Below are 86723 nucleotides of genomic sequence, written 5' to 3' on the forward strand. Positions count from 1 at the left end.
CGGTTTTTAAGAGGGTACAGCTAGATGTCGTTTGCGTTAATGCAAAAACTCAGTGCGTGGCACGTGTCGCGGCAATCCGTTAAACGTGCCTGGTCAGAATGGGATTATCTCGTATTGGATATCGAAACTTCAGGGTTAGATCCAAAACAAGACCATATCGTCAGCTTTGGTTGGGTGTGCATTCACAAAGGCGTGATTGAACTGGATACAGCACGGCATATTGTGTTGGATAGCGCACAAATTGGTGACAGCGTTGGCATTCACATGATTACCGACTCGGATGTTCAGCAGCAAGGCAAAAAACAAGAAAGCGTACTGCGTTACTTGCGGCATCTACTACGCGAACGCGTCTTGGTTATGCACCACGCGCCAATGGAACTGGGCTTTTTAAAACAAGCTTGGCAAACCGAAGCATTACCGACATTCTCTGCCAACTGGTTAGACACGCTCGCCATTGAACGCACCAAAGCCAATCGATCCCAGCAACCTATTCAAGACGGCGGCTTTCGCCTTGGCGCCTGCCGAGAACGCTACGGATTACCAGAATACCAAGGACACGACGCCCTAACCGACGCCTTAGCTACCGCAGAATTACTACTCGCACAAATCGCCTACCAAGGCAGAGACTGCCGACTACACGACCTCAACCAAATGGGTGGCGGGCGAGTGAGGTTCACAACGCGTTAGTTGTTTGAATACGTCATTCCCGCGAAGGCGGGAATCAAGTGGACATAAAGGGATCTGACCTCTTTAATGATATCCATTAGATTCATTCATGTCTTTATTCAGGTTACGTTGTTTATATTCGCGAGGTGATGAGCCCATAATTTTTCTGAAATTTTGTCTAAAAGCTCTGTCGGACTCGTATCCCACTGCCAACGCGATATCTTCGATTTTCATTGGGGTGTGATCACTTATCATAGTTGCCGCTTTAAACATTCTCCACTCGGTTAGATGTTCAAGAGGCGTTTTGCCAACCGCTAATTTAAATTTGGTAGCAAAGGCTGACCTAGACATACCGACACTTTTTGCGAGTTGTTCTACCGTCCAAGTCTTCTCCGGTTTTTCGTGCATATGGCTTAATGATTTACCAATTTGAGGATCTCCAAGCGCTTTCAACCAACTTGGATTATTTTCAGATAATGATTCAAAATGATTTCGAAGTGCATGAATCAGAAGCACTTCAGAAAGTCGATCAATGACAGTTGTTGATCCTGGATGTGCCTGAGTGATTTCACTTTCAATCATCTGTAAAATTGTTTGGATTCCAATTGGTGTATTCGGTGTATTACCTTTTAAATGAATAATTGGTGAAAGGTATTCTGTAAGTAATCGGCTTTCGGCGAAAGCAAAACTAAAGCATCCTGAGATCATTGATACCGGCAGTCCTTCTCCACTACCAAAAGCGAGAACACCTGTTTGCACATAGTCTTCGCCTTGTTTTGGCGTTATGTCAGTTGAGCTTTTTAGTTCGAGTTTGCTTTTAAGACAAAAAGATTTTGAGGTTGGAAGAATGACAAAATCTCCTGACACTAAAGCCACAGGTTTTTGTCCTTCAACAACGAGAAAACATGAACCGCGTGTGACGATAAGACAGTGACCAACTTCATAAGGAAATCGAATGTTAAAATCTCCAATCGCTTCTAAGCGCCCATAGATATGGCCTTTTGTTCTAAGTAAAGTCATTACCTGCCCAAGTACATCCATAAAATTCTCCAACTAAATCGAATCATTAAAATCATACCACGATTAACACTTTTCACCTTACCTATTGGTGTTTTAAGCCGAAAATATGGACTAGTGGGTATTAATAGTATTTTTAAAAGCATTTATATTGGACTCATTAGAAACGAGGAGAAATTAAATGCGATACCCAATTCCAAATGAGTCAATCGAGCTTCTATTTACTAAGGCCCGCTCACATCGCTCTTGGACTGAGCGTCCGGTTTCACAAGAGACTTTGCGCGAGCTTTATGAGGTGATGAAATGGGCGCCAACCTCCGTCAACTTGGCACCCGCTCGATTTGCTTTCGTACAAACCGAATTGGCAAAGGAGAAGCTTTATCCCTACTTGATGGATTCCAATGTTGAACAAGTAAGAAGTGCGCCTGTTACTGTCATTATTGCTTATGACGAAAAATTTTATGCAAATGCAGAGAGGCTTTATCCGGCCTATGATACGACCGATTATTTTAAGAACGATCCGAAAATAAGCTCTGACACCGCCTTTCGAAATAGCTCCCTTCAGGGTGCTTACCTGATTATGGCAGCAAGGGCATTAGGTCTTGATACAAATTCTATGTCTGGATTTGATAACGCTGGAGTCGATAAGGCGTTTTTTGCAGGAACCGATCTAAGGTCGAATTTTCTTTGTACGTTGGGATATGGAGATGATTCAAAACTCTTTGCAAGAGGTCCACGTCTTAGTTTTGATGAAGTTTGCCAATTTATATAAACATACAAGGAGAAATAAATGATTATTCTAACGGGCTATGTCCATTTAAAACCAGAAGATGTAAATGAATTTGTCGAAGATATCCAGAAAATTACTGCGAGTACGAGAGCAGAAAAAGGGTGTTTGTTTTATAATATTGTTGTTGAAGATGCTACTTTAGGCCGTATTGTAGCCATAGAACGCTGGCAAGATCAGGCTTCACTGAATGACCATTTAGGAACACCAGAAATGGCTGCATTCTTTGATAAGTGGATGAACCGACTGAAGAGTGACGTCATGAAATATGATGCCGCTAACGAAAGATCACTAATGGATTAATATCCGTTATCGCTTCTTTGTAGCTAAAGGGATCTGACCCCTTTAGTAACCCTTCACCACTAATTCCTAGAAGGCAGTGGCGATAATCCCCAGTCTTCTTCTTTTGGTTCAGTAGCCAATACTCTTGGGTTTTCCGACCAATGTATCAGGCTCATTTCACCTGCGGCGGATTCTGTTAGCGCCGTGCAATGCTCAACCCAATCCCCATCGTTACAGTAGAGAACATTGTCTTTGATGCGAAATGAAGCGAAGTGAATGTGCCCGCAGATGTAGCCATCGACTTTGTGGTTCTTGGCGGATTTGAGGGCGGCGGTTTCAAAGCGCTCGATAAACTCTTTTGCTTTGCTGATGTGACTTTTCAAATAACCTGCCAGTGACCAATAGGGCAAGCCAACAAGGCGTCTCACGCCGTTGATCCATTGATTCAGCGACAACATGAGTCCGTGGGCTTTATCGCCAATGGCGAGCATGAGAGGGCTTATTTTTACCATTTGATCGAATTCATCACCGTGGCTGACATAAAAGGTTCGGCCGTTGGCAGTTTTATGGCGAGCGTTGAGTTTTATCTCAATCCCAGAAAGCGTCTGGCCGGCGAATTGGCGGAAAAACGCATCATGATTGCCCGGAATATAAATGACCTTGGTACCGGACTTTGCCATAGCGAGAATGCGTTCGACCACTTGATGATGAGCATCGACAAAATAAGCACGATGACGCATTTCTTGTAGGTCGATAATATCTCCGACTAGATACAAGGTATCGGTTTTGATGCTTTGCAAAAAATCCAATAAATGCAACGCTTGGCAGGCTTTGGTGCCTAGATGAACGTCGGAAATAAATACGGATCGAAATGTGGTCTGCATAAGCGCCTCCTCTAGGGTCTATCTTAAAGATAAGGTGCTAATGTGACAGAGTTGTGAGGGCTTTGTGACAGTTAGGTCACAATACGCTTTCGCTTATTACCTCATCAGTATGTGTCGTTATATAAGGCTGCAGGTAAATATGATTGCCGCCTTGTTGCTTGGCCGATTTTTTTGCTTGAGCCGCTAGTTCTGCCACTTGGTGATGATTGGTACATTGTTTTGGGTTAGGGTGAACGACGCCAATAGCGAGGCTTAGAATTGGGTGGAACATGGTATCGCCTTGGCGATTTTTCGTCCAAACACCACCTTCTTGTAAGGTGTCTGTAGAATAAAAACCTCTAACTTGTTGTTCGAAGATTTCTAAAATGTTGTCGCATTGCTGTCGCCAATCTTGGTCGCCAAAGATCACCACAAAATCATCGCCACCAATATGACCAATAAAATTATTATCGGGATTAACTTGGTTTTTGATTAAAGAACCAACCAGCTGAATCACTTCATCGCCTATCGAATAGCCGAAGAAGTCATTAAATGGTTTAAAGTCATTTAAATCAAAATACGCCACGTAGAAGTTTTCGTTGGCTAATAAACGACGGCTGACTTCTCGATGAATCGGGACATTACCGGGCAATAAGGTTAGTGGATTGGAGTAGGTGGCATTTTGTATTTTTAGCTCGGTAATACGTTTTAATAGATCTCTTAGATGACCTGTGCCGATAAACTTGCCTTCTCGGACCACAATAATTTCGTTGTTAAGTGTGTCGGCTTCTTGGTTGGTCATCAAGGTGGAAACACTAGATAAGCTGACATTACTTTCGACAATTAGTACATCACTGCTGAGTAAATTGGTAACCGGTTTATGTTCGTACAAAGCGCGTCCATAAGGTGTAGAAAAAAGCTCATGCAGCTGATGTCTGCGAACCACACCGACAGGCTCGTTGTTGTGGTTTAGTACTGGAATAGCCACTAAGTCTGGTTGCTTTTTAAAGCATTGGGATGCGTCTTCTAATAAGCTGTTTTCTTGCAAGCTTGGTGTAGGACGACACAGTGTTTGTACAGTTTCTGCGTGATCCACTTGGAATTGCGAACGTCGCTGAGCTTGTTTTACTAAATAGGGATGAGTCGAAAAAGCAGGGTTTTCCACAGGACGCCCAAGAAAATAGCCTTGCCCTAGCGTGACGCCAATTTCAATGAGTTGGTCGAGTTCTTGTTGTGTTTCTATGCCTTCTGCAATGAGTATGCAATTTAGTCGCTGAGCAATGGTCAGAATCGAGCGGACAAACTCTCGTTTGATTTCGTCTTTGTCGATTCCTTTAATGAAATGTTTATCGACTTTGACTATGTCTGGCTGCAATTCAGACCAAAGCTGAAGGCCAGAATAACCGACACCAAGGTCATCAATGGCAACTTGAAAGCCCATTTTACGATAATGATCGACACTACTGCGCGGCAAGCCATTATGGTCGTACGGATGCTGTTCAGAAAGCTCGATGACAATGTCTTTTTGATCCAATCCCAGCTCATTTAAAATCGCCAATGTCATACCAGACTGGTGATCTGGTGACCCCAATAAAGAGGCGCTAACGTTCAAAAATAAGCGGCCTTTTAATTCGAGTTTGGCGAATTTTGATAGGGCTTTTTCACGGCAAAGTAACTCTAGTTTATGAAGTTTTCCTTCTTGCTGAGCCAGTGTAAATAATGGATCTGGAGAAAAAAGCGTGGAATTCATTGGGCCACGAGAAAGTGCTTCATGCCCATATATTTCACCATTACTTAAATCGTAAATAGGTTGGAAGTATGGCGTGATTAATCCATTCGAAAGGATTTTCTCAAGTAGAGCATTATTGTCAATTTGGCTCATTTTCTCTCAGATACGTCTAGGTTAAAAAAGTGGCTAGAGCGATATTTTATGTCAAATTTATGACACTTTGATGACTTGGGTTGAGATGAAAATGCTTTGCTAAGGGAGGTGTTATCTAGAGAAAAACTGAAGGTTTTAAGGTTCTTTGTGAAGAGAAGCCCGTTACCGGATCGATTTCTTATTCTTGCCTTTCGATCATCGGGAACATTGGGTTCTTCATCGTCGTGCTTTATTTGCTTTTATAACGGTTGTTGATTAATTAGTGACAACAACGGAAATAAACTAGTCAAATACAGATGACGTAAAAGCTTTTTACTGAAAATATTAGTGCTGTGGTTGAACTGATTTTAATGTACGGCCAGCAGTCAATTTTGCAAAGAATGCTTTAATGCTTGCTACGGCTTTTTTAGTTAATTCTGCGTAGTATGCACGACGCAATTCGTAAGCTTTTTCTACATAGTAGTCAGCATCAAGGTTGCCGAAAGCGTCATATTTAAGATCGTTTTTCATAGTGATTCTCCTAAAAAAGTTCAGTCATATTTGACACTTGTTATTCTAGGTTCTGACCAATCATTCAGCAAACGATCAATTTTCAGCTAATAGGTTAGAAAAATTCATCAAATGGATGGTTGATTACTCAGGACTCTAAACTTCCCTGGTGGAATGCCTGTGGATCGTTTGAAAAAACGCGAAAAATACCCCGGATCTTTAAAGCCTAAGTCGTAACTGATCTCCTCTACAGAACGTGCTGTATAGATAAGACTGCGCTTTGCTTCTAATAAAACGCGATCATGAATTAAGTCCAATACGCTTTGGTTAAAGGTGGTTTTACTAAGCCTATTTAAGCGGCTGGTGGAGGAGCCTAAAGCATCGGCATACTGATTGCTGCTCCAATGCTCTCGGTAGTGTTTTTCGATCAGTTCTTTGAGTTGATGTGCATGACTGTTTTCTGTTTTGTTGGTGACATTGCTCTCGCCGTTAACATGTTGGCGATGGAGCAGCAGCAAAATAGCTTTTATCAAGTATTCACTCATTAAAGCGCGACCTTCGCGTATAAACGAAGACTCACTTTCAAGCTGCTGAATGAGCGGCCAAAGCTCAGAGAACATATTGCGGTGGCCATTAAAGTCTATATAACAAGCCTGACTAAGCAATGGCTGGATAAATTTCGCTGCCTTTTCTTTGTAGGCATCTTCAAGCAAAGGCTCGGCGATACTGATGACTCGTCCATCGGTATCGGGTGCAAAACGAAAACCATGTACGACGCCAGCGGGAACAATAATCGCCCATGCACCTTGTAGCTTGTGTTGTTGCTCGTCGAGCTGAACTTTTACTTCACCAGATTTTAAAATCAGAATTTGAAAAAGCTGAGCGTGCCGATGAGGGTTGATTTTCCAGCCTAAGTCACCGCTGCGAGATTCTATGTCTTCAATATGAAAAAACTCTGGGTCATTTATCCAGCTGGATTCGCCATAAAGTCCAAAGTGAGGAATGTTAGATTTCTGCATGTCGCTCTTCTTAATTTTTTATAAGTTACACAAATGTACTTTTTTAGTTGTTTGTTTCTATGAGTCTAAAATGTACAAATAGACGTATATTTATAGGTTTTTATAAGCGAAAAGTGCCATAAAGTCATTTTAAATCGTGTTTTGGTTGCTAATTTAAAAAATCACCCATGATCAAAAAGTACAATTTTTTGATCATAAATTACCTAACGTATTATCCATTTATCTTCCATTATGTTGTCACTAGCACGTTGATCACTGAATCAACGTCGAGAAAATAACAATAAATCGGAGAGAAAGATGAAAACACAAGTAGCGATTATTGGTGCAGGTCCATCGGGTCTATTACTTGGACAATTGTTGGCAAAGCAAGGGATCGACAATGTCATTATTGAACGCGTTTCTGGTGAGTACATTCTAGGTCGAATTCGTGCAGGCGTGCTTGAACAAGGTATGACAGATTTACTGCGTGAAGCCGGTGTTGGTGAGCGCATGGATCGTGAAGGCCAAGTGCATCATGGTGTTGAGTTAGCGTTTAATAACAAACGTGTAAAGATTGAATTAGAAAAACTCACTGGTGGCAGTACTGTGATGGTGTATGGCCAAACAGAAGTGACCCGTGATTTGATGGAAGCCCGCGACGAAGCTGGTTTAACCACGTATTACGAATCGAGTAATGTGGCTTTACATGACGTGAAAAGCGACGCTCCCTACGTGACTTTTGAGCACAACGGTGAAACACACAGGTTGGATTGTGATTACATTGCAGGCTGCGATGGTTTCCATGGTGTATCACGTCAAACCATTCCTGAATCTTCTCGCAAAGAGTTTGAGCGTGTTTATCCATTCGGTTGGTTAGGGGTTTTGTCTGACACGCCACCAGTAAACCCAGAGTTGATTTATTGTAAGACAGATCGTGGTTTTGCCATGACAAGTATGCGCTCTGAAACGAGATCGCGTTATTACCTTCAAGTGCCTTTGACTGACAAAGTCGAAGATTGGAGTGATGATGATTTCTGGACAGAGCTAAAACGCCGTCTTCCAGACGATGTGGCTGAAAAACTAGTGACAGGGCCTAGTATCGAAAAGAGCATCGCGCCACTACGCTCGTTTGTTTGTGAGCCAATGCAATATGGTAATTTGTTTCTTGTTGGCGACGCCGCGCATATCGTTCCGCCAACGGGGGCGAAAGGTTTGAATCTGGCGGCTTCTGACGTAGCAACTTTCTATAAAGTAATGACTCGTGTTTACAAAGAAGGTGATAAAGAGTGCATCTCTCAGTATTCCGACATTTGTTTGCGTCGTGTTTGGCATGGAGAGCGTTTTTCATGGTGGATGACTAATATGTTGCACGACTTTGGTCAGGGCGATGAGCATGATAATGACGCTGCAACCCATGGTAAATTTATGAGTTCGGAGTTGAATTTTTACACGGATAATGAAGAAGGGCGCCGTATTATTGCTATGCAATATGTTGGTTTGCCGTATGAAGATCTGGTTTAAGTGATAAGCACGGTCTTGTAGTAAAAAATAGCGGCACGTAATCTTTATTACGGCCGCTTTTTCGTTTTATAAAGGGCTTGACTAGCTTAGCCGCAACACTTTTTGTATTTCTTATTGCTGCCACATGGACATGGGTCGTTACGTTGTGGTGCTTTTTCAACAATTTGAGGCACAGGTTTGTTAAGGGCTACGTTTAAAGGTGTAATGTCCTCAGGCATCTCACTGTCAATGCGAATCTCTGCAAATAAGCCGTTAGCGGCCAATATAGCGTTTATTTCATGCTCACGCTCGGCGCTTTGTACTTGCAAAATTAGCGGGTTTTCTTCGCTTCCAGATTTCACTTTAGGCTTAGGCTGATAATTGCCTAGGTTATGCTTGCCCATGATATCGGGTCTACCACGATAAAAGAATTTTGACACAGGTGTTCCTAATGATATGTAAAACCACTCACAGCGAGTGGCTCAATGCAGCGCATTCTAACAGAATTTAGAGTAGTTAGCGCGTATCTTTCATGTCGCCAAATAGCGTGTTTTCGCGTCGAGGTGAATTATTTTTTGTTGAGTATTTCCGGTGTTATGACCTTGTATAAAGTGATGAACCGTCTACAAAAAAAGATGGCCAAAATGTATCTCGACGTATTCAAATATTGGTATACGCCAAGTAAGACTAACGTGATTTTCATGGTGGTAATTAGGCAACCTATGAAGAGTTTATGAGTTTGAACTGAACTTCTACACAGACACTGAAGCTGCTCGTCGTATCATCGCTATGCAATACATTGTTTTACCGTACAAAGATCTATCCTGAGTCATAAAAAACGAATGAGTCTCATCAAAAATGAAAGTAATTTTTCTTGATGAGATATTTTTTTAAAAATAAATTTTAATGATAAATATCAATTATATAGATGTTTTTTATGTTTTTTTTTAATGAATTTAATGAGTGTGTATTTTTATAAAATACGGTTGTTCTATCTAATTTTTCAATGCCTTTCCTTCATAATCAATTACCTTTCTGAACAGTAGATTGCTAATCTGTTTTTTGATTAGTCAGTTTTTAAAAACTGAATACAATAATAAATCTACTTTGGAGTCGAACATGATAAAAATAATAAAGCACGCTGCCATAACGGTCGTTGCTGCTTCCGCTATTGTAAGTGCTCAGGCAAATGCATCGGCAGAATATACATTGCGTTTCAGCCACTTCTTTCCTGAATTATCAGACCCAAGCCAAAAACTATTTATAAAATGGGCTGAGGCAGTTGAAGCAGAATCTAACGGACGTATCGACGTTCAGATGTATCCTTCTAGTACATTGGCAAAACCACCAGCTCAGTATGACGCAGTGAAGAATAGCATTGCAGATGTGACCGTGACCGTTCAAGGCTACACAGCAAATCGTTTTCCGCTAACACAAATTGTTGAATTACCTGGTGTGTCGCAGAATGCAGCTCAAGGCTCTTGTGTTGTGCAGTCTTTGTATGATGAAGGCCTTATTTCTGATGAATACAACCAAACTAAACCACTATTTTTATTTACTCATGGACCAGGTGGTCTTCATACCACAAATAAAGAAATCAAAGTTCCTCAAGATTTAGAAGGCTTACGTATCCGTCGTCCAACAGCGGTGGTCGCAAAGTTGCTTGAAGGTCTAGGTGCGCAACCTGTTGGTATGCCGGCGCCAGATGCTTATCAGTCCGCACAGCGCGGTGTAATTGATGGTGTTGCCTTACCGTGGGAAGGTGAATACACGTTCCGTCTAAATGAACTAACGCCTTATCACACTGAAGTTGGTGGTCTTTATACATTGGCTTTTGTCATGACGATAAATAAGTCTTTCTATAATCGTCTGCCTGCAGACCTTAAAAAAGTCATTGATCATAACTCTGGTATGGAGTGGTCTAAAAAAGCCGCTACCGTATTTGATGATTTAGATGCGAAAGGCCGTGCTCAAGCGATCGAAATGGGTCATAAAATTACTGTAATCGAAGATGGTGCTGAGAATCCATTGTGGAAGCCTGTTCTTTATCAAGCGACTGAAGAGTATTTGGATGAGCTGCAGAAGAAAGGTCTACCTTCTTACAAGGTCTATGCACGTGCAGTTGAGCTGTCCAAAACAGCGTGTAAATAAAAGCTGTTTAGATATTTAAGCAAAGTAGTGGTAGTTGGAGAGAGTTAATGAAAGCAATAGCTCGAATAATAGAGCGTATCACGCATGGAATGCACTTACTGGGCGGTTTTTTCTTAATCGCTATGATGGTGGTTACCTTGTTTGATGTTTTCACTCGAGGTTTGTTTACTATAACGGACGGTGCCGTGGACTGGACCATTCTTGGTGGCATTGAGATGGTGAAATACAGTCTGTTGTTTACAGTACTCTTCATTCTGCCGCATTCGGTCAGCCGTTCGCAGGTCATTGTTGACCTGTTTACGGAGCGACTATCAAGCAAAGCAAAAAATAGATTAGAAGCTGTTTATATTCTTTGTTTTGGTTTAATGGGAGTCGGCATGAGCTATGGCTTTTATCATTTGGTAGAAGAAGCGGCGATGAGCTATGAAACGACCCAAGATCTATTGATTCCATTGACGTATTTTTATGCGGTGGCTTGTTTTGCGACTGCTATGCTAGCTGTTTCCGCAGTGGCGTACACGTCTCGACTATTATTTTGTGAGAAGGCTGAGTCATGAGTACTTCAATGATTGGTATGGTTTGCATTGCGGCCATGTTGTTGTTAATTGCGCTACGAGCGCCTGTTGCTTTAACGATGGCATTAGCTGGTTTTGTTGGTTTTGGTTGGATTGTAGCTTTTGATCCAGCGGTTTCTATTCTTGCTAGTGGTCCATTTGAAACTTTGTCAAATTACAGTTTTAGTCCTATTCCCATGTTTATTCTTATGGGGGTGTTCGCTTCAAAGTCGGGGATGTCGCAAGAACTGTTCCAAGGCGCGCGAGCTATGTTTGGTAGCTGGCGTGGCGGGATGGGATTGGCTGCGGTAACTTCGTGCGGTATTTTTTCAGCTATTTCTGGTTCCTCTATGGCAACTGCAGCGAGTATGTCGCGAGTGGCTTTACCTGAAATGGAAAAGAACGGTTATGCACCAACATTAGCAACAGGAGTGTTAGCGGCGGGTGGAACATTAGGTATCATGATACCGCCTTCTATCGCTCTGTTATTATATGCTTTGATTACCGAGCAATCTGTCGGAGCTATGTTTATTGCAGGTGTGATTCCTGGGTTACTTGGATTGGTGATGTATGGACTTACTGTCGCTGTTTTAGTTACTGTCTTTCCAAATATAGCTCAACCAGGTAAGGCGACAACGTTAAAAGAAAAGTTCTTGGGGCTTAAAGGCTTAGTTCCTTTTACCGGTGTTTTTGTATTCATTATCGGCGGTATTTATACTGGATGGTTTACGCCGACTGAAGCATCTGCAGTGGGGGCTGGGGCAACGTTGTCTATCGCTCTGGTACGAGGTATGCGCTTCGCACAATTTAAAGAAGCAGTTGGCGAAACCCTGATTATGTCTGCAATGATTTTCTTTATGATCATTGGTGCGGAGATTTTTGGCTACTTCCTTTCAGTGTCACGCATTTCTTTTGCTTTGGTTGAGTATGTTGATAGCCTTCATTTAGGACCTTATATGGTTCTATTCTGTGTCTTGATTTTGTTTATGCTGCTAGGTTGCGTTATGGACAGTATTGCGATGCTGTTGTTGACTGTTCCAGTAGTGTATCCACTGATTGAGGCTGCAGGTTTTGATCCTATTTGGTTTGGTATCGTCGCTGTTATTACCGTGGAACTTGGCTTAATTACGCCGCCCGTTGGTATGAATGTCTTCGTTATTAAATCCGTTGCCCCGCATATTTCTATTGGAGATATGTACAAAGGGGTGATGCCATTTGTTATCTCTGACTTACTGCGTCTAGCGCTTATTGTGGCCTTCCCAGTATTGGCTGTTGGCTTGCTATAGACGGTGTTTGAATAAAAAACGGCTCAAAATTGAGCCGTTTTTTATGTCGCTTTAGTTGTCTTATTCAATGAATAAATATACTAGTCTAAACGTGTTAACCAAGTAAACATGGCTTCAATCGCTTGGTTTGACCAGTTATTAGTTGCCTGTTCTTGAGCCTTATTAAGGCTTTTAGCAATGCCTCTCGCGCTAACTGTCCAAGAGGCAAGACGTGAACCTGTCGGGTCGATGAGTTCCAATGTGCCGTCTTCAAATACATAAAAACGTCCATCTTGGATTTCATGGTGTTGCGCTGTTCGACTGTTGAGCTTGAATAAAGATCCTGCTTTTGGTGTCAGGCCAAAATGCGATAGAGCACTTGCTAGGCTATCTGCTTGTTTGGTTGAGGAGACATCAAAGCCATAGCTACTCAGTGCTAGATTTAGCCGCTGTTCTACGTCTTGAATGTCTGCGTTGGCTTTACCAGCTACTGTACGTGCGGTTGAATACAGGCTGAGCTCATCTTCGTAGGACTTACGCTGGGCAAAATACGGGATAAGCTGCATATAGGTTTGCCAGTCTTGCGGTGCCGGATATTTATCTTCTGTTTTAGTCAACGATGCTGCCAGCTTGCGGATTATGTCATCCGTATCATTAATAGCGATTTTTAGCTTGGCGACAATTCGACTACGATCAATAGATTGCAGCGCATAGACGTAGTTTTTACCGGCAAAGCGTTGCTCATTGATGGCTTGTTCTAGTTCGATAGGTGAGGTTGTTACTTGCGTATAGGCTGTTTGTGTTTTTGAAACTTGCTCTCCACCTTGCCCAGATCGCACTTGAGTGTCTTGTGTATTAATCTGACTTACTTGAGTACGAAGCTGCTGAGCAATTTGAACATTGCCGTTTTGTTCTGCTTGAGTAAACGCTAAGGCAATGTTTTCTATGCGCGCTGCGCTACCGACACCATACAAGTGTGTGCTGTCCTGTGGCGGTGATGATACCCAATCAGGCATACTCTCCGTTGTTTGACCTGATTGGGTATTAGAGCCCAAACACCCAGTTAAACTGAGTAATAGACCCGTCACCATCATCAAGTTGAATGGTATAGGCAAAGCAGAGAGTTTCATGGTTAGAAAAAGCCTTTGTCAGCCAATTTTTTGATTTTCTTCTGACCGTTCCAAACTTCACGGTTGGTCGTCATATCAATCAACTTAAGGTCGACTTGGTAGAAGCTCACGCGTTGGTCGCCATTGGAGTCAACGATTGAGTTAATAGTGCCAGATAGAGCGAAACCAGCGCCTTGCTCTAGACCAAATTTAGCAACGGTATCTGGTGCTGCATTAAGTTCTTGTTCTTCTCGTTCACTACGGACGTCATCCCGTTCAGCACCTGAGACAACAAAATCGACTTTGCCGGCACGTAATAAGCTGCGTTTGATGTCATTAATGAAGGTATCTACTGGAATATGTTCAGATGTCTTGTTACGGATGCTCTGTACAATGACGGTTGGATTGCCTTTCTTGTTGAAGTTGTAATCACGGAACCATGGGAAGGTCAGCATATCGCTCATCATTTCTTCTGCCACTAGACGTGAGTCGGTATCATTCCAACGGTCAGACAGCATAACGTCTTCGTTTGTGTCTATGCGCTTTACGCTGCCTGAACAAGCCGTTAATAACACGGCCATAAATAGAGTGAACATGCTCTTCCAAGATAGGGAAGCCCATTTAGACTGTGTTAGTTTATTAATGTGCATACTATTTTCCTTACGTCCGTTTTAGCTTGGTGCCAAGCTGTATTAGTGTAATCAATTTAATAAGGGTTGCGTAGATTCCAAAGCTTAATTTTATTGGCTTCTAAGTTGACCTTGCCGAGAGAGAAAGTTTTGTTATTAACCGTGTAGTTAGGGTTGTATTCACCCGGTGCTAATGGTTCACGCGTTAGTCTGACTTGTGCTGGTAGTGTCAGCCAATTACGCGTATCTGCAGCCGATGAGGCAAATACTGCAACTTGTCCAATTAGGTTTAATATCAAAGCTGCATTTTGATCCTGTACGTTTGATGACACTTGATACGCTAACCAGCTGCGTAATAATTCTCTTACTAAGCCTTCGTAAATATCTCGTTGCGCTTGCGCCAGTTGTTCCTGAAAGGCAATGTCAGCAAGGGATGTCATTCGTAGGCTGTTGTTGATAGTGGCTGTTGAGCTATTCATTTGCAGTGTTGGCTGATGTTGATCCAATGTGAAGCGACCATAATACGGCACAGTAACACGTATAGTTTGTTCGGTTAGTAGTTTATCTATCTTAGCTGAAGTGAGTTGTTGCCAAACGGGCCGTCCCAGAATTACACGTTTCGTAAAAATGCCTGAGAAAGTTCCCCATGCGCCACCCGCTTTATAATTGGCGATTAGATTGAGAGGGTTAATATCAGCATAGACCATGGTAAACCAACGGAATGCATCGTTTGCTTCTATCGTTCCCCCACCATGAAGCGGTTCTAATACTAAAGAGTAAGCGCGAGGGTCGGCGTACAATAATACCGTCATTTCCTTTTTATCAGGAATGAAGCCTTGGTGCTCTAAAACGACTAATTCCGCATCGCCTTTATGATATTTCTTGAGTGTTTCTTGCATAGCTGGAGACAGTTTAGTTGTGATTCTTTGATCTATCTCGCTCTGGCTAAAACCGCTTTTTTGCATCATGCGAATTGTATCTAACCAAGCACGATCCGCTGTAGTACTAGGCAAAGCATATTGTTTTGCATAGCCGTCTTCATACAAGTTCGCTGCTTTTTCATAGCTGATACGAGCATCGTCGATTTCGCCATTCATCTCGTATTGCAGCCCTTCCATGTAGCGTGCCCAAGCATCGTCTCTATAGATAAACTTGTCGGTATCTCGTCCACCTGTATAAAAATCACCTAACCAACTTAGCGCCTTCATATAAAAGGCTTGGTTTTCTTTGGCATTAAGGTCTTGGTAGCTGGGAGTTTGTGCTCGAATTTCATTGAGCTTAATATCAATGCGTCGCATTTCGACTAAAGCGGCATCGTTAAGTTCGCGTTTTTTGGCTTTATTGTCTTCTTTTTCCGCTAGAGCAATATAGTTCATCGATTTAAGATAGCTGATGTAAACGCGTTCTATACCGTTACCGCGGTAGTCGCTTTGCCTTGGGTTGCTTAGTAATGCCCAAGAGCGATTGGAAAAATTCTCCGGCAAGAAGGTATCGCTTAATCTTTCTGCTTGCTCCAGTAAGTCGTTACTGCGTTCGAACTCACCTTGATTCTGGGCAAGAGCACCGATTTCCATATAATAAAGCAGCTTGTCTTGGGAGCTGTCTAAAGCGCCTTCTAGTTTGCCTTCAGCCTCTTTCCATTCGCCTTCTTTTGCCAAGCTTAAGCCTGCATCAATATCTTGTTTGTAAGTCGCACATCCCGCTAAAAAACAGATACTTACCCAAATGACAGCCCACTTCACATCAGATTCCTTTTTCTAAAAACTGATTGGCAACAAGTATCGAGAGCAGGATGAAGCAGCCGAGATAAAGTATTAACCAGCGAGCTTTGAGGCAATTCGGACAAGGCTTCTTTTTCTTTTTCATCACAGTTTCCATATATTCTTGCGATACTAAAAGTACTGGTGATACTAAAGTGCGAGCGATATCTATTATGCAATAAAAAAAGGAAGCGCGTAGCCTCCTTTTTCGTAACTTTTAGTCGTTTTTGTCACTCAATATTTTTACTGAGTTGTTTCCGCTTGTTGCTTTTGTAGGCTTTCGATATAAAGCGCATCAAAATTTATTGGAGCAAGCATGATAGCTGGGAAGCTGCCTTTTACTACAACCGCATCGATGTTTTCACGAGCGTATGGAAATAAGGTAGCAGGGCAGAAAGCACCCAAAGCGTGATGTAATTGCTGATCATCAAGACCAGAAATAACAAACAGACCGCCTTGTTGAACTTGGACTAAATAGCCAGTGTTGCCATTGTTTTTAACCGTTACCGTAATTTCCAAAACAACTTCGTAGACATTTTCACCTACTTGACGGCTCTTAGTGTTTAGCTCTAAGCCAACTTCAGGTTTCCATTCTTCTTGGAATATCATTGGTGAACGAGGAGATTCAAAAGAAATATCTTTCAAAAACACACGTTGCATAGAAAGTTGTGGTGTCTGCGCTTCTTGTGTTTGTGCTTCTGGTGTTTCAGCTGTATCGGACATCTTGGTTCCTTTTTTTTAATAATTTCTATATAAAGCGATGAATTCGTTGCTCATTTATACCGTGTGCTTTATTGGAATGCCTATTTCTATGCAAGTAAGGCATCCAATTTTTGCTCGCGTTCAAGGGCATAAAGATCGTCGCATCCACCAACGTGTTGTTCACCAATCCAAATTTGCGGAACGGTGTGGCGGCCACTTTTTTCCATCATTTCTTGTCGTAACTCTCGCTCTCCGTCCACGCGAATTTCGTTAAAGGCAACACCCTTTGCCGTTAACAATTGTTTTGCTCTAACGCAAAAAGGACAGTAATCGCTCGAATAGATAGTGACGGTAGCCATAATTTTATCTCTTATCCTTTAACCAGTGGCAGGTTAGATGATTGCCATTCTGCAATGCCACCTTGAAGTTTGTAAACTTTGCCAAAACCGGCCTTTTTAAGGTCTTTAGCGCTTGCGCCAGACGTTACACCAGATTTGCAAACTATGATTATTGGGGCGTCTTTATGTTTCTCAAGGCGATTCATGTTGTCTTTCATCTTAGTCGCAGGAATATTTAGCGCACCTGTGATGTGGCCAGTGCTGAATTCTTTCTCTGGACGGATATCGACAACGACTGCGTCTTCGCTATTCATCAGGTTAGTTGCAGCAGAAGGTGTAAGCCCTTGCGCGCCGCCTTTGCTTTCAACGAAAAGTAGTGTGGCAAGAATCGCTAAAAAGACAGCGACCATTTCCCAGTGGTTGATAGAAAACTCAATAAGTTGATTTATCATAATCGTAAGGCCCATATTTAAACTGCGAGCATTATACACGGCCTGATGGATCGGTACAGACTCTCAGGCGACTACTTTTGCTCGTCACATCACACAAAGGTTTCTATCATAAAAACATGACAAGGATGTGATGCTCTGATCATTAAATGGTATGGGAAAATAAAAAACGAGCCACTGGAGCTCGTTATATCATACTAATTTACCGATTCGTTATTTAGCGCTGGTCGAATCAAAGATCTTGTCAGCGTTACCTTCGATGAAACTATCGAATAACACACCGTCTGGCATGGTGTGGCGACGAGCAAATTCATAAAAGCAGCTAGGGATGGTTTTTTGTTTGCCATCAGCAAAGCTGTAGTCGACTTTGTCAGCCATAGTGGAAGACTGTTCTAAGAAAGACTCTGGTGAACCTTTGACCAAACCGCCAACTTGGTTTAACGCATAACCTTCGTTTTGAAGTAGTTCGTTTACTTTTTCAATTGTCGGGAATTTCTTCAAGTGATTGATACTTACAGTGAAGTGGTTGGCTTGCAAGCCCATAGTCGATAACCAAGCCGCGTATTCACTGTGCTCTGCTAAAGCAAGATATTCGACTTCCGTTGGTGTTTTCCATAATCTCCCAGCCCAAAAAATAGCTGGTGTTTGCACGGCATTAGCTGGAATTTGTGCGATGAACTTGCCAATTATGTCTTGGCAGTTTGCTGGCAGCTCTTCCACTAAAAGTTCAGATAAAAACACCTTTGGAGAATCTGCATCCGTTTGGTGTTTGTAACAACGGGCTTTAAGGTGTTTGCTCTCGAAGCGAAACGCGCCGTAGGCTTTGTAGCCAATGGCTTCTAATTGCGGTTCCAATTTTTCTAATGAAATTGGCGAATTGTTAAAGGTACGAAAAGCTACGTGATCATTAAGAACGTTTTCACCATGGCTTTTAAACAGTTCTTGGATGCGCTGAGCTTGCGGTGTTATGTCTGTATAGTGATCCCACAAAGACGCGAAAAAATCATTTGGTGTCATAAGGTTTCCTGCAATAGTGTTAGGTCGATGTAAGGTACTTTAGTGCAGTGATCAGTCTTAAAGCAAAAGGTAAAAACGCACGTTGTGATGCGTAAAAGTTATGCGAGCCGTATTTCGGTCGGATTTTTGTTAATGAATAGTTGCTGCTTAGCCGTCAGGATTGTATTAATCAGATGAGCAGGAAAACTGCGCTCTTTCTTGTGAGCCAAACCAACCACGCGTTTCAATTTCACATCGTTTAAAGGGCGTAAACACAGGTCGCTGCGGCCTCGCGAAGAGTGTTCTGGAATGAGCGAAATCCCCAATCCAGCGGCAACCAAATCTAACGCGTACTCTTCCGTTTTCACTTGAGCGCGAACATCTGTAGTGAGTTCTTGTTTTTGCATCAAGTAGTTCCAAGATTCCAAAATGTCGCATGGTGTACGAGAAATGAAAGGTTGCTTGTCTATTTGTTTAATTGATAGCGAAGGGAAATCTGCCAGCCAGTGATCCAATGGCATAGCAATCACATAGTCGTCTTCCCAAAGTGGATAAAATACATCTTCTTCTGTGGTGTAACGATGGCAAGTAAAACGCAGATCGGCACTTTCTGATTCATCGACTAGCTTTAAGGTGAGCCCGTGAACTTCGTCTAGCATAGTTTTGATTACTTGGCTGATTAGCGAGCCAGATAAAAAAGGGGTCAAAGATATAGATAGAGCGAGCGGTGCCGGTGTGTCGGTAAATAAGCTGCGCATGGCGCTTAGGTCGCTGACCATTTTGCAGGCATGTGGATAAAGTTGCGAGCCGCTATCGGTTGGAGACACGCCTTTTGAATGGCGAACAAAAAGCTTCGTACCTAGGTCATCTTCTAATTGTGCGACCGTTGTAGATATGGATGGTTGTGCCACGAAGCAGCGTTTAGCGGCTGCACTTAGGCTGCGTTCTTCGTAAACGGCAATAAAGTAACGTAATGATCGAATATCCATCTGTATGCTCTTTTAAAAGGCGGCTCTTGTGAAGATTGTCTCTGGGCTCCTTTCTAATATACCTATAGGGTTGATATCTTGCTATAGGTAAAAACTAGACCACTAGCAGGAAAACGGTATTTCTCATTCTAGCCTGAGCTGGTTATGGTGGTGGAAGTTAAATTTATACATACATAAATAAATCTTAGAGGTTCATATGTCACTTACTTGCTTAGAAACACTTGGTGTCAATACCCTAAAACAGGGGGATACTTTTTATAGCGTATTAACAGGTAATACGGTTGCTTTGGGTGAAGGCAGTACTTTTTCCGCTCATAGCCCAATCGATGGTGCGACGTTGTCTACCTTTTACAACGCAACACCTGCACAGCTAGACAAAGTAAATGCTGAACTAAAAGACGCATTTAAAGTATTACGTACTATTCCTGCGCCACGTCGCGGTGAATTGGTTCGTCGTATTGGTGATGAAGCGCGCAAGTACAAAAATGAGTTGGCGCAAGTGATCTCTTTGGAAGCAGGAAAAATTCTTCCTGAAGCCTTGGGTGAAGTACAAGAATGGATTGACGTATGTGATTTCGCTGTCGGCCAATCTCGTATGCTACACGGTTTGTCTATCGTATCTGAGCGTCCTGGCCATCGTATGATGGAGCAATGGCATCCACTAGGTCCTGTTGCTGTCATCACAGCATTTAACTTTCCTATGGCGGTTTGGGCTTGGAATGCCATGCTGGGTCTTGTTTGTGGTGATCCAATTCTACTAAAACCTTCTGAAAAAGCGCCGTTGTGTGCCTTGGCTATGTACCAAATCGCGCAAAACGTCATTGCTGATATGCCTGATATCCCTAAAGCGGCTGTGTCTGTGATGATTGGTGATCGTGATTTGGGTGAAGCGATTGCGGCAAGCGAGACTTTCCCACTTGTTTCTGCAACCGGTTCTACTCTAATGGGTCGTGCTGTGGCGAAAACAGTAGCAGGTCGTTTAGGTCGTTCTTTGTTAGAGCTTGGCGGTAACAACGCGATGATCGTCTCTGATACAGCAGATCTGGATCTTGCGCTTCGTGCGATTGTTTTCTCTGCGGCTGGTACGGCTGGTCAGCGTTGTACAACATTGCGTCGTTTGATTACTCATGAATCTATTGTTGATGGTTTGGTTGAGCGTTTGGCGAAATCTTACGGCTCGCTTCGCGTTGGTAGCCCAATCGTTGAAGGTAATTTGGTTGGTCCACTAATCGACGAAGGCAGCTTCAACCGTATGCAAGCGGCTCTAGAAACCGCGAAAAAACAAGGCGGCGAAATTGTTTGCGGTGGCGAACGTGTCACTGAAGGCGTTCCTGCTGGTGGTTTCTATGTTCGTCCTGCGATTGTTCGTATTGCTCATGATGCGCCAATCGTTCATGAAGAAACCTTTGCGCCTATCATGTATGTTTTGACTTACAAAACATTTGAAGAAGCGATTGAAATTCAAAACGAAGTGCCACAAGGTTTGTCTTCTGCCGTTTTCACTGAAAGCATGCGTGAAGCAGAATTGTTTATGTCTCCAGCAGGTTCTGACTGTGGCATTGCCAACGTTAACATTGGTACGTCTGGTGCCGAGATTGGTGGTGCGTTTGGTGGTGAAAAAGAAACGGGCGGCGGTCGTGAGTCTGGTTCTGATGCGTGGAGAAACTACATGCGTCGCACCACAAATACAGTGAACTACGGTGGTGATTTGCCGTTGGCTCAAGGTATTGTTTTTGAATAATTTTGGCTTATAGCGTTCGCTTTATATAGCGAATGCGTTTAATTGAGAATAAATAGGCGAGATTTTCTCGCCTATTTACGTTTTGACCAATGTCCCTATGAGGTCATCTTATGTCTGATAAAATCTGCAATTCTTTATGGCGTGCAAGCTCTCCAGATGCGCCAGTGTTAGCGCCTTTAGAAGGGCGTGTCGATGTTGAAGTCGTTATTGTTGGTGCTGGTTTTACTGGTCTTTCTGCCGCTTTGCATCTAGCCAAATTTGGTATTTCTGTTGCCGTAATTGAAGCGCAAGAAGTTGGCTTTGGTGGATCAGGGCGTAATGTTGGCCTAGCAAATGCTGGTGTCTGGCTAGAACCGGATCAGCTGGATAAAACCATCGGAGCTGAAGCTGGCAGTATTATGTATAAGGCTTTGGCGGCCGCTCCAGATTTCGTTTATGGCTTAATTAAAGAATACGATATTCAGTGCGAGCCAGTTCGTAATGGGACCTTGCACGCAGGCGTTGGCAAAACCGGTTTGGCTCAATTACAGCGTCGTTATGAGCAAATGAAGAAACGCGGTGCGCCAGTTCAGTTGCTTGATGCCGCAGAAGCGCAAGCTCGTATTGGCTCTAGCAAATTTAACTCCGCATTGTTTGATCCAAGAGCTGGTACCATCCAGCCTTTGGCTTATGCTCGTGGATTGGCTCACGCAGCGCTAAAAGAAGGCGCTAAACTTTTTGATCAATCGCCAGTGAGTAAAATCGAACCTGCCGAAGATGGTTGGGTTTTGCACACAGAAAAAGGTCAAGTACATGCTGAAAAAGTGATTCTCGCGACTAATGCCTACAGTGAGTTTGGTGTTAAGGAGCAAGCACGTAAGTTTGTACCAATCTTTTATTCTCAATTGGCGACAAAGCCGTTAAGTGACGCGCAATTGGCTAGTGTGTTACCAAATAAAGAAGGCGTTTGGGATACTTGTACTGTGATGAGTTCTTTTCGCTTGGATAAACAAGGCCGCTTAGTTTTTGGTGGTATGGGCGGCGAGGGCAGCGTGTTGTCGAACTGGGCAACCCAGCGTGTCACGGAATTGTTCCCGATTTTAAGTAAGGTTGAGTGGGATTATTGCTGGACCGGAAAAATTGCTTACAGCGAAGATCATTTGCCCCATTGCCAACAGTTACAAAAAGGCTTGTTTAGTGTCGCAGGCTACAGCGGTCGAGGTATTGGACCAGGAACTGTGGTCGGTGCGGAGCTGGCAGAATGGCTTTCGGGGCGAAGAGAAAACTTGTCCATTCCAACCACTGTACTTAGAGATATATCATTTCGTGAATTGAGACGTTTGTTTTATGAGGTGGGTGCTCATACCTATCACCTTGGGCAGCAGTCGCACGCTTTGGATTAGAATGACAATTGCGCTTCGTCAATACTTTGTTAAAAATGGTCTTGGCTTCGCTCGTGACATCAAGCACAGGTCTCGTTAGTTTGACAGTAGAGTAAGTTTACTGCGATTAATGACCACGCCAAAACGCATCGTTATGGTGCGTTTTTTATTTTACTGGTTGGGAATGAGAGTGATATAGGATACAGTTATCGCCTTCCAGTTTTTTGCTAATGAGTAACGTCTACATGCGCCGTTATATCCCATCGTCAACCGCGTTAAAATGTTTCGAGGCCTCGGTAAGGCATCTAAGTTTTACCAAGGCGGCGGAAGAGCTACATCTTACCCAAAGTGCCGTTAGTCGGCAGATTCGTAATCTAGAAGAATTCTTGTCGCGAGATTTATTTATTCGTCTCAATAAACGCTTGGTATTAACCGGAACGGGGGCGGCTTATTACAAAGAAGTGGTACCGTTACTTGATGGCATGGAAAACGCCTGTTTACGCATGCTGCATCGAGAAGATGAAAAAACCACGCTTACCATATCCGCTTTGCCCACCTTGGCCTCTTACTGGTTGATGCCGCTACTTGCTGAATTTCAAACCGCTCACCCACAATTTCAAATTAAAGTGCGCTCATTAGATGATGCCGCGAAGATCGATCCTGAAAGCATTGATATAATATTGCACTATGGCGGTGATCATTGGCCTCGTGCCATTTCTCATCAACTAATGAAAGAAAGTGTGGTTGCAGTTTGTTCTCCAACATTATTGGCTCGTATCGGAGACAAAGCAGCGGACGCGTGGACGGTCGAAGATGTGACCGCATTTCCATTTTTGCATTTGTCATCCCGAATTAACGCATGGCCGGATTGGATGGTAGCGCAAGGGTTGGAAAGTGGTTCTTTTGCTGGCGCTTCCTTTGCGCATTTTCATATGTTGCTTGAGGCGGCTAAAAACAGCATGGGCATTGCTATTATGCCAACCATACTGGCGGGGCGCAGTTTACAAAATGGCGAGCTGGTGGCGCCTTTCGGTAAAGCTGTTTCGACACCTCATGAGTATCTTTTGTCTTATCCTGTCGACAAGGCGGATCTTGAACAAGTGGTGATTTTTCGAGATTGGTTATTGGCAAAACGTAATGAGTCATTAGCTTCTTGTTAAACCCTTTTTAGGAAAGTACCAACAAGTAAAATAGTCGTAAAAAGCCCTCTATTAGTGAAATTAATAGTCTGAATAGGAACGCTAGTCTGTAACTAAATTACAAGCCTGTGATAGTATCGAGGCATTATCATGATCAATTTACGGGATAGATTAACATGAACAAAAAAACCACAGCCCTCTTTATCCTTGATGGATGGGGATACAGCGAAACGTCTAAATCCAATGCGATTGCTGCAGCAAACACGCCTAACTGGGACGCACTTTGGAATAATCAGCCTCATACTTTAATTAAAACGTCTGGTCTTGCGGTGGGGTTACCCGAAGGTCAAATGGGTAATTCTGAAGTAGGCCACATGAATTTAGGTGCCGGTCGTGTTGTTTATCAAAACTTTACTCGTATCGGTAAAGCTATTGAAGACGGGTCTTTTTTTGAAAACGAAGCCCTTGTTCATGCGGTTGATAAAGCTGTTAGCGCGGGCAAAGCCGTTCACATTTTAGGTTTGTTGTCTGATGGTGGTGTTCATAGTCATCATGAGCAAATCATGGCGATGTGCGAATTAGCGGCAAAACGTGGTGCGAAAGCAGTTTATGTTCATGGCTTTACAGATGGCCGTGATACGCCGCCTCGTTCTGCTAAAACACCAACGGCTGAGTTGGAAGCTAAGCTTGCTGAACTAGGCGTAGGTAAAATCGCTACCTTAACGGGCCGCTATTTTGCAATGGACCGTGATAATCGTTGGGACCGAGTGCAAACCGCTTACGATGCTATTGTTCTAGGTAAAGGCGAGTTCCATGCTGACACCGCTGAAGGCGCTATTCAAGCTGCCTATGATCGTGACGAAAATGACGAATTTGTAAAAGCTACTATCGTTGGTGAGTCTGCTCCAGTACAAGATGGCGATGCGATTATTTTTGCTAACTTCCGTCCTGATCGTGCGCGTCAGTTAACTCGTGCTTTCACCGATGCTGACTTTGATGGTTTCACTCGCGCTGTTTATCCGAAACTGGCGTCTTTTGTTACTTTCACTGAGTTTGCTTCTGACATTAAAGCTGATGTGGCGTTTCCGCCAATTGCTTTAACGAATACTTTAGGTGAAGTGCTAGCGAAGCATGGTAAAAAACAATTACGTATTGCTGAAACCGAAAAATACGCTCACGTAACCTTTTTCTTTAATGGTGGCGAAGAAGCTCTGTTTGATGGCGAAGAGCGTGAGCTAATTCCATCACCAAATGTGGCAACTTACGACTTGAAACCAGAAATGAGCGCGCCAGAAGTGACTGATAAGCTAGTGGAAGTGATCGAAGCGGGTAAATACGACACTATTATCTGTAACTTTGCTAATGGTGACATGGTTGGTCACAGTGGCATTTTTGAAGCAGCAGTTAAAGCAGTTGAAGCGGTTGATGCTTGTCTAGGTCGAATCATTGAAGCCTTGAAAGTGAATGGCGGCCAATGTTTGATTACAGCTGACCATGGTAACGTCGAACAAATGTTAAGTGATGATGGTGCTCAGCCTTTAACGTCTCATACTATTGGGCCTGTGCCTTTGGTTTTGTTCTCTCCGACTCAAGGTTTAGGCATTAAAGAAGGTGCACTGTGTGACCTTGCTCCTACCTTGCTAGACATGATGGGAATGGATAAACCTGCTGAGATGACAGGTGTGAGCTTGCTTACGCGAGCATGAGGCAAGAATGATCTTATTATCCCGCTGTCTTCTCTTAAGTTTGTTTTTGCTGTCCAGCTTTGGCTGGGCGGCAGGTGAACCACAAACTCCGGAGGAGGCCAAACAGCAGATTCAGGCTTTACAGAAAGACCTGCAAAAGCTTAATAGCTGGTTGAAAGATATTAAGTCTGAGCGATCTGATGTGGAAAAGCAGCTTGAAGTCAAAGAGAAAGACATTCAGGAGTTGCTTAAAAAAATTCAGAATATTCAGGAAAGCTTAAAAAAAGGTGAAAAGCAGCTGGGAGAATTGAGAGTACAGCAGCGGACACTTCAATTAAGCATTCAACAACAAAATGAACAAATAGCCGCCCAACTAAGGGCGGTTTATCGTTCCGGCAATGAAGAAAGCATCAAGTTATTATTAAATGGTGACAGCTCCGAAGAAGCTCAGCGTTTGGTGCAGTATAATCGTTATTTTTCCAATGCTAGGCAGTCGCTTATTAATGGTTTTGTGACGGAAGTTAGTGATTTGAATTTGGTTGAAAAAAGTATTCGTAGTCACCGAGCGCAGCAAGCCAAAGAAGAAATCGAATTAAAAGCAGAACGCAGTCGTTTAACTGGGCAACAAGCCGATCGACGTAATTTATTAGCTAAATTAGACAGTGATTTGGCCAAGGGTGATAAACGCTCTAAACAATTAGCTCAGGATCAGAAAAATCTACAGGATATGTTAAAACGTCTTGAAGAGGCGCTTGCTGACATACAGATTCCAGATCAAGATGTACCTTTTTCATCGCAGCGCGGTAAGTTGGTTCGTCCGTTAAAAACGCTCACCGAATTATCGTCTAATGGCAGCATAAATTTAGGTGGTGTTACATTACGTGCCAAAGAAGGCGAACCTGTGCATGCTATATTCTCTGGTCGAGTGGTGTTTTCTGACTGGATGCGTGGTTTTGGATTTTTACTTATTTTAGACCATGGTGATGGTTACATGTCATTATACGGTTACAACCAAAGTCTACTTAAAGAAGTTGGTGAATGGGTGGGGGCAAACGATACAGTTGCCATGGTTGGCAGCACAGGTGGTCGTCCTGATCCAGCGTTGTTTTTTGCAATTAGGCATAATGGTACGCCATTAAAACCACTTTCTTGGGTGAACGCTGGGTAATTTATATTACAAACTTAGTCTGCAGCCAGTAAAAAAGTCATAGGAAGAAACATGATCAATATTTTGCGTCAACGAATCCCCTTTTTATTTATGGTGTTATTGGTTCAGCCTGCTTTTTCTGCACAGCTTCCTGCCGATACTAAAGAACAGTCTAAGTTACCTACCGCTGAAATTCAGTCTTTTGTTGAAACCTTTGAGACCATTCGGGAAGGTTATGTTGAGGTTATGTCTGATCAAGACATTCTTCATAAAGCATTGAAAGGTATGGTATCGGGTCTTGATCCGCATTCTGAATATTTTACCAAAGAAGAATTAGTCGATTTTAACGAGCTTACTTCTGGAAATTATGCCGGTATTGGCGTTGAAGTTGAGATGAAAGATAAACGTCTTACGATCGTAACGCCTGTTGATGGTTCTGCTGCAGCAGAAGCAGGGATTTTACCTGGTGATGTGATTGTTAAAATTGATAATACCTTGATTACAGATTTAGGTATGAAAGATATTGTGACACTGATGCGTGGTGAAATTGGCTCTACTGTGACACTCGATATCGAGCGGGGTGGCGAGCTAAAGCATTATGAGTTAACGCGCCGTTTAGTAGAAGACGCAAGTGTTACTGATAAATGGTTAGGTGATGGAATTGCGTATTTTCGCATTAGTCAGTTCCAAGGCGATAGTGCGTTAGAATTTTACCAAGCCATTGATAAGCTGAATAAAGAAGGTAAAATTCAAGGGGTCGTTTTAGACCTTCGTAATAATCCCGGTGGCGTTTTACAAAGTGCTGTTGGGGTAGTGGATGCCTTTATAGATAAAGGCATGATTGTTTATACAAATGGTCGTCATGAATTGTCTAAAACCCAGTTTACCGCGACAGAGAAAAACACCAAATTTGGTAATGTACCTGTTGTAGTATTGGTTAATGAAGGTTCGGCATCGGCCTCAGAGATTGTTGCTGGTGCTTTGCAAGATCATCAACGTGCAGTGATTTTAGGTGCAGAAACCTTTGGTAAAGGCTCTGTTCAAACGGTCGTTCCTCTGTCTAATGGTGATGCCGTCAAGTTAACAACCGCCTTATATTACACGCCCAATGGCCGTTCTATCCAAGCTCAAGGTATTACACCTGATCTGGTGGTACCTCAGGCGACTTTGACTTTTGAAAAGGGACAGTTTTTTGTCAAAGAGGCAGAGTTAAAAGGACATTTAGGCAATGGAACGGGTGGTGAAGAGCGTACCAGCGCAGATGTAAAATCTGATATTGGCGAGTTAGCAAAAACGGATTTTCAGCTATTTCAAGCGGTTACTATTCTGAAAACGCTACCTAAGCTAGCACAGAAATAGTAAAAATTTTTGATGAACATATATTTTGGTAAAAGCTCGCTTGTTTGATTTTAAGAAATTCGTAGTGTTTGTATTTTGTCTGCACGCCCTTCTAGGGTGTGCAGATGAATTAAGTCGTACTCTTGATCGTTCAGAAGATGTTGTCATAAGTAATGTTGAGATAGCTGTTCTTGAGGATGATCAAGTTACAGAGAAAGATAACGAGACTTTTTTTGAAGAGCCCGTAGTCCTCCCAGTGCATTTGGGGCCTCTTTTAGCACCGCAAAAAAAAGAAGCTACAAATGCATCCAGCTATTCAATAGGGTCCTATTTTCCTGTTTTGTCTGATGATGCTGTAGCTTCTGATAGCGCTGTATCAGCCAGTTCCTCACAATCCCAACCCCTGTTGGAAACAGCTGAACCATGGTCTCCTGCGATTGTGCCTTTTCTAGATGCTCCTATTGATCGCGAGTCTAAGTATGTCAACCCCCTGACTAAACCAGAACAGTCTCATGAATCTTCTAAAAAAGAGGTAGTTCCAGCTAAAAAATTAGCGGTTGATTCACACCCTAAAATGCCAAGAATCGCTATTTTGATCGATGATCTAGGTTATAACCGTCAGGGCATGGATTCCTCTTTAATGTTACCTACCGAAGTTGCATTGGCGATTTTACCTAGTACGCCTTTTGCTACTCAGACAGCACTAACTGCGCAGAAACAAAAACGTATTACCCTATTACATGCGCCGATGGAAAATCAACGTGAGTTGAAGCTTGGTCCAGGTGGATTGTATGCCAAGATGACTGAACATGAATTAAAAGCGACATTGAGCAAAGACTTAGATGGTTTGCCAGGCATACAAGGTGTAAACAATCATATGGGTAGTTTGCTAACGACTAAAGCTGACTCGATGAAATGGGTAATGGAAACGCTTAAAGGGCGTTCACTCTTTTTTATAGACAGTCTTACTAGTCCCAAAAGTGTGGCCAAAAAAACAGCTCAAGAATACGGCTTAGATACTGTCAGCCGAGATGTATTTTTGGATAATATTCGCACCGAACAAGCGATAGATAAGCAGTTTTCTCGTTTGTTAAAGCTGGCAAGACAGCATGGAAGTGCTTTGGCTATTGGGCATCCTTATCCAGAAACTATGGCTTATCTTAAAAAGCGTCTTAATCATTTGGAGCAGGATGGCGTTCGCTTAGTTCGTCTTTCGGACCTGTTAACTACTTCCCCTTCAGTGCTTACTCCTAGCGAGCAATAAAGTAGAAAGCTCTGGTTTTTAACAAAACCGGAGCTTTTTGATAAAAAAACCGATTTTTTAATAATTCATTTTTTGGTTTTTTGTACTAAATTATAGAGTACTTACCACCATTCGTAATGGCTTTAACATGTCCATTATGCTCACTGATATCCATCTTCCAATATTTTGCTCCTGCTTAGTGCAGAGATCTTTCTTTATCAGTACAAAAAACTACATAAATAAAAATTTATAGTGATTAATTTTGCTATTTTTTGGGAATATAGAATTTCAACTAAGCTAATTACATTATTTATACGCACTACTATTGACCAAAGTTTAGTCTGATATTAATGTGTAGCATTATAAAGGTGCACAATTTTTGAATAATTGCTGTGAAAGTTCCATTATTAATGCCTTTTCTTTAGGGTTTAATTGTTGGAACGCTTCTTGCTTTTGAATAATAACGATAAAACACAAAACGAGTAGAGGCTTTTCTTATGTCAAATGCGGTTGTTAGAAAAACATTAATTTCTCTTGCTATTGCTAGTGCTGCGACACTTGCGCAAGCAGATGTGGTCATCGGTGTTGCAGGTCCCCACACTGGGGCTTATGCGGCTTTCGGTGAGCAATTATGGAAAGGGGCTGAAAAAGCAGCTGCAGACATTAATGCTGCAGGTGGTGTTAATGGCGAAATGATTAAACTAGTAAAAGCGGATGATGCTTGTGAACCAAAACAAGCTGTATCTGTAGCTAACCGTTTAGTGGATTCTGATGGTGCTCTTGCTGTCGTTGGTCACTTCTGTTCATCTTCTTCTATTCCTGCTTCAAAAATCTACGAAGAAGCTGGTGTTATTATGGTAACGCCTGCATCAACTAACCCAACCCTTACAGATCAAGGTTTGCCAAACGTTTTCCGCGTATGTGGTCGTGATGATCAGCAAGGTGATGTGGCAGCAAGCTATATTGTGGATAAATTAAAAGCAAAACGTGTTGCTGTTATTCATGATAAAGACACTTATGGTAAAGGTCTTGCTGATGCCATGAAGTCAACTCTTAACTCTTATGGAGTTAAAGAAGTAATGTACGAAGGTTTGACTCGTGGCGAGAAAGATTTTAACGCCTTGATTACAAAAATTCGTTCTGTAGATGCTGATGTTGTGTATTTCGGTGGTCTTCACTCTGAAGCTGGTCCACTTGTTCGTCAGTTGCGTGAACAAGGTTCTAAAGCAATCTTCATCTCAGGTGACGGTATCGTATCTGATGAGTTTGTTTCTGTTGCCGGTTCTCCTAAATATGTAGATGGTGTACTGATGACATTTGGTGCGCCACCAACGTCTTACCCATCTGGTAAAAAAGTCATCCAAGAGTTCCGCGACGGTGGTTATGAGCCAGAAGGTTACACTCTGTACTCTTACACTGCGATGCAAGTTGCTGTTGCAGCGTTGGCTAATAACAATTTAGATCCTATAAAAGGCGCTAAATGGTTGAAGACTCATTCTGTTGATACGGTAATGGGTAAGAAAGATTTCGATGATAAGGGTGACTTGACTGTTTCTGACTACGTTATGTATGAGTGGGATGCTCAAGGTAAATATCACGTAGTAGAATAATTTTCTTTTACTTCTAACATTTCTGTAATAACCGACACATATTTACCAGCCAAGGATTGTGCTGGTAAATATGTTCTCTCTACTAAAAAAATTCCCACGAGGTCTTACGATGGATATCGTTCTCCAGCAGCTGGTAAACGGTCTTACCCTTGGTTCTGTTTATGGACTCATTGCGATCGGTTACACCATGGTGTATGGCATTATCGGCATGATTAACTTCGCTCATGGCGACGTTTACATGGTGTCAGCTTATATCACCGCTATTGCTCTAGCTCTTTTAACTTTTTTCGGTATCGAATCTTTTCCTATTATTCTTGTCGGCACGCTGTTTCTTACTGTTGCCGTCACTGGCGCATATGGGTGGGTTATTGAACGTATCGCATATCGTCCATTGCGAAGCTCTAGTCGTTTGTCTGTATTGATTTCTGCAATTGGTATGTCACTGATTTTGCAAAACTATGTACAGCTTAGTCAGGGTGCTAACCAACAAGGTGTGCCGACTCTTTTAACCGGTGCATTGCGTTTCCACGTAGGTGATGGATTTGTGCAGATCACTTATATGAAATTGTTAATTTTGTTTATTTCCATTTTAGGCATGGGTGTACTTACCTATGTTATCCAAAAAACAAAACTGGGTCGTATGTGTCGAGCGACTCAGCAAGACCGAAAAATGGCCTCTATTTTGGGCATAGATACTGACAAAGTTATCTCAACCGTTTTCGTTATTGGTGCCGTGATGGCGGCATTAGCTGGTGTGTTGGTTACCCTAGATTACGGCGCATTTGATTTTTATGTTGGTTTTATTATTGGTATTAAAGCCTTTACCGCGGCAGTGTTGGGTGGTATTGGGTCTTTACCTGGAGCCATGTTAGGTGGGCTAATTCTTGGATTGTCCGAGGCTTTGTTTGCTGGGTTAATTAGTTCTGATTACAAAGATGTATTTTCATTCTCTTTGTTAGTTCTCATTTTGATTATTCGCCCAAGTGGCCTTCTCGGCAAACCTGAAGTGGAGAAAGTATAAATGAGCCAAGCTGTAGGAATAAATTTTAAGAAAAGTAGTATTGATGCCCTTATTGCCGGTTTTATGGCTCTTGTTCTATTCGGACCAATTGTCGGTGTTGTACTAGATGGTTATGGTTTTAATACGGAATTTGTACGAGTGGCTTGGATGGTCGCTGCTGTTGCTGTTGGTCGTTTTATTATGTCTAGCTTTTTTCAGACAGAAAAAGGCATTGCTATGGCTTTTCGTTATGCTAATAACGATGAAGGCGTAGAAGTTCTCAAGCCTGGACATAAGTCAAAAATGGTCTGGATCATTCCTTTGGTGATAGCAATTGGCCTATTGGTGCCTTTTATCGCATCAAAATATGTCCTTACTGTTGTTATTCTTGGTTTGATATACGTATTACTAGGTCTTGGTCTTAATATTGTTGTCGGCTTGGCTGGCTTGTTAGATTTGGGTTTTGTTGGTTTCTATGCCATCGGGGCTTATGGTCTAGCATTGGGTTATGAAAACCTTGGGCTTGGCTTCTGGTCAATGTTGCCTATTGCAGCACTAATGGCTGCGGTTGCAGGTGCCATTTTAGGCTTCCCTGTGTTGCGAATGCACGGTGACTATTTGGCGATTGTTACGCTAGGTTTTGGGGAAATAATTCGTCTTATTCTGACTAACTGGGCGTCTTTTACTCACGGACCAAACGGTGTTTCAGCACCATTGCCAACATTCTTTGGATTGGAGTTTAAGCGTCGATCCAGTGATGGGCAAACCTTCCACGAGTTTTTCAATATTCCTTATGATTCCGCTTACAAATACATGTTTATTTATATCGTGTTGTTCGCGGTTGTTTGGGCTGTGCTTTTTATCAAACATCGTTTGGTAAAAATGCCAATTGGTCGTGCCTGGGAAGCGCTTCGTGAAGATGAAATAGCTTGTCGCTCATTAGGTTTAAACCATGTATTGGTGAAACTTTCTGCCTTTATGTTAGGTGCATCAACTGGTGGCTTAGCAGGCGTGTTTTTTGCAACCTACCAAGGCTTCGTAAATCCATCTTCGTTTACTTTCTTCGAATCGGCTTTGATTTTGGCTATCGTGGTGCTGGGTGGTATGGGTTCTACATTAGGTGTCGTAATTGCCGCTTTCTGTTTGACTGTATTGCCTGAAGTGTTAAGGGAGTTCGCAGAATATCGTGTATTGATGTTTGGTATTTTGATGGTAGTGATGATGATTTGGAAACCTCGAGGTATTGTTCGTGTTACTCGAACAGGTTTTGCTGCGAGAAAAGGGGTGGTTAAATGAACCAAGAAAATATTTTAGCTGTTGAAAACTTGGTGATGCACTTTGGTGGTATTAAAGCGCTGAATGATGTGACCTTTGATATTAAACGCGGTTCTGTTTCGGCTCTGATTGGGCCAAACGGGGCAGGTAAAACCACAGTGTTTAACTGCCTAACGGGTTTCTATAAAGCGACTGGAGGCAAGATTCTTTTGTCGGCTGGCGGCAAAGAGACCAGCATTATTAAAGTACTTGGCGAACCTTTCCAAGTGACAGACTTTATTTCTCCATTCGCTTTTTTTGCTCGTCTTAAGTACAAAATGTTTGGCGGATCACACCTTGTAAACCGTGCTGGTTTATCTCGAACATTTCAGAATATTCGTTTATTCAAAGAAATGTCGGTGGTTGAGAACTTACTGGTTGCTCAGCATATGCGCGTTAACCGTAGCTTGATTGCTGGTATTTTGAATACAAAAGCCTATAGAAAGGCCGAAGAAGAAGCTTTAGAACGCGTATTTTATTGGTTGGGTGTTGTGGATCTTGTGGATTCAGCTAACCGCTTGGCTGGGGAGCTTTCTTATGGTCAGCAGCGTCGTTTAGAAATTGCCCGTGCTATGTGTACCAATCCTGAGATCGTTTGCCTGGATGAACCTGCAGCAGGTTTGAACCCGTCTGAAACCGAAGCCTTGACCAAGATGATTCGTGTGTTGCGTGATGAGCACAATACGACAGTGTTATTGATCGAGCACGATATGGGGATGGTTATGGATATCTCTGATTACATCGTTGTGTTGGATCATGGTGAAGTTATAGCAAAAGGTGGTCCAGATGACATTAAGAGTAATCCTAAGGTTATTGCGGCTTACCTTGGTGCAGAAGAAGGTGAGGAGGTAACGCTATGACTACATTGATGGAATTTAAAGACGTAGACGTTCATTACGGCCCCATTCAAGCTTTGAAAAAAGTCTCTTTGACGGTAACGGAAGGTGAAATTGTTACCTTAATCGGAGCAAATGGCGCAGGTAAATCTACCTTGTTGATGTCTATTTTTGGGCAGCCGCGTATTTCTTCTGGTGAGATTATTTATCGAGGCGAAGATATTTCGCAAAAATCGGCTCACTATGTGGCATCGCATGGCTTGGCTCAATCGCCAGAAGGTCGCCGTATCTTTCCTAGTATGTCAGTAGAAGAGAATTTGCTGATGGGGACGATTCCAATCGGTATGGATCATGCTGAAGAAGACATGCAGCATATGTTTGAGTTATTCCCTCGGCTGTTGGAGCGTCGTAATCAGCGTGCTTCAACTATGTCTGGTGGTGAACAGCAAATGTTGGCTATTGCGCGTGCCTTGATGAGTCGCCCAAAATTGCTTTTGTTGGATGAGCCTAGTCTAGGTTTGGCGCCAATTATCGTTAAGCAAATCTTTCAGATCTTGAAAGATGTGGCAAGTACGGGGATGACAATCTTCTTGGTAGAGCAGAATGCCAATCATGCGCTGAAACTGGCTAACCGTGGCTATGTAATGGTGAATGGTGAGATACGTATGACTGGAACAGGTGCTGAGTTATTGGTTAACCCAGAAGTGCGTGAAGCCTATCTAGGCGGTCACTAGAAGCAATATTTAACTACAGGCGCTTGGTTATAAGCGCAGATAAATCAAAGCGGCGTTTCATTTATACAAAAATGAATCGCCGCTTTTTTATTGCTGTGGATAAAAAAGACGCTTTTGCATAGGAAGTTCGCTTAACGTCGTAGTTTAAACTGTCTTTGAGCTATTTTTCGTAGGCTCTGATGGATAGAAAGGTTTTATTGAATAAAAAAGTTTAAGCTCTAAATAGCGTGTCAGTCAAAATGTCTCGAACTTGTGAGGGTTGCGAGGCGTCACCTAATGATGCGTTAAAAATAGCATCAATTTTATCACCAAAATATCCATTCACTTCTTCTGCACTCATGGCGGGTTCTAGTCCCGCAGGGTTTGCGGATGTAGAAACAATTACCCCTTGAAAGGCTGCACATAGTCGTTGTACGGGTTGATGTTGTGAGAGACGTATCGCCACGCTTTGGTGTTCGCCTCTCACCCAGCTTGGAGCGATAGCTGTATCAGGCACAACCCAAGAGGTTGGTGTCTCGTTTAGGCTTATCAGGCGCTGTGCTGCTTTAGGATCTAATGTAGCGAGCCAAGGGGATAATTCCTCTTGTGCACCCGCCACTAGAATAAGTCCTTTTGATTCTGGACGGGATTTAAGCGTTAAAATACGTCTTACTGCAGATTCATTAAAGGGGTCGCAGCCTAACCCCCAAACCGCTTCAGTTGGATAGGCGACAATGCCACCTTGTCGGATGATATCGGCAAGTTCTTCAACGGATGTTACAAGATGCATATAAATAAGCTTATAAAAATGTATGGAAAAACGCAGAGGATCGGATTGTAGCGGGATTTTTTAAATGGAGCCAGCAGGTATACCTTTCAATTAATGATCTAAACGTTTTGTCTTGATCGCAAGAAAGGCGTTCCTGCTAGTGAGTCTATAAATAGACTGTTATTACTCTGTTATTGCATAGAATCAATTTTTTCTTTGATCTCATTGATCTTGCTATTTACTACTTTTTCTAAGTGCTCTAGCTCTTTGATCAAATCAGCTTTTGTCGCTTTACTTTCGTGTTGTTTGCCGACGATTTGTTCTAGCTCTTCCATTGCTCGTAAAACGATCAGGGAAGGTTCTTGAACTTGACGGTATGTTTGTTGGCCACCATCCGCTAATACGGTTTTGGTTGAGCGACCAAACTTGAATTTTTTACTTTTAGGAAGCAATGAGCCTTTTTCGCGACGGTAATAAATTTTTAGTACGTCGTGTCCACCTTCGTAACGCAAAGTGAATTTTTCAATGTCCTGTATGCTGGTGATACCCATGGACTGGAGTGTTGGATACATAACTAGTTTCCCGTTTATTAATGACCAATTAGTTGTCTTTAATTAGTAGGGGATTGTGTCCGTAAAAGCAAGTCAAAAATGGTAGAAAGCTGAGATAATGCAGGCAAATTACATATAGTTTTGCCTGCATTCATTTTCTTACTCTTGGTTAGTTTTAATCTTCATCTTGCTCGGCGTGATCAATATTCAACTCTTTAATTTTACGAGTTAAAGTGTTACGTCCCCAGCCTAGTAGTAATGAAGCATCACGACGGCGTCCGCCAGTATGCGCAAGGGCTGTTTCTATCATAATGCGTTCAAACTTTGGCACTGCTTGATCAAGAATGCCTTTCTGACCTGATGCCAATGTGCTGTCCACCCAATTCTTAAGCGCTTCTTCCCATGAGGCAAAAGGTTGTTCGTGAGGAACCGCAGCAAGTAATTCTGGTGGTAAATCTTCCACTAAAACCTCACGGCCTGATGCCATGACAATCAACCAACGACAGGTATTTTCCAGCTGGCGAACGTTACCCGGCCATTCTAGCTGAGTAAGGTAGTTTTCTGTTTCTTTGGTAAGTTGTTTTGGTTCAACAGCGAGCTCATCCGCGGCACGGCTTAAAAAGTGACGAGCGAGTTTTGGAATGTCTTCGCGACGCTCTGCTAACTTAGGCAAATGTATACGTATGACGTTTAGGCGATGGAATAAGTCTTCACGGAACGAGCCTTTTTTGACCAAATTTTCCAAGTTTTGATGTGTGGCAGCAATGATACGAACGTCAACTTTGACTGGAGTATGACCACCAACACGATAAAACTCACCATCTGCTAAAACGCGTAATAAACGAGTTTGTGTTTCAGCTGGCATATCACCAATTTCGTCTAGGAAAAGCGTTCCGCCATTGGCTTGTTCGAAGCGGCCGCGACGTTGAGTGTTTGCACCTGTGAACGCGCCTTTCTCATGGCCAAATAATTCCGACTCGATTAAGTCGTGTGGAATGGCTGCCATGTTTAAAGCGATAAATGGGTTAGCGGCTCTTGGGCTATGAGTATGTAATGCTTGAGCAACCAATTCTTTACCTGTACCAGATTCACCGTTTATTAAGACAGTAATGTTCGAATTTGCGAGGCGACCAATAGCGCGGAAAACTTCCTGCATAGCCGGTGCTTCGCCAATGATTTCTTTATCGACTTGTGGCTCTTCTTCTGCCACTTCCATGTTGTCAGTACTTGGTCTTGCGTTGCGGTGATGCAGCATGGCACGCTTAACAAGACTTACAGCTTCTTCTACATCGAAAGGTTTAGGTAAATATTCAAAAGCACCACCTTGGTAAGACGCGACAGCGCTTTCAAGATCAGAGTGCGCAGTCATAATAATAACAGGTAAATAAGGGTGGTCTTTTTGTAGTTTTTCGAGCAGTTTTAAGCCGTCCATGCCTGGCATACGGATATCACTGATAATGGCACTTGGTTGCTCTTTATCAATCATGTTGACTAGGTTTTCAGCGGAATCAAACAAGCGACATTGGATTCCCTCTTGTTCTAATGTCTTCTCTAGTACCCAGCGAATAGAACGATCGTCGTCAACAATCCATACGGTTTCTTCTGGTGTCATGAGTGTTTCTCCTGGTCTTGGACTGTCGTCTCAATGGGAATTAATATATTAAATTCGGTTTTTTTCGGGTAACTGTTACATTCAATAATGCCATGGTGCTGGTGAATAACGGATTGTGCGATAGACAGTCCTAAGCCTGTTCCATCGGCTCGCCCGCTGACCATAGGGTAAAATAGTGTTTTAAGAATACCGTCAGGTATGCCAGGGCCATTGTCTATGATGCTGATTTTGCATACTAAACGATGGCGTTTGGAGCCGATGGTGAATTGACGTAACGCACGAGTCACCATGTGAATGGTCTTATGGCTATTATTCTCATCATCCATCAGTGCTTGCATGGCATTTCTTGTGACATTCAGTAATGCCTGTATTAACTGAGACTCGTCACCTATTAAGTCTGGAATGCTAGGGTCGTAATCTCGGATCAATTCAATTTGGTTGTCTGTTTCAACGGAAATAAGTTGTCTAACACGCTCAATCACCTTGTGAATGTTGAGCGGTTTGTTTTTAGGTAGTTGTCTTGGGCCTAATAAACGGTCAACAAGATCACGTAGCCGATCCGATTCTTCAATGATGACTTGCGTGTAATCATTTAGTGCTTCGTCAGTAAAGGCGCGACTAATCAATTGTGCGGCACCACGAATACCACCTAATGGGTTTTTAATTTCATGGGCTAAACCGCGAACCAACTCTTTACTACTTTCATGGTTCGCTATGATTTCATCTTCTTGTGAGATGCGCTTCATTCTGTCGCGTGGGTACAGCTCTATAATGAGGCTTTCTGTATCATTCGACGTGCCCATGATGGGTGTGACGGTATAGTCACAAAAAAGTTTTTTATTGTTGCTGCACTCTATTTCCGCCTCGCGTTTAGTAAACGGATGGCCAGACTCTATTGCTGCATGCAAGGCCTGAATACTTTCTTCGTCTTCACGGAATGCGGCGCCAATGTCATTGCCATAAATTCGGCGTCGGCTCACCGCCAACAACATTTCAGCAGCAGGGTTTAGATACTCGATCTCAAGGTTGTCGTTCAATTGAACAACCGCAGTGGATAAATGGTCGATTAATAAGCTATACACAGACAGTGCCTCTCTATTGACTCCTGCTTTTATGGTTTCCTTTAATAATAGTTGCAAAAAGCGAACCAACATTGGGCAGTTCGAAATGGCTTATTTATTAAGGTCTTTGTATTAACTAAAAAAGTTCAATGCACAATTATAGTGCATGTTGGTAATGGTGTTTACTTTTGTGCAATGAAAAGCCGTGTAAATAAAGTCGTACAAAAAAGATCTATAAAAGCTGGGCAATAAAAAACTAAGAAAGCGTTAGTGAAAAAAAAGCCCCGAACTAGGTCGAGGCTTTAGTGTTTACTTAGCAGTTTAAATATTAAGCGCTGTAGTAAAGTTCGAACTCAAGTGGGTGAGTCGTCATAGATACACGACGAGCTTCAGCTGTTTTAAGTTCGATGTAAGCGTTGATCATGTCATCAGAGAAAACGCCACCTTGAGTCAAGAATGCGCGATCTTCGTCTAGGCACTTAAGCGCTTCTTCTAGGCTAGCAGCAACCTGTGGAATTGCATGAGCTTCTTCAGCTGGAAGGTCGTACAAATCTTTATCTGCTGCATCACCAGGGTGAATCTTGTTTTTGATACCGTCGATACCAGCCATCAACATAGCTGCGAATGCTAGGTATGGGTTAGCGGTTGGATCAGGGAAACGAGCTTCAATACGTTTGCCTTTAGGGCTAGCAACGTATGGGATACGAATAGAAGCAGAACGGTTGCGAGCAGAGTATGCAAGCATTACTGGAGCTTCGAAGTGAGGTACAAGACGCTTGTAAGAGTTAGTTGAAGCGTTAGTGAACGCGTTCAATGCTTTAGCGTGCTTGATGATACCACCGATGTAGTAAAGGGCCATTTCAGATAGGCCAGCGTACTGGTCGCCAGCGAATTGGTTTTCGCCGTTCTTCCAGAAAGACTGGTGAACGTGCATACCAGAACCGTTGTCACCAACGATTGGTTTAGGCATGAAAGTCGCTGTTTTACCGTAAGCGTGAGCTACGTTGTGTACGCAGTACTTAAGAATTTGAACTTCGTCTGCTTTTTTAACTAGAGTGTTGAATTTAACACCGATTTCGTTTTGTCCAGCAGTTGCCACTTCGTGGTGGTGAACTTCAATTACAAGACCCATACTTTCCATAGCGTTACACATAGCGCCACGAAGATCGTGATGAGAATCAACTGGTGGTACTGGGAAATAGCCGCCTTTTACGAAAGGACGGTGGCCCATGTTGCCGCCTTCAAACTTCTTGTTAGAAGACCAAGCTGCTTCTTCAGAGTTGATCTCTACAGAACAACCTGACATGTCAGTTTTCCATTTTACATCATCAAAGATGAAGAATTCTGGCTCTGGACCAAAGAAAGCTGTATCACCAAGACCTGTTGACTTAAGGAACTCTTCTGCGCGAAGAGCAACAGAGCGTGGGTCACGATCGTAGCCTTGCATAGTAGAAGGTTCAATAACGTTACAGCGAACAATTACAGTAGACTCTTCAGTGAAAGGATCCATAACAGCGGTATCATCTTGAGGTGACATGATCATGTCAGACTCGTTGATGCCTTTCCAGCCAGTAATGGATGAACCATCAAACATCTGACCGTTTTCAAAAAACTCTTCATCTACCGTAATAGCTGGAATAGTTACGTGTTGTTCTTTACCTTTAAAGTCGGTAAAGCGAAGGTCAACCCACTTCGCGTCATGCTCAGCAATCAAGGCAAGGGTCTTGTTTGACATAGTTGTTCTCCAGTCGTAGTTAAAGCGAAATTAATTTTCGTTTATAGGGTGCTTCAATATAAAGCGCCATTTGACGAATATAAAGCATAACTTGTGCCAGAATTTTGTGCGGTCTAATAATTCCTTATATTACAATAGGATAAGCATTATTAATTAAATGGCGCACTCAATGGTGGCTAAATCTAGCCTTTAAAAAAGTTAATATGCACCACTTTGGATCGCTTGCGCGGCATTTTGTTCCGTATTGGTGCGAATTTAGCGTTTTCGTATCTACGGGCTTTTCTTTATACTATGCGCCTTTCAAATATCCGGTATAAATCGCAACCCCTATGAAATTTATTGTTAAGTTTTTTGCAGAAATCACCATTAAAAGTCGTCCAGTTAGAAAGGCTTTTATTAAACAGCTTCGACATAATGTTAAGTTGGTTCTTAAAAAGCATGATGCCGATGTAGTTGTTTCTGGCAATTGGGATTTTATTGAAGTGTTTTCCGATAGGGATGAATTACGAGAAGATTTTATACAGTCACTTTCTAATATAGCAGGTATTGCTCATTTTCAATTCGTCCGTGAATTTCCATTAGTTGATCTTGATGACATTGTAGAACAGGCTATTGTTTCTTATGGTGATGTTATTAAAGATGCCGTGTTTGCGGTTAGGGTTAAACGTGTCGGACATCATGACTTTACTTCGGTTGATGCAGAAAGACATATTGGTGGCTGCTTAAAAGCACGTTGTGGTGCTTTGGCTGTTCGCTTAAACAATCCCGAAGTATTAGTGCCCATTGATATTCGTGATAACCGAGTATGGATGATCGAACAACGTGAAGAAGGTCTTGGTGGTTATCCGCTTGGGTCGCAAGATTCTGTGTTGTCATTAATGTCTGGTGGATACGACTCTACTGTTAGCTCTTTTTTAACGATGAGCCGAGGATTGAAAACGCACTTTTGCTTTTTTAATCTTGGCGGTGATGCGCATGAAATCGGCGTAAAACAAGTTTCCAACTTCATTTGGGAGAAATACGGTTCGGCGTTAAATGTTAAATTCATCACTGTGCCTTTCGAGGCGGTTGTTGGCGAGATCTTAACCAAAGTCGATAACGCAGAGATGGGGGTGATTCTAAAACGTATGATGTTGCGTGCTGCTTCTCAGCTAATGACAGAAGTCGGAGCGAAAGCTTTGGTGACGGGAGAAAGTGTTGCTCAGGTATCCAGCCAAACCTTGATGAATTTAAAGGTAATCGACCAGGTGACTGAAGAGCTAGTGCTTCGTCCTTTGATCACTACGAATAAGCAGGTCATCATAGACAAGGCCATAGAAATCGGTACTGCACCTTTTGCGGCCAGTATGCCTGAGTTTTGTGGTGTTATTTCTGTTAAGCCAACTACTCGCGCTAAAATGCACCGTGTAGAGAAGCAAGAGTCCAATTTTGATTTTGCTGTATTAGAACAAGCGATTGGCAACGCTCAGGTTATGTCTATTCAAAATGTGATGGACGATGTGGCTAAGCAGTATCAGGGTGAAGTACCTGTTGTGCGTATGCCAGTGGGTGATGAAGTGATTATTGATATTCGTCATCCCGATGAAGCAAGCAATCGACCTTTAAAAGTAAGTGGTCGTCCTGTCAAAGTGATTCCATTTTTTGCACTGGAATCTAATTGGGCTGAATTAGAGAAAAATGTGACTCATTTGCTCTATTGTGGCAAAGGTGTCATGAGTCGTATGCATGCCTCTTACCTACTTGGTAAAGGGCATGAAAACGTAGGTATTTATTTACCTTAATTAAGTACTAATGAACCGTAGCATTTTTGTAGTATATGAATGTTATCGTTTTATATGAAAGCGCATTGTTACTTTATTGAAGTATTTTTGTGGACTTTTTTTGTCACTTTTATGGGATATTTATCAATATAAGAGTACAATTGCGCCAATTTTACCCCGCACCAAGATCCGAGACGCTTGAAGAGCATACCTGCCCGTATCAAGCGGCGGTATATCTTTTTGCTCACGCTAAATGCAGAGAACTATAAATGTCTAATGATATCAATAAGTTACGTAACGTAGCTATTATTGCCCACGTTGACCATGGTAAAACTACCTTGGTTGATCAGCTATTAAGCCAATCTGGCACACTAGATCGTAAAGATCAAGGTTCTGAACGAATCATGGACTCTAACGATCAAGAGAAAGAACGTGGCATCACCATTTTGGCGAAAAATACGTCAATTATGTGGCACGATTACCGTATTAATATCGTAGATACACCTGGACACGCTGACTTCGGTGGTGAGGTTGAGCGCGTATTATCTATGGTTGATTCTGTATTGTTGTTAGTTGACGCAGTTGATGGCCCAATGCCACAAACTCGTTTTGTAACATCAAAAGCATTTGAACGTGGCCTACGTCCTATTGTTGTTATCAACAAAATTGACCGTCCAGGCGCTCGTCCTGATTGGGTTATGGATCAGGTTTTTGATTTGTTCGACAGCCTTGGTGCAACCGAAGAGCAGCTAGATTTCCCTGTTATCTATGCTTCTGCAATCAATGGTATTTCTGGTAATGATCCAGAAAATATGGCAGAAGACATGACGCCACTTTACCAAATGATTCTTGATAGCGTTCCTGTACCAAACGTTGATCCTGAGGGGACTTTCCAAATGCAGGTTTCTGCATTGGATTACGACAGCTATGTTGGTGTTATCGGTGTAGGCCGTATCACACGTGGTAGCTTGTCTCCAAACCAGCAAGTAGTTGTAAAATCTGCAGACGGTAAAGAGCGTAAAGGCAAAGTCTTGAACGTTAAGGGTTACCACGGTCTAGCGCGTGTTGATACTGATAAAGCCTCTGCGGGTGACATCGTTTGTATTACTGGTATCGATGGCCTAAGTATCTCTGATACTTTGTGTGATCCTGCTTGTGTTGAAGCTTTGCCTGCATTGTCTGTAGATGAGCCAACAGTAAGCATGACCTTCATGGTTAACGACTCTCCGTTTGCTGGTAAAGAAGGTAAATACATTACCACTCGTAATATCTCAGATCGTCTTGATCGTGAGCTTATCCACAACGTAGCGTTGCGTGTTCGCCAAGGCGAAACACCTGATAAATTCATCGTTTCTGGTCGTGGTGAGCTTCACCTTTCTGTATTGATCGAAACTATGCGTCGTGAAGGCTTTGAGATGGGCGTTTCTCGTCCTGAAGTAGTTAAAAAAGAAGTGGACGGCAAAATTCACGAACCATTTGAACTAGTAGTTATCGACGTTGAGGAGCAGCATCAAGGTTCTATCATGGAAGAGCTTGGCTTGCGTAAAGCTGAGTTAACTAACATGGAGCCAGATGGTAAAGGTCGTGTTCGTCTTGAGTTCATGACGCCTTCTCGTGGTTTGATCGGTTTCCGTGGCTTGTTCCTAACACTAACTTCTGGCTCTGGTATTATGACCAGCGTATTTGACCATTATGGTCCAGTAAAAGAAGGTGATGTTGGTAGCCGCCAGAATGGTGTATTGATCAGTATGGTTACTGGTAAAACAGCAGCGTTCGCTTTGTTTAACCTACAAAGCCGTGGTCGTTTATTCTTGGGTCATGCGGTTGAAGTATACGAAGGTCAAGTTATCGGTCTTCACTCACGTGATAATGACTTAACTGTTAACCCAGTTAAAGGTAAGCAGTTAACTAACATGCGTGCCTCTGGTACAGATGAAGCCTTGACGTTGACTCCGCCTATTCGTCATACACTTGAGCAAGCGCTTGAGTTTATCGAAGACGATGAATTGGTAGAAGTAACACCAGAAAGCATCCGTATTCGTAAAAAATTATTGACTGAAAACGAGCGTAAACGCGCTGGTCGTAAGTAATAGCTATTCTTTAAAAAGAGCAGCAGCAAATGAATTCATGTAAATGAATTCGTGAGCGACAGAAGCGCCTTCGGGCGCTTTTGTTTTTTCTGGACTTTGTTAAAGTTATTTGTCTTATTGACCTTAGTAAGCATTGGCAAATATAGGGAGAAAGCGATGAAAGTCTTGATACAGCGAGCCTTAAGCGCATGCGTTGTTGTTGATGGTGAAACCATTGGTGCGATTGACCACGGACAGCTCGTGTTGGTTGGCATAGAAAAAGGCGATACAGAAGCAGATACACAGCGATTGGCCGATAAACTGTTGAAATACCGTATGTTTGGTGATGCAGAGGGTAAGATGAACCTGAATGTCCAGCAGGTTGGTGGTGGAGTGTTACTGGTATCGCAATTTACCTTGGCTGCTGAAACCAAGAAAGGTTTGCGTCCAGGGTTTTCCACTGCAGCCATTCCCGAAGAAGGAGAGCGTTTATTTAATGACTTTGTGAATAAAGTGCGTGCTCAATACAGTAAGGTTGAAACAGGGCGTTTTGGTGCTGATATGAAAGTCTCTTTTACCAATGATGGCCCTGTTACTTTTATGTTAGATTAGATCCTTATGCTGGATTAATCGATTGTCGAGTCTGATAGTGTCTTTAATTTTGGTGTTTGACGAATTTCTTTGGCGATTAATTTAGCAACCGCTTTCGCCCCTTTTTCTTGAAAATGGGTAATATCAGGTTTGTCTAATCGACCTGCACGGTCTTTGTAATAAGGGAATTTTATTGGATCGACAGCGAGCCAATAGTCTTTCCAGTTTTCTTCTCCTAATGTATTAGCAAGTTCTATGGAGCGTATTTCTATATCTAATAAAGCAATATTGTTGGCTTGGGCTGTGTCTTTAATTGTTTGGCTATAGTTGCCAGTAAAAGCAAATCCCTTCGTGCTGTTTTGTGTCGTAAAATGAGTAGATACGACGGTGAATTCATTTTTTCCTTTCATCGTTTTCATTCTAGTCACGGGCGTTAATAAAACCGGTGTGATTTGATGTGACTTGGCATAGTCAATAAAAAACTCCAGTGAGCGCTGGAATGAAAGGCTTTCTTGCCCAGCTGGGGCTTGTATTTGACCATCCGCATTATTCGGGTAGGTACAGGTGTTAGCGACATCGTATGGACCGCGTCTGGCGCTGCTCGCGTCACATTTTTCGTCATTGTGACCAAATTGAATAAGTAAATAATCTCCAGAGTGCATCATACTACTGAGGTAGCGAAACCAACCTTGATTATAATATGAGCGAGAGCTACGACCGGATTGTGCACCATTAATAACTTGTACTTTTTGAGTGTCAAAATTCTCTTGGAAGGTTTGCCCCCAGCCCATTCGAGGTGCAACGGCTTGCGGATAGTTTGATGCTGTCGAGTCGCCAATAATAAATACTCTATGTGGAACAGTATCTACTTGTTGCTGCCTTTTCTGGATAGCACTAAGGTCAAACGCTGCTACTTTGCCTTGTAAATCAGGGACGAGTAGAGGCTGAAAAAAACGATCCATTAGAGTGCTATCAGCAACTTCACCAACCTTGGTCTGATAATTTCTATTGCTCCATAACCATTGCGTTAACTGAGCAAATGCTGGTTGCCATTGTGGCTGATATTGCACGGGATCGAAATGTTTTGGCAATCCTAAATCATGTAAGCTGTTATCAAATCCTTGGTGAAAACGTGCTATAGATGAAGCATATTCTTCTGCAGAAAAAATGAGTGGTAGTTTTGGTGAGGACATAACTTGTTGAGGGCCTAAGTAACCCGATGCCGTTGCGGTATCCGATAAAATCAGGTCACTAAACGGATTAATATTGATATTAATGTTTTGCTCGAGTTGTGGCTTGGTCGGAGCATAAAGAGCTGCCATGCATATTCCGCGTAATGTGTTATTACTTAAACAGTCAGTGTTCTGTTCGGCCGCGGAGACGACAAATGGTGGGATGAAGTCTTTTATTTTAAGTTGATAAGCTCCATGTTTATCCGTAGTGGTTGAAGCTTTTCTACCGTATTGGTCGCTCAAGGTTATTTGGGCTGGAAAATTCATTAGATGGGCGCTTACAATGCCTTTAACAGTCGTGTTCTGGGCAGCCAAAAAAATTGGTTGCCAGCCATCAAGCATGTTCTCGATAGTAAATTTAGTCGCGTCGTTATCGCTTAATTGAGGGCGATAACCCTCTTTTGAGGCGCCAGATCCATAGCTCTTGTATTCACTAAAACGTGCACCATCTTCTGGTGTAAACCAAATAGATTCTCCATTTATATCTTTACCGTGCATTTTATCCCAGCCATAGATGTGATCATCCATCTCCGTATTGATAAAGGTGGTTGAACCCATGGCAAAGGGATCGGCATAACGACCATCTTGAAAAGTAGTAGTTGGGTGCCAAGGGCGACCAAGAGCATAACTAGCTGCTGGAACGCGGTTGTCTTCTTTTATTAAGCGGCTATTTATGAAGACTAAGCCAAAGGCCTGTTCTTCATTGGTGCTTGGGGCTGTTAAATAGCCTAAAGGGAGTTCTTGGTTTGGACGGTAACGAGCGACAATGTCGCTGTTATCAAAAATAACTAAGCCGTTTCCGAAAATAAAATCAACAGTGCCGCTGATACGGGAGTTATTGAAATAGCTTCTGCCCCCTTTGCTGTAAAAGGTATCTTGGAAGCCTTCTAGAGATACGTCATAAAATGCTGATCGGTCGCTTTTTTTACCAAGTAGTAAAGCGACGGCTTGAGTTTGCTTGATTTTACTTGGATCGTCTTTTGCTTTGCTGTCATTAGTCAGATAGTCAAAGTCGTTACGGATGGTAAGAGACTGAGCAGTGAAGTCTTTGCCGTTGATTTCAACTACTCGACTACCTGAAGTGCCAATGTTCTTGCCATTATCACCTTTCATGCCTGCAGCAATAGCTTTGGCAATGATGGTTCTATCTCGTCCTGCGCCAATAAAGTGCACATTATCGCGGTCAATAATGATTTGTTCGTTATATAGGCCTGGTTTGATATATATGCTGTAAGTGCTTTTATCTTCTGGTGCATTCTGGAGAGCATCCTTGATGCTGCCGTACTCACCAGCTTTTGGTGTGGATGATACGACAGCTTGGTACAAACTGGTCGCATGAGATTGAAATGACAGAAGCGCGCCAACAGTGGCAACTAAGCCTATTGCAACAGAGTGTTTCATTGTTTTCCCTCACATTTTTATTCTTGTCTTGATGGAGTGCTTTAATAGCTTTTTATAAAGCTCAATTTTTGTTCAAGGTAAGAATATAGCCGAGTAGATAAAAATGAAACAGCGTTTTATAAAATTATTTCATTTTTATAAATATTTTCCTCATAACAACAAAAAGACGCTTAAGAGATTAATCTTAAGCGTCTTATGTGTAGTGCGTGAACAATGGGAGGTTGTTATTGGCTTGCTTTGGACCTTTCACTCTCTTCTTTTTCTTCACTCCCATCAACCACAACTTTTACTGTGCGGCCAGCAATAAGTCCAAGTTCGAATAGCATCCACATTGGGATGGCCAGCAAGGTCTGCGAAAAAATATCGGGTGGCGTAATGAGCATGCCAACAACAAAACAACCTAGAAAAATATAAGGACGTTTTTTGGATAGCGTCGCAACTGTTGTGACACCCGCTTTAATAAGTAAGTAGGTGGCAACAGGGATTTCAAAGGTTACGCCGAAAGCAAAGAATAGTTTTAAGACAAAGTTTAGGTAGTTATTAATGTCCGTCATAACGGTCACTTCGCCAGGCCCTACTGTCGTGAAAAATCCGAAGATAAGTGGCAAGACAACGTAGTAAGCAAACAGAACGCCAGCATAAAAAAGAAAAATACTGGAAACCAATAGTGGAATCGCAATTTGTTTCTCGTTTTTATACAGAGCAGGCGCAATAAACGACCAAGCCTGAAAAAGAGTATAGGGAACCGATATTAGTACCGCGACGGCAAAGGTTAGCTTGAGGGGCGCAAGAAAGGGTGATGCTACTTCTGTTGCTATCAACGAGCTGCCAGGCGGGAGTAATAGTCGTAGTGGTTCAGAGACAATCAGATATAAATCGTTGGCAAAAGAATACAAGCCAATAAAGAGGATAAGTATCGCCAGAACACACTTTAATAAACGATTTCTTAGCTCGATAAGATGAGCGACAAGTGGTGCTTGATTGGAAGAATCTGTACTCATAATGCGTCACATGTCCGCGCGTTGTTAAAATAATGATTAGGTTCGAGAAGTAGTCGTTTCAGTCGTTTTTTTAATATCATCCATGGCTTGCTTCTCAGTTGAGTCTGATTTTTCCATTGTTTCTGACTCGTCAGCCGTAGATAGTAGCACTTCTTTTTCCACCGCTGCGGTATCTGCTTTTTCTTCTGCTGACTGCACAGCGGTGATTGGCTCAAGCGCATCTTTTTTAGTGTCGTAACCTTCAGGGTAGGGCGTTATGGTATTTTGAATCGCCTGACCTTCTTTTAGAAGGCGCTGATTGGTCTCGTTAATTTTCTGTTGCAGCTCTTCATGATCCAGCTGTGCATTAATTTCTCTTTGCACTGAATTAATACTGCGGCGAATTTTACGAATCCATAGCCCCGCCGTTTTTGCTGCATGAGGCAAACGTTCAGGGCCAAGAATTAAAAGACCAACTACGAAAACAACAAGGAGTTCAGAAAAGCCAATGTCGAACACAGATTAGGCGCTCTTATTATCTTTTTTAACTTCAGCATCAATTACTTTATGCTGGGCGGTTTTTTCGTCTTCGGCTTCCGTGTCTTTGTCGACGGCTTCTTTAAAGCCTTTGACAGCACCACCTAGATCAGAGCCAAGGTTCTTAAGCTTTTTGGTGCCAAAAATAAGTACTAAAATGGCTAAAACAATTAATAATTGCCAAATACTGATTCCACCTAACATAAATTACTCCTACTGCTTATTTGGTACGACTGGCTTTTTCGTCTAAGCCAGACAAGTTAAATCTGCGTGCTAGTTCATCAAGTATAGCATCTGGGCCAATATCTAAATGAGATAACATGACAAGTGTGTGAAACCATAGATCTGCAGTTTCATAAATCAAATCGGATTTATCACCAGAGATCACTGCGTCTTTCGCCGCAATAATGGTTTCAATACTTTCTTCGCCTACTTTCTCAAGGATCTTATTTAATCCCTTTGCGTGTAGACTAGCAACATAAGAAGAGTCTGCTGCTGCGGCTTTACGTTGTTCTAGTGTGGCTGCTAATTCAGCCAATACATCGGATTTCATTATAGTCTCTCAAAGGTTACGGTTTTAAGACAAGCAGGTAAATTCCTACTAAAAACAGTCCTAAACTGGTTAAATCGGCGTCTTTTATATGCGTTAAAGATGCAGGATCAGTAATAATCCAAGCCGCACCTAAGCTTAGTAGCCCAAGCAATCTGAAGGGTATATTTTGTCGGCCTTTTTTTAATTCTTTACCTAATTGATCAATAGCTTCGGTCTGCGCCTGCATGCGTTCTTCTTGGTGCGACATTTGTGATAACGCAGTAAAAATCAAATTAGGAATTTGTGGTAATTGACCTGCCCACTGCGGAGCTTGTTTGCGTACTTCTTCCATCACGCGTTTTGGCCCCATTTGTTCTCGCATCCAGCGTTCTAGGAATGGCTTAGCTGTCACCCATAGATCCAAGTCCGGATAAAGCTGGCGGCCCAAACCTTCAATATTGAGTAGAGTTTTTTCCAATAAAACTAGCTGTGGCTGCACTTCCATATTAAAGCGACGTGCGGTTTGGAATAAACCAATCAGTACTTGTCCAAAAGAAATGTCTTTCAGCGGTTTGGCAAACATAGGTTCACAAACACTGCGAATAGCAGACTCAAAGGCATGTACCGGCGTACCTTTAGGAACCCAGCCGCTTTCAACATGAAGTTCTGCAACTAAACGATAATCTCGCTGGAAAAACGCTAATAGGTTACGTGCTAAGTAACTTTTGTCTGCGTCATCTAGGCTGCCCATAATGGCGCAGTCAATAGCGATATATTTGGGTTTCTGTGGATTAGTGGCATCTACAAAGATATTGCCTGGATGCATGTCGGCATGGAAAAAACTGTGCGAGAAAACTTGGGTGAAAAAGATTTCAACACCGCGTTCTGCCAAGCACTTCATGTCGACATTAGCTTTATTAAGTGCTGCAATGTCGGCTACAGGAATGCCAGAGATACGTTCCATGACCATGACATTACGATGACTGTAATCCCAATAGACTTGTGGCACATACAGTAATTCTGAATTGGTAAAATTGCGCTGTAATAAGCCCGTATTGGCTGCTTCTTTGGCAAGATCCAGTTCATCAAGAATGGTATATTCGTAATCTGTTACTACTTCGACAGGTCTTAAGCGACGACCGTCGGCGCTCAAATTAGCAACAAGGTGCGCCAAAGTGTAGAGTAAACTAATATCTTTACTGATGGTTTTTTCAATCTTCGGACGAATGACTTTAACAACTACGTCTTCGCCAGAATGCAATTTAGCAGTATGAACTTGTGCAATAGAAGCAGAGGCCAAAGGCGTTGCCGAAAACTCAGCGAACAGTTCAGAAACCGGTGCTTTTAAATCTCTTTCGACAATGGCTTGAGCGATATGGCCGGGAAAAGCAGGCACTTTGTCTTGCAGCTTTGCTAGCTCGTCGGCGATATCATCGTCTAGTAAATCTCGGCGTGTTGATAATATTTGTCCGAACTTAACAAAGATAGGGCCAAGGCTTTCCAGAGCCAGACGAAGTCGCTCACCTTTATTTTGACTAGCGCGCTTGCGGCCAATGGAGCAAACAAGACCAAGAGTGTAACGAATATACCAAGGCAAAAGAGCGAAAGGAATAAACACATCAAGACGAAAGCGCATTACCGTATAGAGTATGCGCAGTAAACGAAAAGTACTGATCAACATGGCTAAAATTTAAATCCTTTATGAAGCGCAACAATGCCGCCCGTTAAATTTTGGTAGCTGGTACGTTCAAATCCGACTTCATCCATCATGCTTTTCAGAGTTTCTTGATCTGGATGCATACGAATTGATTCGGCAAGGTAACGGTAACTGTCTGCGTCATTCGCGATCAATTTGCCCATTGCTGGAAGTAAGCGGAAAGAATATTGATCGTAGACTTGTGATAAAAGCTCAGATTCTGGTTTAGAAAACTCCAGAACTAATAAACGGCCACCTGGCTTCAATACGCGATACATAGATGCAAGAGCTTTGGATTTGTCAGTCACATTGCGCAAACCAAAGGCAATGGTAATGCAGTCGAAAGTATCGTCAGGAAAGGGCAGTGCTTCGGCGTTGGCTTGAACAAATTTCACGTTACCAACAATGCCTTGATTGGCGAGCTTGTCACGACCAACTTTCAGCATTGAGTCATTAATATCCGCTAGAATGACTTGTCCTTCGCTACCCACAAGGCGAGAAAATTTAACCGTCAAATCACCTGTGCCGCCGGCGATATCTAGCACGCTGTTGCCAGCACGAACGCCTGATTGGCTAATAGTGTGTCGCTTCCATAGACGATGAATACCACCGGACATCAAATCATTCATAATGTCGTATTTGGCAGCTACGGAATGAAAAACTTGTGCGACGGCTTTCACTTTTTCATCTGTTGGGATTTCTTTGAAGCCAAAGTCGGTGGTTGTTTTCTGATCGTCTTGCATAAACTACTTCATCCTAGTGGCGGCATCGCTCGCCATTCTCTTTATTGAAAAGCTTTATTGGGAGCCTATTGAAAAGCCTAATTTAATCGCTTTATCGTTGTTTGACAGCGTTGCGTTCAATGTAAGTGGTTATTGTAACCGCGACAGCAAAGCTCTGGTACTGCTTTACCTAAACTATTTATTCGCCATGACTCTATTTCGTCCTGCTTCTTTAGCCATATAGAGTTGTTTGTCAGCTCTAGCGAATAAAGATTCTGGGTTTTCTTGTGTGTGAAGTTCTGCGATACCAATAGATATGGAAATCGATACTGGCTCGCCTTGCATATTGAATGGTGTTTTGGCTACCGCAAGTCGAATAGCTTCAGCACGTTCGATGGCTTGTACCAAAGTAGTATCTGGAAAAGCGATAACAAATTCTTCGCCGCCGTAACGAAACATAAGATCTTCTTTTAATAGAGCGCTACGTATTTGTTTTGGTACGAGGCGTAATACTTTGTCGCCAGCAAGATGCCCCCAAGTATCATTCACTTTTTTAAAATGGTCGATATCGCAGACTGCTAAGCAAATGGGTTTTTGAGTTTTTTGCATGATTTTGCATAAGGGCAAAATAGCATCTTGGTAAGCGGTTCGGTTTGGTAGGTCAGTCAATGAATCTGTCATTGCTTGAGCGAGCTTTTCTTGCAGTAATGAGCGAAGTGACACCGTATCTTTTTCCATTCGCGTTACTTTATTTTTAAGTAAGGAGATGGATTGATTGGCGTGTTTTTCCTGCTCTACCATTTGCGTCTTGTATTCGGTCATGGTGCTTGAAATAGTCGACAGTCTATTGTTAATAAGTGTTTTTAGGCTTTCTAAATCGTTGGCGCTCTGAACTGCTTGTGATGTGTCTGTAACTTGTTTTTGTAGCTTGTTGTTAAAGCCTTCGCGACTCACAGATAGCGATTTCTGTGAGTGATAACTGCTGGAGATGGATTCGTTGATACTGGCAAGTTGCTTATTTAACTGATTAAGATAGTTAGTCAGACTTTCTTGTGTTTTGCCGATAGCGATCATTATTAAGTTAATAGCTTCATCAAGTAGTCCAGGAAGCTGTTGGAGGTTGTCGTTGCCTAAAAGTGCTTTTTTTAAGTCGACAATGTCTTCGTCGTAATGACTCGGTAATGATAAGTTATTCATGAGCCCAGCAAGTGTGTGGCTAATTTGAATCATGATTTCTTGATCATTTTTCTGTGATTTCGTTTCTAGATCTCGATTGAAAAACCGTCTGAAAAGTGAGCTTTTAGGTTGGCTTGACTCTATTTGGGTCAATGTTTTCTCAGCCAACGACAAAAAGCCTTTTAAAAGATGAGGCCATTTAGATGGAGTTTGCCAGTGTAGACGTATTTGGGCTTCAAGTTCTTTTTTCTCGTTCTGAGGGACTCTTTTGCTGTCTTGTTTTTCAAGCAGATCGATAAGTTCTTGTAACGTACTTCTAACCTGTTTAGCTCGGCTGCTTTGGGCTTCATCACTTTTGATTAGCAGCGGTTCTGCATTATTAAGCACATCTTGTATTTCTTGGGCATCCGCTCCTTTGGTTATAACTTGGCGAATTTGGCGAACAACGGAATCAAGCTCTGGGTCATTCCCTTCAGCTAGCATACTGGTTCTGGAAACTGCTTTACGTAACGCTTCTATCAGTTTGTCACTCGATGATTCCGTCATATCGCCTCATTTTTATTATTTCTGACGTTCTTTTTCGATAAGAAAATCAACAACTTTGTAGATATTTTCATTGCCATTTGCAGTTTCAGCGCTTACCAAGTATTTACCGTTTACGATTATTCCTGGTACACCGCGAGCGCCGTAGGCACGTATTTTTGCATCGGCTTGGCTAAGGCGGCTATTCACAGCAAAAGAATTGAATTGCTTACGAAATTCATCTTCACTAACACCATAGTTTGAAAAGAAAGCAGCAAGTGCATCTTCAGAGTTTAGATTACGGTGTTCAACATGGATAGCATTAAAAAGATCTGCGCGAATTTTATCTTCTATACCAAGTAGATCGGCGACATAGAAGGCTTTTGCATGTGCTAACCAACCTCGACCGAATACAGCTGGCAAGAATTTGAAATCAACATCGTTTGGTAGATTTTTTTTCCAAGCTTGAGTGATAGGTTCTAGTTTGTAGCAATGTGGGCATCCGTACCAAAAAATTTCAGTAACTTCGATCTTACTAGGGTCACTAGTGCGAACTGGCGTTTTTATAGTTGTATAACCATTACCGTCACTGTATTCAGCGGCAGCAGCAGTCAGTGGGATAAGTAGGGAAAGTATCAGCGCTGAAAACAGCTTTATCATGGATTACTCCTAGTCGTATTTATAGTCATGTTAATTTACAAAGGTATTCTTACATCATGCACAGAATTACAACAGAATACGATTCCATCAAAGACTTAAGGTTCTAATTTTCCAGTAAGTTTACATAAAACTTACATCTATGACGCCTATTGCCGGCTGTTATTTGTCGTGTTTTGTAAATCCTTGTCTCAATTGTGTTCATTTACCCAGATTGAGGTAGCTTATCGAGTTTAACATGGCATATTTTCGCGTTTGCTGGCATTATATACAGCAATTGAAACAAACCTGAATGCAAATCCGAATCTATTGACGAATATCAACTTATGACCCCTTTTGACTCCACTTTCCAATCCGCGCACTTCATTAAGAGTGCTGAGAAACTTTCTCAATGTCCTTTAGACCAAGGTGTTGAGGTCGCATTTGCAGGTCGCTCAAATGCTGGTAAATCTACAGCGCTAAATACTCTTACGAATCAAAAGAAATTGGCGCGTACCTCAAAAACGCCAGGTCGAACTCAGTTGATTAACTGTTTTGGATTAAATGTTGATGATCGTCGTCTAATTGACCTTCCAGGTTACGGCTTCGCTAAAGTGCCTATTGCCATGAAAAAAGTCTGGCAAGCACACATGCAAGATTACCTGATGAATCGTCGCTCTTTAGCTGGTGTTGTTTTGGTAATGGACATCCGCCATCCATTAAAAGAGTTTGATGAAATGATGTTGGATTGGGCAAAATCTAACCGCATGAAAGTTCATGTGTTGTTAACCAAGTCTGACAAGCTAAAGCGCGGACCGGCAAAGTCTACCCAATTGGCTGTACAGAAAGTTCTCAAGAATCTTGGTGTTGATGGTTCTGTTCAGACTTTCTCATCCTTGAGTGGGGATGGTGTGGATGTTTTGCGTATCAAACTCGCTGAATGGCTGGTGCTTGATAATCTTGAAGAGATTCCGGTTTCGCCAAACGCATAATGTTGTGGTAAAACGAAAAAAGCCTCGCGAGAGGCTTTTTTTATGTCTGTTAGTCAAAATTAGGCCACTTTACTGCGGTGTCAAATAAGCCGCGAGGAAGGTATCAAAGTCCACTTCATCAGCTGCTTCAATGGCTTCTTGATCACGTAACGAGCGTTCTGCTTTTTCCATAAACTCGCGGGTCAGTTCTTCGGATAACGGACGAGACATCCATTCTGTTTGCTGTTCTTTCGATAGCGCCAACATGGCATTTTGATAACCTTGTTGTACTTTACTGCGTTCAAGTAGCTGTGCAGAAGGTAATAGGGCCTCGTTGCTAAGTTTTTCTCTTTGAATCTCTACCGCTTGTTGATAGGCAGGATTGCCTGTTTTAGAGGATAAAAATTCAGCGACTTCTGTCAGTGCATTCAGCATGTCTTCGGCCTTGGTGCGCAGTTTGGTTGGACCTTGGCCAAAATCAAAGTCCATGTCTAGGTCACGACCATGGGATGCAATTTCTTGCTGCATTTTACGAAGTTGACTGCATTCAGCACTGCCTAGTCGCTCATCGCCACGTAACATGCAGTAAAGCAGGAATACATCAATAAAATACAAGGTCGAAGATTGCATGCCGATAGAAGAGCTTGGATCTAGATCCATAATGCGAACTTCAATGTATTCAACGCCTCTGGCATGCAGGGCTGCACTTGGGTGTTCGCCAGGTTGCGTGACGCGTTTAGGGCGAATGTCGCTGTAATACTCGTTTTCGATCTGCAATAAATTGCTATTAAGTTGGCGATATTGTCCATCGACTTTCACACCTATGTCTTGGTAGCGCTGATAAGGTGTCTGTAGGGCTTTTTTTACCGTGCTGATGTAGGTTTCAACTTCGTTGTAACATACATATAAATCGGCTTGAGCCTTATTTTGATAACCAAGATCACTCATGCGAAGTGAGGTGGCTTTTGGGCCAAACCAAGTGTTCTTTTCTAATTTATCTAGGCTGTCAGGCTTTTTCGGTAAAAAGCTTTCATCAATAGCGGGTGATGCACCGAACAACAGCGATAGCATCCAAGAGCTACGACGGAAGTTACGGATCAAAGCAAAATAGCTGTCTGATTGAAAAGCTTGTTTTTCAGCTTTTGAAAGATTGGATTTGCCTTTGTAGCTTTCCAAGAAAGACCAGAAGTCCTTATCAAAAGAGAAGTTGTAATGCATGCCAGCGATACATTGCATGATACGACCATAACGATTAGACAGACCTTCGCGGTAAACGCGTTTTAGCTTACCAGTGTTTGATTCGCCATAATACGCGATAGGAACATCTTCGTTACCCGCTAAATAACAAGGCATACTGGCCGGCCACAAACATTCGTCTTGCTTATATAGTTCGTGGTTAACCAAGTTATGAATGTCTTCTAGCTCTTTAATGACACCTTCAACGCTTGGGTGAACGCCAGTAATAAATTCCATCAAAGATTCGGAATAATCCGTTGTGATGGAGCTATGAGTCAGTGCCGAGCCCAATGCTTTCGGGTGAGGCTTATGCGAGATGTGGCCTTCAGTTCGGTCAACTCGTAGCGCTTCTCGTTCTACGCCACGATGAAAGGTGAGTGCAGAAGTCGTCGCGGCTTGCTGGCAATGAGTTGCCAGCGCTTGCAAAGCATCGGTTAAGGTGGTCAAGAAGTCTTCCTTCTATTGAATAAGGCAAAATTGAATTTCAGGGATTGTACTCGGCAGAGCTGATTCGCAGCAAGCAACAGATACCCCATGCACAAAAAATGCTGACTTCTAGAACATAGATATAAGAAATTTGTCGCGCAAGGGCACGACAAAAAATATCCCCCTGAATCGCAGCCTACAAAAATCAAATCACCTTTAGGCCTTCAGGCCGTCAATTTTTACTAGAGGAATGGATTAAAGGCGCATCTCAATGCCAGCATCGGTCATGCGCTGTTTTGCTTCTTGAATGCTGTATTCGCCAAAATGGAAAATGCTGGCTGCCAATACGGCATCCGCCTTGCCTTCAATGACACCATCTACAAGATGATCCAAGTTGCCAACACCGCCAGAGGCGATTACTGGTACATGAACCGCTTCACTTATAGCGCGAGTGACACCAAGGTCGAAACCATTTTTAGTACCGTCACGGTCCATACTGGTTAGCAGGATTTCCCCTGCGCCGTATTCAACCATTTTCTTTGCCCATTCAACGGCATCTAAACCTGTTGGTTTGCGGCCGCCATGAGTAAAGATTTCCCACTTATCAGGTTCACCTTCCGCGCTGACTTTTTTTGCATCAATGGCAACAACAATACATTGAGAGCCAAAGCGTTGTGCGGCCTCGCGAACAAATTCAGGGTTAAATACCGCTGCGGTATTTATGCCGACTTTATCTGCGCCAGCGTTTAACATGCGGCGAATGTCTTCGCAGGTGCGAATGCCGCCGCCCACTGTTAAAGGAATAAACACTTGGCTGGCAATGGCTTCAACCATGTGAACTGTCGTTGCGCGGTCGTCTGAACTGGCGGTGATGTCTAGAAAAGTAATCTCATCGGCGCCTTGCTCGTTATAGCGTTTTGCTACTTCAACTGGGTCGCCGGCGTCACGAATATCGACGAACTGAACACCTTTTACAACGCGGCCATTGTCCACATCAAGGCAAGGAATAATACGTTTTGCTAAGCCCATAAAATGGTGCTCCTAGAATCTAATATGCTTCTATCTAAACAAACTTGATGGCTTGTAGTTATGGCTTGCCATCCCAGTGAAGGAAGTTTTTATAAAGCTGAAGACCGTCTTTATGGCTTTTTTCTGGGTGAAATTGCACGGCGAAAACATTGTCTCGAGCGAGCGCAACACAGAACTCCAAACCGTAATCACAGGTGCCAGCAACTTCACTTTTATTTTCAGGTACAACATAAAAACTGTGTACAAAATAAAAGCGAGCGTTGTCAGGAATATCTGCCCAAAGAGGGTGATTTATTGTGTGTTTAACCTGATTCCAGCCCATGTGCGGCACTTTAAGTTTGCTACCGTCATGATCTGTGTGCTTTTCACCAAAGAACAAAGCGTTGCCTTGGAAATGGTTCAAACAATCTACACCGCCGTTTTCTTCGCTGTGAGACATCAAAGATTGAATGCCGACACAAATAGCGAGAAATGGCTTTTCCGCCATGGCTTTACGAATACTAGGAACCAGTCCTGCATTGTTCATTTCACCAATACAATCACGAATCGCGCCAACGCCGGGTAATAGCACTCGATCTGCTGCATCAATAACCTCAGGATCACTGGTTACAATTACCGTGGTATTTTCATCAGCGACGTGTTCAAGAGCTTTGGCAACCGAGTGAAGGTTGCCCATGCCGTAGTCGATCACTGCGACTGTAGATTTTTTCATGTCACTCATACTCTTATTGCTCATACTCTTACCGCTCAAACTAAGAGAGTCCTACAAAGAACCTTTAGTGGAAGGCATTTGCCCTGCCATGCGCTCGTCAGCTTCTAGAGCCATGCGTAGCGCACGTCCAAATGCTTTGAAGATGGTTTCCGCTTGGTGGTGAGTATTTTTACCGCGAAGATTATCTAAATGTAGCGTTACTTTGGCATGGTTGATAAAACCGTGGAAAAATTCTGAGAACAAATCCACATCAAAACCGCCAACAGAGCCACGAGTAAAAGGTACGTGCATTTCTAGACCTGGACGGCCTGAGAAATCTATTACTACGCGAGACAAGGCTTCATCTAATGGTACATAAGCGTGGCCATAGCGTTTGATGCCTTTTTTATCGCCAACAGCAATGTCAAAAGCTTGTCCTAAAGTGATGCCCAAATCTTCGACTGTGTGGTGAGCATCAATGTGAAGGTCGCCAACTGCATGAATGTCTAAGTCAATCAGACCATGACGTGCTACTTGCTCAAGCATATGGTCAAGGAAAGGGACGCCTGTGACGCAGTTGAATTTACCGGTACCGTCTAAGTTAATCGACACCTTGATCTGAGTTTCAAGCGTATTACGCTCGACACTGGCAATGCGATCGGACATTGATTGGTTTCTCCACAGTGATGGTGACGAATAGTCGCCACGTTTTTGTATATTAAGAGCATGACATAATTTCCCTATTATAGAACGTGGGCTCTTTAGCTTCTATGCTTTGTCTGTGTGTTTTTTAATGAGTTGTCTCTATTGCGTCGATAAACTCCTAATTCGAATGCTATGATATGGCATCTATACGATGCAGCATGCGCTCTTAGTTAGGTTTCAGGTTAGGTTGAACGCATTTGTCGGAATACATTTATTAAGGGGTTTGTCATGGTTTGGATAAAGCGACTTTCACTGTTGGTGGCTGGTTTATTAGCCGTTGTTGCCATTTTGTTGGCGTACGTCATGTTGTTTGTGAATCCAAATGATTTTAAAGACGAGCTAAAAAGCGTAGCGCTAGAAAAAGCCAATGTTAATTTACGCCTGGATGGTGATATTAGCTGGTCGTTTTTCCCTTGGCTGGGGCTTGGATTGGAAGATATTGGCGTTTCCATAGGCTCTGATCCTGAAATTTTACAATTTGATCGTGCTGAATTTGGCTTGGCGATTCTGCCTTTGTTTGAGCAAAAAATTCAGGTGAACAAAGTGAACTTGGTTAATCTAAAAGCCAGTTTGAACAAAAACGCTCAAGGCCAAGGTAATTGGCAACTAGATTTACCGGACAACTCGCCTGCAGCAAGTTCTTCTGCTTCAACGAACACAGCTTCCAATAATTCTTCTGATAACACAGTTGAAAAAATCAAATTTCCTGATATTCAGTTAGATGAACTACGTATTGAAAATGCGCAAGTGCAATACCGTGATGAACAAACAAAGCAGCTTATTAACGCGACGCTAAACGTACAGTTAAACGATGTTCAATGGGACAAAGCTTGGCCTATGGTGATGGATATCGCCGTGACACAAAGTGATTTACAAGGTAAATCACCAATCAAGGCGAAAGCGACATTAAATGCTAATCTTGCGGTTTTCCCTGAGCGCGAATCTTTGTCGCTAGACTCTTTGGTGTTATCTGGGGAAGTTGAAAGTGATTTGCTACCAACGAGTCCAATCAGCGCCAAACTTAGTGCCACCAATGTCGATCTTGATTTACCGCAAGAGAATGTCTTGGTAGAAGGCTTGGCATTAAGTGTGTTAGGTGTAAATGTTGACGCTAAAATTCAAGCGTATCAAGTGTTGAGCGAACCTCAGTTTTCAGCAGTGTTAACGGTAGGGGAGTTTAATCCGCGCTATTTAATGACGCGTTTAAATTTACCTTTGCCTGAAATGTCTGATGATAAAGCGCTGACTAAAGCGCGTGCCAATATAACCCTAGAAGGCAATTTAGATTCGATTACAGCACAGCCAATATCTATTGCGATGGACGACACAAATATTGAAGCCAATGCTGTGGTTGATTTATCACCTTTGCGTTGGGATGTTAGTGTTGCTGGTAAAAACTTAGACCTAGATCGCTATTTGCCAACGCCTATTGAAAAAGGCAAAGACGGGAAGGTTGAAGCAATAACTAATGTAGATATTGCCGCTAAAGCAGAATCTGGTGACCTGATACCAATCGATTTGATTCGTTCTTTAAATGGCCATGTTGGCGTGGTGTTCGAAAACATTACTGTCAAAAAGTTAAAAATCGATAAAATTGAGCTGGATTCAACTCAGTTGCACGGTTTGGTAAAAGTTTCTCCTCTTCGTGCTTCATTATATAAAGGTAGTGTGTCATCAAAAGCTAGTTTGGATGTACGAGGCATCACGCCAGTGTTTAATATTTCACCGACTATTGATGGCGTACAAATTCAACCTTTGCTTGTCGATTTTATGGACATGAACAAAATTGCGGGTGCTACTTATTTAAATGGTGAGCTTAGTGCCAAGGGCAATAGTCTTGATACTCTAATGGCATCTCTGCAAGGTGACTTATTGATAGATATTAAAAACGGCGCTTTAGTTGGGACCAACCTAACGAAAACGGTATGTGAAGGTATAGCTGCAATTCGTAAGGATAAAATTAATGATCAGCAGTTTGGCCAAGATACCCCGTTTGAAACCATGCGATTTCCTGCACATATCATTAATGGCAGAGTGTCAACTCCAGGTTTAAAAATAAGCTCTGCGGGTATTCAAGTGACGGGTGATGGTGTGGTGTCACTGCCAAATTCCTCTTTAGATTATCAAGCCAATGTAGGGATTGCGGGTAGCGAATTAGATAAAGCCTGTCACGTCAATGAGAAAGTGACTAAGTTAGCATTTCCTATTGTCTGTAAGGGGCAATTTAGTGATGATCCTGCTGGTTTATGTCGTCCTGATATAAAAGGCTTCGGGAAGTTATTTGCTGATTTGGCAGAAGATGAACTGAAACTTAAAGTGGATGCTGAAAAAGCACGACTAAAGGTTAAAGCTGAAGCTGAAAAAGCACGCTTGAAAGCTGAGCTGGAAGAAAAACGCAAAGCAGAAGAAGAAAGGCTTAAGGATAAGCTGAAAGATAAATTAAAGAGTTTGTTCTAATAACTGACGGACTTAAGCGCTGATTAAAAATATAACGTGAGAAATAAATGCAACCAGTTGAAAATTTTGCGCCTCGTGTTCTAGCGTGGTTTGATCAGCACGGGCGTAAAAGCTTGCCTTGGCAAGAGAATAAAACACCTTATCGTGTATGGGTTTCTGAAATCATGTTGCAGCAAACGCAAGTGACAACTGTCATTCCTTATTACCACAAATTTATGACATCTTTCCCAACTGTTGAAGCGTTAGCTGAGGCTGAGCAAGACGAAGTGTTAGCGCACTGGAGTGGTCTAGGTTATTACGCTCGGGCGCGCAATATGCATAAAGCAGCAAAAATGCTGGTGGATGAATTCGACAGTGAGTTCCCACAGACTGTTGAAGGTGTTTGTGAGTTACCCGGCATTGGTCGTTCTACTGCAGCGGCGATTTTATCTATTTCCCGCGGTGTTCAAGCAGCGATTTTAGACGGCAATGTAAAGCGTGTTTTGGCGCGCTTCCATGCAGTGCCAACTTGGCCCGGCGATAAGAAAACCGAAAATGCCATGTGGGACCTGGCTGAGTGTTATATGCCGAACGAGCGTTGTGGCGATTACACACAAGCTATGATGGATTTAGGCGCGACACTTTGTACTCGTTCTAAACCGCAATGTTTGCTTTGTCCGCTACAAGGCGACTGCCAGGCTCGTTTTAGCCAAGATCCAACGCAATTTCCTATTCGTAAACCGAAAAAAGCCGCTAAGCCAGAGAAGAGTATTCAGTTGCTGGTGTTGATGAATCAACAAGGGCAATGGTTACTAGAGAAGCGTCCTTCTACTGGAATTTGGGGTGGGCTTTGGAGTTTGCCAGAGCTTGCGTCAGAGGAATCTGTAGTGCTGCATATTGAACAGCGATTTGCTACGCAAGTCGAGGCTGTAACACCTCTGTCATCTTTTAGACATACTTTTAGTCATTATCATTTGGATATTTCGCCAAGCCACATTCAAATTGCCGACACGAAGTTGGTAATGGAAGGTGAGAAATACCAATGGTTCAGCCAACAAAATGCCATGGCGCAAGGGTTGCCGGCGCCAGTGAGAAGTATTTTGGAACAATTGAATAACTAGCTTGAGATCATTCATATGATGGTAGATAAAAACCTCTCATATTTTAAACGCGTAGCAGAGGTATTTGTCTCTTTCTTGTTATTAGGTTTTACCAGTTTTGGTGGGCCTGCTGCTCACCTTAGTTACTTCAACCAAACCTTTATTAAGCGCAAAAAATGGGCGAGTGAAACCCAGTATGCTCAATGGGTAGCGCTTAGTCAGATCGTGCCGGGACCAGGCTCTAGTCAAGTTGGTTTTGCCTTAGGCTATCATCGTGCGGGATTGCTTGGAGCGGTGGCGGCATTTATTGCTTTCACCTTGCCGTCTTTTGTTGTCATGGTGTTACTGGCTCGATTTGGTAATCACTGGCAGGGCAATGTTTTTTTTGATGGTTCAGTTCATGCCTTAAAGCTTTTAGCGGTTGTCGTGGTCGCAGATGCTTGTATTGGTATGTGGCGGTCTTTTTGTCAGAGTAAAATTATGGCTGGGCTGGCGTTATTCAGTGCGGCGTTTATTATCTTGTCGCCTTCTGGTTTTGCTAGTTTGACCGTTCTGCTAATCGCTGTGTTTTTTGGCATGTTAGCAAGGCCTTCTATTGTTCCAACCGCTTCTGAGTCTTTGCCTAAAGTGCGTTTTGCATGGTGCTTTTTTATCATTGCTGTCGTGGGCTTTGTTGTTAGTTTTTTTCTAGATAGCGGATTAAGCGGTTTGTTCGCAAACTTTTATCGAGCGGGAGCGTTAGTATTTGGCGGCGGGCACGTGGTACTGCCAATGTTGTCGGCGTTTGTACTTACTCCAGAATCTTATGTAGATCCTACGTTAGCAGTGATTGGTGAATCGAATTTGCTTTTAGGTTACGCTGCCGCTCAAGCGGTTCCAGGCCCTATGTTCACCATGGCGAGTTTTTTAGGTGCTTCGGTGACTCCAAAAAGTGACAATATTTGGTTATGGGCTGGTGTAGCTACCTTAGCTGTATTTCTGTCTGGTCTATTGTTGATGTTAAGTGCGCAAGCTGCGTGGCAACGCTTGTCTCATTACGTTCTGTTTCGTTCTGCTGTGGCGAGCTTAAACGCAGCAGTGGTCGGGATTTTGTTAGCTGCCTTATATTATCCGATTGGCACATCGAGTTTGCTTGGTTGGATGGATGTTGCCATTACTGGATTTGGATTGGCTTGGTTGATCTACAGGCGACCTTCGATTTTTTCATTGATTATTGTGTTTATCATTGTTGGACTAATTCGAAGTTTATAAGGTTGCTGAATTTAAACGCTGATTAAAGGTTTTGACCTTGAATTCTCTAGTGTTAACGCCATTATTCACCCTATACATTTATTATACATTTATGATGGCGAGAGATTCTTATGGCGAATACTGTATTTTGTAAAAAGTTTCAGAAAGAGATGGAAGCGTTAGATCGCGCGCCATTGCCCGGAGCGAAAGGCCAAGAGATCCTACAAAACGTTTCTAAGCAGGCTTGGCAAGAATGGCAGCAGCTTCAGACAATGATGATCAATGAGAAACAACTTAACTTGATGCAACCTGAATCACGCAAATATGTGATGGAACAGATGGATAAGTTTTTCAATAACGAAGCGACGGATAAGCTGGCGGGATATGTTGATCCTGATGATATTAAAGAACTCTAAGAAAGTCTTTTTCATGAAGTCGTGAAAATATTGTTTTAAGCAAGCAGACACAAAAAAATGCCCCTGATTAAATTATTTAACCAGGGGCATTTTTTTGTGTCTGCTTAATCGTCAAACGAGTATAAATTCGTTTATTGAGTGACAAAGCTAGCGAATAAAATATCTTTTACCGGTTCTAATCCAGTTTCTTCTTTTAAAGCGCCGTTTACTGCAATAGCGGCTTCTTCACGTGTTTTCTCACGCGCTACTGCTCCAGTAACTTGCTCCGTGGTACGAGAGCTAAGAAACATCACCAATGCATCTCTGACTAAAGGCATATTAGCTTCAATTAAGTCTTTCTTCGTCTCGTCAGTACGAATACTAATACTAGTTTTTATATATTTGAGTCGGGCATCGTCGCCAAGGTGATTGACTACAAAAGTGGGTTTCAGCTCTATATAAGCGGCTGCTGGTGCTGCTTCGTCTGCGGCATAACCTGTAATACCTGTAAGGCTGCATAGTAAGAGTAGAGTAAATAGGCGTAATTTATGGCATAAGGGCATCATCAATGACATGTTAGGTTCTCGTATTCATTCCAATAGACAGTATACTAACTGTCATTAAAGCTTGCTGTCAGTAGTAATTTCGCACTTTACTGTTTTACTGTTGTCGTAAGTTACATTATTCAATTAAAAATGTCCGTTTAGTAAGTTTAGGAATCTTTATCTATGTTCACGTTTTTATCTGCTCGTCGTTTTCATGGTTTGGTTGCGTTCGCAGCTTTTGCGCTTTTAGCTGTGGCTTTTTATATGGAATATCAAATGGGGTTAGAACCCTGCCCCTTATGCATGCTGCAGCGTATTGTGTTTTTCTGTGTTGGTGTAGTGTCCTTGATATCCGCTTTAACGGCGAGTGAAAAAGCGCGGAAAGTATTTTCTTGGTTGGTGGTTGTTTTATCTTTTGCCGGTGCAGCTTTAGCAATCCGTCATTTATATTTGCAAAGCTTACCAATGGACGAATTGCCAGCTTGTTTGCCGGGATTAAGTTATATGTTTGAGGTCTTTCCATGGCAAGAAATTATGCAAGCTATGGTGATGGGAACTGGTGAATGTGGTGATGTGGTTTGGACCTTGTTTGGCATTAGTATTCCTGGTTGGACATTGGTTGCTTTTATTGGTATGGCGATCATTAATATCGTTATCGCATTGCGAGCTAACAAAAAAATATCCGTATAAACGAGACATTTTTGCCTGTTTAAACAAAGTTTTGACAGGCACAGTAATCATATAAAGTTCTCTAAAAAGGTTACAAATCCCTTAAGTTATCGTCTTGCAGGGGGTAACGTATCGGAATATGCTTGAGACAAAGATTACTAATAATAATTAACGCCTGATGGAGTCTGCATATGTTAGAAGGTTGTAAAACAGCCCAAGAGCGATGGGGCGGAGTGCACATCATTATTGATCGTTGGTTAGGGCAGCGTCGACAATTGCTGGAGATGGGGATTTATTTGCGTGAGCGCGGTGAATTTACGCCGACGGATACACCTAAGATTCAATCATTTTGTGAGCAGCTGGTGGATTATGTCTCTGCTGGCCACTTTACTGTCTATGAGCAGTTAGCGTTAGAAGCGAAAGAGTTTCATGACGATGGCGCTGTTATTTTATTGCGCGAATTGTTGCCTCTTATTGATAGCACAACGGAAGTAGCTATTGAATTTAACGACAAATATGACACTAAAGAACATTGTAATGCTCAGCTTGAGGCCTTGCCTTTTTCATTGCAGGCTTTGGCTGTCGTAATGGCAGAACGATTCCAATATGAAGATCAGTTGATTAAGGAATTACATGAAGCGCACAGTGAAAAAAGCGTTTGAGCTTGGTTTAATTGCTTTCTGTTCTGCAGCTTTATTGTCTTGCTCAGCAGAAGCGCCAGTTCGAACTGCTCAATATGCTGTGCAGGGTTTGTTTTCTGCCGTTCTCAGTGATGACGGCGCCACTGCTTTAGTTGGTTCCATTCAGCATGGCGGTAGTTTTTGGGTAAACGCCGTCAATGAACGTCGTTTTAACTGGAATCATGCTAAAGGTGAGTATTCATCCTTGCTTGGTGTCGATATTGACCCAAGCGGGCAATTTGCAGCAACTGGCGGCGCTCGATCGTTAGTTCTATGGAATACCGCAACAGGTAAATCTGATGGTTTCTGGACGACGCCAGGTGACATTCAATCTCTAAAACTTACCCAGAATGGTGATTATGCTTTAGTTGGCTTAAATGACCAGACTGCTCGCTTTTTTGATATTAAGCGTGGCGGTATCAAGCAAACGTTACGAACAGGTTCAACAGTTCGTGCTGTCGATGTGACGCCAGATGGAATGCTGGGTATTACAGGTGATGATTCTTCTAATGTCACCTTATGGGATATGCAAACCGGTGAAAAGAAACATCAATGGCCTCTAAGTAATGACATTGCTAGTGTGGCTTTATCGGCCGATGGTAAATATGCGTTTGGTGCTGCTCAACTAGGAAATGCAAAAATTTGGTCTACTAAAACAGGCAAAGAGCTTACCAAAATCGACACCGGAGCTCTTAAGTACCGCAACGTCACCATCAGTCAGGCGGTTTTTTCAAAAGATGACAGATCCATTCTTATTGGTGAAGTGAATAGTCGAGTGTCTTTGGTTCAAGTCAGTACAGGAGTTGTCCAAAAAGAGTGGGAGATTTTTACTCCAAAGAGTCGACCGAGTGGCGCTAGTGTTTTAGCTCTGGCTTTTGGTTCAGGTAATCGTTATTACGCCATTGGTAGTAATGGTTATTTAAACGTATTGGAATAATTCATGTCTGATCACGACGTTGAGTCGCCTTCATCTCTTTCAAAGAAAGAGCCGGCCAAACAAGACCATGCAACAAAAGTATCAGCACGATTGCCTTTGAAATGGGGCGGTTTTTTTGCTGCCCAAGCTTTTATATCAGTTGCCTCTGGTGCATTTGGTGCTCATGCTTTGACCAGTATACTAGACTTGAAAGCGTTAGGCTGGTGGCACACTGCAAGCCAATACCTTATGTATCATGCTTTAGCTGGATTGGTGGTGGTTGCCTTATCTGCTTATTTATCTTCAGCTAAAAGCATACTACTGCTTCTTTGTATTGGTAATATTTTATTTGCCGGTAGTCTATATGTCATGGCTTTAACGGGTTACACATTGTTAGGAGCAGTGACTCCTTTCGGCGGTTTATGCTACCTCATTGCTTGGGGGCTTTTGGTGCTGAACTTTTGGCGTTCAAGTCACCAAAAGTCATAGGCAATGGGACTTTAGGTCTTAATAAACTAACCGACAAAAGCAGGACATCAAATGTTTTTTCCGGTAGGATAGCGCCCCGCTAGTCTTACTCAAAAGACATGATTGACCTAAATCGAACGAATTAGGTCGGTGTAGGCTCATCAAAATAGAACACACTTAAGTGATATTTAACCATGCAAGAGCAAGAAACAAATACTCAAGAACCTATCAAGAAACGCACCATTCGTAGCTTTGTTGTACGTGGTGGTCGCATGACTGAAGGTCAACAAAAGAACTACGATGCGAACTGGGCCGTGTACGGTTTAGATCTTGCTGATGGGCGAATTGATTACGCAACCGTATTTGGTCGTGAATCAGATGTGGTGCTTGAAGTAGGTTTTGGTATGGGAGCTTCACTTGTCGAGATGGCAAAAAATGCTCCAGAGAAAGATTTTATCGGTATTGAAGTTCACCCACCGGGTGTTGCTAAACTGATGATGCTGGCAAAAGAGGAAGGCATTACTAATTTACGTGTTTATTGTGATGATGCGATTGAAGTTATGGCGAACTGTTTACCGCAGGAAGCAGCCAGTGCATTTCAGTTGTTTTTCCCAGACCCTTGGCACAAGAAGAAGCACAATAAACGCCGTATCGTTCAGCCTTTGTTTGCTCAGCAAGTAGCAAATGTATTAAGAGAAGGCGGACACTTTCACATGGCAACAGATTGGCAGCCTTATGCCGAGCATATGATGGAAGTAATGGAAGTCCAAGAGGGCTATCAGAATGCGGCTGGTAAAGGCTTGTATCACCCTCGCCCTGAATGGCGTCCACTGACAAAGTTTGAACAGCGTGGTGAGCGTTTAGGTCACGGTGTATGGGATCTGATCTATACGAAACAAAGTAGCTAAGCGCTCTTATTTTTAGACCAAAAATAGATTTAGCCAATAAAAAAGCGACTCAATGAGTCGCTTTTTTATTATTCATATAAAGCTAGAATCAAAAATTATTTGATTTCTACACTTTCACGGCTGTTGCCAGCATCAAAGTATTCTTGGAATACTTTTGGTGTGCGGCCACGGCCAGTCCATTCGTGAGTCTCACCAGCTACTGTTAAGCGGTATTTAGGCTCAACAGTTTTGCCTTTTGTCGCGCCAGCTTTTGGAGTAGTTAGTAATGCTACTTCTTCCATTGTTAAGCCGCTTTTAGCGATTAGGTTTGCAATTTCTTCAGCGCGAGCAGATTTTAGTGCTTGCTCTGCGTCACGAGCCGCTTCTTCTTCTTTTGCTTTTTCAAGCGCATTGTTGAAGCCTGCAATTAGGTTTTCAAGTTGAGCAACGCTTAGCTCTTTTGCTGCTGCGCGTGCTTTTGCTTTATTGCCTGCTAATTCTAGTAATAAACTCATTGGTGTCCCCTATTTATCTGTTAAGAACTGATTGTCTCTGAATAACTAGTTGGTCCTGCACTGAAAAAATAGATCCGTCTTTTATGCTCAGTGGTATGTGTTAAAATTAATAAATTTGAAAATTCCATAAGATTGGAAAAAATAAAACGCTTTCTTAGGTTGATAGTGAATCTGAACCAGATGAAAAAGTGTTTTATCTTATGCTACAAATTCAATAATAATTCATACCGTAAAAAAACATTGAATTGATATCAGTACATTGTGATGTAATTTTATACTATTTCAAGTTTGTGTGTGGATTTTAATAAAAAACAACCTAACATGCTAATCAAATAACGTGTTTAATCTGTTAGAAAAGTGTAAACAATAGGGTAATAAATGAATTCCATATCAGATAACCTAAGCTTAGAGTTTTCTATATTAAAAAAATACAGCAATAATATTATTCAATTATTTGAAGAAGGTGCAACTGTTCCATTCATCGCTCGGTATAGAAAAGAAAATACAGGCGGCATGAGTGATCAGGATTTGCGATCTTTTTACGATAGATGGCAGTATTTAGTTGAATTAAAAAAGCGCAAAGAAAGCATTCTTGCGTTATTAGCTGAAGATTCAAATGTCTCCGATTCCATAAGAAAAAAAATACAAAATGCCGTCTCTAAAAATGAGCTCGAGGACTTGTACTCGCCATTTAAGAAAACCCGAAAGACAAAAGCAGATGAGGCTAGGGAGCAAGGGCTTCAGCCTTTAGCGGCTTTAGTATGGTCAGGCCAGCGCTCTGATACCTTGTCTGCAATTGATGCATGGTGTAAGCAGAATAATATTGTAATATCGGCAGAGTCTGCTTTAGAGGGTGTAGCTGAAATATTGAATGAAGCTATTGCCAATGACAGTGATGTTCTAAAAAAAGGTCGTGCAGTATTACTCAAAGATGGTCTTTTAACCAGTAGAGTTCTGCGAGGTAAAAAGGAGCAAGGTGAGAAATTCCGTGATTACTTTGATTACCAAGAAGCGATAAATAAAGTGCCTTCTCATCGTTTGCTTGCTCTCTTTCGAGGAAAAAAAGAGTCGATATTAAAACTGAGTGTTTCTTTGAAGAATGAGGAAAATTATCCTGACGTATTAATCTTTCCTCATCTTAATCAATTGCTTGATGCAAACTTACCAGAATCTCATCGAGTAACGCCTTTGCAGCGTAAGTATTTAAATCTGGCTTGGGAAAATAAACTTCTGCCAAAACTAGAAACCGATGTTCTTTCTCAATTGAAAGATCGAGCTGAAGAAGGTGCAATTCAGGTTTTTGCTGATAATCTACAAGATTTATTAATGGCTGCACCTGCAGGAGCGCATCGAGTATTAGGTGTTGATCCTGGTTTTCGCAACGGCGTTAAATTGGCGGTTATTGACGAGCAAGGTTCTTTGCTTGATCACGGTGTTATTTACCCTCATGGACCTCAGAATCGTACACAAGAAGCTAGCGCAATACTTTCTCAGCTGATTCACAAACATAATATTGGTTGGGTAGCGATTGGTAACGGCACTGCTTCACGAGAGACTGAAGCACTAGTAAGAGCGCTTATTACCGAATCGAATCTAGATTGTCGAGCTGTGGTGGTGAGTGAGGCTGGAGCTTCTGTATATTCTGCTTCACCAATAGCGATACTAGAATTTCCTGATTTAGATGTCACTATACGAGGAGCGGTATCTATTGCTCGTCGTTTTCAAGATCCGCTTGCTGAATTGGTGAAAATTGATCCTCAAGCTATTGGGGTTGGCCAATATCAGCATGACGTTAAAGTCACCTTATTGTCCAAGTCGCTTGCAAACGTAGTAGAGGATTGTGTTAATCGCGTTGGCGTGGATATTAACCTCGCTTCGGTTTCTTTATTGTCTTACGTTTCTGGTTTAACCAATCGCTTAGCGCAAAATATCGTGGATTACCGTCAGCAGAAAGGCCGCATCGAATCGAGAAGTGAGCTGTTAAAGATAAAAGGCATCGGAGATAAATGCTTCGAGCAGTGTGCTGGTTTTTTAAGAATACTAAATGGCAAAGAAGCATTAGATCAGTCTGGTGTGCATCCTGAATCCTACCCATTAGTTCAAAAAATGGCCGCGCATTTAAAGCTAAAAGCAAATGACTTGCTTAATAACAGTAGTGCTTTACAGCAGCTAAAGCAGTTAGCCCCAAGCTTTGCCCAAGCAGGAGATTTTACTTATACGGATATTCTTAACGAGCTTGCCAAGCCAGGTCGAGATCCACGTCCAGAGTTTCGTTATGCGTCTTTTGATCATAGTGTTCAAAAGCTTGAAGATGTGCAAGAAGGCATGACGTTAGAAGGCGTTGTGACTAATGTAGCGGCATTTGGTGCTTTTGTAGATTTGGGTGTGCATCAAGACGGATTGATCCATATCTCGCAATTGGCAGATCGATTTGTTAAAGACCCAAGGGATTTAGTGCGAGTGGGGCAAGTGGTCAATGTTACAGTGTTAGAAGTTGACGTACAGCGTAAGCGCATTGCCCTGAAAGCTAATGGGCTTTGATGCAATTCAATTGTTTGTTAGGGGATCCCGACAAGGCTGTTGATATTTATGTTAGTCAGATAATTTCCACAAAAAAACCGATTAGAAGACTCTAATCGGTTTTTTTTGGAGTAACCAATAACATTAACTTAAAAGGGATTAAAAATTAATGTTAAACAGCTACTGCAATTTGTGATTTGGCTTGGTTGAAAGCTTCTTCACCTGGTGCGCCCATCGCTTGACCGCCAGCGATGAAAGTCTCTTTTACATTTAGACCAATGAAACCTAGGAATGTTTGGATATGTGGCACTTGGTGATCAACTGGAGCGCCAGCTAGGAAGCTACCACTTGCAGCAAAGATGTAAGCATCTTTGTTTACAAGGCCAACAGGTCCAGTTTCAGTGTATTTAAACGTACGGCCAGCACGAGCAATATAGTCAAAGTAAGACTTCAGCGTAGAAGGAATGCCGAAGTTGTACATAGGAGCTGAAACGATCACTACGTCAGCAGCTTCTAGTTCAGTAATCAGTTCATCACCAATCGCAACAATAGCTTGTTGTTCAGCAGAACGGTTTTCTTCTGGAGTAAACAGTGCGCCTAATGTTTCGCCTGTGAAGTGAGGTAGTGGGTTCGCAGTTACATCGCGAGCAACGACTTTACCTTCTGGATTTTTTGCCAACCATTTTTCAACAAACTCGTTTGCTAGTTGACGTGATTTAGAGTTTTCGCCAGAAGCGCTAGAGTCGATACGTAGTAAAGTAGCCATTGTAATAATTTCTCCTCGGTAATCTTAAGTGAGCCAAGATGGCCCGTCACTTGATAATGAGGCTATCTTATTACCAAGTAATTCGATTAAAAAGCGACATTTTTTGGAGATATTGATCGAAAAATACGATACATTAATTATCCATGTATTCTATATAAGAGAATTATCTTGAAAGCCCCGAGAGTAACGTTAGAGCAATGGCGCGTTTTGCAATCTGTTGTGGACAAAGGTGGTTTTGCCCAAGCCGCAGAAGCACTCCATAAAAGCCAATCTTCAGTTAGCTACACAGTCGCAAAGCTTCAAGAGCAGCTAGGCTATCCGTTGCTGATTATCGAAGGACGAAAAGCCAAACTTACTGAGCGCGGTGAAGTCTTGTTACGTCGTTCACGGCATTTATTAAAAGAAGCAGTAGATCTAGAAGAGCTAGCTCACACACTTGGCCAAGGTTGGGAGCCTGAATTAGAATTAGTGGTCGATCAGGCCTTTCCAACGCCTGCTTTACTGCGTGCCTTGCAAGCTTTTGAGCCACAAAGCCAAGGAACGCAAGTGCAATTAAAAGAAGCTGTATTAAGCGGAGGAGAAGAAGCACTACGAAAAGGCAGTCCAGACTTAGTGCTTAGCGCTATTGTTCCAAAAGGTTATTTGGCCGATCCCATTGTCGAAGTGGAAATGATCGCGGTAGCGGCTACGAGTCACCCTTTGCATCAAGAAGCAGACCCTATTAATAACGAGCGCTTGAGTCGAGAATTACAAATTGTTATTCGTGATTCAGCGTCAGAGACCTCTATCGATGCGGGTTGGTTGGGCACAGACAGACGATGGACGGTATCGAGTGTGCAATCCGCTTTAGAAATTGTGACTAGCGGTATAGGCTTCGCGTGGCTACCAAAGGCAGATTTAGAATACGCCTTGCAAAGCGGAAAACTTAAAAAATTGAAATTGATTTCTGGTAGTGAACGAAGTTTCCACATGTTTGCCATCTTTGGAAAAGGTGAACGAACAGGCCCAGCTACGAGGCTTCTAGTAGAACTCCTTCAGGCGGAGTGCAATGCTTGTCCAAGACGCTCCGCCATTACCTTAGACCAAGCATCAACTTGATGCTTGGGTTTGATCTTGAATGATGTTCAAAAGTGAAGGCAGAAATGAACGTTCTACTTTATTTGTTTCGCTCCAAAGCTTTGCAACGGCAATGGCTTTGGGGCAATGAAAAAGTAATTTATGTACGCTTATTTTAACCACCAGTTTTGGTGGCTTATTATTTTCAACAAATAAATCTAGTGTTTCGTTGTCTGTGTGTAGGCTAGCAGTGCCTTTTATACGCACAACTTCACCGATACCAGGAATCATAAAAAGTAGACCAACTTTTGGTCTTTCTACGATGTTTCTCAAACTATCTAAGCGATTGTTACCAGCCGTGTCTGCGAATGCTACGGTCTTTGAATCCAGCACTTTAACAAACCCCGCATCACCGCCACGAGGTGAAACATTTGCGAATCCATTCTTATCCGATGTTGACATGATAATAAAAGGACAGTGCTCTATGAAGGTGATTGAGTGTTGTTCTAGTTCATCAATCTCTTTTTTTAATGCTAAAGGATGTGCCTCGTTATAAAGCTCATCAAGTTGCTTCGGTTCGCTGATTTGACTCATGCTAATCCTTTACTTTGGTGATGTGTAAACCATTTGATAATGGTTTTTATTAATATTAAGGCGATATTTTATACTGGTAATGCCGTAATGTAACGCATCAACATCATATTGATTATTTTCTGACAATCTTTGTTTTTGCTTTGCCTAGAAGCGTTTAAAATCATCGATTTATGATTTTTTATAAAAATTGTCATTTTTTTTGTGACAATTTGGGTTGTGACGGTTTAGGCAAAAAGGTCTAATAGCTTTTATCAGTAATATTCATTATTTATTTAAAGACGCCAATTCAAGGATGCTCATGACTCAGGACATCGTAATTCTTGCTGCCGGAAAGGGCAGCCGAATGAAATCAGCCTTTTCCAAGGTATTGCACAAAGTTGGCGGTATCGCCATGGTAAAACGAGTACTAACCACAGCAAGTACATTACCTGAATCAAAATTACATCTCGTTGTTGGCCACCAGGGTGAACAAGTCGAAGCAAATTGTCAGGACTTTTCAGCCAATATTGTTTGGCAAAATGATCCGCAAGGAACAGGTGATGCATTGCGTCGCGTTGCGCCTTTTCTTCAGGCTGATGGTGCGACATTAACTCTTTATGGTGATGTTCCGCTGATTCGCGCCAGTACATTAGAAAAAATGACTGCTCTGTCTAATTCCAATACCTTAGTTTTATTGACGATTTCTCTTGATAATCCAACTGGATACGGTCGGATTGTTCGCAACGAACAAGGCAAAGTGACAGCGATTGTTGAGCAAAAAGACGCTGCTGAAGACCAGCTTGCTATTAAAGAAGTGAACACCGGCATTTTGTTAGCGCCGAATAATCATCTACAAGGCTGGCTTGCAGCCTTAACGAATAATAACGCCCAAGGCGAATATTATTTGACCGATGTGATTGCTATGGCGGCACGTGATGGTGTGGATATTGTCACAGTGAACCCAGAAAACGAGGCCGAAGTGGCTGGCGTCAATGACCGAGTTCAGCTTGCCGCATTAGAGCGTGAGTTACAAAACCAGCAAGCCGTTAGCCTTATGCAAAATGGCGCGACCTTGCTTGACCCATCTCGCATTGATATTCGTGGAGAAATGACTACTGGTCACGATGTCATTATTGACGTGAACTGTATTTTTGAAGGTAAAGTAGTGTTGGGTACTGGTGTTGAAGTTGGGCCAAATTGCCATCTTAAAAACTGCACCATTGGCGACAATACTATTATTAAAAGCAACACGCTAATTGAAGAAAGCCAAGTTGGCGAAAATTGCGACATCGGTCCTTTTGCTCGATTACGTCCAGGCACACAGCTTGCTAATAAAGCCAAGATTGGCAACTTTGTTGAAACCAAGAAAGCCATTATTGGTGAAGGCAGCAAGGTTAATCATTTAAGCTACATTGGCGATACAGAAATGGGTGCAAACGTGAACGTTGGCGCAGGCACCATTACCTGCAACTACGATGGTGTAAATAAACATCTGACACAAGTGGCCGATAACGTCTTTATCGGTTCAAACACATCGTTAGTCGCACCAGTGCAAGTGGCAGAAGGTGCAATGATCGCTGCGGGTTCGACCATCACTAAACAAGTGGGCGTGAATCAATTGGCTTTCGCCAGAGCGCGACAAACCAACAAAGACAATTGGCCTCGTCCAATCAAAAAGTAACGCTTTAGCTTTTAATCTATTAAACAGAATTTTACATATTAAACAGGAGAAGCGGCGAGTCATTAACTCGCTGTTTATCTCATCATATTTATTATTGTGTTGAGCTGAGCCTCGGCACAAACACGAAAAGGATTCTCTCATGTGTGGAATAGTTGGCGCCATTGCGCGTCGTAACGTATCAAAAATTTTAATTGAAGGTCTTAGCCGTCTTGAATACCGTGGTTATGATTCTTCCGGTATTGCGATTAACAACGAAGAAGGTGTGTTTTCACACCGTGCCGTTGGCAAAGTTCAGGCATTAAAAGACAAATTCGAAGCAGAGCCACTAGATGGCAAAATGGGCATTGCTCACACACGTTGGGCCACTCATGGCAAGCCAACGGAAGCTAATGCACATCCACACTTTTCAGGTAATGATCTTGCTCTGGTTCATAATGGCATCATTGAAAATCACGAACCATTACGTCGCGAATTAAAAGCCAAAGGTTATGAATTCAAATCCGAAACAGATACCGAAGTTATCGTTCACCTTATTCATGATGCGTTAAAAACACAGCCAGATTTGCTGAAAGCTGTGCAAACGACGTTAACGAAATTACATGGCGCTTTTGCTATCGGAGTGGTGCAAAAAGACGATAACGATCGCTTTATTGCCGCACGTAAAGGCAGCCCGCTTGTAGTTGGGGTTGGTATTGAAGAAAACTTTGTCGCGTCAGATCAACTTGCATTATTGCATGTTACTGACCAGTTCATCTTTTTAGAAGAAGGCGACGTGGTTGAAGTAAGTCGTGATAACGTGTCTATCTATGATGCAAAAGGCGAGTTGCAAGACCGTCCAATTAGCGTGTTTAACCACAACATCGACGCGACAGACAAAGGTGAATTTCGTCATTACATGATGAAAGAAATCTACGAGCAACCTAAAGTGATCAGTGCTTGTCTAGAAGGTCGTATTAGTGAAACCAAGGTTCTTACTAGCTGCTTTGGTGCAGATTCTGCTTTCTTAAAAGAAGTGGAAAATGTACATATCGTTGCTTGTGGTACCAGTTATCATGCTGGCATGGTGGCAAAATACTGGATTGAAGATTTAGCTGGTTTGCCATGCAGTGTTGAAGTGGCAAGCGAATATCGATATCGCAAAGTGGCTGTGCCGAAGAAAACCTTGTTTTTGACCTTGTCACAGTCTGGCGAAACAGCGGATACACTAGCTGCGTTGCGTATGGCAAAAGAGCTGGGTTATTTAACGACTCTAGCTATCTGTAACGTCCCATCTAGTACGCTGGTACGTGAGTCAGCGCTTACTCTTCTTACCAATGCTGGCCCAGAAATCGGCGTAGCATCCACTAAAGCTTTTACCACTCAGCTGACTGCACTATTGATTACTAGTGTTGCTATTGCTGTAGAAAATGGTCTGTCAGCAGAAAGAGAAAAAGAGCTTGTTCAAGCTATGCGTTCATTACCTGCTTACGTGAATGCTGCTCTTTTAGAAGATGCTCACATTAAGACTGTTGCGGATCGTTTTGCTAATAAAACCAATGCGCTATTTTTGGGACGTGGCACCATGTTCCCAATCGCGCTAGAAGGCTCATTGAAACTAAAAGAAATTTCTTACATTCATGCGGAAGCCTACCCAGCAGGTGAGCTAAAACACGGTCCATTGGCTTTGGTTGATGAGAATATGCCAATCATTGCATTGGTTCCACATAACGACATGTTGGATAAGCTTAAGTCTAATCTACAAGAAGTGGCGGCTCGCGGTGGCGAACTGTATGTTTTTGCCGACAAGGACACAGACCTGCATAACGAAGAAAATATCATCTTCACCGAAGTGCCAAAAGTAGACAGCATTCTAGAGCCGATTGTTCATACAATTCCGCTGCAGTTATTGTCTTACCACGTTGCAGTCGTAAAAGGCACCGACGTAGATCAGCCTCGTAACCTAGCTAAATCGGTTACTGTGGAATAATTGATGATCTGAAATAAAAAAACCTAGCTATGGAACATGAACGAAACATAGCTAGGTAAAGTTACACAGAGAGTAACGCATTTAACAAGTCAGTGCTTTACAGGGTTGCGAGGTAAATAGCGGGTGTGCCATTTACGTCTGAGCTGTAGAGCACTGATTTATCATCTGGTGTGAAAGAAGGGTGAGGGTGGTTGATCTGACGATCACCGTTTAAGACTTTCCAGCTGGTATTGTGTTCTGTAATAGGGCGAATGCTTGCGTCAGATAAATTAATCAAATACAGGTTAGGGTCGTTTTCGATGCCGTGGCCGGTATTATCGGCAACATCTACTGGTGTGCCTGAACCATCACCAACCACTAAAGAGCCGTCGTAGTTGCTCATTAGATGACTGCAAGCTGGCATTTCAGTTTCTACTTTAAACGCAAGCGTTTGTGCATCGACAGAACAAAGTTGGCGCTTGTCTGTATTGGGTCGATAAGACACAAACATCATTTTTGAACCATCAGGAACGAAAAATTCGTGGGTACAAGATTCTTCTTCGCTTTGCTCGTAGACCTTGCGCATGTTGTCGCCGTTTTCATCAATCATCCACATACGTGTCTCGACTAAATCGTGCGGGCCTTCATGGCAGAATGCGATGGTGTTGTCGTCATTAGGGCGATAAAGCGGATGGCCAAGCCAAATATTTTCTTCGAAGATGGTTGTGCGTTGACCTGTCTTTAGATCGATTGAGATTAAGCGACAGCGTGGTTTTTGGTGATAAAACTGAGCAAATTTTTGCCAGCTATCTAGCTCCATGTAATCCGTATCTTTTATTTCTATCGCAACGACTTTTGTGCAAGCCGAATTTGGTACCCAAGTGCCGTAGCCTACCCAGCCTTTAGCCACTTCGTATAAAACACTGTGTTCTTGGTTCTTAAGATCGACACGAATGAGCTGCTTGTTATTTTTTACAAAGATCAGTGCGTCATCTTGTGTGGTAAGAAAGCCGCCAAATACATTGTCGCCTTTACCTTCGGTGAGCTGTATAGCTGTTTCATTATGTAAATCTAAAAGGTGGTAGTTTCTTTCGGTATCAAAATTGGCCGAGATAAGAAGCTTATTGCCATCTTCTGTGAAGCATTTTTGATAAAAATAGTTTCGATTACACACACTGCTATCAGGTGTTAGCTGAGTAACGATTGACCCAGTCTTTTCGTCAGTTGTGCGCTTAAATGCCAAGGATGTGGTGGTACCTAGTGACATGATTTCCTCTCTTATTTTTGTTTGCGGCTTCGTCTTTACTGATGGATTCGTGCTCTTTTTTCCACTGTTGCTATTCCCACGCTAGTTGAGCTTTTTCTATCTGAACACCGAATGAAAAACAGATTAACAGCTATTTTAAATTTATTCATCAATAAAAATGAAAAAGTGTTTTGAAAAAATTAATTAATTATTGTTATTTTTTTATTGTTCTTCTAGTATGTTTTCACAACGTCAAATAAAAACAACATTCAGAGTTAAAAACTATGTATGAAAATAAGCGTTTAGGGTTGCTGTACATTAGTCCTTACATCATAGGGCTTCTAGTATTTACAGCGTTTCCCTTCCTCTCATCCTTGATCATCAGTTTTACTGACTACGATCTAATTAATCCGCCAGAGTACATTGGCTTAGATAACTATCGTTACATGATGGATGACGATACCTTCTACCAATCTATGGGGGTAACGTTCGCGTATGTGTTTCTGACCATTCCGCTGAAATTAGCCTTCGCACTCTTTATTGCCTTTGTGCTGAACTTTAAGCTTCGCGGCATTAAGTTCTTCCGTACCGCTTATTACATCCCTTCTATCTTGGGTAGTAGTGTGGCGATAGCGGTATTGTGGCGCGCTATATTCTCACTCGATGGCTTGCTGAATAGCTTCCTGAGTGTCTTTGGTATTGAGGCGATCTCTTGGTTGGGCGAGCCCGTGTTTGCCATGTTCTCCGTAACCTTGTTGCGTGTTTGGCAATTTGGTTCGGCTATGGTGATCTTCTTGGCTGCTCTGCAGAGTGTTCCACAATCTCAGTATGAAGCTGCCATGATTGACGGTGCATCTAAATGGCAAATGTTCACCAAGATCACCGTGCCTCTTATTACTCCTGTTATTTTCTTTAACTTCATTATGCAAACCACTCAGGCGTTTCAAGAATTTACGGCGCCGTACGTTATTACCGGCGGTGGTCCCGCTAAATCGACGTATTTGTTCTCGCTTTATATCTATGAGACGGCGTTTAAGTATTTCGATCTTGGCTATGGTAGTGCGCTTGCTTGGGTGCTGTTTGTTGCTGTGGCGATATTTACGGCGATTTCATTCAAATCATCGAAGTACTGGGTGTTCTACTCAGGTGATAAGGGTGGTAAATAATTATGAATAAAGTATTCCCTAATAAAGCAGCGTTATCCGCTGACCTTAAGAATAACCCAACACTAAGAGCTGAAATTCGTAAGCAACGAGTAGGCGCATCTATTCGTTACATTATCTTGCTGTTTTTTGGATTGGTGATGTTGTATCCGCTGTTTTGGATGTTCTCAGCAGCTTTCAAACCAAACCATGAAATCTTTAGTTCTTTGAGCCTTTGGCCAAAAGAGTTTTCACTAGATGGTTTTATTAATGGTTGGAATACCGGCACGGAATATACCTTCGGACGATTCTTTCTAAACACCTTGTATTACGTGGTGCCGAAAGTGATTTTGACGGTGATTTCGTCGGTCATTGTGGCTTATGGATTTGCTCGCTTTGATATCCCATTTAAGAAATTCTGGTTCGTCACCTTGGTGGCTACCATTTTGTTGCCAACGTCTGTGTTGTTGATTCCTCAATACTTGATGTTCCGCGAAATGGGCATGCTAGACAGCTATTTGCCTTTGTATTTGCCGATGGCATTTGCGACGCAAGGTTTCTTTGTCTTCATGTTGATTCAGTTCTTACGTGGCTTGCCAACGGATATGGAAGAAGCAGCACAAATCGATGGTTGTAACTCTTATCAGCTGCTTTGGTACATCGTAGTGCCTATGTTGAAGCCTGCGATTATCTCTGTCGCGCTGTTCCAGTTTATGTGGTCAGTAAACGATTTCTTAGGGCCGCTTATTTATATTTCCAGCGTAGAAAAATACCCAATCGCATTGGCTCTTAAACTGTCCATTGATGTGACCGAAGGTACTCAGTGGAATGAAATTCTGGCTATGGCATCCATTGCCATTGTTCCGTCAATTGTTGTTTTCCTAATCGCACAGAATTACTTCGTAGAAGGAATTTCGTCCGGTGGCGTTAAGGGATAGGTGAATAGTATGTCTAAAGTTGTATTTGAAAATTTGACCAAAGTGTATTCGAACGGCTTCAAAGCAGTTCATGGTATTAACCTAGAAATTGAAGACGGCGAGTTCTTGGTTGTCATCGGGCCTTCTGGTTGTGCGAAATCGACGACATTACGTATGTTGGCGGGTTTGGAATCGGTTACTGGTGGTTCTATTAGCATTGGTGGCAAGGTCGTAAACGGTTTGCCGTCTAAAGATCGTGGTATTGCCATGGTGTTCCAAAACTATGCGCTTTATCCCCACATGAGTGTGCGTGAAAACTTAGGCTTTGGTTTGAAATTAGCAAAAGTTAGCAAGGCGGATATTGAGAAACAAGTCAACGAAGCCGCAGAACTTCTTGAACTTACGCCTTTGCTAGATCGCTTGCCACGTCAGCTTTCTGGTGGTCAGGCGCAACGTGTTGCAGTAGGTCGTGCCATTGTTAAGCGCCCGCAGGTGTTCTTGTTTGATGAGCCTTTGTCTAACTTGGATGCCAAGTTACGAGCGTCTATGCGTGTGCGTATTTCGGATTTGCATAAAACGCTGAAAAAGACCAATCGTTCGGCAACCAGTGTTTATGTTACCCACGATCAAACAGAAGCCATGACTATGGGCGACCGTATTTGCGTGATGAAAGACGGTCATATTATGCAAGTGGATACGCCTGCCAACCTCTATAAATACCCGAAAAACCTGTTTGTTGCGGGATTCATCGGCGCGCCAGAAATGAACATGGTTGAGACGCGTTTAGATCGCACTGGTGAAGGCAAGTGCCACTTAGCCTTGTCGTCTCAGATGTTAGGTTTACCAGATGAAAAACTCCAGAGAGTTCTAACCAATTTTACCGAAGACGTGGTGTTTGGTATTCGTCCTGAATTCATCAAGTTAGCAGATGAAAATTCGCCGCAGGATGAAATCATCAAGGGCACGATTGTGCGCATGGAAAACATGGGCGCAGAGTTTTACGTCCACTTTACCGTAGAAGATAGAGAGCTTTGTACACGAGTTCCTTCTGATGTCGTAGAAGCTAAATTGTTGGATTCAATCGGGAAAGAACAGCGGTTCCATTTCGAAATGAGCAACGCTCATATTTTTGATAAGAAAACTGAGATGAATATCTCTTTGTAAGACTTTTGCACGACAGCTAAGCCGCATAAAGCAAGAGTGATAGTCGTGCAAAAAATTGAGTAATCACTAACGAGGAAAAAGGACATGAAAATAAAAACAATAGCTCTGTTAGTCGGATTGGCTTCTGCTGGTTCAATGGTGAGTGTGAATGCAAACGCAGAAGATTTGCGTATGTCATGGTGGGGAGGGAACTCCCGACACACAGCAACCAACGACGCTGTTAAAGAGTTCGAAAAAGTGCATCCAGAAATCTCTGTTAAAACAGAATACACCGGCTGGGGCGGTCATCTAGAACGATTAACGACTCAGATTGCGGGTAATACTGAACCAGATGTCATGCAAACAAACTGGAATTGGATGCCGATCTTCTCTGCACGAGGAGATGGCTTTAAAGATCTACGTGAATACAGCGACGTATTAGACCTTACTCAGTTCGATAAATCCGCTCTTGATGCCGGAACAAATAACGGAAAACTCAATGGCATCCCTGTTTCCATGGCGGCACGTATTTTCTATTACAACAAAGATACATGGGCAAAAGCTGGCCTTCCGTACCCAGTAACTTGGGAAGATTTAATGGCTGCTGGGCCTGTTTTTAAAGAAAAACTTGGCGATGAGTTCTTTCCTATCATTCTTGAAGGTCGTGACATCATCGCAATGAACCGTTCGTTTATGGTTCAAAAGTATGGCATTCCAATGATCGATGAGGCGAATAAAAAATTCGCTTACTCCGATGCACAGATGCTTGAGTTTTTCAAAATGTATGAAGACATGGTGAAAAATCATGTCGCGCCAAGCAGTAAATATGTGGCGGGCTTTGGTAAGGCTAATTTGTACGAACATAAGCCATGGATCAATGGTGAATGGGCTGGTGTTTACATGTGGAACTCAGCAATCAACAAGTATAACGACAACTTAAAGCCACCTATGTCCTTGGATATTGGCTTTTATCCAATGAGAAAAGGCGCGGCTGATGCTGGCTTATTCTACAAGCCAGCACTAATGCTTTCTATTGGCAAAAATAGTAAGAATCCAAAAGACGCAGCTAAGCTGATTAACTTCCTTTTGAATGAACCTGCAGGTTACAACGCAATGGGTCTAGCTCGTGGCGTGCCTTTGAGCTTGGCGGCTCGTCGAGCTTTATCTTTGGATGGCACTATCAAAGACTCTGACTTATCTGTCGCTGGGTTAGCGCAAATAGACGACTTACCTAAAAATATTCTTACATCAGCTCATTTTGAAAATCCTAAGTTATTGGGGCTTTTTGAAGAGATGATCGAAAAAATGGACCAAGGCGATATCAAAGTAGAAGAGGCCGCTAAAGAGTTTATGTCTCAAGGTAATCGTATTTTGCGTAGAGCCATTAAATAAGTAGGAAAGCATTTTTTCAGATGTTGAAAGAGGATAGAGAGTATTGGATGAGGCGCGTTCGCGCGCCTCTACTTCTGCCAAAGTACATATATGAAGTGTAAGTACGTTAGGTGGGAGCCTTCAGGATAGGAGGATACATACAACGCAAATGATTTTAAAACTTTCAATGCCCCGCGCATCGAGAGCGGACAGCAAGGCGGGAAATTGCTTGTCCAACTATTATAAACACGAGGAATAAAATATGTTCGATCTGACGGGTAAAGTAGCCATTGTGACGGGATGTAATACAGGTCTTGGTCAGGGAATGGCTTTGGCTCTAGCAGGCGCTGGTGCAGATGTTGTTGGCGTAAATAGAGATGACCCAACAGAAACAATTGAATTGATGGCAAAAACAGGTCGTCAATTTCATAGTGTCATTGCTGATATGAGTAAAATAGACAGTGTTGACTATGTTGTTAAAGAAGCCGTATCTGCTTTTGGTAAAGTCGATATTCTTGTTAACAATGCGGGCATAATTCGCCGCAATGACGCGATAGATTTTACGGAAAAAGATTGGGATGATGTAATGGACCTGAATATTAAAGCGGTCTTTTTTATGTCTCAGGGCTTTGCTAGACAGGTTATCGCTCAAGGAACATCTGGCAACATTATTAATATTGCTTCTATGTTGTCTTACCAAGGCGGTATTCGAGTACCTTCTTACACTGCGTCGAAAAGTGGCGTGATGGGGGTAACTCGCTTACTGGCAAACGAATGGGCAAAGCATGGTATTAACGTCAATGCGATTGCGCCGGGTTATATGGCCACAGACAACACAGCGGCATTGCGTGCGGATGAAGATCGTTCTAGTGAAATATTAAGCCGTATACCTGCGGGTCGTTGGGGAACACCTGGCGACATGGCTGGACCGATTGTCTTTTTGGCGTCTGAAGCATCGCGTTATGTGAATGGTTATACCATTGCGGTAGATGGCGGCTGGTTAGCTCGTTAGCTTTTAAGTCTTTTAGTTTTTAGGAAAAAATAAAGGAAAAGATGAGCTTTACAGGTGCATGCGGAACATTTTTTATCAAAACGATGCTTCCGCATCTTGCCGCAGTGATATTTTTTGCAACTTGTATAATATCTTAATTGTGAATTAAGTTTCATTTTGTAATGCTGGGATGTATCTATATGCAGAATTACTCTACAATTACAAAAACACATTTCAAAAAAAATGAAACTTATATGATAAATGAAGAAAATACTCAGCAAATAGAACCCGTATCTTCTGTGATGAAGGTATTTGCTATTCTAAACGCTTTAGCAGAACACAAGTCCTTAGGTGTTACAGAACTGTCTCAAATCGTCATGACGTCAAAAAGTACAGTATATCGCTTTTTGCAAACTATGAAGATGTTAGGGTTTGTATCACAAGAAGGTGACGATGATCGTTACTCACTTACACTGAAGCTGTTTGAAGTCAGTGCGCGAGCTTTAGAGCATGTTGATTTAGTCGAACTTACCGAGCCTTATATGTCTCGTATTGGTGAGCTGACAAAAGAAGCATTGCACCTTGGTATTCGTGATGGTGACGGTATTATTTATATATACAAAGTCGATGCTCAATACAACTTGCGTATGCAATCTCGTATTGGCCGCCGCAATCCGCTTTACTCTACTGCAATAGGTAAAGTACTGCTTGCCGAGCGCCCAGAAAGCTACATTCGTGATGTTTTAAAAGACACTGAATTCCTGCCTTCTACGGCCAAAACACACCGTTCTATAGACTCTCTTTTGGTGGAGCTAAAAGAAGTGAAAGATTTAGGTTACGGTGTGGATAATGAAGAGCAAGAAGAAGGCCTGAGATGTATTGCCGCGCCTATTTATGACCGATTAGGTAATGTTATTGCTGGATTGAGTTTATCTTTTCCAACACTACGTTATACACCTGAAAAATTTGAAAAATACGTTAGTTTGCTACAAGAAGCAGCAGCGAAAGTATCTGAAAAATTAGGTTACACTAAGTAGTATCCATCCGTAATAGTTATCTAGAATATCAAAAGCTGGAGTGATTTCGCTCCGGCTTTCTTTTCTTTGTTCATCTGCTTTTCTTTCTTATCTATTAGTCAGTTTATTCATTCGAATAGCCAACTTTGTAAAATTCGTTTTTTTATCGTGAAATAAAATAAATGAAACAGCTTTTCATAAAAGATTGAATAATGTTTTATCGCTGCTATAGTAGTCTTGTCTAAAACAAGAATACAAAGAGTTGTCCTATGTTTGTTTACAATAACGAAGTCCCTCTGGAAGATCTTGGTGCGGGTGTTTCACGCAAAATCATGGCCTATTCAGATAACATCATGACAGTCGAAGTGCATTTTGAAAAAGATGCCATCGGCCCACTTCATAATCATCCACATGAACAATTAACTTACGTATTGTCTGGTAAGTTTGAGTTCACAATAGGAGATGAAACCAAAATTGTTGGTCCTGGTGACACGCTTTATAAAGAGCCAAATGTCATGCATGGTTGCCGCTGTTTAGAGCCAGGCGTCTTGCTAGACAATTTCACACCAGTACGAAAAGACTTCTTATAAACAACGTCTTGCGACATCGAATGACTTAAATGAATTCAGGAGAAAGTTATGAAAATTGCACTGATGATGGAAAACAGCCAAGCAGGTAAAAACGCCGTAATTCTAGAACAACTAAACGCGGTTGCTGGTCCATTGAATCACGATGTGTTTAACGTCGGCATGAGTGATGAAAACGATCACCACCTGACTTACATCCACCTAGGCATCATGGCGAGCCTTTTATTGAACTCGAACGCTGTAGACTTTGTTGTCTCTGGTTGTGGGACTGGTCAAGGCGCAATGATGTCTCTGAACGCTCACCCAGGTGTTGTGTGTGGTTACTGCCTAGAACCTTCAGACGCTTTCTTGTTTAACCAAATCAACAACGGTAATGCCATTGCTATGGCATTTGCGAAAGGTTTTGGTTGGGCGGCAGAACTAAATGCACGTTACATCTTTGAAAAAGCCTTCACTGGCCCACGTGGCGAAGGCTACCCAGTTGAACGCAGAGAACCACAAGTTAAAAACGCTGGCATCTTGAACTTAGTGAAAGCTGCAACTATGAAAGACAACTACTTGGATGGTTTAAAAGCCATGGACCAAGAACTGGTTAAAACAGCCGTAACTGGTGAACGCTTCCAGCAATGTTTCTTTGGTAATTGCCAGAACCCTGAGATCGAAGCGTACGTGCGTTCGTTATTGTAAAAACCTCGACACACAAACACGACCTTGTATCTCTTCTTGATGAGTGTT

At 42.4% G+C, this 86723-nt stretch carries 82 protein-coding genes (1 of these 82 cut by a window edge); 45 read left to right on the top strand and 37 right to left on the bottom strand.

Going from position 1 to position 86723, the window contains the following annotated elements; all coding sequences use genetic code 11:
- On the top strand, nucleotides 1–24 hold the final stretch of the coding sequence (locus TY87_RS07530; RefSeq protein ID WP_100186596.1) for a DUF294 nucleotidyltransferase-like domain-containing protein. 1854 nt of this gene lie to the left of the window's left edge; the window shows 24 of its 1878 coding nt (coding positions 1855–1878); its start codon lies off the left edge, out of view; it ends in the stop codon at nucleotides 22–24.
- Nucleotides 25–687, top strand: coding sequence for a 3'-5' exonuclease (locus tag TY87_RS07535; protein WP_100186597.1), 663 nt, complete (start codon nucleotides 25–27; stop codon nucleotides 685–687).
- Nucleotides 688–750: 63 nt separating this feature from the next.
- On the opposite strand, the gene TY87_RS07540 is transcribed toward TY87_RS07535, so the two are convergent.
- Complete coding sequence (locus tag TY87_RS07540) at nucleotides 751–1707, bottom strand: AraC family transcriptional regulator (protein WP_100186598.1); 957 nt, start codon at nucleotides 1705–1707, stop codon at nucleotides 751–753.
- A 157-nt stretch (nucleotides 1708–1864) separates the two neighbouring features.
- Here TY87_RS07540 and TY87_RS07545 point away from each other — a divergent pair, with 157 nt between their 5' ends.
- Entirely contained in the window at nucleotides 1865–2455 is a 591-nt protein-coding gene (locus tag TY87_RS07545; protein ID WP_100186599.1) for a malonic semialdehyde reductase, read from the top strand.
- A gap of 18 nt (nucleotides 2456–2473) precedes the next feature.
- A complete protein-coding gene (locus tag TY87_RS07550; protein ID WP_100186600.1) occupies nucleotides 2474–2773 on the top strand; it encodes a putative quinol monooxygenase in 300 nt (99 codons plus the stop codon).
- Nucleotides 2774–2832: 59 nt separating this feature from the next.
- On the opposite strand, the gene TY87_RS07555 is transcribed toward TY87_RS07550, so the two are convergent.
- The 4 genes from TY87_RS07555 to TY87_RS07570 form a co-directional block, all read right to left on the bottom strand.
- Nucleotides 2833–3636 (bottom strand): UDP-2,3-diacylglucosamine diphosphatase, encoded by an 804-nt coding sequence (locus TY87_RS07555; protein ID WP_100186601.1) that lies wholly within the window; start codon nucleotides 3634–3636, stop codon nucleotides 2833–2835.
- Nucleotides 3637–3712: 76 nt separating this feature from the next.
- The gene (locus tag TY87_RS07560; protein WP_100186602.1) at nucleotides 3713–5497 is read right to left on the bottom strand and encodes a GGDEF domain-containing protein; all 1785 of its coding nucleotides are present in this window, start codon (nucleotides 5495–5497) and stop codon (nucleotides 3713–3715) included.
- A 324-nt stretch (nucleotides 5498–5821) separates the two neighbouring features.
- On the bottom strand, nucleotides 5822–6007 hold the full coding sequence (locus tag TY87_RS07565) for an RSP_7527 family protein (protein WP_100186603.1): 186 nt from the start codon (nucleotides 6005–6007) through the stop codon (nucleotides 5822–5824).
- A gap of 107 nt (nucleotides 6008–6114) precedes the next feature.
- Nucleotides 6115–7005 carry a helix-turn-helix domain-containing protein gene (locus TY87_RS07570; RefSeq protein ID WP_072838922.1) on the bottom strand — a complete coding sequence of 297 codons (891 nt, stop codon included), beginning with the start codon at nucleotides 7003–7005 and terminating at the stop codon, nucleotides 6115–6117.
- Nucleotides 7006–7302: 297 nt separating this feature from the next.
- On the opposite strand from TY87_RS07570, the gene pobA reads away from it, so the two are divergent.
- Complete coding sequence (gene pobA / locus TY87_RS07575) at nucleotides 7303–8505, top strand: 4-hydroxybenzoate 3-monooxygenase (protein ID WP_100186604.1); 1203 nt, start codon at nucleotides 7303–7305, stop codon at nucleotides 8503–8505.
- Nucleotides 8506–8591: 86 nt separating this feature from the next.
- Here the strand turns inward: pobA and TY87_RS07580 are convergent, their stop codons facing one another.
- Complete coding sequence (locus TY87_RS07580) at nucleotides 8592–8924, bottom strand: PBPRA1643 family SWIM/SEC-C metal-binding motif protein (protein ID WP_100186605.1); 333 nt, start codon at nucleotides 8922–8924, stop codon at nucleotides 8592–8594.
- A 679-nt stretch (nucleotides 8925–9603) separates the two neighbouring features.
- On the opposite strand from TY87_RS07580, the gene TY87_RS07590 reads away from it, so the two are divergent.
- From TY87_RS07590 to TY87_RS07600, 3 genes are read left to right on the top strand one after another with little or no spacing between them, the layout of a single operon-like run.
- Nucleotides 9604–10635, top strand: a complete 1032-nt coding sequence (locus TY87_RS07590) for a TRAP transporter substrate-binding protein (protein ID WP_100186607.1) — start codon at nucleotides 9604–9606, stop codon at nucleotides 10633–10635.
- Between the two features lie 47 nt (nucleotides 10636–10682).
- The gene (locus TY87_RS07595; protein ID WP_072838926.1) at nucleotides 10683–11192 is read left to right on the top strand and encodes a TRAP transporter small permease; all 510 of its coding nucleotides are present in this window, start codon (nucleotides 10683–10685) and stop codon (nucleotides 11190–11192) included.
- Nucleotides 11189–12475: a TRAP transporter large permease gene (locus TY87_RS07600; protein ID WP_072838927.1), complete on the top strand. Its 1287-nt coding sequence runs from the start codon at nucleotides 11189–11191 to the stop codon at nucleotides 12473–12475. Before TY87_RS07595 ends, TY87_RS07600 begins: the two co-directional genes overlap by 4 nt.
- 80 nt (nucleotides 12476–12555) lie before the next feature.
- On the opposite strand, the gene TY87_RS07605 is transcribed toward TY87_RS07600, so the two are convergent.
- From TY87_RS07605 to TY87_RS07640, 8 genes are all read right to left on the bottom strand, one after another.
- Nucleotides 12556–13584: an LPP20 family lipoprotein gene (locus tag TY87_RS07605; RefSeq protein ID WP_100186608.1), complete on the bottom strand. Its 1029-nt coding sequence runs from the start codon at nucleotides 13582–13584 to the stop codon at nucleotides 12556–12558.
- A gap of 2 nt (nucleotides 13585–13586) precedes the next feature.
- The gene (locus TY87_RS07610; protein ID WP_198432055.1) at nucleotides 13587–14213 is read right to left on the bottom strand and encodes a penicillin-binding protein activator LpoB; all 627 of its coding nucleotides are present in this window, start codon (nucleotides 14211–14213) and stop codon (nucleotides 13587–13589) included.
- A 56-nt stretch (nucleotides 14214–14269) separates the two neighbouring features.
- Nucleotides 14270–15934: a COG3014 family protein gene (locus TY87_RS07615; protein WP_100186609.1), complete on the bottom strand. Its 1665-nt coding sequence runs from the start codon at nucleotides 15932–15934 to the stop codon at nucleotides 14270–14272.
- A 261-nt stretch (nucleotides 15935–16195) separates the two neighbouring features.
- Entirely contained in the window at nucleotides 16196–16675 is a 480-nt protein-coding gene (secB, locus tag TY87_RS07620; protein WP_072838930.1) for a protein-export chaperone SecB, read from the bottom strand.
- Nucleotides 16676–16761: 86 nt separating this feature from the next.
- A complete protein-coding gene (gene grxC / locus TY87_RS07625) occupies nucleotides 16762–17013 on the bottom strand; it encodes a glutaredoxin 3 (protein WP_011978545.1) in 252 nt (83 codons plus the stop codon).
- Nucleotides 17014–17024: 11 nt separating this feature from the next.
- Nucleotides 17025–17444 carry a rhodanese-like domain-containing protein gene (locus tag TY87_RS07630; RefSeq protein ID WP_072838931.1) on the bottom strand — a complete coding sequence of 140 codons (420 nt, stop codon included), beginning with the start codon at nucleotides 17442–17444 and terminating at the stop codon, nucleotides 17025–17027.
- A gap of 210 nt (nucleotides 17445–17654) precedes the next feature.
- Nucleotides 17655–18458, bottom strand: coding sequence for a DUF1338 domain-containing protein (locus TY87_RS07635; protein WP_100186610.1), 804 nt, complete (start codon nucleotides 18456–18458; stop codon nucleotides 17655–17657).
- A 98-nt stretch (nucleotides 18459–18556) separates the two neighbouring features.
- Nucleotides 18557–19426 carry a LysR family transcriptional regulator gene (locus TY87_RS07640; protein WP_100186611.1) on the bottom strand — a complete coding sequence of 290 codons (870 nt, stop codon included), beginning with the start codon at nucleotides 19424–19426 and terminating at the stop codon, nucleotides 18557–18559.
- A 196-nt stretch (nucleotides 19427–19622) separates the two neighbouring features.
- On the opposite strand from TY87_RS07640, the gene amaB reads away from it, so the two are divergent.
- From amaB to TY87_RS07700, 12 genes are all read left to right on the top strand, one after another.
- On the top strand, nucleotides 19623–21167 hold the full coding sequence (amaB, locus tag TY87_RS07645) for an L-piperidine-6-carboxylate dehydrogenase (protein WP_100186612.1): 1545 nt from the start codon (nucleotides 19623–19625) through the stop codon (nucleotides 21165–21167).
- A 110-nt stretch (nucleotides 21168–21277) separates the two neighbouring features.
- Nucleotides 21278–22549: an NAD(P)/FAD-dependent oxidoreductase gene (locus TY87_RS07650; protein WP_100186613.1), complete on the top strand. Its 1272-nt coding sequence runs from the start codon at nucleotides 21278–21280 to the stop codon at nucleotides 22547–22549.
- A 224-nt stretch (nucleotides 22550–22773) separates the two neighbouring features.
- Nucleotides 22774–23688, top strand: coding sequence for a LysR substrate-binding domain-containing protein (locus TY87_RS07655; protein WP_072838936.1), 915 nt, complete (start codon nucleotides 22774–22776; stop codon nucleotides 23686–23688).
- Between the two features lie 155 nt (nucleotides 23689–23843).
- Complete coding sequence (gene gpmI, locus TY87_RS07660; protein WP_072838937.1) at nucleotides 23844–25373, top strand: 2,3-bisphosphoglycerate-independent phosphoglycerate mutase; 1530 nt, start codon at nucleotides 23844–23846, stop codon at nucleotides 25371–25373.
- A gap of 7 nt (nucleotides 25374–25380) precedes the next feature.
- Nucleotides 25381–26520, top strand: a complete 1140-nt coding sequence (locus TY87_RS07665; RefSeq protein WP_100186614.1) for a murein hydrolase activator EnvC family protein — start codon at nucleotides 25381–25383, stop codon at nucleotides 26518–26520.
- Nucleotides 26521–26571: 51 nt separating this feature from the next.
- Nucleotides 26572–27858 (top strand): S41 family peptidase, encoded by a 1287-nt coding sequence (locus tag TY87_RS07670; RefSeq protein ID WP_100186615.1) that lies wholly within the window; start codon nucleotides 26572–26574, stop codon nucleotides 27856–27858.
- A 64-nt stretch (nucleotides 27859–27922) separates the two neighbouring features.
- Nucleotides 27923–29101, top strand: coding sequence for a divergent polysaccharide deacetylase family protein (locus TY87_RS22730; protein ID WP_232617091.1), 1179 nt, complete (start codon nucleotides 27923–27925; stop codon nucleotides 29099–29101).
- Between the two features lie 476 nt (nucleotides 29102–29577).
- Nucleotides 29578–30690, top strand: coding sequence for a branched-chain amino acid ABC transporter substrate-binding protein (locus TY87_RS07680; protein ID WP_072838940.1), 1113 nt, complete (start codon nucleotides 29578–29580; stop codon nucleotides 30688–30690).
- 109 nt (nucleotides 30691–30799) lie between these two features.
- On the top strand, nucleotides 30800–31711 hold the full coding sequence (locus TY87_RS07685) for an ABC transporter permease subunit (RefSeq protein ID WP_072838941.1): 912 nt from the start codon (nucleotides 30800–30802) through the stop codon (nucleotides 31709–31711).
- Nucleotides 31712–32986 carry a high-affinity branched-chain amino acid ABC transporter permease LivM gene (livM, locus tag TY87_RS07690; protein ID WP_072838942.1) on the top strand — a complete coding sequence of 425 codons (1275 nt, stop codon included), beginning with the start codon at nucleotides 31712–31714 and terminating at the stop codon, nucleotides 32984–32986.
- A complete protein-coding gene (locus tag TY87_RS07695; protein ID WP_011978559.1) occupies nucleotides 32983–33864 on the top strand; it encodes an ABC transporter ATP-binding protein in 882 nt (293 codons plus the stop codon). Before livM ends, TY87_RS07695 begins: the two co-directional genes overlap by 4 nt.
- A complete protein-coding gene (locus tag TY87_RS07700) occupies nucleotides 33861–34574 on the top strand; it encodes an ABC transporter ATP-binding protein (RefSeq protein WP_072838944.1) in 714 nt (237 codons plus the stop codon). The genes TY87_RS07695 and TY87_RS07700 overlap by 4 nt, the downstream gene beginning before the upstream one ends.
- Nucleotides 34575–34785: 211 nt before the next feature.
- Here TY87_RS07700 and TY87_RS07705 read toward each other — a convergent pair whose 3' ends face one another.
- The 5 genes from TY87_RS07705 to glnA form a co-directional block, all read right to left on the bottom strand.
- Nucleotides 34786–35343 (bottom strand): L-threonylcarbamoyladenylate synthase type 1 TsaC, encoded by a 558-nt coding sequence (locus TY87_RS07705; protein ID WP_100186616.1) that lies wholly within the window; start codon nucleotides 35341–35343, stop codon nucleotides 34786–34788.
- Between the two features lie 170 nt (nucleotides 35344–35513).
- Nucleotides 35514–35894, bottom strand: a complete 381-nt coding sequence (locus TY87_RS07710; RefSeq protein ID WP_072838946.1) for a DUF3461 family protein — start codon at nucleotides 35892–35894, stop codon at nucleotides 35514–35516.
- A gap of 154 nt (nucleotides 35895–36048) precedes the next feature.
- A complete protein-coding gene (gene ntrC / locus TY87_RS07715; protein ID WP_100186617.1) occupies nucleotides 36049–37485 on the bottom strand; it encodes a nitrogen regulation protein NR(I) in 1437 nt (478 codons plus the stop codon).
- Nucleotides 37482–38567 (bottom strand): nitrogen regulation protein NR(II), encoded by a 1086-nt coding sequence (gene glnL / locus TY87_RS07720; protein ID WP_100186655.1) that lies wholly within the window; start codon nucleotides 38565–38567, stop codon nucleotides 37482–37484. The genes ntrC and glnL overlap by 4 nt, the downstream gene beginning before the upstream one ends.
- Before the next feature lie 307 nt (nucleotides 38568–38874).
- Entirely contained in the window at nucleotides 38875–40281 is a 1407-nt protein-coding gene (gene glnA / locus TY87_RS07725) for a glutamate--ammonia ligase (protein ID WP_100186618.1), read from the bottom strand.
- A 329-nt stretch (nucleotides 40282–40610) separates the two neighbouring features.
- Between glnA and thiI the strand changes: the two genes are divergently transcribed.
- The 3 genes from thiI (at nucleotide 40611) to dtd (ending at nucleotide 44722) form a co-directional block, all read left to right on the top strand.
- Nucleotides 40611–42062 (top strand): tRNA uracil 4-sulfurtransferase ThiI, encoded by a 1452-nt coding sequence (gene thiI, locus TY87_RS07730; RefSeq protein WP_100186619.1) that lies wholly within the window; start codon nucleotides 40611–40613, stop codon nucleotides 42060–42062.
- Between the two features lie 248 nt (nucleotides 42063–42310).
- On the top strand, nucleotides 42311–44131 hold the full coding sequence (gene typA, locus TY87_RS07735) for a translational GTPase TypA (RefSeq protein ID WP_072838950.1): 1821 nt from the start codon (nucleotides 42311–42313) through the stop codon (nucleotides 44129–44131).
- A gap of 156 nt (nucleotides 44132–44287) precedes the next feature.
- Nucleotides 44288–44722: a D-aminoacyl-tRNA deacylase gene (gene dtd, locus TY87_RS07740; RefSeq protein ID WP_100186620.1), complete on the top strand. Its 435-nt coding sequence runs from the start codon at nucleotides 44288–44290 to the stop codon at nucleotides 44720–44722.
- Between the two features lie 14 nt (nucleotides 44723–44736).
- Here the strand turns inward: dtd and TY87_RS07745 are convergent, their stop codons facing one another.
- The 9 genes from TY87_RS07745 to TY87_RS07785 all read right to left on the bottom strand — a co-directional run bounded on the left by TY87_RS07745 (nucleotide 44737) and on the right by TY87_RS07785 (nucleotide 54159).
- Nucleotides 44737–47334 (bottom strand): pectinesterase family protein, encoded by a 2598-nt coding sequence (locus tag TY87_RS07745; protein ID WP_100186621.1) that lies wholly within the window; start codon nucleotides 47332–47334, stop codon nucleotides 44737–44739.
- Between the two features lie 224 nt (nucleotides 47335–47558).
- Nucleotides 47559–48335: a twin-arginine translocase subunit TatC gene (gene tatC / locus TY87_RS07750; RefSeq protein WP_011978570.1), complete on the bottom strand. Its 777-nt coding sequence runs from the start codon at nucleotides 48333–48335 to the stop codon at nucleotides 47559–47561.
- 36 nt (nucleotides 48336–48371) lie between these two features.
- Nucleotides 48372–48833, bottom strand: coding sequence for a Sec-independent protein translocase protein TatB (gene tatB / locus TY87_RS22735; protein ID WP_232617092.1), 462 nt, complete (start codon nucleotides 48831–48833; stop codon nucleotides 48372–48374).
- Nucleotides 48834–48836: 3 nt separating this feature from the next.
- Nucleotides 48837–49055 (bottom strand): Sec-independent protein translocase subunit TatA, encoded by a 219-nt coding sequence (gene tatA, locus TY87_RS07760; RefSeq protein ID WP_100186622.1) that lies wholly within the window; start codon nucleotides 49053–49055, stop codon nucleotides 48837–48839.
- 16 nt (nucleotides 49056–49071) lie between these two features.
- Nucleotides 49072–49404, bottom strand: a complete 333-nt coding sequence (locus TY87_RS07765) for a phosphoribosyl-ATP diphosphatase (RefSeq protein ID WP_072838955.1) — start codon at nucleotides 49402–49404, stop codon at nucleotides 49072–49074.
- Nucleotides 49405–49420: 16 nt separating this feature from the next.
- Nucleotides 49421–51064, bottom strand: coding sequence for a ubiquinone biosynthesis regulatory protein kinase UbiB (ubiB, locus tag TY87_RS07770; protein ID WP_100186623.1), 1644 nt, complete (start codon nucleotides 51062–51064; stop codon nucleotides 49421–49423).
- Nucleotides 51065–51066: 2 nt separating this feature from the next.
- Entirely contained in the window at nucleotides 51067–51822 is a 756-nt protein-coding gene (ubiE, locus tag TY87_RS07775) for a bifunctional demethylmenaquinone methyltransferase/2-methoxy-6-polyprenyl-1,4-benzoquinol methylase UbiE (protein ID WP_100186624.1), read from the bottom strand.
- A 174-nt stretch (nucleotides 51823–51996) separates the two neighbouring features.
- Complete coding sequence (locus tag TY87_RS07780; protein WP_100186625.1) at nucleotides 51997–53523, bottom strand: GGDEF domain-containing protein; 1527 nt, start codon at nucleotides 53521–53523, stop codon at nucleotides 51997–51999.
- Nucleotides 53524–53538: 15 nt separating this feature from the next.
- A complete protein-coding gene (locus TY87_RS07785) occupies nucleotides 53539–54159 on the bottom strand; it encodes a thiol:disulfide interchange protein DsbA/DsbL (protein WP_072838959.1) in 621 nt (206 codons plus the stop codon).
- A 323-nt stretch (nucleotides 54160–54482) separates the two neighbouring features.
- On the opposite strand from TY87_RS07785, the gene yihA reads away from it, so the two are divergent.
- On the top strand, nucleotides 54483–55127 hold the full coding sequence (gene yihA, locus TY87_RS07790) for a ribosome biogenesis GTP-binding protein YihA/YsxC (RefSeq protein WP_100186626.1): 645 nt from the start codon (nucleotides 54483–54485) through the stop codon (nucleotides 55125–55127).
- Between the two features lie 69 nt (nucleotides 55128–55196).
- Here the strand turns inward: yihA and gshA are convergent, their stop codons facing one another.
- The 4 genes from gshA to hisB all read right to left on the bottom strand — a co-directional run bounded on the left by gshA (nucleotide 55197) and on the right by hisB (nucleotide 59154).
- Nucleotides 55197–56789 (bottom strand): glutamate--cysteine ligase, encoded by a 1593-nt coding sequence (gene gshA / locus TY87_RS07795; RefSeq protein ID WP_100186627.1) that lies wholly within the window; start codon nucleotides 56787–56789, stop codon nucleotides 55197–55199.
- 234 nt (nucleotides 56790–57023) lie between these two features.
- Nucleotides 57024–57797 (bottom strand): imidazole glycerol phosphate synthase subunit HisF, encoded by a 774-nt coding sequence (hisF, locus tag TY87_RS07800; RefSeq protein ID WP_100186628.1) that lies wholly within the window; start codon nucleotides 57795–57797, stop codon nucleotides 57024–57026.
- 58 nt (nucleotides 57798–57855) lie between these two features.
- Nucleotides 57856–58518, bottom strand: coding sequence for an imidazole glycerol phosphate synthase subunit HisH (gene hisH / locus TY87_RS07805; RefSeq protein WP_100186629.1), 663 nt, complete (start codon nucleotides 58516–58518; stop codon nucleotides 57856–57858).
- Between the two features lie 42 nt (nucleotides 58519–58560).
- Nucleotides 58561–59154, bottom strand: a complete 594-nt coding sequence (gene hisB / locus TY87_RS07810) for an imidazoleglycerol-phosphate dehydratase HisB (protein WP_072838962.1) — start codon at nucleotides 59152–59154, stop codon at nucleotides 58561–58563.
- Nucleotides 59155–59421: 267 nt separating this feature from the next.
- On the opposite strand from hisB, the gene TY87_RS07815 reads away from it, so the two are divergent.
- The 4 genes from TY87_RS07815 to TY87_RS07830 all read left to right on the top strand — a co-directional run bounded on the left by TY87_RS07815 (nucleotide 59422) and on the right by TY87_RS07830 (nucleotide 64375).
- A complete protein-coding gene (locus tag TY87_RS07815; RefSeq protein ID WP_100186630.1) occupies nucleotides 59422–61650 on the top strand; it encodes an AsmA family protein in 2229 nt (742 codons plus the stop codon).
- A 47-nt stretch (nucleotides 61651–61697) separates the two neighbouring features.
- Entirely contained in the window at nucleotides 61698–62750 is a 1053-nt protein-coding gene (gene mutY, locus TY87_RS07820; protein WP_100186631.1) for an A/G-specific adenine glycosylase, read from the top strand.
- Between the two features lie 15 nt (nucleotides 62751–62765).
- Nucleotides 62766–63980 carry a chromate efflux transporter gene (chrA, locus tag TY87_RS07825; protein WP_100186632.1) on the top strand — a complete coding sequence of 405 codons (1215 nt, stop codon included), beginning with the start codon at nucleotides 62766–62768 and terminating at the stop codon, nucleotides 63978–63980.
- A 110-nt stretch (nucleotides 63981–64090) separates the two neighbouring features.
- Nucleotides 64091–64375, top strand: coding sequence for an oxidative damage protection protein (locus TY87_RS07830; protein WP_100186633.1), 285 nt, complete (start codon nucleotides 64091–64093; stop codon nucleotides 64373–64375).
- Between the two features lie 131 nt (nucleotides 64376–64506).
- On the opposite strand, the gene TY87_RS07835 is transcribed toward TY87_RS07830, so the two are convergent.
- On the bottom strand, nucleotides 64507–64929 hold the full coding sequence (locus tag TY87_RS07835) for a flagellar basal body-associated FliL family protein (protein WP_100186634.1): 423 nt from the start codon (nucleotides 64927–64929) through the stop codon (nucleotides 64507–64509).
- Between the two features lie 153 nt (nucleotides 64930–65082).
- On the opposite strand from TY87_RS07835, the gene TY87_RS07840 reads away from it, so the two are divergent.
- From TY87_RS07840 to trmB, 5 genes are all read left to right on the top strand, one after another.
- Nucleotides 65083–65589, top strand: coding sequence for a disulfide bond formation protein B (locus TY87_RS07840; protein WP_072838968.1), 507 nt, complete (start codon nucleotides 65083–65085; stop codon nucleotides 65587–65589).
- 170 nt (nucleotides 65590–65759) lie between these two features.
- Complete coding sequence (rsd, locus tag TY87_RS07845; RefSeq protein WP_100186635.1) at nucleotides 65760–66230, top strand: sigma D regulator; 471 nt, start codon at nucleotides 65760–65762, stop codon at nucleotides 66228–66230.
- Entirely contained in the window at nucleotides 66202–67185 is a 984-nt protein-coding gene (locus TY87_RS07850; protein WP_100186636.1) for a WD40 repeat domain-containing protein, read from the top strand. Before rsd ends, TY87_RS07850 begins: the two co-directional genes overlap by 29 nt.
- Before the next feature lie 3 nt (nucleotides 67186–67188).
- Nucleotides 67189–67653, top strand: coding sequence for a DUF423 domain-containing protein (locus TY87_RS07855; RefSeq protein WP_100186637.1), 465 nt, complete (start codon nucleotides 67189–67191; stop codon nucleotides 67651–67653).
- 173 nt (nucleotides 67654–67826) lie between these two features.
- Nucleotides 67827–68540, top strand: a complete 714-nt coding sequence (gene trmB / locus TY87_RS07860; protein WP_100186638.1) for a tRNA (guanosine(46)-N7)-methyltransferase TrmB — start codon at nucleotides 67827–67829, stop codon at nucleotides 68538–68540.
- A 95-nt stretch (nucleotides 68541–68635) separates the two neighbouring features.
- On the opposite strand, the gene TY87_RS07865 is transcribed toward trmB, so the two are convergent.
- Complete coding sequence (locus tag TY87_RS07865) at nucleotides 68636–69034, bottom strand: H-NS histone family protein (protein ID WP_011978593.1); 399 nt, start codon at nucleotides 69032–69034, stop codon at nucleotides 68636–68638.
- Between the two features lie 378 nt (nucleotides 69035–69412).
- Between TY87_RS07865 and TY87_RS07870 the strand changes: the two genes are divergently transcribed.
- The gene (locus TY87_RS07870) at nucleotides 69413–71575 is read left to right on the top strand and encodes a Tex family protein (protein WP_100186639.1); all 2163 of its coding nucleotides are present in this window, start codon (nucleotides 69413–69415) and stop codon (nucleotides 71573–71575) included.
- A gap of 151 nt (nucleotides 71576–71726) precedes the next feature.
- Here the strand turns inward: TY87_RS07870 and TY87_RS07875 are convergent, their stop codons facing one another.
- Nucleotides 71727–72320, bottom strand: a complete 594-nt coding sequence (locus TY87_RS07875; protein WP_072838973.1) for an FMN-dependent NADH-azoreductase — start codon at nucleotides 72318–72320, stop codon at nucleotides 71727–71729.
- A 168-nt stretch (nucleotides 72321–72488) separates the two neighbouring features.
- Between TY87_RS07875 and TY87_RS07880 the strand changes: the two genes are divergently transcribed.
- Nucleotides 72489–73418: a LysR family transcriptional regulator gene (locus TY87_RS07880; protein ID WP_100186640.1), complete on the top strand. Its 930-nt coding sequence runs from the start codon at nucleotides 72489–72491 to the stop codon at nucleotides 73416–73418.
- On the opposite strand, the gene TY87_RS07885 is transcribed toward TY87_RS07880, so the two are convergent.
- Nucleotides 73410–73970 (bottom strand): MSMEG_1061 family FMN-dependent PPOX-type flavoprotein, encoded by a 561-nt coding sequence (locus TY87_RS07885; protein ID WP_100186641.1) that lies wholly within the window; start codon nucleotides 73968–73970, stop codon nucleotides 73410–73412. The genes TY87_RS07880 and TY87_RS07885 overlap by 9 nt on opposite strands.
- A gap of 298 nt (nucleotides 73971–74268) precedes the next feature.
- On the opposite strand from TY87_RS07885, the gene glmU reads away from it, so the two are divergent.
- Both glmU and glmS read left to right on the top strand, forming a co-directional pair.
- Nucleotides 74269–75630 carry a bifunctional UDP-N-acetylglucosamine diphosphorylase/glucosamine-1-phosphate N-acetyltransferase GlmU gene (gene glmU / locus TY87_RS07890; RefSeq protein WP_100186642.1) on the top strand — a complete coding sequence of 454 codons (1362 nt, stop codon included), beginning with the start codon at nucleotides 74269–74271 and terminating at the stop codon, nucleotides 75628–75630.
- 139 nt (nucleotides 75631–75769) lie between these two features.
- Nucleotides 75770–77596, top strand: a complete 1827-nt coding sequence (gene glmS / locus TY87_RS07895; RefSeq protein WP_100186643.1) for a glutamine--fructose-6-phosphate transaminase (isomerizing) — start codon at nucleotides 75770–75772, stop codon at nucleotides 77594–77596.
- Between the two features lie 97 nt (nucleotides 77597–77693).
- Here the strand turns inward: glmS and TY87_RS07900 are convergent, their stop codons facing one another.
- Nucleotides 77694–78842 carry an oligogalacturonate lyase family protein gene (locus TY87_RS07900; RefSeq protein ID WP_100186644.1) on the bottom strand — a complete coding sequence of 383 codons (1149 nt, stop codon included), beginning with the start codon at nucleotides 78840–78842 and terminating at the stop codon, nucleotides 77694–77696.
- A gap of 263 nt (nucleotides 78843–79105) precedes the next feature.
- On the opposite strand from TY87_RS07900, the gene TY87_RS07905 reads away from it, so the two are divergent.
- The 8 genes from TY87_RS07905 to TY87_RS07940 all read left to right on the top strand — a co-directional run bounded on the left by TY87_RS07905 (nucleotide 79106) and on the right by TY87_RS07940 (nucleotide 86675).
- The gene (locus TY87_RS07905) at nucleotides 79106–79987 is read left to right on the top strand and encodes a carbohydrate ABC transporter permease (protein ID WP_072838979.1); all 882 of its coding nucleotides are present in this window, start codon (nucleotides 79106–79108) and stop codon (nucleotides 79985–79987) included.
- Nucleotides 79988–79989: 2 nt separating this feature from the next.
- Nucleotides 79990–80901 carry a carbohydrate ABC transporter permease gene (locus TY87_RS07910; protein WP_072838980.1) on the top strand — a complete coding sequence of 304 codons (912 nt, stop codon included), beginning with the start codon at nucleotides 79990–79992 and terminating at the stop codon, nucleotides 80899–80901.
- Nucleotides 80902–80910: 9 nt separating this feature from the next.
- The gene (locus TY87_RS07915) at nucleotides 80911–82044 is read left to right on the top strand and encodes an ABC transporter ATP-binding protein (protein WP_100186645.1); all 1134 of its coding nucleotides are present in this window, start codon (nucleotides 80911–80913) and stop codon (nucleotides 82042–82044) included.
- A gap of 84 nt (nucleotides 82045–82128) precedes the next feature.
- Nucleotides 82129–83415: an ABC transporter substrate-binding protein gene (locus TY87_RS07920; RefSeq protein ID WP_072838982.1), complete on the top strand. Its 1287-nt coding sequence runs from the start codon at nucleotides 82129–82131 to the stop codon at nucleotides 83413–83415.
- A gap of 241 nt (nucleotides 83416–83656) precedes the next feature.
- The gene (kduD, locus tag TY87_RS07925; RefSeq protein WP_100186646.1) at nucleotides 83657–84406 is read left to right on the top strand and encodes a 2-dehydro-3-deoxy-D-gluconate 5-dehydrogenase KduD; all 750 of its coding nucleotides are present in this window, start codon (nucleotides 83657–83659) and stop codon (nucleotides 84404–84406) included.
- A 233-nt stretch (nucleotides 84407–84639) separates the two neighbouring features.
- The gene (gene kdgR, locus TY87_RS07930) at nucleotides 84640–85422 is read left to right on the top strand and encodes a DNA-binding transcriptional regulator KdgR (RefSeq protein ID WP_100186656.1); all 783 of its coding nucleotides are present in this window, start codon (nucleotides 84640–84642) and stop codon (nucleotides 85420–85422) included.
- Between the two features lie 248 nt (nucleotides 85423–85670).
- Nucleotides 85671–85991: a cupin domain-containing protein gene (locus TY87_RS07935; RefSeq protein ID WP_011978607.1), complete on the top strand. Its 321-nt coding sequence runs from the start codon at nucleotides 85671–85673 to the stop codon at nucleotides 85989–85991.
- Nucleotides 85992–86039: 48 nt separating this feature from the next.
- The gene (locus TY87_RS07940; protein ID WP_100186647.1) at nucleotides 86040–86675 is read left to right on the top strand and encodes an RpiB/LacA/LacB family sugar-phosphate isomerase; all 636 of its coding nucleotides are present in this window, start codon (nucleotides 86040–86042) and stop codon (nucleotides 86673–86675) included.
- Nucleotides 86676–86723 lie beyond the last annotated feature (48 nt).

Origin of the sequence: Marinomonas sp. BSi20584 (genome assembly GCF_002792415.1) — a bacterium.
In the GTDB taxonomy this organism is placed as follows: Bacteria; Pseudomonadota; Gammaproteobacteria; order Pseudomonadales; family Marinomonadaceae; genus Marinomonas; species Marinomonas polaris.

Bases quoted from the DNA above. Each gene is read 5' to 3' on its own strand.
- TY87_RS07535 (WP_100186597.1), top strand. From the start codon at position 25: ATGTCGTTTGCGTTAATGCAAAAACTCAGTGCGTGGCACGTGTCGCGG.
- TY87_RS07540 (WP_100186598.1), bottom strand. From the start codon at position 1,707: ATGGATGTACTTGGGCAGGTAATGACTTTACTTAGAACAAAAGGCCAT.
- TY87_RS07545 (WP_100186599.1), top strand. From the start codon at position 1,865: ATGCGATACCCAATTCCAAATGAGTCAATCGAGCTTCTATTTACTAAG.
- TY87_RS07550 (WP_100186600.1), top strand. From the start codon at position 2,474: ATGATTATTCTAACGGGCTATGTCCATTTAAAACCAGAAGATGTAAAT.
- TY87_RS07555 (WP_100186601.1), bottom strand. From the start codon at position 3,636: ATGCAGACCACATTTCGATCCGTATTTATTTCCGACGTTCATCTAGGC.
- TY87_RS07560 (WP_100186602.1), bottom strand. From the start codon at position 5,497: ATGAGCCAAATTGACAATAATGCTCTACTTGAGAAAATCCTTTCGAAT.
- TY87_RS07565 (WP_100186603.1), bottom strand. From the start codon at position 6,007: ATGAAAAACGATCTTAAATATGACGCTTTCGGCAACCTTGATGCTGAC.
- TY87_RS07570 (WP_072838922.1), bottom strand. From the start codon at position 7,005: ATGCAGAAATCTAACATTCCTCACTTTGGACTTTATGGCGAATCCAGC.
- pobA (WP_100186604.1), top strand. From the start codon at position 7,303: ATGAAAACACAAGTAGCGATTATTGGTGCAGGTCCATCGGGTCTATTA.
- TY87_RS07590 (WP_100186607.1), top strand. From the start codon at position 9,604: ATGATAAAAATAATAAAGCACGCTGCCATAACGGTCGTTGCTGCTTCC.
- TY87_RS07595 (WP_072838926.1), top strand. From the start codon at position 10,683: ATGAAAGCAATAGCTCGAATAATAGAGCGTATCACGCATGGAATGCAC.
- TY87_RS07600 (WP_072838927.1), top strand. From the start codon at position 11,189: ATGAGTACTTCAATGATTGGTATGGTTTGCATTGCGGCCATGTTGTTG.
- TY87_RS07605 (WP_100186608.1), bottom strand. From the start codon at position 13,584: ATGAAACTCTCTGCTTTGCCTATACCATTCAACTTGATGATGGTGACG.
- TY87_RS07610 (WP_198432055.1), bottom strand. From the start codon at position 14,213: ATGCACATTAATAAACTAACACAGTCTAAATGGGCTTCCCTATCTTGG.
- secB (WP_072838930.1), bottom strand. From the start codon at position 16,675: ATGTCCGATACAGCTGAAACACCAGAAGCACAAACACAAGAAGCGCAG.
- grxC (WP_011978545.1), bottom strand. From the start codon at position 17,013: ATGGCTACCGTCACTATCTATTCGAGCGATTACTGTCCTTTTTGCGTT.
- TY87_RS07630 (WP_072838931.1), bottom strand. From the start codon at position 17,444: ATGATAAATCAACTTATTGAGTTTTCTATCAACCACTGGGAAATGGTC.
- TY87_RS07635 (WP_100186610.1), bottom strand. From the start codon at position 18,458: ATGACACCAAATGATTTTTTCGCGTCTTTGTGGGATCACTATACAGAC.
- TY87_RS07640 (WP_100186611.1), bottom strand. From the start codon at position 19,426: ATGGATATTCGATCATTACGTTACTTTATTGCCGTTTACGAAGAACGC.
- amaB (WP_100186612.1), top strand. From the start codon at position 19,623: ATGTCACTTACTTGCTTAGAAACACTTGGTGTCAATACCCTAAAACAG.
- TY87_RS07650 (WP_100186613.1), top strand. From the start codon at position 21,278: ATGTCTGATAAAATCTGCAATTCTTTATGGCGTGCAAGCTCTCCAGAT.
- TY87_RS07655 (WP_072838936.1), top strand. From the start codon at position 22,774: ATGCGCCGTTATATCCCATCGTCAACCGCGTTAAAATGTTTCGAGGCC.
- gpmI (WP_072838937.1), top strand. From the start codon at position 23,844: ATGAACAAAAAAACCACAGCCCTCTTTATCCTTGATGGATGGGGATAC.
- TY87_RS07665 (WP_100186614.1), top strand. From the start codon at position 25,381: ATGATCTTATTATCCCGCTGTCTTCTCTTAAGTTTGTTTTTGCTGTCC.
- TY87_RS07670 (WP_100186615.1), top strand. From the start codon at position 26,572: ATGATCAATATTTTGCGTCAACGAATCCCCTTTTTATTTATGGTGTTA.
- TY87_RS07680 (WP_072838940.1), top strand. From the start codon at position 29,578: ATGTCAAATGCGGTTGTTAGAAAAACATTAATTTCTCTTGCTATTGCT.
- TY87_RS07685 (WP_072838941.1), top strand. From the start codon at position 30,800: ATGGATATCGTTCTCCAGCAGCTGGTAAACGGTCTTACCCTTGGTTCT.
- livM (WP_072838942.1), top strand. From the start codon at position 31,712: ATGAGCCAAGCTGTAGGAATAAATTTTAAGAAAAGTAGTATTGATGCC.
- TY87_RS07695 (WP_011978559.1), top strand. From the start codon at position 32,983: ATGAACCAAGAAAATATTTTAGCTGTTGAAAACTTGGTGATGCACTTT.
- TY87_RS07700 (WP_072838944.1), top strand. From the start codon at position 33,861: ATGACTACATTGATGGAATTTAAAGACGTAGACGTTCATTACGGCCCC.
- TY87_RS07705 (WP_100186616.1), bottom strand. From the start codon at position 35,343: ATGCATCTTGTAACATCCGTTGAAGAACTTGCCGATATCATCCGACAA.
- TY87_RS07710 (WP_072838946.1), bottom strand. From the start codon at position 35,894: ATGTATCCAACACTCCAGTCCATGGGTATCACCAGCATACAGGACATT.
- ntrC (WP_100186617.1), bottom strand. From the start codon at position 37,485: ATGACACCAGAAGAAACCGTATGGATTGTTGACGACGATCGTTCTATT.
- glnA (WP_100186618.1), bottom strand. From the start codon at position 40,281: ATGTCAAACAAGACCCTTGCCTTGATTGCTGAGCATGACGCGAAGTGG.
- thiI (WP_100186619.1), top strand. From the start codon at position 40,611: ATGAAATTTATTGTTAAGTTTTTTGCAGAAATCACCATTAAAAGTCGT.
- typA (WP_072838950.1), top strand. From the start codon at position 42,311: ATGTCTAATGATATCAATAAGTTACGTAACGTAGCTATTATTGCCCAC.
- dtd (WP_100186620.1), top strand. From the start codon at position 44,288: ATGAAAGTCTTGATACAGCGAGCCTTAAGCGCATGCGTTGTTGTTGAT.
- TY87_RS07745 (WP_100186621.1), bottom strand. From the start codon at position 47,334: ATGAAACACTCTGTTGCAATAGGCTTAGTTGCCACTGTTGGCGCGCTT.
- tatC (WP_011978570.1), bottom strand. From the start codon at position 48,335: ATGAGTACAGATTCTTCCAATCAAGCACCACTTGTCGCTCATCTTATC.
- tatA (WP_100186622.1), bottom strand. From the start codon at position 49,055: ATGTTAGGTGGAATCAGTATTTGGCAATTATTAATTGTTTTAGCCATT.
- TY87_RS07765 (WP_072838955.1), bottom strand. From the start codon at position 49,404: ATGAAATCCGATGTATTGGCTGAATTAGCAGCCACACTAGAACAACGT.
- ubiB (WP_100186623.1), bottom strand. From the start codon at position 51,064: ATGTTGATCAGTACTTTTCGTTTACTGCGCATACTCTATACGGTAATG.
- ubiE (WP_100186624.1), bottom strand. From the start codon at position 51,822: ATGCAAGACGATCAGAAAACAACCACCGACTTTGGCTTCAAAGAAATC.
- TY87_RS07780 (WP_100186625.1), bottom strand. From the start codon at position 53,523: ATGACGGAATCATCGAGTGACAAACTGATAGAAGCGTTACGTAAAGCA.
- TY87_RS07785 (WP_072838959.1), bottom strand. From the start codon at position 54,159: ATGATAAAGCTGTTTTCAGCGCTGATACTTTCCCTACTTATCCCACTG.
- yihA (WP_100186626.1), top strand. From the start codon at position 54,483: ATGACCCCTTTTGACTCCACTTTCCAATCCGCGCACTTCATTAAGAGT.
- hisF (WP_100186628.1), bottom strand. From the start codon at position 57,797: ATGGGCTTAGCAAAACGTATTATTCCTTGCCTTGATGTGGACAATGGC.
- hisH (WP_100186629.1), bottom strand. From the start codon at position 58,518: ATGAGTGACATGAAAAAATCTACAGTCGCAGTGATCGACTACGGCATG.
- hisB (WP_072838962.1), bottom strand. From the start codon at position 59,154: ATGTCCGATCGCATTGCCAGTGTCGAGCGTAATACGCTTGAAACTCAG.
- TY87_RS07815 (WP_100186630.1), top strand. From the start codon at position 59,422: ATGGTTTGGATAAAGCGACTTTCACTGTTGGTGGCTGGTTTATTAGCC.
- mutY (WP_100186631.1), top strand. From the start codon at position 61,698: ATGCAACCAGTTGAAAATTTTGCGCCTCGTGTTCTAGCGTGGTTTGAT.
- chrA (WP_100186632.1), top strand. From the start codon at position 62,766: ATGATGGTAGATAAAAACCTCTCATATTTTAAACGCGTAGCAGAGGTA.
- TY87_RS07830 (WP_100186633.1), top strand. From the start codon at position 64,091: ATGGCGAATACTGTATTTTGTAAAAAGTTTCAGAAAGAGATGGAAGCG.
- TY87_RS07835 (WP_100186634.1), bottom strand. From the start codon at position 64,929: ATGTCATTGATGATGCCCTTATGCCATAAATTACGCCTATTTACTCTA.
- TY87_RS07840 (WP_072838968.1), top strand. From the start codon at position 65,083: ATGTTCACGTTTTTATCTGCTCGTCGTTTTCATGGTTTGGTTGCGTTC.
- rsd (WP_100186635.1), top strand. From the start codon at position 65,760: ATGTTAGAAGGTTGTAAAACAGCCCAAGAGCGATGGGGCGGAGTGCAC.
- TY87_RS07850 (WP_100186636.1), top strand. From the start codon at position 66,202: ATGAAGCGCACAGTGAAAAAAGCGTTTGAGCTTGGTTTAATTGCTTTC.
- TY87_RS07855 (WP_100186637.1), top strand. From the start codon at position 67,189: ATGTCTGATCACGACGTTGAGTCGCCTTCATCTCTTTCAAAGAAAGAG.
- trmB (WP_100186638.1), top strand. From the start codon at position 67,827: ATGCAAGAGCAAGAAACAAATACTCAAGAACCTATCAAGAAACGCACC.
- TY87_RS07865 (WP_011978593.1), bottom strand. From the start codon at position 69,034: ATGAGTTTATTACTAGAATTAGCAGGCAATAAAGCAAAAGCACGCGCA.
- TY87_RS07870 (WP_100186639.1), top strand. From the start codon at position 69,413: ATGAATTCCATATCAGATAACCTAAGCTTAGAGTTTTCTATATTAAAA.
- TY87_RS07875 (WP_072838973.1), bottom strand. From the start codon at position 72,320: ATGGCTACTTTACTACGTATCGACTCTAGCGCTTCTGGCGAAAACTCT.
- TY87_RS07885 (WP_100186641.1), bottom strand. From the start codon at position 73,970: ATGAGTCAAATCAGCGAACCGAAGCAACTTGATGAGCTTTATAACGAG.
- glmU (WP_100186642.1), top strand. From the start codon at position 74,269: ATGACTCAGGACATCGTAATTCTTGCTGCCGGAAAGGGCAGCCGAATG.
- glmS (WP_100186643.1), top strand. From the start codon at position 75,770: ATGTGTGGAATAGTTGGCGCCATTGCGCGTCGTAACGTATCAAAAATT.
- TY87_RS07900 (WP_100186644.1), bottom strand. From the start codon at position 78,842: ATGTCACTAGGTACCACCACATCCTTGGCATTTAAGCGCACAACTGAC.
- TY87_RS07905 (WP_072838979.1), top strand. From the start codon at position 79,106: ATGTATGAAAATAAGCGTTTAGGGTTGCTGTACATTAGTCCTTACATC.
- TY87_RS07910 (WP_072838980.1), top strand. From the start codon at position 79,990: ATGAATAAAGTATTCCCTAATAAAGCAGCGTTATCCGCTGACCTTAAG.
- TY87_RS07915 (WP_100186645.1), top strand. From the start codon at position 80,911: ATGTCTAAAGTTGTATTTGAAAATTTGACCAAAGTGTATTCGAACGGC.
- TY87_RS07920 (WP_072838982.1), top strand. From the start codon at position 82,129: ATGAAAATAAAAACAATAGCTCTGTTAGTCGGATTGGCTTCTGCTGGT.
- kduD (WP_100186646.1), top strand. From the start codon at position 83,657: ATGTTCGATCTGACGGGTAAAGTAGCCATTGTGACGGGATGTAATACA.
- kdgR (WP_100186656.1), top strand. From the start codon at position 84,640: ATGATAAATGAAGAAAATACTCAGCAAATAGAACCCGTATCTTCTGTG.
- TY87_RS07935 (WP_011978607.1), top strand. From the start codon at position 85,671: ATGTTTGTTTACAATAACGAAGTCCCTCTGGAAGATCTTGGTGCGGGT.
- TY87_RS07940 (WP_100186647.1), top strand. From the start codon at position 86,040: ATGAAAATTGCACTGATGATGGAAAACAGCCAAGCAGGTAAAAACGCC.